Origin of the sequence: Desulfonatronum thiosulfatophilum (assembly GCF_900104215.1) — a bacterium.
In the GTDB taxonomy this organism is placed as follows: Bacteria; Desulfobacterota; Desulfovibrionia; order Desulfovibrionales; family Desulfonatronaceae; genus Desulfonatronum; species Desulfonatronum thiosulfatophilum.
The window spans coordinates 1-88,210 of sequence record NZ_FMXO01000018.1; the positions used below are offsets into that span (position 1 = coordinate 1).

At 56.6% G+C, this 88,210-nt stretch carries 84 protein-coding genes and 1 rRNA gene; 32 read left to right on the plus strand and 53 right to left on the minus strand.

Annotation, left to right across the window (positions count from 1 at the left end; genetic code table 11):
• A partial coding sequence (locus BLP93_RS16755) for a transposase (protein WP_482156188.1) occupies nt 1-194 on the minus strand: 194 nt, incomplete at its 3' end.
• Nucleotides 195-594: 400 nt separating this feature from the next.
• Here BLP93_RS16755 and BLP93_RS14220 point away from each other — a divergent pair.
• The 4 genes from BLP93_RS14220 (at nt 595) to BLP93_RS14235 (ending at nt 6,714) form a co-directional block, all read left to right on the plus strand.
• Entirely contained in the window at nt 595-1,647 is a 1,053-nt protein-coding gene (locus BLP93_RS14220) for an NAD-dependent epimerase (protein WP_092123168.1), read from the plus strand.
• A gap of 71 nt (nt 1,648-1,718) precedes the next feature.
• A complete protein-coding gene (locus tag BLP93_RS14225) occupies nt 1,719-3,098 on the plus strand; it encodes a dihydrolipoyl dehydrogenase family protein (RefSeq protein ID WP_092123170.1) in 1,380 nt (459 codons plus the stop codon).
• Nucleotides 3,099-3,132: 34 nt separating this feature from the next.
• Entirely contained in the window at nt 3,133-3,753 is a 621-nt protein-coding gene (locus BLP93_RS14230; protein WP_092123172.1) for a Maf family protein, read from the plus strand.
• A 216-nt stretch (nt 3,754-3,969) separates the two neighbouring features.
• Complete coding sequence (locus BLP93_RS14235; RefSeq protein ID WP_161946350.1) at nt 3,970-6,714, plus strand: transporter substrate-binding domain-containing protein; 2,745 nt, start codon at nt 3,970-3,972, stop codon at nt 6,712-6,714.
• A 63-nt stretch (nt 6,715-6,777) separates the two neighbouring features.
• On the opposite strand, the gene trmFO is transcribed toward BLP93_RS14235, so the two are convergent.
• The 4 genes from trmFO to BLP93_RS14255 all read right to left on the minus strand — a co-directional run bounded on the left by trmFO (nt 6,778) and on the right by BLP93_RS14255 (nt 12,397).
• Nucleotides 6,778-8,127 (minus strand): methylenetetrahydrofolate--tRNA-(uracil(54)-C(5))-methyltransferase (FADH(2)-oxidizing) TrmFO, encoded by a 1,350-nt coding sequence (gene trmFO / locus BLP93_RS14240; RefSeq protein ID WP_092123309.1) that lies wholly within the window; start codon nt 8,125-8,127, stop codon nt 6,778-6,780.
• 17 nt (nt 8,128-8,144) lie between these two features.
• Nucleotides 8,145-8,465 carry a hypothetical protein gene (locus tag BLP93_RS14245; RefSeq protein WP_139163018.1) on the minus strand — a complete coding sequence of 107 codons (321 nt, stop codon included), beginning with the start codon at nt 8,463-8,465 and terminating at the stop codon, nt 8,145-8,147.
• 69 nt (nt 8,466-8,534) lie between these two features.
• The gene (locus BLP93_RS14250; RefSeq protein WP_092123178.1) at nt 8,535-11,633 is read right to left on the minus strand and encodes a DEAD/DEAH box helicase; all 3,099 of its coding nucleotides are present in this window, start codon (nt 11,631-11,633) and stop codon (nt 8,535-8,537) included.
• Nucleotides 11,630-12,397 (minus strand): N-acyl homoserine lactonase family protein, encoded by a 768-nt coding sequence (locus tag BLP93_RS14255; protein WP_092123180.1) that lies wholly within the window; start codon nt 12,395-12,397, stop codon nt 11,630-11,632. The genes BLP93_RS14250 and BLP93_RS14255 overlap by 4 nt, the downstream gene beginning before the upstream one ends.
• Nucleotides 12,398-12,813: 416 nt before the next feature.
• Here BLP93_RS14255 and BLP93_RS14260 point away from each other — a divergent pair, with 416 nt between their 5' ends.
• Nucleotides 12,814-14,076 (plus strand): aminopeptidase, encoded by a 1,263-nt coding sequence (locus BLP93_RS14260; protein ID WP_092123183.1) that lies wholly within the window; start codon nt 12,814-12,816, stop codon nt 14,074-14,076.
• Here BLP93_RS14260 and BLP93_RS14265 read toward each other — a convergent pair.
• The 3 genes from BLP93_RS14265 to BLP93_RS14275 form a co-directional block, all read right to left on the minus strand.
• Nucleotides 14,049-14,342 carry a hypothetical protein gene (locus tag BLP93_RS14265; protein WP_341844804.1) on the minus strand — a complete coding sequence of 98 codons (294 nt, stop codon included), beginning with the start codon at nt 14,340-14,342 and terminating at the stop codon, nt 14,049-14,051. The genes BLP93_RS14260 and BLP93_RS14265 overlap by 28 nt on opposite strands.
• Before the next feature lie 166 nt (nt 14,343-14,508).
• On the minus strand, nt 14,509-15,204 hold the full coding sequence (locus BLP93_RS16760; protein ID WP_139163019.1) for a hypothetical protein: 696 nt from the start codon (nt 15,202-15,204) through the stop codon (nt 14,509-14,511).
• Between the two features lie 19 nt (nt 15,205-15,223).
• On the minus strand, nt 15,224-15,628 hold the full coding sequence (locus tag BLP93_RS14275) for a DUF4168 domain-containing protein (protein ID WP_092123187.1): 405 nt from the start codon (nt 15,626-15,628) through the stop codon (nt 15,224-15,226).
• 223 nt (nt 15,629-15,851) lie between these two features.
• Between BLP93_RS14275 and aprB the strand changes: the two genes are divergently transcribed.
• The 4 genes from aprB to BLP93_RS14295 all read left to right on the plus strand — a co-directional run bounded on the left by aprB (nt 15,852) and on the right by BLP93_RS14295 (nt 18,621).
• The gene (gene aprB, locus BLP93_RS14280) at nt 15,852-16,364 is read left to right on the plus strand and encodes an adenylyl-sulfate reductase subunit beta (protein ID WP_092123190.1); all 513 of its coding nucleotides are present in this window, start codon (nt 15,852-15,854) and stop codon (nt 16,362-16,364) included.
• 139 nt (nt 16,365-16,503) lie between these two features.
• On the plus strand, nt 16,504-16,740 hold the full coding sequence (locus BLP93_RS14285; protein ID WP_092123192.1) for a hypothetical protein: 237 nt from the start codon (nt 16,504-16,506) through the stop codon (nt 16,738-16,740).
• A gap of 56 nt (nt 16,741-16,796) precedes the next feature.
• Complete coding sequence (locus BLP93_RS14290; protein WP_244148770.1) at nt 16,797-17,441, plus strand: NUDIX hydrolase; 645 nt, start codon at nt 16,797-16,799, stop codon at nt 17,439-17,441.
• Between the two features lie 55 nt (nt 17,442-17,496).
• A complete protein-coding gene (locus tag BLP93_RS14295; protein ID WP_092123194.1) occupies nt 17,497-18,621 on the plus strand; it encodes an MBL fold metallo-hydrolase in 1,125 nt (374 codons plus the stop codon).
• 21 nt (nt 18,622-18,642) lie between these two features.
• On the opposite strand, the gene BLP93_RS14300 is transcribed toward BLP93_RS14295, so the two are convergent.
• The 14 genes from BLP93_RS14300 to BLP93_RS14365 all read right to left on the minus strand — a co-directional run bounded on the left by BLP93_RS14300 (nt 18,643) and on the right by BLP93_RS14365 (nt 28,208).
• The gene (locus BLP93_RS14300) at nt 18,643-19,416 is read right to left on the minus strand and encodes a SagB/ThcOx family dehydrogenase (RefSeq protein WP_092123196.1); all 774 of its coding nucleotides are present in this window, start codon (nt 19,414-19,416) and stop codon (nt 18,643-18,645) included.
• On the minus strand, nt 19,409-20,569 hold the full coding sequence (gene obgE, locus BLP93_RS14305; RefSeq protein WP_341844805.1) for a GTPase ObgE: 1,161 nt from the start codon (nt 20,567-20,569) through the stop codon (nt 19,409-19,411). The genes BLP93_RS14300 and obgE overlap by 8 nt, the downstream gene beginning before the upstream one ends.
• Nucleotides 20,570-20,586: 17 nt before the next feature.
• Nucleotides 20,587-21,531, minus strand: coding sequence for an ATP-binding protein (locus tag BLP93_RS14310; protein ID WP_092123200.1), 945 nt, complete (start codon nt 21,529-21,531; stop codon nt 20,587-20,589).
• Nucleotides 21,532-21,538: 7 nt separating this feature from the next.
• A complete protein-coding gene (locus BLP93_RS14315; RefSeq protein ID WP_092123202.1) occupies nt 21,539-21,772 on the minus strand; it encodes a hypothetical protein in 234 nt (77 codons plus the stop codon).
• Between the two features lie 53 nt (nt 21,773-21,825).
• Nucleotides 21,826-22,317, minus strand: coding sequence for a chemotaxis protein CheX (locus BLP93_RS14320; protein ID WP_092123204.1), 492 nt, complete (start codon nt 22,315-22,317; stop codon nt 21,826-21,828).
• A 21-nt stretch (nt 22,318-22,338) separates the two neighbouring features.
• Entirely contained in the window at nt 22,339-23,556 is a 1,218-nt protein-coding gene (locus BLP93_RS14325) for an HDOD domain-containing protein (protein WP_244148771.1), read from the minus strand.
• 40 nt (nt 23,557-23,596) lie between these two features.
• The gene (locus tag BLP93_RS14330) at nt 23,597-24,475 is read right to left on the minus strand and encodes a CheR family methyltransferase (RefSeq protein WP_092123208.1); all 879 of its coding nucleotides are present in this window, start codon (nt 24,473-24,475) and stop codon (nt 23,597-23,599) included.
• 179 nt (nt 24,476-24,654) lie between these two features.
• Nucleotides 24,655-24,933 (minus strand): 50S ribosomal protein L27, encoded by a 279-nt coding sequence (rpmA, locus tag BLP93_RS14335; RefSeq protein ID WP_092123210.1) that lies wholly within the window; start codon nt 24,931-24,933, stop codon nt 24,655-24,657.
• 15 nt (nt 24,934-24,948) lie between these two features.
• Nucleotides 24,949-25,263 (minus strand): 50S ribosomal protein L21, encoded by a 315-nt coding sequence (gene rplU, locus BLP93_RS14340; protein WP_092123212.1) that lies wholly within the window; start codon nt 25,261-25,263, stop codon nt 24,949-24,951.
• A gap of 81 nt (nt 25,264-25,344) precedes the next feature.
• Complete coding sequence (locus BLP93_RS14345; RefSeq protein ID WP_161946351.1) at nt 25,345-26,076, minus strand: ComF family protein; 732 nt, start codon at nt 26,074-26,076, stop codon at nt 25,345-25,347.
• Between the two features lie 50 nt (nt 26,077-26,126).
• On the minus strand, nt 26,127-26,777 hold the full coding sequence (locus tag BLP93_RS14350; protein WP_092123216.1) for a flavodoxin family protein: 651 nt from the start codon (nt 26,775-26,777) through the stop codon (nt 26,127-26,129).
• 23 nt (nt 26,778-26,800) lie between these two features.
• On the minus strand, nt 26,801-27,421 hold the full coding sequence (locus BLP93_RS14355; protein ID WP_092123218.1) for an MBL fold metallo-hydrolase: 621 nt from the start codon (nt 27,419-27,421) through the stop codon (nt 26,801-26,803).
• Complete coding sequence (locus BLP93_RS14360) at nt 27,422-27,943, minus strand: nitroreductase family protein (protein WP_092123220.1); 522 nt, start codon at nt 27,941-27,943, stop codon at nt 27,422-27,424.
• Between the two features lie 79 nt (nt 27,944-28,022).
• Entirely contained in the window at nt 28,023-28,208 is a 186-nt protein-coding gene (locus BLP93_RS14365; RefSeq protein WP_092123222.1) for a hypothetical protein, read from the minus strand.
• 436 nt (nt 28,209-28,644) lie between these two features.
• On the opposite strand from BLP93_RS14365, the gene BLP93_RS14370 reads away from it, so the two are divergent.
• From BLP93_RS14370 to BLP93_RS14390, 5 genes are all read left to right on the plus strand, one after another.
• Nucleotides 28,645-29,205: an HD domain-containing protein gene (locus BLP93_RS14370; RefSeq protein ID WP_244148775.1), complete on the plus strand. Its 561-nt coding sequence runs from the start codon at nt 28,645-28,647 to the stop codon at nt 29,203-29,205.
• Between the two features lie 180 nt (nt 29,206-29,385).
• A complete protein-coding gene (locus BLP93_RS14375; RefSeq protein ID WP_092123226.1) occupies nt 29,386-30,156 on the plus strand; it encodes an MlaE family ABC transporter permease in 771 nt (256 codons plus the stop codon).
• 1 nt (nt 30,157) lies between these two features.
• A complete protein-coding gene (locus tag BLP93_RS14380) occupies nt 30,158-30,919 on the plus strand; it encodes an ABC transporter ATP-binding protein (RefSeq protein ID WP_208596661.1) in 762 nt (253 codons plus the stop codon).
• A 38-nt stretch (nt 30,920-30,957) separates the two neighbouring features.
• Nucleotides 30,958-32,460, plus strand: a complete 1,503-nt coding sequence (locus BLP93_RS14385; RefSeq protein ID WP_244148772.1) for an MlaD family protein — start codon at nt 30,958-30,960, stop codon at nt 32,458-32,460.
• Between the two features lie 100 nt (nt 32,461-32,560).
• Entirely contained in the window at nt 32,561-33,553 is a 993-nt protein-coding gene (locus tag BLP93_RS14390; protein ID WP_092123228.1) for a hypothetical protein, read from the plus strand.
• A gap of 105 nt (nt 33,554-33,658) precedes the next feature.
• Here the strand turns inward: BLP93_RS14390 and BLP93_RS14395 are convergent, their stop codons facing one another.
• Nucleotides 33,659-36,874 carry a DEAD/DEAH box helicase gene (locus BLP93_RS14395; RefSeq protein WP_092123319.1) on the minus strand — a complete coding sequence of 1,072 codons (3,216 nt, stop codon included), beginning with the start codon at nt 36,872-36,874 and terminating at the stop codon, nt 33,659-33,661.
• Nucleotides 36,875-37,260: 386 nt separating this feature from the next.
• Between BLP93_RS14395 and BLP93_RS14400 the strand changes: the two genes are divergently transcribed.
• Nucleotides 37,261-39,408, plus strand: a complete 2,148-nt coding sequence (locus BLP93_RS14400) for a RelA/SpoT family protein (RefSeq protein WP_092123230.1) — start codon at nt 37,261-37,263, stop codon at nt 39,406-39,408.
• A 9-nt stretch (nt 39,409-39,417) separates the two neighbouring features.
• On the opposite strand, the gene BLP93_RS14405 is transcribed toward BLP93_RS14400, so the two are convergent.
• Nucleotides 39,418-40,029 carry a nucleotidyltransferase family protein gene (locus BLP93_RS14405; RefSeq protein WP_092123231.1) on the minus strand — a complete coding sequence of 204 codons (612 nt, stop codon included), beginning with the start codon at nt 40,027-40,029 and terminating at the stop codon, nt 39,418-39,420.
• Between the two features lie 60 nt (nt 40,030-40,089).
• On the opposite strand from BLP93_RS14405, the gene hydA reads away from it, so the two are divergent.
• Both hydA and BLP93_RS14415 read left to right on the plus strand, forming a co-directional pair.
• Nucleotides 40,090-41,556, plus strand: a complete 1,467-nt coding sequence (gene hydA / locus BLP93_RS14410; protein ID WP_092123233.1) for a dihydropyrimidinase — start codon at nt 40,090-40,092, stop codon at nt 41,554-41,556.
• Nucleotides 41,557-41,757: 201 nt separating this feature from the next.
• Nucleotides 41,758-42,966, plus strand: a complete 1,209-nt coding sequence (locus BLP93_RS14415; RefSeq protein WP_092123235.1) for a methyltransferase domain-containing protein — start codon at nt 41,758-41,760, stop codon at nt 42,964-42,966.
• Between the two features lie 99 nt (nt 42,967-43,065).
• Here BLP93_RS14415 and BLP93_RS14420 read toward each other — a convergent pair whose 3' ends face one another.
• The 10 genes from BLP93_RS14420 to BLP93_RS14465 form a co-directional block, all read right to left on the minus strand.
• On the minus strand, nt 43,066-44,361 hold the full coding sequence (locus BLP93_RS14420) for a phenylacetate--CoA ligase family protein (RefSeq protein ID WP_092123237.1): 1,296 nt from the start codon (nt 44,359-44,361) through the stop codon (nt 43,066-43,068).
• A 134-nt stretch (nt 44,362-44,495) separates the two neighbouring features.
• Nucleotides 44,496-45,230 carry an ABC transporter ATP-binding protein gene (locus tag BLP93_RS14425; RefSeq protein ID WP_092123239.1) on the minus strand — a complete coding sequence of 245 codons (735 nt, stop codon included), beginning with the start codon at nt 45,228-45,230 and terminating at the stop codon, nt 44,496-44,498.
• Nucleotides 45,231-45,237: 7 nt separating this feature from the next.
• Nucleotides 45,238-46,014 carry an ABC transporter ATP-binding protein gene (locus BLP93_RS14430; protein ID WP_341844806.1) on the minus strand — a complete coding sequence of 259 codons (777 nt, stop codon included), beginning with the start codon at nt 46,012-46,014 and terminating at the stop codon, nt 45,238-45,240.
• Complete coding sequence (locus BLP93_RS14435) at nt 46,001-46,969, minus strand: branched-chain amino acid ABC transporter permease (RefSeq protein ID WP_092123241.1); 969 nt, start codon at nt 46,967-46,969, stop codon at nt 46,001-46,003. The genes BLP93_RS14430 and BLP93_RS14435 overlap by 14 nt, the downstream gene beginning before the upstream one ends.
• A 12-nt stretch (nt 46,970-46,981) precedes the next feature.
• Nucleotides 46,982-47,305: a nucleotidyltransferase domain-containing protein gene (locus tag BLP93_RS14440; protein ID WP_092123243.1), complete on the minus strand. Its 324-nt coding sequence runs from the start codon at nt 47,303-47,305 to the stop codon at nt 46,982-46,984.
• The gene (locus tag BLP93_RS14445) at nt 47,302-47,727 is read right to left on the minus strand and encodes a nucleotidyltransferase substrate binding protein (RefSeq protein ID WP_092123245.1); all 426 of its coding nucleotides are present in this window, start codon (nt 47,725-47,727) and stop codon (nt 47,302-47,304) included. The genes BLP93_RS14440 and BLP93_RS14445 overlap by 4 nt, the downstream gene beginning before the upstream one ends.
• A 13-nt stretch (nt 47,728-47,740) precedes the next feature.
• Complete coding sequence (locus tag BLP93_RS14450) at nt 47,741-48,622, minus strand: branched-chain amino acid ABC transporter permease (protein WP_092123247.1); 882 nt, start codon at nt 48,620-48,622, stop codon at nt 47,741-47,743.
• A complete protein-coding gene (locus BLP93_RS14455; protein ID WP_161946355.1) occupies nt 48,622-49,761 on the minus strand; it encodes an ABC transporter substrate-binding protein in 1,140 nt (379 codons plus the stop codon). Before BLP93_RS14455 ends, BLP93_RS14450 begins: the two co-directional genes overlap by 1 nt.
• A gap of 122 nt (nt 49,762-49,883) precedes the next feature.
• Nucleotides 49,884-52,670, minus strand: coding sequence for a cation-transporting P-type ATPase (locus BLP93_RS14460; protein ID WP_244148773.1), 2,787 nt, complete (start codon nt 52,668-52,670; stop codon nt 49,884-49,886).
• Nucleotides 52,671-52,745: 75 nt separating this feature from the next.
• Nucleotides 52,746-53,639: a universal stress protein gene (locus BLP93_RS14465; protein ID WP_092123253.1), complete on the minus strand. Its 894-nt coding sequence runs from the start codon at nt 53,637-53,639 to the stop codon at nt 52,746-52,748.
• 609 nt (nt 53,640-54,248) lie between these two features.
• On the opposite strand from BLP93_RS14465, the gene BLP93_RS14470 reads away from it, so the two are divergent.
• The 6 genes from BLP93_RS14470 (at nt 54,249) to rsxE (ending at nt 58,774) form a co-directional block, all read left to right on the plus strand.
• Nucleotides 54,249-54,851: a flavin reductase family protein gene (locus BLP93_RS14470; RefSeq protein WP_092123255.1), complete on the plus strand. Its 603-nt coding sequence runs from the start codon at nt 54,249-54,251 to the stop codon at nt 54,849-54,851.
• A gap of 56 nt (nt 54,852-54,907) precedes the next feature.
• Nucleotides 54,908-55,420: a tetratricopeptide repeat protein gene (locus tag BLP93_RS14475; RefSeq protein WP_092123257.1), complete on the plus strand. Its 513-nt coding sequence runs from the start codon at nt 54,908-54,910 to the stop codon at nt 55,418-55,420.
• 70 nt (nt 55,421-55,490) lie between these two features.
• A complete protein-coding gene (locus tag BLP93_RS14480; RefSeq protein WP_341844807.1) occupies nt 55,491-56,216 on the plus strand; it encodes a DUF554 domain-containing protein in 726 nt (241 codons plus the stop codon).
• Nucleotides 56,217-56,420: 204 nt separating this feature from the next.
• Nucleotides 56,421-57,494, plus strand: a complete 1,074-nt coding sequence (locus BLP93_RS14485) for an RnfABCDGE type electron transport complex subunit D (protein WP_161946352.1) — start codon at nt 56,421-56,423, stop codon at nt 57,492-57,494.
• Nucleotides 57,491-58,153, plus strand: coding sequence for an FMN-binding protein (locus BLP93_RS14490; protein ID WP_092123261.1), 663 nt, complete (start codon nt 57,491-57,493; stop codon nt 58,151-58,153). The genes BLP93_RS14485 and BLP93_RS14490 overlap by 4 nt, the downstream gene beginning before the upstream one ends.
• Before the next feature lie 3 nt (nt 58,154-58,156).
• Nucleotides 58,157-58,774, plus strand: a complete 618-nt coding sequence (gene rsxE, locus BLP93_RS14495) for an electron transport complex subunit RsxE (RefSeq protein ID WP_092123263.1) — start codon at nt 58,157-58,159, stop codon at nt 58,772-58,774.
• A 203-nt stretch (nt 58,775-58,977) separates the two neighbouring features.
• Here the strand turns inward: rsxE and BLP93_RS14500 are convergent, their stop codons facing one another.
• Both BLP93_RS14500 and BLP93_RS14505 read right to left on the minus strand, forming a co-directional pair.
• Nucleotides 58,978-60,615 (minus strand): glutamate synthase-related protein, encoded by a 1,638-nt coding sequence (locus BLP93_RS14500; RefSeq protein ID WP_092123325.1) that lies wholly within the window; start codon nt 60,613-60,615, stop codon nt 58,978-58,980.
• Between the two features lie 272 nt (nt 60,616-60,887).
• Nucleotides 60,888-61,604 carry a GAF and ANTAR domain-containing protein gene (locus BLP93_RS14505; protein ID WP_092123265.1) on the minus strand — a complete coding sequence of 239 codons (717 nt, stop codon included), beginning with the start codon at nt 61,602-61,604 and terminating at the stop codon, nt 60,888-60,890.
• Between the two features lie 361 nt (nt 61,605-61,965).
• On the opposite strand from BLP93_RS14505, the gene BLP93_RS14510 reads away from it, so the two are divergent.
• Nucleotides 61,966-62,709: a hypothetical protein gene (locus BLP93_RS14510; RefSeq protein ID WP_092123267.1), complete on the plus strand. Its 744-nt coding sequence runs from the start codon at nt 61,966-61,968 to the stop codon at nt 62,707-62,709.
• Nucleotides 62,710-62,753: 44 nt separating this feature from the next.
• A complete protein-coding gene (locus BLP93_RS14515) occupies nt 62,754-62,963 on the plus strand; it encodes a YwbE family protein (protein ID WP_092123269.1) in 210 nt (69 codons plus the stop codon).
• A gap of 18 nt (nt 62,964-62,981) precedes the next feature.
• Here BLP93_RS14515 and BLP93_RS14520 read toward each other — a convergent pair whose 3' ends face one another.
• The 14 genes from BLP93_RS14520 to nifJ form a co-directional block, all read right to left on the minus strand.
• A complete protein-coding gene (locus tag BLP93_RS14520; RefSeq protein ID WP_092123271.1) occupies nt 62,982-63,326 on the minus strand; it encodes a tRNA-binding protein in 345 nt (114 codons plus the stop codon).
• Nucleotides 63,316-63,537, minus strand: a complete 222-nt coding sequence (locus BLP93_RS14525; protein WP_092123273.1) for a tautomerase family protein — start codon at nt 63,535-63,537, stop codon at nt 63,316-63,318. The genes BLP93_RS14520 and BLP93_RS14525 overlap by 11 nt, the downstream gene beginning before the upstream one ends.
• Before the next feature lie 48 nt (nt 63,538-63,585).
• Complete coding sequence (locus BLP93_RS17285) at nt 63,586-63,723, minus strand: hypothetical protein (RefSeq protein ID WP_208596662.1); 138 nt, start codon at nt 63,721-63,723, stop codon at nt 63,586-63,588.
• Nucleotides 63,724-63,759: 36 nt separating this feature from the next.
• Nucleotides 63,760-64,377, minus strand: coding sequence for a methyltransferase domain-containing protein (locus BLP93_RS14530; protein WP_208596663.1), 618 nt, complete (start codon nt 64,375-64,377; stop codon nt 63,760-63,762).
• 31 nt (nt 64,378-64,408) lie between these two features.
• Nucleotides 64,409-65,011 (minus strand): nitroreductase family protein, encoded by a 603-nt coding sequence (locus tag BLP93_RS14535; protein WP_092123277.1) that lies wholly within the window; start codon nt 65,009-65,011, stop codon nt 64,409-64,411.
• A 250-nt stretch (nt 65,012-65,261) separates the two neighbouring features.
• Nucleotides 65,262-67,415 (minus strand): L-lactate dehydrogenase (quinone) large subunit LdhH, encoded by a 2,154-nt coding sequence (gene ldhH, locus BLP93_RS14540; protein ID WP_092123279.1) that lies wholly within the window; start codon nt 67,413-67,415, stop codon nt 65,262-65,264.
• Nucleotides 67,415-68,041, minus strand: coding sequence for a LutC/YkgG family protein (locus BLP93_RS14545; protein ID WP_092123281.1), 627 nt, complete (start codon nt 68,039-68,041; stop codon nt 67,415-67,417). The genes ldhH and BLP93_RS14545 overlap by 1 nt, the downstream gene beginning before the upstream one ends.
• Nucleotides 68,042-68,063: 22 nt before the next feature.
• A complete protein-coding gene (locus BLP93_RS16940; RefSeq protein WP_092123283.1) occupies nt 68,064-68,243 on the minus strand; it encodes a hypothetical protein in 180 nt (59 codons plus the stop codon).
• A 35-nt stretch (nt 68,244-68,278) separates the two neighbouring features.
• Entirely contained in the window at nt 68,279-69,487 is a 1,209-nt protein-coding gene (locus BLP93_RS14555) for an acetate kinase (protein ID WP_092123285.1), read from the minus strand.
• Between the two features lie 69 nt (nt 69,488-69,556).
• Nucleotides 69,557-71,671, minus strand: coding sequence for a phosphate acetyltransferase (pta, locus tag BLP93_RS14560; protein WP_092123287.1), 2,115 nt, complete (start codon nt 71,669-71,671; stop codon nt 69,557-69,559).
• Nucleotides 71,672-71,780: 109 nt separating this feature from the next.
• Nucleotides 71,781-73,064 carry a (Fe-S)-binding protein gene (locus tag BLP93_RS14565; protein ID WP_092123289.1) on the minus strand — a complete coding sequence of 428 codons (1,284 nt, stop codon included), beginning with the start codon at nt 73,062-73,064 and terminating at the stop codon, nt 71,781-71,783.
• Between the two features lie 15 nt (nt 73,065-73,079).
• A complete protein-coding gene (locus BLP93_RS14570; protein WP_208596664.1) occupies nt 73,080-74,471 on the minus strand; it encodes an FAD-binding oxidoreductase in 1,392 nt (463 codons plus the stop codon).
• A 171-nt stretch (nt 74,472-74,642) separates the two neighbouring features.
• Nucleotides 74,643-76,358, minus strand: coding sequence for an L-lactate permease (locus tag BLP93_RS14575; RefSeq protein ID WP_092123291.1), 1,716 nt, complete (start codon nt 76,356-76,358; stop codon nt 74,643-74,645).
• 540 nt (nt 76,359-76,898) lie between these two features.
• Nucleotides 76,899-80,525 (minus strand): pyruvate:ferredoxin (flavodoxin) oxidoreductase, encoded by a 3,627-nt coding sequence (gene nifJ, locus BLP93_RS14580; RefSeq protein ID WP_092123294.1) that lies wholly within the window; start codon nt 80,523-80,525, stop codon nt 76,899-76,901.
• A gap of 777 nt (nt 80,526-81,302) precedes the next feature.
• On the opposite strand from nifJ, the gene BLP93_RS14585 reads away from it, so the two are divergent.
• A complete protein-coding gene (locus tag BLP93_RS14585; RefSeq protein WP_092123296.1) occupies nt 81,303-81,581 on the plus strand; it encodes a hypothetical protein in 279 nt (92 codons plus the stop codon).
• Nucleotides 81,574-83,124 carry an ABC1 kinase family protein gene (locus BLP93_RS14590; RefSeq protein WP_092123298.1) on the plus strand — a complete coding sequence of 517 codons (1,551 nt, stop codon included), beginning with the start codon at nt 81,574-81,576 and terminating at the stop codon, nt 83,122-83,124. The genes BLP93_RS14585 and BLP93_RS14590 overlap by 8 nt, the downstream gene beginning before the upstream one ends.
• A 3-nt stretch (nt 83,125-83,127) precedes the next feature.
• Here the strand turns inward: BLP93_RS14590 and BLP93_RS14595 are convergent, their stop codons facing one another.
• Nucleotides 83,128-84,027: a DMT family transporter gene (locus BLP93_RS14595; protein ID WP_092123300.1), complete on the minus strand. Its 900-nt coding sequence runs from the start codon at nt 84,025-84,027 to the stop codon at nt 83,128-83,130.
• Nucleotides 84,028-84,156: 129 nt separating this feature from the next.
• Here BLP93_RS14595 and BLP93_RS14600 point away from each other — a divergent pair, with 129 nt between their 5' ends.
• On the plus strand, nt 84,157-84,927 hold the full coding sequence (locus BLP93_RS14600; RefSeq protein ID WP_092123302.1) for an HAD family hydrolase: 771 nt from the start codon (nt 84,157-84,159) through the stop codon (nt 84,925-84,927).
• A 72-nt stretch (nt 84,928-84,999) separates the two neighbouring features.
• Here BLP93_RS14600 and BLP93_RS16765 read toward each other — a convergent pair whose 3' ends face one another.
• Both BLP93_RS16765 and BLP93_RS14605 read right to left on the minus strand, forming a co-directional pair.
• Nucleotides 85,000-85,299 carry a hypothetical protein gene (locus tag BLP93_RS16765; protein WP_139163020.1) on the minus strand — a complete coding sequence of 100 codons (300 nt, stop codon included), beginning with the start codon at nt 85,297-85,299 and terminating at the stop codon, nt 85,000-85,002.
• A 96-nt stretch (nt 85,300-85,395) separates the two neighbouring features.
• The gene (locus BLP93_RS14605; protein WP_139163021.1) at nt 85,396-85,620 is read right to left on the minus strand and encodes a hypothetical protein; all 225 of its coding nucleotides are present in this window, start codon (nt 85,618-85,620) and stop codon (nt 85,396-85,398) included.
• 120 nt (nt 85,621-85,740) lie between these two features.
• On the opposite strand from BLP93_RS14605, the gene BLP93_RS14610 reads away from it, so the two are divergent.
• The 4 genes from BLP93_RS14610 to BLP93_RS14620 all read left to right on the plus strand — a co-directional run.
• Complete coding sequence (locus BLP93_RS14610) at nt 85,741-86,514, plus strand: MBL fold metallo-hydrolase (RefSeq protein WP_092123306.1); 774 nt, start codon at nt 85,741-85,743, stop codon at nt 86,512-86,514.
• A gap of 411 nt (nt 86,515-86,925) precedes the next feature.
• On the plus strand, nt 86,926-87,057 hold the full coding sequence (locus BLP93_RS17565) for a hypothetical protein (RefSeq protein WP_279615068.1): 132 nt from the start codon (nt 86,926-86,928) through the stop codon (nt 87,055-87,057).
• Between the two features lie 300 nt (nt 87,058-87,357).
• Entirely contained in the window at nt 87,358-87,567 is a 210-nt protein-coding gene (locus BLP93_RS17760) for an acylphosphatase (protein ID WP_425248231.1), read from the plus strand.
• Between the two features lie 364 nt (nt 87,568-87,931).
• Nucleotides 87,932-88,210 (plus strand): 16S ribosomal RNA (locus BLP93_RS14620); the annotation flags it as partial.

An 88,210-nucleotide genomic window follows, 5' to 3' on the forward strand; every position in this document is an offset into this window, starting at 1 on the left:
ATCAACCCGACCATGAGCCGGATTGGTTTTGCTGGGCGCCCTTTCTCGCTGTAGTAAACCGTAAACTCATCATCGAAGTGCTGCCAAGGGATCTGTTTAGCCAGTTGAAGCAGAGAATGATGGGGATTGAGTTGTTTCAACAAATCCGGATAGAGGAAGTTGCCTTGATTACAATTTTTCTTTTTCGCCTTCATAGTCACTCCAAAATCAGTGATTTTTCGACCGGCTTATTACAGAAATACTGCAGTAACTGGTTGAAAATGTACTACGAAATAGAAAAAATGTCAAACAATTTTAAATAGTTGATCTATTTTCAGGGCAGACTAATTACGCTTCGGATTTGAACTTTTTTTTGCGCCTCGCCATCAGTTTTTTTGAACAGCCTGAGGAATCCAGCAATTTCAACCTATGCAAGTGGCAGGATCAAAGCGGAAGGCAGAGGTCAGAGCGCGGGGCGGATGTCAGTGGGCGGAAGGGCATGAGTGGGAGATAGGGCGGGTTGGGTGACAGGGGGGCGAAGAGGGGGTAGGAACTGACTGGTTTTTTGGGTGAGGGTATTGCTGTTGAAGCATTCAATTCATACGGAGCCAGGTCATGAAAATATTGATCACCGGAGCTGCCGGATTCATCGGTTTCCATACTGTTCTGCGTCTTCTGGAGCAGGGGCATGAGGTGGTGGGGCTGGACAACATCAATGACTACTATGATGTTCGGGTCAAATACGGAAGGCTGGAGTATTCAGGAATCGATCCGGCTCGAATTTCCGGGAGCCGGCCGGTGCAGAGTTCCAAACATCCCGGATATCGTTTTGTGCGTATTGAACTGGAGAATGCCGCGGAAGTGATGGATTTGTTCGCACGGGAGAAGTTCGACCGGGTGATGCATTACGCGGCCCAGGCCGGGGTGCGCTACAGTCTGACCAACCCCCATGCCTACATGCAAAGCAATTTCTTGGCCTTCCTGAATCTGCTCGAAGCCTGCCGCCATCATCCCGTGGCCCATTTTGCCTACGCATCCAGCTCTTCCGTGTACGGTCTGAATCAGACCATGCCCTTTTCCGTTCGCCACAACGTGGACCATCCCATCAGCCTGTACGCGGCCAGCAAGAAGTCCAACGAGCTCATGGCCCACACCTACAGCTATCTCTATGGCCTGCCCTGCACGGGACTGCGCTTCTTCACCGTGTACGGGCCATGGGGCCGGCCGGACATGGCGCTGTTTCTGTTCACCAAGGCCATCCTTGAAGATCGGCCCATCGACGTCTTCAATCACGGCAAAATGCAGCGCGACTTCACCTACGTGGACGACATTGTCGAAGGCGTGCTGCGGGTGATCCACCATCCGCCCCAGGGCAATCCGGACTGGAACGGCAAGAGTCCTGATCCCTCGTCCTCCCCGGCGCCCTGGAAAGTCTACAATATCGGCAATTCCGAACAGGTGGAGCTGATGGAGTTCATCCAAGCCCTGGAGGAATCCCTGGGCAAAAAGGCCAGGATGAATCTCCTGCCGCTGCAGCCCGGCGACGTGCCGGCCACCTGGGCGGACACCACGGATCTGGTCGAGGATCTGGACTACAGGCCCGACACACCGGTCCGGGTGGGCATACAGCGCTTTGTGGACTGGTATCGGGAGTTCTTCAAGGTTTGAACGAAACCTGTTCCGGCGCGCGAAGCCGAAAGAGCGTCGCAGCCGTAGGATTATAATTTCACGGAGTCAGTATGGCTGGATCTTGCGATATTCTTGTGGTCGGCGCCGGGCCGGGCGGGTATGCCGCGGCATTGGAGGCCGCGGCACTTGGGCAGGACGTGGTGCTTGTGGAGAAGAACCTGCTGGGGGGAACCTGCTTGAACTGGGGGTGCATCCCCACGAAGCTTTTTCTTGGGGCCACCCAGGCCATTGCCGAAATCCGGGCCCAGTCCCGGATGCGGCTGGGTACCGGCGAATTTACCGTGGACATGGCCGCGTTGCAGAAGCGCAAGACGTCGCTGTTGAACGCCACCAGGCAGGCCATGACCAAGTCCCTGGAGGCCGCTGGTGTCCGGCTGATCATTGGGCGGGCCGAACTGCACGATCCGGATCACGTCCTGATCCGAACCGCCGACCATACGGAGACCCGAATCCGCTTTCACCGCCTGATCCTGGCCCTGGGATCCGTCCCCAGCTGGCCGGCGTTGTTGAAGCCGGACGGGAAAAACGTGCTCACGTCGTATCATGTCCTGGACCTGCAGATCATCCCGGAGTCCCTGGCCGTGATTGGAGCCGGGGCCATCGGCCTCGAGATGGCCCAGTTCTTTCAGCGCATGGGCTCCAAAATAACCCTGGTGGAGGCCGCGGATCGCATCGCGCCCTCGGAAGATCCGGAGATCTGTACGCAACTGGCCTCGATACTCAAGCGGCAGGGAATGGATGTCCGGGCCGGTACGGCCGTCACTGGTCTGGAGCGCGGGGAAGATCATGTCCGGATTCAGCTGAGTGGAGACCAGTCCCTGGATGCGCGCATGGCGCTCGTCGCTGTGGGTAGAAAGCCGAATGGACGTTTTCCGGGGCTGGAGAAGGCGGGGCCGGCGAATGCCGACGAGATGACAACGATGCGGACGGACATCGATCTGAAGCTTGCCGAGCGGATCTATGCCGTGGGCGACTGCAACGGCCGCGTTCTGCTGGCCCACGCCGCCGAGGACCAGGGACGTTTCGCGGCACGCCATGCCGCCGGCAAGGTTGATGGGCCGTATGCGCCGGGGGCGATCCCCTTTTGCATGTACGGCGATCCGGAAGTGTTTCGGGTCGGTCCGACACCGGCCGAGGCAATGCGAAACGGTTTGCAGTGCTCGGTATCCCGAGCCATGCTGGCCGCCAATCCCGTGGCCCAGGCCGCGGCAGCGCCCCATGGGTTGGTCAAAATTCTGTGGAGCGGCCGGAAGGTGATCGGAATCAGCGCCGTGGGTCACGGAGTGCTGCACCTGGTCGCCTCGGCCACGATCATGGTCGATCAGGGCTGGACAAGGAGCCAGGTCGAGCAACTGATCTTCGCCCACCCGACATTGGATGAGACACTGAAACAGGCCCTGCTTGCCCCGCAAGAAGATGTGCAAGGATAAGTTAAAAAATGGTTGATGTTTTGAAAGGATATTGATGTTTCAGACGACTTCACCATTGGTCCTGGGGTCCGGTTCTCCGAGGCGTCGGGAATTGCTTGAGGGATTGGGGATATTGTTTGCGGTGCATCCTGCTGTGGATCCGGAGCCGGAGTTCGTGACGGGGAGTTGTCCGGAGGAGCATGCCCTGGATGCGGCACGGCGCAAAGCCCGGGAAGTGGCGGTGGCGTATCCGGAGGCAATGGTTCTGGCGGCGGACACCATCGTGGTCGTGGATGGGGACGTGCTGGGAAAGCCGGAGAATGCCGCCGTTGCCCTGGAGATGCTGCAGCGCCTTGCGGGGCGCGAACATGCGGTGATTACGGGATGCTGTTTGCGGATGCATGCCAAGGGCTACGAGCAAGGTTTTGCTGTTCGCACCAGAGTCTGGATGCGCGATTTCGGCAAGGATGTTCTGACGGCTTATGCCGCCACCGGAGAACCGCTGGACAAGGCCGGCGCTTATGGCATCCAGGATCGGGCCGGCTTCCTTGTTGAACGTATAGAAGGATCGTATACCAACGTCGTCGGCCTGCCTCTGGCGGAAACCATTAAGCTCCTTTTGGAGCAGGACATCATCAAAGCTCGGTGTCATGAAACATATGTGGTTTGGAGGTAGCGACCTTTCTCCCACAACAGTAAATTCGTGTTCATCTCTTGATTTTGCGGTCTCGCGATGCTTACACCATATCCAGCAGCTGCGCATAGTCATGCATATTCAATGACACTGCATGGTGTTTCAGCTTTCAGGCACAATGGTTGTTGAACAACTTCCGTCTCAATGGGACATATTTGCCTTAAATCAAGTCAAAGCCGAACCTCTTCCAGTATTTCAATGCCAACATATACGAACATATTCAACATTTTCGATTTTTCCGAAACCTGTCCTTTGTTTCGCCGGTGCGTGACATTTCTTGCGATTCTTCTTGCTGCACTCATTCTCTATGGACCGACGGCCGCTTTTGCGAACAATTTGCCGCCCGTTCGATCCGCTACCGAGATCAATTACCCGCCTTTTTCTATAGTTGATGAAACCGGTCGTGCCGGTGGATTTTCCGTTGAACTGCTGCGTTCTGCTCTGGCTGCCATGGGCCGCGAGGTCGTCTTCCAAACGGGTCCGTGGGGCGAGGTCATGGGATGGCTGGAACAGGGCGAAGTACAGGTTCTGCCCCTGGTGGGCCGGACGCCGGAGCGTGAGAAAATTTTCGACTTTACGGTTCCGTACATGTCCCTGCACGGGGCCATCGTGGTCCGGGCCGAAACCCGGGGGGTGCGGAATCTGCATGATCTCAAGGGCAGAGATGTCGCCGTGATGCGGGGCGACAATGCCGAGGAGTTCCTGCGGCGGGAAGATCGCGGCATCATGATCCATACAACGGACACCTTTGAACAGGCTCTCCAGGAATTGGCCCAGGGACGTCACGATGCCGTGGTTGTCCAGAGACTTGTCGCTCTGCGCCTGATCCGGGAAGCAGGTCTCGAGAATCTGCGGATCCTCGACAATCCCATCCAGGGGTTTCGCCAGGATTTCTGTTTTGCAGTAAAAAAAGGGGACAGCGCCATGCTGGCCCTGTTGAACGAGGGCCTGGCCCTGGTCATTGCGGACGGGACCCACCGGCGGTTGCATGCAAGGTGGTTTGCCGCTCTGGAACTGCCTCAAGACCGGCGCATTGTAATGGGGGGGGATCACAACTTTCCGCCTTTCGAGTACCTGGACGACAACGGCCGCCCCACGGGCTTCAACATCGACCTTGCAAGGGCCATAGCTCATGAGATGGGATTTGACATTGACATCCGTCTGGGGCCATGGGTGGATATGGTTCAAAGCCTCGGACGAGGTGAGATCGATGTCCTGAGCATGTACTATTCGGTTGGACGTGAGCGGAGATTCGATTTCAGTTTGCCTTTCATGGTTAATCATTACGTCGGCGTGGTTCGCCGCGGCGAAGAGGACCCGCCGGTTACGTTCGCGGATCTGGCGGACAAACGCATCGTGGTCCAGGAAGGCGACATCATTCACGACATACTCGTGGAGCAGGGTTTCAAATCCCAGCTTGCGCTGGTTGAAACCCAGGAGGACATGCTGCGGGAGCTGGTCGAAGGAAAGCACGACTGCGCCATCGCGCTCAGGATCGCCTCCTTACACTGGATCAAGGAGCACGGCCTGACCAATCTGCACTTGGGGGGGCATTCCTTCTTGTCGCTGGATTATGCCTTTGCCGTTCCCAAGGGCCACTCGGCTCTCCTGGCCCAGTTCAGCGAGGGGTTGCAGGTTCTGCGGGAGAGCGGGGAATACCGCCGGATACATGAAAAGTGGCTGGGCATCTACGAGGAGCCATCGTATGTTGAGTCACTGCGAAATTTACTCGTGGTCCTCGTGCCCTTGCTTCTCCTGCTGCTCGGATTCTTTTTGTGGTCCTGGTCCCTGCGCCGCCAGGTCCGGATACGAACCGAACAACTCCAGGAAAGCGAGCAGAAGTACAGGTCTTTTTTTGAAAACAGCCTGGATGCCATTCTCCTGTCCGGCACCGATGGAAAGGTTTTCTCCGCTAACCCCTCGGCATGCTCCATGTTCGAGTGCAGCGAAACGGAAATTGTCATGGTCGGCAGACAAGGATTGGTGGACGCTTCGGATCCGATGCTTGCCCGATTGCTGGATCAGCTGCACAAGCAGGGAAAGGTTCGGGGGGAATTGACGCTCCTGCGCAAGGACGGCTCTCCTTTTTCGGCTGAAGTGAGTCTGGCGCTGTTTCAGGACAGCCACGGCACGTACAATGCCAGCATGATCATTCGAGATATTACCGAGCGCAAGCAGGCGGAAGCAGCCCTGTTCCGGGCCAAGGAACAAGCCGAAACGGCCAACAAGGCCAAAAGTGAATTCCTGGCCAACATGTCCCATGAACTGCGAACGCCATTGAACGGCGTTGTCGGTATGATGCAGCTCATGCAGACCACGACCCTGGATGAAGAACAGGCGCAGTACGTGACCCTGGCCATCAAGTCCTCGGACAGGCTGGCCCGTCTCCTGACGGATCTGCTGGACATCTCCAGAATCGAGGCCGGGAAAATGGAAGTTCGGGAAGTGGAATTCAGCGTCGAAGAGCTGATGACGTCCGTATCCGAGCTGTTCACTGTTACGGCCATGGAGAAAGGCATTGCGCTGGAGTGGTCCCTTGACCCATCCCTGCCGCGGAGAATTGTCGGCGACGAAATGCGAATTCGGCAGATCCTTTTCAATCTTGTGGGCAATGCCGTGAAATTTACACACAAGGGAAGCGTACAGGTCCACCTGACGCCTCTCTCCCTCAATAATGGCATAAAGCCGCGGATACTGATCACGGTCATGGATACGGGCATCGGCATCCCCGATGACAAACTGGGTGATCTTTTCAAGCCGTTCACCCAGGTCGACGTCTCCTACACGCGCAGCTTTCAGGGCGCGGGCCTCGGCTTGGCCATCGTCAGGCGACTGTTGGAACTGATGAACGGCAACCTCTGCGCGGAAAGCGTTCTCGGCAAGAGGACAGCCATGCATGTGGTCTTGCCGCTCAAGTTACCGCCTGACCCCTCCTTAAAATAAGGGGCTTGGCAGAAGTCGCTGATACAAACTCCCTCAAAGACGAGCATCTCTCATCCTGAGCTTTTAGCTTTCGCAGTTCGACTCCATCCACTTCAGCCAGGTCTCCCTTGCCCGCTGGGCCTGCATGGCCTTGCGTTGCGCTTTTTTGCCGCGAGCTTTGAGTTCCGGCATCAGGCCGAAGTTGACGTTGGAGGGCTGGAAGTTCTTGGTTTGGGTTTGCAGGTGCCGGAGCAGGGCGCCCAGAGCGGTTTCCGGGGGCGGCTGGGGAATGTTTCGTCCCTGCAGGCGGGCGGTCAGGGCGTGGCCCAGCCAGAGACCGCAGGCCGCGGATTCCACATATCCTTCCACGCCGGTGATCTGGCCGGCCAGGAACACTCCTGGTCTGGCGCGCAACTCCAGGTCGGGCGTCAGGGCTTGCGGCGCGTTGACGTAGGTATTGCGGTGCATGCTGCCCAGGCGCAGAAACTCAGCCTGGGCCAGACCGGGAATGAGCCGGAAGATCCGTTCCTGTTCCGGGTAGGCCAGCTTGGTCTGGAAGCCGACCAGGTTGAAGGCGGTCTTGTCCAGGTTCTCGGCCCGGAGCTGCACCACGGCAAAAGGCTGGGCTCCGGTTTGCGGATCAACCAACCCCACTGGCTTGAGCGGGCCGAAGGCCATGGTCATTTCCCCACGCTCGGCCAGGGTTTCGATGGGCAGGCAGGCCTCGAAATGGATGGTCTTCTCGAACTCCCGGGCCGCGACCTTGCGTGCGCCCAGCAGTTCGGCATGGAAGCGGCGGTAGGTCTCCTCGTCCAGGGGGCAGTTCAGATAGTCGTGTTCGTCCGGATTGTAGCGTGACCCCCAGAAGGCGATGGACATGTCCACGGATTCCGCCGCCACAATGGGCGCGATGGCATCGTAGAAATAGAGGTGATCCCCTCCCACGGCGGTACGCAGATCCTCGGCCAGCTCCTCTCCGGCCAGGGGCCCGGCGGCGATGACCACTAGGTCCGCGCCGGCAAGGCGCGGATCATCCAGGGATCGGACTTCCTCGCGGACCAGGGTGATCCGCGGTTCATCGTGGATGCGCTTTGTGATCCACTCCGCGAACAGCTCCCGGTCCACGGCCAGGGCCTTGCCCGCGGGAACGCGGGTTGCCCGGGCCGCGGCCATGACCAGGCTGTCCAGCTCTGTCATCTCCTGCTTGAGCAGCCCCACGGCGGCTTCCGGCTCATCAGAGCGCAGGGAGTTGGAACAGACCAGTTCGGCCAGGTTCGGGCTGGAATGGGCCGGGGAGAACCGGTCGGGTTTCATTTCATAGAGACGGACCGAGATGCCGCCGCGGGCCAGTTGCCAAGCGCATTCGCATCCGGCCAGACCGGCCCCGACCACGGCGACGGTTCGGGGATCATCGGAAATTGGTGTCAGGTTCATGTTTTTCTCAAGTGACATTATTCATGGTTGTACTTTTCCAGAACGCCATCCGGATCGACATGCTTGCAGGTCCATGATCCGGGCCGAATCTGATAGCGGGAGACGACCCAGCTTTCGTGATCAATGCAGTCCACATGGCCCTGCCCATGCTCGGCCAGAGCCGAGGCGATCAGGTCCAAATCAGGCTCCACGTCGTGGTATTTGCCTTCGTACTCCACTTCCAGATGGTCGTCTCCGTGCCAGACATAAGCCTCCGGACTCAGTTCGCGTTGCAGAACCTTCTGCTTATCCCTGTCAAAGCCGTGAATTTCTCCAAAAATTCGCATCGGAAATTTCATGTGTTCCTCACAGCGGTATTTGATTTTCAAGCCCGCCAAGGTTGATCAACCCTGGCTTATTCCTGATTGTTACCAAAACACCGGCAACCGGACGAGACTGCGGGCCTTGTTCTGGAAAAGGATGTAGCCCTTGTCGCATCCGTACAGGTAGAGGTCCCGGGTGATGGCCACGTCGTCTCGGCAATAGGCGATAATCTTGTCGATCTGGCCCTGCTTCCACCATTTCAGGGCATCCAGGCCATTGGCGGATTTTTGGGATTGCAGCGTGTGGCGAGCCAGGTGGTCCAGGGACAATCTGTAGCCCAGGCGGTCGTGGACCGTCTTGAGCATGTCCAGGGTGGGCAGGTCCTGGAAGTTGAAATCCAGGCAGCCGCGCAGAACCCGGTAGTCGAAGTTGAGGATGTTGAAGCCGACTACCAGGTCGACTTGCCGCAGCTTTTCCACCAGCTTCGGGATGTCCTGTTGCAGGTAGTCGATGAAGACGTCCTCGCGCGAATCATACAGCACGGCGCAGCTCACGCCCATCTGGGCGGCATTGCCCCAGCCGCCGACCTCCTGGGCCGAACAGCAGGTCTCGATGTCCAGGACGGCGAAGTGCAGGGTTTTGCGCTTCGATATGCGGGTGGTATCTCGAGGGGTGAAATCCAAAGGTGGGGTGGGACACACTGTGCTTGCTGTTGGTTCCGGTGTGGTTTGAGCAGACTCGACAGGAAATTCGGCCTGGTTTTCTCTGCATGTCGATGTTGTCTGTCCCTCTTCCCCTCGCTTTTCCTGCTCCTGCTTTGCCTCTCCCATTCGCATTTCCGTGGAACCAGTATTTCGGCAGCCGAAGAGGTCTCTGTGGATGCCCTGATGCTGTACTCCTGCCGAGGGTTGCAGCGGGATCGAAAGATTCGTTCGAGGAACGCGATCACGAAGAGCATCCAGCACGGCCAGGGCGGCCTGCTTGTCGATGGGCCGGTTTCCGGAGCCGCATTTGGGCGAGTGGACGCAGGCCGGGCACCCATTTTCGCAGGCGCATCCGGTCACGGCCTCCAGGGTACGCAGGAGCATGGTTTCGGCCTGGGCGTAAGCCTGGCGGGTCAGACCGATGCCGCCGGGGATGCCGTCGTAGACGAAGACCGCCGCGGATTGCAGATCCTCGTGCAGGGGCGTGGATATGCCACCCAGGTCGTTGCGGTCCGTGAGGACGAGCAGGGGCAGAATGCCGATGCAGGCGTGCTCCAGGGCGTGGATGCCGCCCATGAAGTGCATCTGGCGGCTTTCCAGGCTTTGGCGCACGCTGTCCGGGATAATCAGCCAGATGCCTTCGGTTTCGAAGATTTGTTCCGGCAGGTCCAGCTCCACGACCTTGAGCAGGTTGTGGCCCCGCAGAGCCCGGCGTTCGTAGGCCGGATAGCGCTGGGTGATTTCCAGGCGGCCGAAATGGATGGTCGTGTTCCAGATCGACTTGCCGGAGTATGTTTCCAGGATGCGGGTGCTTTTCTCGCGGCGGATGCGGGTGAAATAATTGATCTCGGCCGGGAGCACGAAAACCGATGCCGTTTCCAGGTCCAGGCGCTCCACCAGATAGGTTCGGCCCTGGTGCAGGTAGACGGCGCCGGGGTGGGTGTCGGTGAAGGCCCGGTACCAGTCCATGATGCCGATCTGTTCGCCGGTTTCGCCGTGGAATATGAGCAGGCTCCTGCCGCTGCCGCGCAGGCTGACGTCCCGGTGCGGAGCCTCTTCAGGACAGATGTATTTGCGTCCGTCCGTGGTGCGCAACAGCCTGCCGCGTTGCAGAAGCGCGGTGATGCGATCCTGGACATGGCTTCCCAGAATGAACGGCTCTTCCAGGTCCAGGGGGAGGTCGGCCGCGGCGCAGACCAGGTGCTGGTCCATGATGGCCGGGTTCATGGGATTGAGCACCGCGGCCTCGGGCGGGCTGGAAAAGAAGACGTTCGGATGGCGCATGAAATACTTGTCCAGGGGATTCTCGTAACCCAGCAGGGCCACGGCGGATTCCCGGCCGCCCCGGCCCACCCGGCCCGCCCGTTGCCATGTGGCCATGATCGAACCCGGATAACCCACAAGAATGCACAAATCCAGATTCCCTATGTCGATCCCCAGTTCCAGGGCGCTGGTGCTGATGACCGCCAGGGTCCGGCCCGAAGCCAGGTCCGCCTCGATCCGGCGACGCTCCCGGGGCAGGAAACCGGCCCGGTAGACGCTGATCCTGTCCTTGAACTCCTTCAGGCGCTGGCCGGACCAGATGCCCAGGAGTTCGGTCAGCTTGCGCGATCCGGTATAGATGATCGTACGCAGGCCCTGGATCAGGGCCTGTTCCAGAAGCACCAGGGCGGTCAGGGAAGGGCCCTCGGCGGCGTCCAGAAAGACAAAATGCTTGCGGCCCCGGGGGGCGGTGCTTTCGGAGATCAGATCCGCATCCCGCCCGGTCAGCTCGCGGGTCAGCTCCAGAGGATTGTGAATGGTGGCCGAGCAGCAGACATAGGCCGGCCTGGCGCCGTAATGGGCGCAGATGCGCTCCAGCCGTCGGAAAACCCAGGCCATGTGCGACCCCATTACTCCACGGTAGACATGGACTTCGTCGATGACCACGAACCGAAGGTTGCGGAAGAAATCGCGCCAGCGATGATGATGGGCCAGGATGCCCAGGTGGAGCATGTCCGGGTTGGTGATCAGGATTTTGGGCGGATCGCGGCGGATGCGGTCCCGGACCTGATTATCCGTGTCCCCGTCGTAGATCGCCATGGTGGGACGCTTGTCCTGGGGCAGGCCGCCGATCATCTCGCGCAGCGTGTTGTGCTGGTCCTGGGCCAGGGCCTTGAGCGGGAAAAGATACAGGGCTCTGGCCAATTGATCTTGGACCAGCGCCTCCATGACCGGCTGATTGTAGATCAGGCTCTTGCCGCTGGCCGTGGGCGTGGCCACGACCACGTCCCTGCCCTGGCGGATTCGAGCCATGGCGTCGGCCTGATGAGCGTATTGCCGTGTAATGCCCAGGGAGGTCAGGCAGTTCGCCATTTCCTCCGGACAATCTTGTTCTGGGACCGCGTATTCAGGCTGTTGCGCGGGAAGAACCCGGTGATGGACAAGGCACTGGGCCGGCAGTCGCTCGGAATGACGCAGACCTTGGATGAAAAGTTCGACGGGGGTGGCGAGGTTCACGGAATCGAGGCGACTCCGGCGTATCTGGGTTCGTGCAGGGGCAGGAGAATGTCGGCCAGCCCCTTGACCCGCACCATCTGGTCGTATGCCAGGCAGGGATTGATGTTCGTGCCCGGGGGGATGACTTCCATTTCCATGGCCGTGACGGACTTGGGCGGGTGCAGATTCTCGTCAATGACGCAAAAACCGGTGATGGCCGCACGTCCGGCAGAAGTGTCGATGAGCACGGTCAATCCGCCTTCGGTATGGGCCGGCGTATGGATTACGGAGATGCCGGGAAGGATCTCACGGTCTTCGGTTACGACCTGTATTTTTCCGGCCTCCTCCACCTCTTCGATGAATTCTTCGTTGTAGCGATAGTCCAGAGGGTGCGGATCGTGAATGCGCTCCAGTTCCTTGGCATGGGCGTAGAAAACGGCGTTCACGCACTTGAAGTCGTTCTCGCAGTGGTCGTTGTGCAGATGTGTATGGATGACGATGTCGATGTCTTCGGGTTTCAGGCCGAACTGGGCCAGCCCGTCCTCGAAGGTGTAGATCCTCCCGCCGATGGCTTTTTCGCGGTCCTCGGACTGGACCGGGCTCATTTCCCCCGTATCCACCAGAACCTTGGGCTGTGATCCGGGAGCCAGGGGTTCCAGATACCAGACATAGATCGGGATGGCGTAGGGGCTGCCGTGGGCGTGCTGGTAGGTCATCATGCCCTGATCAAAGACCTTTGAACCGACAACTATGGGATGTATGCGCCACAGGGCTTGCTCATTCATATTTGATACCTCCTGAAACGTAGGGAGCATGGTGCAGGCGTACGACTAAAAAGTTCCGCACGCGCATGAAAGTGTTTACCCTTGAATGCGGCTCCGGGCAATCCGCGCATGGAGAGCCTCAGGGCCATTTTGTTCTTTGCAAATCTCTATAATTTCAGAGTGGTAGATTGCAGTATGTTCAAAGGGAACCTCCAGAAAAGGAACCTCCAGGGTGGGCCAGCAATCATCGTTATCGAAATCGAAATCGCTATCGAAATCGGAAAGTTACCAGAATCGGAAAGTTAGCAGAAATCGATTTCGATCACGATTTCGTATTCGATAACGATTCAGAGCGCCCGTAGTGCGAGAACAAATCTGCCCTGGGGCATTGCAGAGCCCGGCCTTGCGGTGAAGGTTGAAAGGCTTATACTTGGGCCATGCATGCCCTACATCAAAACACGAAGTCTCCCGGCTCAGAACTGCCCGGCATTGATCAGGAACTCTTCAGCACGGAGGAACTGGAGCGCTATGCGGACGTACTGATCTGGGCCGCCGAACTGTCTCGGGGTCAGTCCTTCAAGACCAGTGAGACGATTCTCATCGAATATGATCTGCTGGCTCGGACGTTGGCCGAAACGCTCTACACCAGAATCCTGGAGCGGGGTCTGGTGCCGGTGCAGCATCAGCGGGCAACCGCAACAATGGAGCTCAGTTACTTGAGCAATGCCAACAACAGACGCCTGCATGTCCTGGCGCCCGGGGAACTGGAGCGCAAGGGGGGCGTGAACGGATTGATCCGGATCCTTGCCCCCCAGACACTGACTCACCTGGAAACCATCGCTCCTGAACTGCTGGCCCGGCGTGAGGCCGCCAGGGCACGTCTGCGCGAGATGTTATTTTTCCGGGAAGTTGCCCATCTCATGGGCAGGACCGTGGCCGTATATCCCACCCCGGCCCTGGCTGACGCAGCGGGTCTGTCTCTGGCGGACTATGCCGCGCAGGTTCGCCGCGCATGCATGCTCGGCAGCGATGATCCGGTGCGGGACTGGAAGCGGTTCCAGCGCAAGCAGGCGGAAACACTGGCCTGGCTCAACGGGCTGGGCATCAAGCGGTTGCAGGTGCAATCACAAAATGTGGACCTGAACCTGCAACTGGGAGCGGATCGGCAATGGGTCGGCTTGACCGGGCGCAACATCCCCAGTTTCGAGATATATACCTCACCGGACTGTCGGCTCACTGAAGGGATCTTTCGGACGGATCAGGTGCTGTATGTCGGGGGGGTGCCCGTGGAAAATGTCCGTCTGACTTTTATGCAAGGGCGGGTGGTCCGGGTCCAGGCCCACGGCGGTGCGGAGCGGTTGCGCCGGTTCATGGCTCTGGACGATGGCGCCTGGCGGGTAGGGGAGTTTTCCCTGACCAGCAGGGACCACTCCACCATAAAGGAATACATGGCCACCACGCTCTACGATGAGAATATCGGAGGCAAGTCCGGCAACTGCCATATTGCCCTGGGAGCAAGCCATCCGGATGCCTATGCCGGTGCGCCCGCGGATTTCACGCATTTTCGGCGGCTGGAGCTGGGCTTCAACGAATCCACCCAGCACTGGGATCTGGTGAATACGGAGCCGAAGCGGGTCACGGCAACCTTGGCCGATGGGGCCAGAAAGGTGATCTACGCGGAAGGCGTGTTCACGGACTGAGCTTTTTTCAGGCGTTCCTCCCGGATCAAGGCCAGGGCGATGTCCAGATCGTAAAGAGCCAAAGGCGAGGCTCCCTTGCCCGAGTACATGGCCGCGGCCTTTTCAATCGCCTCGTACGGCAGCCAGTCGTGCTTTTCCCACACCTGGGGCTGTTCCATGTGCCATAACCGGAATTCGACCTTTCCGGCTCGTTCCCGGACGTACATGCGCTCTTTCTTGTTTGTCGGCGTCGGATAAAAAAACAAACCACGTGCATCCTGCATCATTATTCCTCCTTGGTGTTGCGAAAAATGCACTATCCGAAGGCCGGCTGATGGGCAAGCGGCCAACGTTCAAAAGCCCCTTAGGAAGGGGCTTTTGAACGTTGGCGAGAGCCGCGGAAATATGTAACTGGACTAATTAGTTGAAGTATCCAAACACGGTTGATCAGCATCAAAGAGGTGCGAGAGGAGACTGATGCTGATCAGGCAGCCTTCCCGGCCGTTCTCCGGGCATGCGTCCCGGCTGCATCCGATCCGGTCGATCTCCAGTCAACTCGTCAGGCTGCTCTCCGGGCAACCGGCCGGGCTGCTCACCCGGCATGCGGCCCGGCTGATCATCAGGCAACTGTCCAGGGCTTTCTCCAGGCGACTGGCCCGGATGTTCTCCGGGCAACCGACCGGGACTTTCACCTGGGGTTTGTCCGGGAAGCTGGTCAGGTTGGCGCTGCGGTTGCGGAGCGGTCAGCTGGCTCAATAACGTAGCAGACTGCAGTTCATCCTTCAGACCGGACTGGGGGCCATTCTGGTGCTCAATCTCGCCGGGAGTCTGGCGGGGTTCCCGGGGAACCTGGCCTGATCGTTCGCCGGGCTGGTCTCCCGGCTGCAGTCCCGGTTCATGCCCAGGTGATTGCTGACCAGGCTGATAACCAGGCTGCTGGCCGGGTTGATGGCCAGGTTGTTCTCCTGGTGTGCCGGGCTCGATAGGTTCTCCAGGTTGTGTTTCGGGTTGGTCTCGGAGTTCGTGCACGGGCGGTCCTTCTCCGGGATCGGCTATCGGTTCTTCCTCCGGAGAGGGGCCGCATGCAGTAACCATAACCAAAGCCAGACCGAATACCATCATGGAATAGATGATTTTTTTGGGCATCATGGTTCATCCTCCTGAAGTCTTATTGAATTTCCTGCAATTTCGCGATGAGCCTCTCACGAAGTTCCAGATCCGTCTGCACTGCTTCCATCACTTCATTATAGGCAGTCAAAGTCAGGTCATTGTCCTGAATAGCTTCCACCATGGCCGCACCAGCCTGTTCATGCAGACGCTGGGAAGCCTCCTGATCAGTCACTTCGGCCAAGGAATCTTGAAGCTCCACACGAATCTCGAAAATTTCCGCATACGCCGCGGCGACTTTTTCCAGTTGTTCATCGCTGAACTCCTGGCTCATTTCGGACTGCTGCGTCGTTGTTTGTGCCGGCTGGCTTTCTTGGTTGTCCTGGGCATTGACATTGAAACCAAGAGTCAAGGCGAGCAGAACGATCAGCCCGAAACCAGACATGATGGAAATGAACTTTTGCATGATAATCTTCCTCCATGGAAATAGGTCAGGTGTGCTATTTCAAGTGTAGGACTCAGAGACTGAGCGTCAAGCGAGGGAATGGGGAAGTTGTCGGAAAATCCTGAGGGAGTTTCTTGATTGCGCGACTTGCCAATCTTCGGTTCGATCTTATCTGGGCATTCACAGCGCATTATGAGAGAATGGGGAGCGATATGAAACCCAAACCACGATAGGAGCAAGTTCAATGCCCACTTTTGTAAATCCCGATAAATGTGATGGCTGCAAGGGCGGCGAAAAGACCGCCTGCATGTATATATGCCCAAACGATCTGATGATTCTGGACGCGCAGGAAATGAAAGCGTTTAATCAAGAGCCGGATGCCTGCTGGGAGTGCTATTCATGTGTCAAAATTTGCCCCCAGGGCGCCATTGAAGCCCGACCCTACGCAGATTTCGCGCCCATGGGAGGTACCAGCATTCCGTTGCGCAGCGGCGACGCCATCATGTGGACCATCAAGTTCCGCAATGGAAACATTAAGCGCTTTAAGTTCCCCATCCGGACGACGGCTGAAGGCTCCATCAAACCGTATGAAGGCAAGCCGGAACCAGGTGATCTGGAAAATGAGTTGCTTTTCACCGAAAGTGAATTGAAAAAGCCTCTCGAGATCCTGGAAGGTAAAGGGAAGAAGTTCGAGTTCCAGCAGTCGGATTACACCCAGTGCTGGCTGGAGCCGACCTGTGAAGGCGGCAACAGATAAATTCGGTTGTCGCACTGCCAAGATTATTGTACTTTGAGAAATCGAAGCAAAGACCATTAATTTCAAACGGGGTCCGGAGAACTATGGTTCTGGATCGACCTCGGATTCATCAACGAGAAGAGTGCAAGGAGAGCAAGAAATGGCTGAACAACGTTGTTGTCCGCATTGCGGAGTAGCTTTGACGCCGACTATCGGTCCACCGGATTCCGGTTGGGGTGATCTGTTGGTTTGTGAAAATAATGAATGCGTGGTTTTCAGCGGATCCAAGACGGACATCCGCTACAAACCCAGTGATTCGCCCCTGGGATGCCGCTATGCAGAGGATGTGGATGGCGGTTACAAGTCCTTCAACATGCTGGCTTTCCGCGGCATGTAGTTCGAACTGATCATGCGCTGGAACTCCCCGGGAACATTGTTCTTGGGGAGTTTTTTTTGTATCGTCAGTTCATGGAACATAACCCCTCCACCCCCTGGCTGGAATGGTCCCGGGAGATTCAGGCCCTGAGTCAGACCGGGCTGGCCTTTGCCCAGACCCATTACGAACGCGTCCGCTACCACCGCCTGCTGGAACTGGCTTCGGAAATGGTTGCCAGCCGAACCTGCTTGAATCCTGATGAAATTTTACGCACCTTCCAGGTGCAGCCGGGATATGCCACCGTCAAGGTGGATGTGCGCGGCGCCGTGGTTCGCGAGGACAGGATTCTGCTTGTGCGCGAGCGGGCTGACGGTCGCTGGGCCATGCCCGGGGGATGGGCCGACGTGGGTGAATACCCGTCTGTGATGATCGCCCGGGAGATCCAGGAGGAAAGCGGTTACGAAGCCAAACCGTTCCGGGTTGTCGGGGTGTACGACGCCAACCGAGCCGGTCGGCCCATGGAATTCTTCCATGCCTATAAGGTGATATTTCTCTGTGAACTGATCGGAGGTGCTGCGGCAAGCAGCGACGAAACATCGGAGGTCGGCTTCTTCCCCTTTGACGACCTGCCCCCGCTTTCGGAGCACCGGACCAACCAGACGCACCTGCTGGAGGTCCGCCGGCACCTTGACGATCCGACCCGCCCCGCGGCCTTTGATTGATTAAGCGTTGTGCGCAATGCGCTGTATTTACAATCGGTGTGGAGCAACCACGGATATGATTTTACGTATGATCTGGGCGGCAGGAGGGCTGTCCTGCCTGCTGCTGGCTTTGACGCTACTCGGTACGGTGGGATGTTCGGGTAAGAATCCCCACTACGACCCCGCAAAGCCCCATCACACATCCTCCGGGTTCCAGAACAACTATCCTCATGGCTGGCCCAGTCGTTGGGATTTCTGGAGCTGGGCCATTCAGCGCCGCCTGGACGGGTTGCCCATGGAACCGACCCTGGAATTGGCCACAGTGGAGGCGGATGTGGCGTTTGTTCAGGGGAACCGTTCCGAAACCGCCGCCACCTGGATCGGTCACGCCACGGTGCTGATGCAGATGGGCGGCCTGAACATCCTCACTGATCCGCATTTTTCCGAAAGGGCCTCACCCGTGCAGTGGGCCGGTCCCCAGCGATGGCAGCCGCCGGGGCTCAACCTGGCGGAGTTGCCGCGCATCGACCTGGTGCTCATCTCGCATAATCACTACGACCACCTTGATCTGGCTTCGGTTCGCGCCCTGGCTGCCCAGGAGGGCGGTTCGCCTCTGTTCATGGTCCCCTTGGGATTGAAGGAATGGTTCTATCGGAATGTGCCGGACGTCAGAGGCCGGGTTGCGGACCTGGACTGGTGGGACCGCCGGTACATCCGCAAGGATGCGTCCGGACAAGCCGAACTCGGGGAATCACCCGCCGTCGGCATCGTCCATTTCGTTCCGGCCCAGCATTGGTCGCAACGCACCCTCTGGGACAGAAATCGGACCTTGTGGGGAGGCTGGGTGGTGGAGCAACCGGATTTCGTCTTCTATTTTGCCGGGGATATGGGATATTCCCAGGATGCTATAGATATCGGCGAACGTTTCGGAGGCTTTGATCTCGCGGCCATTCCCGTGGGCGCTTATGAACCGCGCTGGTTCATGCACAACCAGCACGTCAATCCGGATGAAGCCGTGCAGGTGCACAAGGACGTCTTGGCGCGCCATTCCCTGGGCATCCATTGGGGCACCTTCAACGGGATTACGGATGAACCTCTGGATCAACCCATAACCGATCTGGCCGTGGCTCTGGAAAAGCACGGGCTGACGGAAACGGACTTTTTCCTGTTGCGCCATGGGGAAACACGGCGATTTGAATGATCAGGAGAGGCAGCAACGTGATCAGTTTGAAGACGAAAGCCGCTTTCCCACCGGTGCGACATAGATCGCAAATTCTTCTTCACCATCAAGCCCGATGAGTTTGTCCATCTCCTCCTGGTCGTAGGCGGCCACCGCGCAGGTGCCTGCATCGATGGATTCACAGGCCAGATAGAGATTCTGACAGACATGGCCTACGTCCATGAGGATCACCCGGTGCGCGGTCAAGCCGTAACGCCATTCCATGCGATAGGGGATGCAGGCCCAGACAAAGGTGGCCGCGGCATGGCCGACGAACTGCTGGCCATAGGCCGCCCGGCTCAAGGAGCGTTCCATATCCGCAATCTCCTGAACAAGGACGATTTCGTGTTCCACGGGCAGGTAACGGTACAGCGCCGGCGGAACTCGTTCCACGTCACGGATAAAGATATAGGTTTCAAAACTGTGCCTGGCGCCCGCGGAAGGAACATTGCGCAAGGCCGTGCCCCGGCCAATCATCTGGCGGATCCCCTGGGTAGCCCAAAGCAAAAAGGACAGCTCCTCTAGACTCAGCTCCGAACCGGAAAAGTTGCGGCGGCTTTTGCGCCGGGCAATGGCTTCGATCAGCTGCATGCTGCCCAGATCGGAAGGCCACTCCTTCGGCCCGGGCAGCGAGATGCGAGTCGCTTCCGGATCAGCCGGTTTTTGCAGCGGTGGGGCCGGAATCCCTTTGTTCTGATCGGTTTGTGAAAAGTCGGCCTGCTTGCGCAGCACATCGGTCAGGAAAAGGCGGTGGGCGCGTAACCTGTCGTCAATCATTGATTTCCTCTTCAACCGGTTTTTCCTCCAGTGCAAAGAACTGCTTGAGCATCAACCAAAGCCGTTCTTCCAACTCCTCCAGTCCTTTGGCCTGCAGGGCGGAGATCAGGAGCAGATCCTTGCCGTCGTGCTCGGCCCGTTCTCGCAGCATGGCCAGACGCTCTTCCGGCCAAAGGTCGATCTTGTTCACCACCCATAGCTGCTGTTTTTGCCCCAGAGCCGGATCAAAGCTGCCAAGCTCTTCGTTGAGCAGGGCGAAGCCGGCCCAGGGGTCGTCTTCCAGGGATACCTCCTCGACACTGAGCACGTGCAGCAGGAAACGGGTGCGTTCCACGTGCTTGAGGAATTTGTGCCCCAGGCCCCGGCCTTCATGGGCACCGCTGACCAGACCCGGAATGTCGGCCAGGATCAGTTTTTCGCCGTGTTCCCCCAGCATCACCCCCAGGTTGGGGCTGAGCGTGGTGAAGGGATACGGGGCTATCTTGGGCCTTGCCGCGGAAAGCGCGGAAATCAGCGTGGATTTGCCGGCATTGGGCAGGCCGATGATGCCCACGTCGGCCAGGATCTTCAGCTCCAGGCGAATCCGCTTCTCTTCGCCCTCTTCGCCGGGCTGGGCAAAGCGCGGCGTGCGCATGGTGGCGGACTTGAAATGAGTGTTGCCCTTGCCGCCGCGGCCGCCCTTGACCAGATGCACGGTCTGGCCTTCGACGGCCAGATCCGCAAGCAGTTGTTTTACGCCGTCCTCGTCCACTTCATAGAGCTGGGTTCCCAAGGGAACGTCGACGACCAGATCATCGGCTTTGGCACCCGTCTTTTCCCGGCCGGAGCCGGGTTGCCCGTTGCGGGCTTCATAAAGCCGCTTCAGGCGGAAGTCGTAGAGGGACAACAACTTGGAGTTCCCCCGAAAGATCACGTCTCCGCCCTTGCCTCCGTCGCCGCCGTCCGGCCCGCCTTTCGCGATATATTTTTCCCGGCGAAAAGAAACGCATCCGTGACCGCCGTGGCCGGAGCGAACAGTTATTTCAGCTTCGTCTACAAATCTCATGGTGTTTCCGTGTTGGGCCTTATGCTTGGTTGACGTGTTTTCATGTGGAAGGGGATAAGGGCAGTTGGGCGATGCAGGTTGATCGTGGCAGCCTGTTGTCGGCGACATGGTTGCGTGTCTAGAAGTCAGTGACCGCGAGCCGACATGATCTCCCGCAGATCCAGGGGATCGCCCCGGGACGGATCACGGACGAGTGTCAGGGCGTCCTTGGAGCATTTGCCGACGCAGACGCCGCAGCCCATGCACTGCAAGGCGTCCAGAACATATGTTTCACCGAGCCGGTGAATGGCCTGGAACTGGCAGTTCCTGGCGCAGAGGCCGCACTGAATGCACCGGTCCTCGTCTTTGATGCAGACATACCCGGAGGAGGCCAGCATGGGCGTCCCGTTGCGCTGGGCGCTCATGGCTCCGCAGCAGCAGGCGCAGCAGTTGCAAATGGCGTAGAAACGGCCGAGCATGACATCCTTGAAAAAAGCATGGTGAACATGGCCCCGTTCATGTTCAGCCTGGAGAATGTCCTGGGCCTCTTCCCGGCTGACCCAGCGGGCCTTGTCCGGGTGGTGTTCGGCAATGAATCCCGCAAAGGGTTCGCCGACAATCAGGCAGACATCCAGGGGCAGGCACGGTTTTGCGCTGGAACCGCGGCACGGGCACTGCAGGGCCACAATCCGATCCGGATGCTGCAAGACAATGTCCCTGGCCGTGGCATAGGGAATGATCTGCTCCAAGTCGCCGAGATCAATGTCCCGATTAACCGTGACCAGCTGCCTGGCGTGCTCCAGGTGGAGCACCTTGCCGTGGTACGTGTCGGCAAAGTTGATCTTGCGGCTTTGCTTCTCCGGAAGAGACGTGGTTTTTGATTTCCGGAACAGGGCCGCCAGAGGCTTGAGAACCCGAACCGCGGAATGTCGCCCGGTGCCTATGGAAATGTACAGCTCCGGCCAGCGGGCATACACGTAGCCATGCAGCCAGTTCCACGGGGAGTAGTTGGGCCTGGCCGTGAACTGCTCGTGAAAAGAACGGGTTGAAGGCTTAGTGAGCAATCGGGAAAGCAGTTTGGATATGGCCATGGAGAGTTCAGGCGGCGTCCTTGGTTCCGGTATATGTGAATGCGTCGACGTGCATTTTGTAAAATCGGCCCATGTCCGTGGCGATGGATCTGCCGCAGGGGCAGAACAGCATGCCGTCACGCTCCATGATGTCAAACCGTTTGCTGATCCGGGATTTGTGGCACCGCAGAACCTTTCCGGGACCAATTTTCTTGTATTTCCAAAGTTTGCATTTGCAGCCGGAACATTTGATCGTCAACACGCTGATTCGATCCTGGCGCAGGCCGGTGACAGGGTCGTTTTGGCGGCAGAGAGTCAGGGATTGTCGGAATCCTCGGGTTCAAAGGAAACTTCGACCACCAGAGAGCCCTCGTCCGTTGTGAAGGGTATGGCCAGAATGGGTGAGGAGGTGATGTGGCTGATCTTGTGCCCTTTTCCGATAATCACGGTGGGGGTGGAGGCTTTCAGTTTCATTCCCTGCTTGACCAGATCCTGCCTGGCCTGTCCGGCGATCATGTTTGTCAATTCTCCCACGGCGTCAGCTATGTCGTCATTGATGGTCGAGTAGCTTTCAGCCAGCATATTGTTGACAATTTTAAGTATGACCGGTTCATCCAGGGTCAAGGACATGACTCCGTCCGCGGAACCGGAAAAGCCGAGGGAGCCGGTGACGTCGCCGATGGCTGAGCGACTCCGGTTGATGTACGGTTTGCCGGGGTTGACCTTGACCGAGGCCATCATGCCCAGGACGCCGACCACGGCGTCCAGAAACGGATTGATGAAAGAGACGTCGTAGCGCAGAACCATAAATGTGGGGAGAAAGGGCGGTTAGAGCAGAGCAGCCGTGATCTCATCGAAGTGCCGATCGTGCAGTTTCATCAGCGAGGAGAGAGCGTGCGGGTCAAGTCCGAGCAGTTGCCAGTCTTCCCGACTCATTCCGGGCAGGGAGTAGAGTCCGCCGGATGAGATTTCAGCGACATTGGCCATGATGTCGGCGAGTTGGACCACGACTGCGCCTTTGCGGTCCACCGCAAGCTCAGGATGGTGATGATGAGCTATAAGGTCTTTCAAGGCGGAAGGAAAATCCCATTCCTCCAGAAGAAGCCTGCCCACGTCGGCATGATTATATTCCAGGATCGTATTCTCCGCTTCCACCAGGGGCACCATGTCCGTCCGGGCGAGAAGCAGGGCTTCCACGGAGGCGTAGGCCATGTTCTTAAAAATAATCAGACGTCCCACATCATGGAGGAGACCAGCTGTAAAGTATCGCTCTGCAGGCAATCCGAGCTTCATGGCGATCAAATTCGCGAAAACGGCGCACCGCAGGGAGTGCCGCCAGAACGTTCGCATGTCCATAAGTTCTGGCGGTATATTCTTGAAGTAGTTGATCGTTGAAATCCCCAAGGCGAGGAAGGAGACTTCATGGACGCCGAGAAGAGATACTGCCCGTGATACGGAATCGATGGTGGAGGAAAAGCCGAAGAGGGGGCTGTTGACCAGTTTGAGCAGCTTCGCGGAAATACCTACATCCGTGTTGACGACATTGGCGATGTCATGGGCCGAGCTTTTGGGATTGTCCAGAACCTCACGAATCTTGAAGTAGATATCAGGAAATGAGGCCAAACCGACCTCGTGACGGACAATTTCCGCTGCATTTCCGACATCCTTGATAAAAAGATCTGAAAGATGCTCCATGTTCTTGGCCCGCAGAGCGCTTTCGCAGGGAACCTCCCAGCCTGAGGAAATCGCGCGGGCGGTACGTTCCACGGCAATGTGAAAGAGTCCCTTGAATGCTTCGTGGTCGGGATCGACAAAGACGAAAAAATTGCGGGAATGGAGTTCCGCCTGACGAGCAGTCTCTGCTTCGAAATCCATTTCCACGGGCAGACGGACGGATACGGCGCTGAGGCCGAACTCCTTGAGAAGCTGGATCTGTTCGTCGCTCAACAAGACTCCCGCTTCCAAAAACGTTGTTCCATCCACACCGGGTATTTTCCTGGCCAGAATCATTCCCGGGAGTAGATACTCCGTGCATACTCTGATCACATCCAACCTCCGTTCTAATGAGAACAATGCGCGACTCGCATCACGCATCCTTCCTGTACACGATGCCCCCGGGCTTGATCAGGGGCTTAAAGGCACGAGAGATCTTATGGATTGTCTCCGAGTGGCCAAGCACCAGATACCCTCCGGGCAGAAGATTGTCGTAAAAACCGGAGATGACTTTTTGTTTCATCGGATCATCAAAATAGATAATTACATTGCGACAGAATATGATATGCGATCGCGGAATGCGCTTCAGGGCAAGCTTGTCGTTCAGGTTGATCAGGCTGAAGGAAACAAGTTTTTTGACTTTCGGGTGGATGCGGTATCCGCTCGGTTCTCTGGTGAAGTACCTGTTCAGGATATCCTTGGACGTCGTGCGCAAGGAATGTTCTCCATACAACCCATCCTGCGCCTTGGCGATCATGTCCGGGGAAAGATCGTTGGCCGTGATGCGTACCTTCCAACCGAGAATGGACATCCGCAACGCCTCGTGGAGCATGATGCCCAATGTGTAGGGCTCCTCGCCGGAGGAACAGCCCGCGGACCAGATGTGCATGGTTTTGTCTTCGGATTGTTCGCGTTCCCGGATTACCTCTTTGAGCACGTTGGCTTCAAAGACTTCCAGTTGTTTGACGTCACGAAAGAAACTGGTTTCATTGGTAGTAATCTTGGACAGAAAAAATTTCAGTTCCTCGTTCTTCGTCGGACCGTGCCGCAGAAGCAATGCATATTCCTTGTAGCTGCGCAGCCCCAGATCAAGGAGTCGTGGGCCGAGGCGGTTTTCCAGAAGATACTTGCGGCGTTCCGGAATATCTATGCCCGCAAGATCATAGATGAACCGCCGCAGTTCATTGAACTCTTCGGCGCTGATGGGCGGCGTTTGGCGCAGATTCAAGGGGCTTGATGTGCTTGGAGCCATTTGGCCTTTTCTCGAAATGGTATGTGAAGTGAGGTGGAACTCACATGAACAACATTAGTTGATTCTCTAGCAAAAGAGTAAGTAAAAGAAAAGCATTGCAAAAAAAAAGTGCGACCATGCGGGCCGCACTTTAACGTACACGATCATGTAGCATGTTCGTGTTCAGGAGTGGTACGAATTTAATTTGCCGGTGAATCCGCCGGAACGATGTTGATCCTGGTCTTTACTTTGCGTTGCCGGGTGTAACGCTCGAATTCAACCACGCCGTCCGTCAAGGCGAACAAGGTGTAGTCGCGGCCCATGCCGACATTTTTGCCGGGATGGAATTTGGTGCCCAGCTGACGGACCAGGATATTCCCGGCCAGGACCTGCTGTCCGCCGAAACGCTTGACGCCGCGTCGCTGACCAGCGCTGTCGCGACCGTTTCTGGAGCTGCCTCCAGCTTTTTTATGTGCCATTGTAATCCTCCGTGGTTATGCCTGGATGGACTTGACCATGATTTTTGTGAATTCTTGACGATGTCCCTGCTTCTTCCTGGAGTCCTTGCGCCGCCAGAACCGAAAGACGATGATTTTCTTGTCTCGTCCATGCTCCAGGACTTCACAAGCTACCTTGGCGTCGGACACATAGGGCTGTCCGGCCATGGCCTCGCTCTCGTTGCCAACAAGCAGAACCTTGTCCAGAAGGACCTCCGCGCCGGGTTCGGCGTGAATTCTGTCCACCTTGAGGCTCACTCCCTCTTCCATGCGGTATTGTTTGCCGCCTGACTCTACGATTGCATATCTCATTATCGGCCTCCCAAATGCAGAAACAGCTCTCATATGCGAAATTCTTTTGAATCGTCAAGCGAATTTTTCATTCCCGATGGATCAGGCCCTGGCCAGTACAAGCAGGTCCACCGACACGGCTCCGGCCTGGAGCAAAGTCCTGGCGGCGGCATGCGCCGTGGCTCCTGTGGTCAGAATGTCGTCGACCAGGAGAACCGTTCTGCCGTGGACGAGGGCGTTGTCGGCCTGGAATGCTCCCTTCAGGTTCTGCATGCGCTGCGCTCGCGGCAAGGTGTGCTGGGCTGGTGTGTTTCGAATCCGACTCAAAGCGTTGACGCGCAAGTTGCCGAAACCATCATGGCTAATGCCCCTGGACAGTTCCAGGCTCTGGTTGAAACCGCGGTCACGAAGCTTCCGGGGATGGAGCGGAATCGGTACGATCAGATCGTGGGAGGTTGCCTCTGCGGCCTGGAGCGAAAGGCGCAGCAAATCGTGCAACAGCCGGCCCAGTCCGAGCTGGGCCTGGAACTTGAACCGCAAGACCAGTGATTTCAGCAGATCATTGTATGGACCGTAGAAATAGACGTTGTGCCAGGGAGGCGGAGAAAGGCGGCAATCGAGGCACAACATCGGGGGCCCGGCATCAACCTCGTACAGCTTCCCGCATCGCGGACAGTATCCGGTAATTCGCTGAACAAGCCTCGACCGACAGACGGCGCAGACATTGAGCGTGGCCGTTGAAGCCGGGTCTGAAGAAGCTTCATCCTTCAGGGCTCCGCAGACAGGACACCTTTTGTTCAGCGCTGGAAAATATTCCTGGACAAGCCGCGCCATGCGGCTCCAGGAGAGAGTGGCGAGCTGACGCGGAGTCCGCTCAAACTTACTTATGCGGAAAGCTGCGTCCATGCATGGGAGCCGGCTGAGATCAAGGTTTCCCGTGCGTCGGAGCGACCACGGAGGTCGTCGGCGTTATCAATGCCGCGGAATACATGCTGTTCCTGAATGTGAAAATTGAAGGTTTTCAGAAAATACTTGAGGGTGAGCAAGGCCCCTTCAAACAGACGTTCGCCTTGGGGGCGACCGGCTACGAGGTTGATGATCGCAGGCCTGGCGGCAAGCTTTTGCATCACCGGGTCCTGGTTCTCCTTGCGCAAATAATAGGACTGGCTGCGGTCGATCCAGGCCTTGAACTGGGCGGGAACATGATAAAAGTAGATCGGTGAGGAAATGAAGATGCTCGGCGCGGCAAGCAATGCCTGAAACAGTTGTGCGCTTTGATCCTGGTCGGAAAGATAGCACTCGCCTCGGGGATCCTGGGCGCAGCGGATACAGCCCTGGCAGGGATGAATGGAAAAGTCTCTCAGGAAAAAGAGCTGACTGCGGCCCCCAGCCTGACGGATTCCCTCCCGGAAAAAGGCCGCGGCGTCATCGCTGTTTCCGCCGCTGCGAGGACTGCAGGAGATAACTGCTGGAGATGAAAAGTCTCCCGTGGCGTACGGGGCGAAACCGTTCAAGGGAGGGCGGGAAACCGTCATGTCCTTGTTCCTCTGCGTTCTCGCTAATCTTCAAAGTATGGGTTTGTCAGCTGTTCTTCCCGAACGGTGGTCGCGGGGCCGTGGCCGGGATAGACGATGGTTTCCTGAGGCAGGGTAAAAAGCTGGGAGCGGACAGCGTTGAGCAACGTCTCCATGTCGCCGCCGAAAAAGTCGGTCCTCCCGATGGAACCGGCAAACAGAACGTCCCCGACGAAAACGGCATTAAGGTCCGGGAAGTAGTAGGAAAGGCTGCCCGGACTGTGACCCGGCGTGTGTAGAACACGGCATTGCAGGCCGATGAACTCCGTGTCCCCGGCGCTGATGGTCTCGTATTCATAAGAATCCACCTTGGGCAGACCCATGTAGTTGCCGCTGCCCAGGCCGCTGGCCAGCAGGGGAACGTCTTTTTCGGGGACGCGAATGGGGGCCTTGGTGGCGAGATGCAGGGCCTGGTTGCCGTAAAGATGATCGAAGTGCAGGTGCGTGTTCAGGATCTCCCGGATCTGGAGATTGTTGGATGACGCAAAGCGAAGCACGGGGTCCGGAGCGCCGCCCGGGTCAACGACAAGAGCCTGCCCCTGGTTGGCAAGCAGGTAGCAGTTGGTTTGCAGAGGACCCAGCGGGAATGTTTGTATGGCCGACATCTATAAAGCCTCCAGTAAAAGTTCTTCCAGGGGGCGGCGGGACGATGCACCCGGATGGGCCGGATGGCCAAGGGCGATAACCGCCATGATCCGGTACTCATCAGGATTCAGGTCGAGTGCCTGAATCACTTGCTCTTCCTGATTGATGATTTCTCCAAGCCAGACGCCGCCAAGGCCCAGGCCGTGAATGGCCAGAAGCATGTTCTGGATGCAGGCGCCGGCGGCCTGATGGTCCTTGCCTTCATGATACATTGCCGGCTTGTGCAGGAACAGGGCGATGAGCGCGCCGGCATTGCGGACAATGGCGGCATATTTTGTCAAACCGGCCAGGGATTCCTGTCGCGGATCGTTCTTGTGAATGACCAGAAAACGCCACGGTTGATTGTTCAGTCCGCTGGGCGCCCAGCGTCCGGCATCCAGGATGCGTCTTAAGTGCTCCGTGTCCACGGGCTGGTCCGTAAATTTGCGCACACTGCGGCGTTGAAGCAGGGCTTGAAAAATGGTCGGTTCGGGATGAGGCATCTTGTCCTCCTGAAAAGCTTCGTGCCGGCGGGTTACAGAGAAGTTGCCGGCTCACGCCAAATAACCGTGCAACTCCTCATTATTTTTTCTTGCGATTTTCCTGGATTTTCTGGGCCGTGTAAGCGGCCAACAGGCCGCAGACAATGCCGTAAAACAAGGCCCTGCCGACATCCACGCCAAACCAGGTCGCCATCAGGCCGATGGAGCCGCCGACAATCGCACCGCGCAGAACAGGCGGCAATCCTTTTTGAGACTCATTAGACATGCTGTCACCATCCTCTTTTTGTCAACAACTACAATTCTCAGCACAAAGTGGCAAGGCAGCAGCGCAAACGAGATCCGGTTCGCCTTGATTTTGCGTGGCACGTCGGCTGGAGTTCTTGACCAATCACCTTTCCTGGTTGACTATGGAATCTTTTACCCTTTAGGTACTATGGGCTTCACGTATGGGACCGAACTCCGGCCAAACTGGGGTGTGGCCATATCTTCTTGTCGTTCGACATCACTTAATAATGTGCTTCATGCACGAATGATGCAGTTGGTTCGCGAATCGCTGTTCAAGGATCATTAAACTCTCCATGAATCGGAATATCTCAACCAATCACGCGGCTGCTCCAGACGTGGAGCATGCTTCCTCTTCGGCGATCGATGCCGATGCGTCGCGAAACAGCCGCCTGGCGGATTTTCTTTTTGAAGTGGGCATGCTTCGCAAGACGCCGCGCTCAGGATATCAATTCCTCGGTTCCGGACAGGAGAACGTTGCCGAACACTCCTTCCGGACCACGGTCATTGCCTATGTTCTGGCTTCGCTGACCGAGGGGGCGGATCTTTTACGGACCATGGGCATGGCCTTGTTCCATGATCTGCACGAAACGCGCATCGGGGACTTCAATTATGTCAACAGGATCTACAACTCCCGAAAGACGCTGCTTGCCCTGGAGCATGCACTGGACGGGACTGGCCTGGACGACGTCATGCAGTGGTGGCGGGAGTTGGATGCGACGCAGAGTCTGGAGTCCCGGCTTGTCCACGATGCGGACCAGCTTGACCTGATATTGAATCTGAAGCAAGAGCAGGACCTGGGCAATCCCTATGCCGCAAAGTGGCTCGAATGCGCGCTTCCCCGCTTGCACACGGACCTGGCTCGCGACTTGGCCGCAGTAATCATGCACACGGACCATACGAACTGGTGGTTCAAAAGGCCGGATCCCTCTTGGTGGTGTAAAGGACATAATCCGGATTCTCCCGAGGGGATGGAGTGAGTTCGTGCGCGCCAAGGCAGCATTCGGAGAAAGGCGATTATGCTGCGAGTTCACGGCTTCATTCGAAAAGTTCCTTGAACGACCCGAAAAATCTCGTGCGCTCCCGCAGTTGTTGCCGGCATTCATATTTTTCACATAACTCCAATCAGGGCTTGACAACGTGAGTATAATGAGCCGGATATGACCCAATTCGTCGCAGCCGTTGGCGGCTTGTTCATAAGCATTTCCCGGGACAGCGGGCGGATGGTGCTCTTGTTTCTGGAGGCCTTGTCTTGGCTGTTCCGGCCACCATGGCGCTGGCGTTTGTTTTTCAAGCAGATGGAATTCATCGGCGTGAATTCCGTGTTCGTGGTCGCCCTGACGTCCCTGTTCACCGGCATGGTCCTGGCTCTGCAGACGTATTACGCGTTTCGGATGTTTTCCGCGGAGACCTTGGTCGGCGCCACGGTCGCTCTGTCCATGGCCCGCGAACTCGGACCGGTGATCACGGCCCTGATGGTCACCGGAAGAGCCGGTTCGGCCATTGCCGCCGAGATCGGAACCATGCGCGTCACGGAACAGGTGGACGCACTTTCGGTGATGGCCATCAATCCTGTTCAATATCTTGTTTTGCCGCGGATTATTGCCGGAGTGATCATGGTTCCGTTGCTCACGGCACTATCCGTCTTCATCGGCGTTTTCGGCGGGTATCTGGTGGGAGTGCGGCTGCTGGGAATCCACGGCGGCATATTTATGAACAAGATATATGAATTCGTCACCTTGAGTGATTTGTACAACGGCTTGATCAAGGCGGCCTGCTTCGGTTTGGTCCTCACACTGGTGGGTTGCTACAAGGGCTTCTACACCAGTGGGGGTGCGGAGGGCGTTGGGCGGGCCACTACCCAGGCCGTGGTTCTCGCGTCCGTGCTGATTTTGACCAGCGACTACGTGCTCACCGCATTGATGATGTAGCATGCCCATGGAACCGATTATCGAAATGCGCAATGTGCGGAAAAGTTTTGGACGCGAGCACGTGCTTCGTGATCTGAGTCTGGCCATAGCCAAGGACTCGGTGAGCGTGATCATCGGCCGCAGCGGCGGGGGCAAAAGCGTGCTGCTCAAGCACATCATCGGCTTGATGCAACCCGACCAGGGACAGGTGATCATCGACGGTCAGGACATTGCCCGGATGAGCGAACGCCAGATGGCGCCCGTCCGGCGCAAGTTCGGAATGCTGTTTCAGGAGTCGGCCTTGTTCGATTCGATGAACGTGGAGGAAAACGTCGCTTTTCCTCTGTTAGAGCACACCCGCAAGAGCCGGAGCGAGGTTATGGACATCGTGGCGCAAAAGCTGACCGCGGTGGGCCTGAAGGAAATGGGCCACAAGATGTCCTCGGAACTTTCCGGCGGGATGCGCAAACGGGTCGGTCTGGCTCGGGCCTTGGCCCTGGAACCGAAGATCGTGTTGTTCGACGAGCCGACATCGGGCCTCGATCCCGTCATGGCCGCCACCATCAACGAACTGATCGTGCGCACCCAGGCCGAGTTTCATGCCACCTGCGTGGTGATCAGTCATGATATTCCCGCGGCCATGAGTACCGGCCACGAACTGTTCATGCTGTTTGAAGGCAGGATCATCGCCCAAGGCACGCCGGATCAGATCAGGCAATGGGATGATCCCGTGGTCCAGCAGTTCATTCACGGACGAGCTGAAGGTCCGATCAGCATCGTTTAGCGTTCTTATGATTTTCTTATCAAGTACATGGAGAAAGCGTGACATCCGGAGCTGAAATCAAAGTTGGCGTTTTTGTCCTGATCGCATGCGCGGCCCTTGCCTACATGACGTTACGGGTCGGAACGGGAGTCTTTCTGCCGGGCGACACATACGAGGTGGATGTCCTTTTCGAGAACGTATCCGGATTGCGGACCAATTCTCCCGTGGAGATCGCGGGCATCGACATTGGCTTGGTGGAGACCATCACCCTGGACGGCCATCAGGCCAGGGTGACTCTGCAGTTGCGGTCGCATGTGCGGCTGCATTCCGACGCAGTGGCCACGATCCGCACCCGCGGCGTGCTTGGGGACAAGTTCGTGGAGATACAACCTGGCGGCGAGCCGTTTCCCATGGTCGAGGACGGGGGGCGCATTACCAGGGGGGCTACGCCGGCAGATATGGATCAGATGTTCACCAAGGTGGGCGACATAGCCGACGACATCCGCGTCGTTTCCCGCAGCGCCGCCAATGTTTTCGGCGGCCCCCAGGGCGAGCAGGATTTGCGTTTGGCCTTTGAAAGTCTTCGTGACGCGGCCATGGGACTAAATGCCATGGTGCAGGCCAATGCGGAAAGCGTTGACTTCATCGTGCGCAATTTCCGGGACTTTTCAGCTGATCTGCGGGATATCGCCGGGACGAACAAGGAAGGCATCGACCGCATCGTGGCCAACCTGGAGACAGCCTCCGGACAGCTGCAAACCACCCTGCAACAGGCGGGCGACGTGCTCGCTCGCCTCGAAACCGGGGAAGGCCCCCTGGCCAAAATGATCAGTGATCCGGAGATGGGCCAGGATCTGCAGGAGACGATGGCCTCCCTGGAAAGCATTTCCCGGAAGATTGATGAAGGTCAGGGCACCCTGGGCAAGCTGATCAACGAAGATACGACAGCCCAGGAATTGGACCGGGCTCTGGAGGGAATCAACAGGTTTCTGGCCAAGCAGGATCAGTTCCAAACCTCGGTGGATTTCACCAGCGAGTACCTGGCACGCCACGGCGAAACCAGATCCGCGCTGACCTTGCGGCTGCAACCGGCTGAGGACAAGTATTATTTGCTGTCCGTGGTGGACAGCCCCCAAGGCAGGAGAGAGAAGAAGGAAACCCTCACCGAACGCTGGGTAAACGGCGAAAGAACGGTGATCCGGGAAATTGAGGACAGATACTACCAAAGCAAGATCACCTTCTCCGCCCAGCTGGCCAAGCGCTGGGACAATCTGGTTCTGCGCGGAGGACTGATCGAAAGCACTGGTGGGGTCGGAGTGGACTATTATCTCTGGGACGATCGCCTGCAACTGCTCTTTGAAGCCTATGATTTTAACAAGGACGACAACCCGCACCTCAAGGCCGGCGCCAAGCTCTATTTCCTGCGCAATTTCTACGCCAGCCTGGGCATGGACGACTTCGCCCGCAGCGACCGGCGCTCCTTCTATGCCGGTCTGGGGTTTCACTTCACGGATGAAGACCTGAAATACCTGCTGACCAGCGTGCCCGTTCCAAATCTGTAAACCAACTCTTTACGCGCCCTGTGCCGGTTCCGGCTTAGGTCTGTCCGCCGAGGGATGCGCTCGGGGCTGAAGGTGGCATTTTTTTTCATCGGAGAGCTTCATGAAGCGAGAACGTAAAATAAATGTGTCTGAAAATACGGAAGAGCGTAAATCGCTTATTCGTTCCTATCTGCCCTTGGTTTTGGCCACGGCGGCAGCCTTGCTGCTGAGCCTTGAATACTGGCTGCAACAGGCAGGTTATCAGGGGCTTTGCCCCACCGCCGGATGTGCCGTGGTCGGCACCTATGTCAAATATGGCGAGATCGCCTTTATCGGCATGGGCGCGGCTTTCTTCTGGGTGCTGGCCGGACTGCTGTTCTTGAGCAGGCGATTGGACAAGGGCTGGCTGTGGATGCTCGTGGCGGTCGTGCTGACCGCCGGCCTGGCCTTTGACGGAGGAATTCTCGGGTTTCAACACTTCGGAATCAAGGAAACCTGTATTCTCTGCTATGCGGTGGGCCTCGCCCTGTTCCTGATTCTTTTCGCCTACGGATGGATGCGACGATCTTTGGCAGCAGTTGTCATGGGCGTTGCCGTGTGGAGCGCGGCTTTCGCCTCCCAGGCTATGTTCGTCTTCCCGGAAAAGACCCCTGACCTGCGGGAAACCGTGCTGACGTCCTGGCGTGCATCAGAGCAGCCCGGTCCGCAGCTGTATTATTTTTTCAGTTTGCACTGCCCGTTTTGCACCCATGTCCTGAGCAGCCTGGCCGCACATCCGCCCCAGGGGGGAGAGTGGCATCTGGTACCCCTGGACACCCAGCCGGCGGACCAGCGCAAGCTGGCCGCATTCCTGGACCACCCCCTTGTTGCGACGAATCCCTTTCAGGCTATCCTGGACGTGGAGCGTGAACCGGCATCGGACATGGAAATCCAGCCTCAAGCAGTCGCGGCCGCCAATAATGGCGGTGCTTTTCTGCGCAACAGCGGATACCGCGGAGTGCCGCTGCTGATCGTCCAGGAAACGCCGACAAGGCGGGTAACCTTGCAGGGCCGCGATCCGATCCTGAATTATCTGCTGGAAAAGCGTTTGATACCGTTTCGATTGTTTTTCTGAAGCACGAAGATGACCCGGCCATTGCCGCGACCAAAAAGAGGCCGGGAGGTTTTACCTCCCGGCCTTGTTTGTTTGTAATCTTAGGTTGAAGCCTCCTGGCTTTATTTACACATCCAGCAGCATTTCGAGATCGTTGCGGGTGATGTTTTTCCAGACGTCCTGGCCGGGGATGATGGATTCGGCCACATTGCGTTTTTGATCCTGCAGCTTGAGAATCTTCTCCTCCACGGTGTTCTCGCAGATCATCTTATAGGCAAAGACCTGTTTGGTCTGGCCGATGCGGTGCGTCCGGTCGATGGCCTGGCTTTCCACGGCCGGGTTCCACCAGGGGTCGTAGTGGATGACGTAGTCCGCTGAAGTCAGGTTCAGTCCGGTGCCGCCGGCTTTGAGGGAAATCAGGAAGAGGCGGATTGAATCGTCGTTGTTGAATCTGTCCACCTGCTCGAAGCGGTCCTTGCTGGAGCCGTCCAGATAGGTGAAGGGAATGTCGGTGGTTTGCAGCCAGCCGCGGATGATGTGCAGCATCTGTACGAACTGGGAGAAAACCAGCACCTTGTGGCCGTCCTCGACGATCCCGGTGGTCAGATCCTTGAACGCCTCGAATTTGCCCGAAGAAATGTTCGTGCTCACACCGGGCATGTCCAACCGCAACAGTTTGGGGTGGCAGCAGATCTGGCGCAGCTTGAGCAGGGCGTCGAGAATGGACATCTGGCTCTTGGCCATGCCCTGTTCGTCGATGTTCTTCAGGACCTGGTCCTTGAGCTTTCTGGCCACGGCCGTATACAGCTCCATCTGCTCGTCTTCCAGGGCGCAGTAGTAGACGTTCTCCACCTTGGGCGGCAGATCCTTGGCCACGTCGGCCTTTTTGCGGCGGAGAATGAAAGGTTTGACCCGCAGCTTGAGCTGTTCCAGGGATTCTTCATCCCCGTCGCGGATGGGCCGGACGAACCCGCTGTGGAAGGAATGCTGTGAGCCGAGAAAGCCCGGCATCAGGAATTCGAACAATGACCAGAGTTCCAGCAGGTTGTTCTCAATGGGCGTGCCGGAGAGGCAGAGCCGGAAGCGGGCATTGAGCCGCCGAACCGATCTGGCGGTGATGGTGTTGGGGTTCTTGATGTTCTGGGCCTCGTCCAGGATGATGCTGTTGAACTCGTACTTCATCAGCTCGTCCATGTCGCGGCGGAGCAGAGCATACGTGGTGATGACCAGATCCGATTTTTCAATCTGCTTGAACAGCGGTTCGCGGTTGATGCCGTAGATCAGCAGTCGCCGCAGCTTGGGCAGGAATTTCTGCGCTTCCCGGTCCCAGTTAGGCAGGACGGACGTGGGAACGACGATCAGGTTCGGCCCCTCGTGCTTGTTGTTGATCATATGCTGGATGAAGGCCAGGGTCTGCACGGTCTTGCCCAGACCCATCTCGTCCGCGAGAATGCCGCCGAAGCCGTACTTGCGAAGAAAGTTGAGGTAGCTCAGCCCCTGGATCTGGTAGGGCCGCAGGTCCGCTTGCAGGTCCTTGGGTACGCTGATCTGCTCAATGCTTTCAAAATCCTGCAGCTTGACCCGGAGTTCCTGCCAAAATCCGTCCGTGGTGGTTTCCGGAAGATCTTCCAGAATCTTGTCCAGGACCGGAGCTTCGAACTGCTTGAACTTGTGCTTGATGGGCTTGTCCGGATCGATCCCCAGGGTTTCCAAACGATGCCCCAGGGTCTTCAGCCATGATTCCGGAAGCCTGGTGTACGACCCGTCCTTGAGCTGAACATAGCGTTTTCCCTGGGTCCAAGCTTTCCAGATCTTGTCGATGGGAACCCGCTCGCCGTCATAGTCCACGGAGATGTCCAGGTTGAACCATTTGTCCTCGGCTTTTTCTTCCTTGGTTTCCAGAATCGCGATCACTTCGGGATTGGCCAGGCGGACCTTGTAGCGCTTCAGTCCCTGTTCTCCGAACATGCGATATTCCTGAATCATTTCCGGATAGGCATCCAGGAGAAAGGTAATGGCGTCTTCCGGCTCCAGGAACCAAATTTCCGGGCTTCTGGCCTGGAAGTTCATGGTGGACAGCTTGTTGATCAGCTTTGTTTCCTTCTCCTGGTCCCGGCGCAACAGGTAGGCTTTGCCTCCAACCTGGTAGCTGCCGGTCTGCAGATCCGGATTCGGCGCATCCAGGGTGACTTCGCCGTGTTCCGTAACGTAGGTGTTCTGGATCTGCAGCGTCAGGAAACTGCCTTCCTCGTCCATGAACAGTTTGGGATCGTAGGTTGCCGGAACGAAAATCGGCTGCATCCGCTCCAGAAAATCTTCCTGATCAATCAGATCGGACGAGGGGATCTTGGTCCAGACCCGGTCCAAAAACTCGGCGATGTCGCCGTGGGGGACGATGGGGAGCTGCTCCACCAGGTCCTGGACGAGTTGGGGGTCAAGCCCGGTCTGTACGGGGAGAAACTGCTGCCGCCAGCAAACCCAGAGCGGGAACTGACCGTAAAAGTAGAGTTCCTGGCCGGAGATGGAGAAGGGGGTTTTTCCTTCCCGGCCGAGTAGCAGATCGAAATTGAGACCATCCTCGGAGAGCTTCGGCCGGACCTGCAGGCGCAGGGTCTTGCTCTCTACGCGTACCGGCTGTTCCGTGTCTTCCCAGCGTAAATAGTATTCATTTTTGACCCCCCAGAGAAACCATGTCAAAAGGCCTTGAGGGATGTCGACACGGTGTCCGTAGTATTCCAGGTGCTGTCCGACCTGCTCCGCGATCTGCGGCAGTTCCGGCGAGAGATCGGCCCATTCAGGGTTGCGAATCAACTGTTCCAGAGTGACCGGGACCATGACCTGGGAAATGCCGGATTTGTTCTGTCGGGCTCGGAAAAAGGCCACCTGCAGCCGTTTGGGCTCGGGAAAGAACTGCATGATGAAGTATTGTTTTCCCGGTTCCGGCTCCACGTCCATGGCGAAGAATTGGCGGAACGTCTTGCGCCATTCGGTTCTCGGCTTGGGCATGTCCTCTTGATTGTCGCTTTGCAATGAGGATAGAAGATGGAGTGCCGTGGCGGCGACATGCCGGCAAACGCCGGAGAAGGAGTCCGGACAGTTGCAGAAATAATTCATGGTGGGATTCTTGAGGTTGATCCCGAGTTCGGCATTGTAGATTTGAAAATCGTCCGTCTGGAACTGGCCGGATATGTCCCAGTGGTCGTCCAGTTTTTTCAAGGAAATCTTGCGGGAGCCGTCTTCCGAGATGAGTGATTGTGCGCCGGAAGCGATGTAATCCGGAATATTCTCCTGTATGAAGCGCTGCAAAGCCTGGCTGACTTCAATTTCTTCGTCTCGGTTCATTTTTGTTGTGGAATCCGTCATAACCTTGATGTTCCTTGTAAAATTTCGATCATGCCGTAATCAGTCGATCAAGGCTCTGATTCGAGAATTGGTCCATTTAATCAAATCCTCGGATTCTCGCAAGAGGCATAAGAATTTTTGCAAAGCTGATGGTGCGTTACTCTTTTCTCGGAGCAACTGATCGGAGTTGGTGCAATACTGTTTCGTAGGTTTTCGTTTGTTACAGGCAGTAACTATTCAGCACATCCTGTTTGGTCTGTCGTTAGCTATAGATTCCGGCTTTCGCCGGAATGATTTACCGAAAGATTCATTTTCAGTCATACCGGCGAAAGCTGGTATCCAGATTTTTTTCCCAATTTTGCTGAATAGCTACAACAGGCAATACAATGATTCGCATCCATGAAATACTGGACAAAGTGTCCGGCTACATGTCCGAAGAGGACATGAACGTGATTCAGAAGGCGTATGTTTTTTCCGCCGCGGCGCATGCCGGGCAGACGCGCCTCTCCGGCGAGCCGTACCTTTTCCATCCTCTTGAAGTCGCCAACTCTCTTGCTGAAATGAAGCTGGACAGGGCTTCCATTGCCGCCGGCCTGCTCCATGACACCGTGGAGGACACCAAGGTCACGGTGAAGGAAATAGCCACGGAATTCGGGGACGACGTGGCGAAAATCGTCGCCGGAACCACCAAGATCAGCAAGATGAGCTTTCATTCCAAGGAGGAAGCCCAGGCCGAGAATATCCGGAAAATGATCCTGGCCATGGCCGACGACATCCGGGTCCTAATGGTCAAGTTGGCGGATCGACTGCACAACATGCGCACCCTGGAGTTTCAGAAGAACATCAAGCAGCGACTGATCGCCAAGGAAACCCTGGACATTTACGCGCCATTGGCCAACAGGCTGGGACTGTACCGGGTCAAGGTTCAGCTGGAAGATCTCAGCTTACGGTATCTGAAACCCGACATCTATCAGCAAATTGCCAACGGCGTCCAGCAACATCAAAGCGTGGGGCAGGAATATATCAGCAAAGTTCACTCCATGATTGAGGAATTGTTGCGGACCAACAAGATATCCGGCCGGGTCAAGGGGAGAATCAAGCATATTTACAGCATCTACCACAAGATGCTTCAGCAGGGCCTGAACCTGGATCAGGTGTATGACCTGATCGCGTTCCGGACCATCGTGGGATCCATCAAGGACTGTTATGCCGTCCTGGGACTTGTCCATTCCTTGTGGAAGCCGGTACCCGGTCGATTCAAGGACTACATCTCCATGCCCAAGAAGAACATGTATCAGAGCCTGCATACAACCGTCTTCGGGCCGGATGGAGAACGCATCGAGATACAAATCCGCACCGAAGACATGAACCGTCTTGCGGAGTACGGGGTTGCCGCTCACTGGCAATACAAGGAGGGGAGCAAGAGCAAGGACCGGGATGCGGACCGCTTTTCCTGGCTACGCCAGATTCTGGATTGGCAGCAGGATCTCGATAATCCCCGCGAATTCATGGCCTCTTTGCGCATCGACCTTTTTCAGGACGAGGTGTACGTCTTCACGCCCCGAGGCGATGTGAAAGAATTGCCCGAAGGCGCCACGCCCGTGGATTTCGCCTATCTGGTGCATACCGAAGTGGGCAACCACTGTAACGGGGCCCGGGTCAACGGTCGGCTGGTGCCGTTATCCACTCCGCTGCACAACGGCGACACGGTGGAGATCATCACCGACCTTGGGCGCCATCCCAGCAAGGACTGGCTGAAGTTCGTCAAGACGGCCAAGGCCAAAGCCAGGATCAAGCACTGGGTCCGGACGGAGGAGCGGGACAGAAGCATTGCCTTTGCCCGGGAGATTCTGGAAAAGGAAGGGCGCAAGGTCGGCGTGAACATGGCCAAGGCCCTGAAGGACGGACGATTCGACAAGGTAGTGGAGGAATTGTCCTTCAAAACCCGCGAGGATCTCTTGACCGCCGTGGGCTATGCCCGACTGACGCCCAGGCAGGTGTTGCACCGGATGCTGCCTGCTGAGCAGCAAACTCCCGAGGTGCGGAGCGAGGCGACTGTTCCGGCTCACGAGCCGTCCAAGTCGATCAAGTCCAGGGGGATCAGCATCAAGGGTGTGGATGATGTCCTGGTCCAGTTTGCCAAGTGCTGCAACCCTCTGCCAGGGGATCCGATTGTCGGGTTCATCAGCCGGGGTCGCGGAGCCATCGTGCATACGGTTGATTGTCCAAACGTTGCCTACCTGGAACCGGAACGGATGCTGGACGTCTTCTGGGAAGGTGAGCCGGCGAAATCCTTCCCGGCAAAGATACGGATCATCTGCCGGAACGCTCCCGGCGTACTCGGAGAAATCAGCATGCTCATGGCCAAGGAAGCCATGAATATCGATTCCGGATCATTCAGCTCCAGACCGGACGGCAAAACGGAGATGCTGTTTTACGTAGAGGTTCGGGACTCCGCCCACCTGTACGGCGTGATCGAAAAGATCAGCAAGCTGGATTCGGTGGTTGAGGTGATCCGGCTGACGGAGCAGTGACGGAAGACTTCAGATGTCGCGGAGAGCGTTGTAGTCTTCAGGCGAATCGATGTCTCGGAGCACGCCGGGATCGTCTACCTGCACCAGCCGCAACATCGCGTCAGGATGGTTCAGGACGCAACGTGCTCCCGTATCGCCCTGCAGGTTCATGACCCGCGAAAACCAGGTTCGGGGAATGCAGACGGGATTGCCTCGCTTTCCTTCATGACATGGGGCGATAAAGCTATCAGGATGATTGCGGAACATCGCGGCCAGTGCTGCCGAAGTATTGCTGCGAATCAAAGGCTGATCCCCCAGGAAAACAAGAACCCCGGCTACGTCAGGTTCAAGAGCGGCCAGTCCGGCCCGCAAACTCCTGGACTGCCCTTCATGCCAGTCGTGGGCGTGGACGATTCGCAGGCGCGCATTGATTCCGTTCAGTGTCGACGTGACCTGTCGTGCGTTGCAGCCCACCACCGCCAGAACCGGATCGCAGACCACCAGGGCCTTGCGGACTACGTGGGAGAGCAGGGGCACGTCTCTGAACGGCAAAAGCAGCTTGGTTCCCTCCGCGCCGCCCATGCGCCGTCCAGCCCCGGCCGCCAGGATGACCCCGGCAATCTTGATTTTTATCTCCGCCATTTTTGATTCCAGCAGCAGTCGTTGCCATATTCCTTGTTCGCAAACGCATTGGAGCCGCAAATGAGTCTGTTGATCCGTGGAGCAACCGTGGTCAACGCGGATTGCTCAGCACTGGCTGACATTTACATCCGCAACGGTAAAATTGCTGCCGTGGGACCAGATCTTGACGTTTTGCCGGAAACCAAAGTGGTCGATGCCGGAGGGGTGCTGGCCCTGCCCGGGGGCATTGATCCGCATACCCATCTGGACATGCCTATTGCCGGGACTCGTACGGCCGATAATTTTGAGCAGGGCGGACGGGCTGCCCTGGCCGGCGGAACCACCATGGTCGTCGATTTCGTCATTCCCCGCCAGGGCCAGTCCTTTCTGGAGGCGCATAACCGCTGGATGGGCTTTGCCCGGTCTGCTACCTGCGACTACTCGTTTCACATGGCCGTGACCTGGTTTGACGAGAGCGTGGCCCAGGAAATGGGTGTCCTGACCCGGGAGCGCGGAGTCAATTCCTTCAAGCACTACATGGCCTACAAGGGCACGGTGATGCTCGACCCGGAGCGGATGCTGGACAGTTTTGTCCGGGCCGCGGAACTGGGCTGCCTCTGCACCGTGCATGCGGAAAATGCCGAAATCATCCCTTTTTTGCAACGCAGGCTTCTGGCCAGGGGGATGAACCACCCCAGGGCACATCCCCTGTGCCACCCGGCCTACGGAGAGGCCGAGGCGACGCAGCGGGCCATTGCCCTGGCCGAGGCGGCCAACGTGCCGCTGTATGTCGTGCATCTTTCCTGTTCCCAGGCTCTGGATGCTGTTGTGGCGGCCAGAAATCGAGGGCTGCCCGTGTTTGCGGAATGTCTGGGCGGTCATCTGGCCGTGGACGAGGCGGTCTATGAACAGGAAGATCCGGCTCAGGCGGCGCGCTTCGTCATGAGTCCGCCTTTCCGGTCGGCCCGGGACCGGGCTGCTCTGTGGGAAGGGCTGGCCACCGGCAGCATCCAGGTCGTGGCCAGCGACAACTGCTCCTTCACGGATGCCCAGCGGGCGGACGCTCTGACGGACTTCAGCAGACTGCTCAACGGAACACCGGGGCTGGAAGACCGGATGCGGGTGGTCTGGGACGGCGGGGTGGCCGGCGGCCGCCTGACCCCGGAGCAGTTCGTGGCCGTGACCTCCGCCAATGCGGCCCGCATCTTCAATATCTATCCGCGCAAGGGGTGTATCCGGCCGGGAGCCGACGCGGACATCGTTCTTTGGGACCCTGACGCCTTATACACGGTCAGCGCCCGGAACCATCATCATGCCGTGGATTTCAGCGTCTTCGAAGGCATGACCTTCCGGGGTGCTCCCGTGGCGACCTACCTCGCCGGGAAGGAAGTGTTCCGGGATGGACAGGTCACCGCCGAGCCTGGCATCGGTCGCCACATCCCACGACCTGTATTCGGCTCCGACTTCAGGACCATTCTCGAGATGCTCAGAAGCAGTTTCCATAACAAAAAACGATACAACGACTTACCTGAGATTCGACATCCCTAATTTTGCCGACTCTCTCGGGACGTTGAACTGTCATCCCGCCCTTGGGGCCTGCACCTGTTTTTAATGACGTCACCTTGTCACGAGAGAAAAAAGACCTATTCATGAACTTCCATGAGAATCAGCCAATGTGGCTTTGTGATCATCGTGCTCGTCACGATGCAACCTTTGAACCCAATGCACGGGTGAGCAAAGAAGGAGAAAGTGGCAAGAATTCATGAACAGAGTTTGATTTCGTTGGATATGGAACTGGCGTGGCAGAGTCGGGAGGCCAGGCATAGGGAGCGGTATTTGTCCAGGCGCATCAATCTGTGGCGGGACATCTTTCCGCCGCGGATGCGAGAGGCTTTGCTGAACAGGGAAACTGGCGGCATAGTCCGCCTGGAGTACGGAGCCGGGGAAGCCGTTCCCGGCTATGATCCGAAGCTTGTTCACCGGGTACCCCGCTCCCAGTTTGCGCGTCAAGAGATCCGCGGCCGCGTGATTTCTCCGCTGAAAGGCCGCCATTATCCGAAGGGCATGCTGGGAAGTTTGCCCGGAGTATTTCCTCAGAATTGCCTGCCCGGCCGGATCATCGATCTGGATGACGCAACCATGACCGTTGACCTGAATCATCCCCTGGCCCGATACAACCTGTCAGTGCAAGCCAAGATCCTGGACGTGGCGGACAAGGTGACCGAAACAGGCGGTCGCCTGACCTGTTGGATGGAAGAGTGGGCGGATAACGGTCCTGGCATGCAGGCCAGACATCAGAGCCAGCCGACGCAGTTCGGCATACCGGACGGCATGCGCCGCAAGGACGAAACCGACGACGGCCGTTTTTACAGGGAGCCACGAATGGTCGGCCACCTGGACAGCCAGGCCAGCGAATTTCTGAAAGGACTCTATGCTGATGCGCTTCCGGAGCAGGCCAAGGTTCTGGACTTGATGAGCAGCATGCAGTCCCATATGCCTGACAATCCAGCCCTGCACGTGACCGGCCTCGGGATGAACGCCGCGGAGATGAGTGCCAATCCCCGGCTTGCAGAGCAGCTCGTCCACGACCTGAACGCGGACCCGGTCCTGCCCTTTGCGGACGGAAGTTTCGATGCCGTTGTCTGCAGCCTGTCCATTGAATATCTGGTCCGCCCCCAAGAGGTGCTGAACGAGTGCGCTCGGGTGCTTCGACCCGGCGGGAAACTGCTTGTGGGTTTCTCAAATCGCTGGTTTCCGGACAAGGCCATGTCCATGTGGATGGACCTGCATGAATTTGAACGAATGGGCCTCGTCTTGGATTATTTTCTTGGCACCCAGGCCTTTCAGGACCTCCAGACCGTCAGCATCCGGAACTGGTGGCGGCCCGAAGATGATCCGCACATCAACACCACGAGCACCAGCGACCCGGTCTATGTGGTCATGGGCACGAAAAGCTGATGGCCCAAGGCGAACTGATGGAAGAGTCGGCACGGCTTTCGACATTGCCGAGGCAAATAAACGGGGGCCAAGCCCCCGGCCTCGGCGTGTCACTCACCCTTACGGCTGCCTGCGGTCCACCACACGGCTCTTGCCGGTTTCCAGTTCGGCGATGGTCTGGCGTTCCACGAGCTTGACCTCGAATACCAGCCCCAACTCCATGGCCAGTTGCTGACGGGTCAGGTCGATGAAGCGTTGCTGGGTCTTGATCTGGTCCGGCTCCACCATGTCCGCCTCCACCAGAAGCATGGTTCGGTCCAGGCCACCGTGACGGTCCACCACGAGCAGGTAGTTGGGCTCGACATGATGGGTTTCGGCGAGAATGGCCTTGATTCGTTCCGGATAGACATTGATCCCCTGGATGATCAGCATGTCGTCGCTACGGCCCTGGATGCGGTCCATGCGCAGGAATGTGCGGCCGCAAGGGCAGGGTTCCGGCATCAGCCGGGTCAGGTCTCCGGTCCGGAAGCGGATCATGGGCAAGGCTTCCTTGGTCAGCGTGGTCAGGACCAGCTCGCCGATCGTGCCGGGCGGCACCGGGTGCAGAGTCTTTGGATCGATGATCTCGGCCAGAAAGTGGTCCTCCTGGATGTGCATGCCCCGGCGTTCGAGACACTCTCCGGCCACTCCCGGTCCCATGACCTCGCTGACGCCGTAATTGTCCGTGGCCGTGATATTCAGCCGGTCCTGAATGCGTTTCCGCGTGGACTCGGACCAGGCTTCCCCGCTGAACAGACCCCAGCGCAGAGGCAGGGCGTTACGGTTCACGCCCATCTCGTCCATGACGTCCGCCAGAAACAGGGCATAGCTGGGAATGCAGGCCAGGGCCGTGGCCCGGTAATCGAGGATGATCCCGACCTGACGACGGGCATTGCCGCTGGAAACGGGCACCACGGTGGCGCCCAGAGCCTCCGCGCCGTAATGCATCCCGAAGGCCATGGTGGACAATCCGTAATTGTGGGCCACATGAACAACGTCTTCCTTTGTGGCCCCGCCGGCGGCCAGAATGCGGGCCGTGAGCCGCGACCACTTCCGGATGTCGCTCTGGGTGTACCCGAAGACCGTGGTGCCGTTGGAAAAACCCGAAGACGTCTGCAGTCGAACCACCTCGCGCAAGGGTACGGCGAACAGCCCGTAGGGAGCATTGTCGCGCAAATCCTGGCGTGTGGTCAGGGGCAGGTTGCGGACATCGGCCAGGGATTCGAAGTCATAGGGATCGATCCCCAATTCTTCGAATTTCTTGCGGTAAAACGGAACGTTGCGGGATACCCTGGTCAGGGTGGACTGCAGGCGTTCCAGCTGGAGCTGCTCCAACTCCTCCTTGGCCATGGATTCAAATTCGGCTTCAAACATCATCGCTCCTCCACGCATCAATATCCCGCACCCCAAACATCACAGTGAACATCGCATCAGGGGACACTCAGCCATGACCCCATTTTTTTTCAGCGCCAGCCTTCAGACTTCTGACCTCTGAATCCTATCTTCTGAATTCAACTCTCATCACCCACGTCCCGCCCCAGGTAGGCTCGCTGGACGTCCCGGTTCAACAGCAATTCCTCGGACGGACCCTGCAGGATGATCCGGCCTGTTTCCAGTACATAACCCCGATCCGCGATTTTCAGGGCGCTTTTAGCATTTTGTTCCACCAGCAGGACGGTCAGGCCAAATACGTCGCGCAATTCGGCCACGTGGCGGAAAATCATCTGCGACAGGGCCGGGGCCAGTCCCATGCCCGGTTCATCCAGGAGCAGCATCCGGGGCTTGGCCATCAAGGCCCTCCCGATGGCCAGCATCTGCTGTTCGCCGCCGGACAGGTTCCCGGCGGGCTGGTCGCGGCGCTGGCCGAGGACCGGAAACATTTCATAAATTTGGTCCACGTCCTTGGAAATCAGGGTCTTGTTTTTCAGGCTGTAGCGATGGTAGGCGCCGAGCAGAAGATTGTCGGCCACGGTCATGGGCTTGAAGACCAGGCGGCGTTCCGGAACCTGGGAAATGCCGGCGCTGACAATTCGTTCCGGACGCTCCCTGGTGATATCCCGGCCCTCGAACCCGAGGCTGCCGCCCCTGGCCCGCAAGAGGCCGGAGATGGTGGTCAGCAGGGTGGTCTTGCCCGCGCCGTTGCCGCCGATCAGGGCCACGATCTCACCCTGGTTCACGTGCAGCGATACCCGCCGCACGGCATGGACCCTGCCGTAGAAGACGTCCACATTTTTGAGTACGAGCATGGAATTATTACGCCTCCTCGCCAAGATATGCCGCGACGACTTCGGGGTTCTTCTGTATTTCCGAGGGGGTGCCCGAGGCGATGACCTGGCCGAAGTGGAGAACGGTGATGGCGTTGCTGACGCCCATGATCAGGTCCATGTCATGTTCCACGATAGCCACGGTGATGCCCAGCTCGTCGCGGATGCGACGGATCAGTTCGGCCAGGGCGCGTGTTTCGGTGGTGTTCAGGCCCGCGGCGGGTTCATCCAGGAGCAGCAGCCGCGGTTGGGCCGCCAGGGCTCGGGCCAGTTCGAGCAGGCGCTGCTTCCCATAGGGCAGTTCCCCGGCGGGCAGGTTCCAGTCCGAGTCGATTCCGACAAAGGTCAGCTTTTCCTCGGCCAGCTCCCGGCAACGATGTTCCCCGCGAAAGTAGGCGGGAGTCTTGAGCAGAGCGCTGATCGGACCGTAGCGGACAACGCGGTGCGCTCCGGTCATCACGTTTTCCAGAACGTTCATGGTGGTGAAGACCTCCAGGTTCTGGAAGGTGCGCACAGCTCCGGCCCTGGACCGTTCCCAGGCCGGTGCACGGGTCATGTCCCGGCCCAGGAGTTCGACGCGGCCTTCGGAGCAGGGCACCATGCCGCTGACCACGTTCAGCAGGGTGGTTTTGCCCGCGCCGTTGGGGCCGATCAGGGCCGTGATGGTACCCTCCAGGACCTGGAAGTCCACATCGGTCAGGGCCATCACCCCGCCGAACCGGACATGGACCCCCTGGCAATGCAGCAGAACGTCATGACCGGACACGGTTGAACCTCCCGCGGATCAGGGCGATCAGTGCTTTCATTCCGCCGGCCATGCCCTGGGGCAGATACATCATGCACAGGATAAGGATTAGTCCGTAGATGATCACTTCCATGTTTTCATAGGCTCGCAGGAATTCGGGCATCACCGTCAGGAAGACTGTTCCGGCGATTCCCCCCCAGAGACTGGCCATGCCGCCCAGAACAACCATGGTGATCAGCTGCACGGAGAAATGAAACCCGAAGGAGGATGGGGCTACGAAGCTGAGGTAGTGAGCGTACAGCACCCCGGCGATGCCGGCGTAGACCGCGGAGAGGACGAAGACGAACAACTTGTAGCGGGCCACGTTGATGCCCATGGACTGGGCCGCCTTGTCGCTGGCGTGCAGGGCCATCAAAGCCCGTCCGGTGCGGGAGTGGATCAGGTTCAGGGAGATCAGCAGGACCAGGGTGACCGTGGTCCAGACCAGGAAGAAAAAGGAGAGTTCCGAGTCAAAGACGAATCCACCCACCTGGAAGTGCGGAATGCCCACGAAACCGGAAGGCCCTCCGGTCAGGCCGATGGCTTCGTTGAAAAGTATGTACACGATCAGCCCAAAGCCCAGCGTGGCCATGGCCAGGTAGTATCCTTTGAGCTTGAGCACGGGCATGCCTACTACCAGGGCCACAAGGGCGGTCAGCCCCACGCCGGAAAGCACGCCCACCGCCAGGGGCAGGCCGTGGGTTCCCGTGAGGATGGCCGTGGTGTAGGCGGAAATCCCGAACAGGGCCGCGTGACCCAGGGAGATCTGTCCGGCAAAGCCCAGCAGCAGGTTCAGCCCCATGACGATGATGGCAATGATCCCGGCCATGGTCAGGATGCTCAGATAGTAATAGTCATGGGACAGAATTGTCGGCGTGGCCAGAACCAGCACGAAAAAAGCGGCCACAGGGGCTATTTGACGGAAGGTGGAAGTCATGGATGCCGGAAGTCAGGTTTCAAAGGTTGATTGCGGGTCCTGTTCATAAAAGACTTTCCCGACCCTCTGGATATGTTCGACGACGTCCGGATCGTCGATGTCATGATAGAGGGAGAGATCGATGCTGTACGGAAGCAGCAGATCGTCCAGCTCGTCCATGATCAGGTAGAGTTCCTTCAGGTCCAGGTCTCCGATCAGCGTCAGGTCGATATCCGACCCCGTCTTCTGAGTGCCCTTGGCCCGGGAGCCGTAGAGCATCGCCTTGCGCACTTTCGGGTGGCGGGCAAGAATATTGTTGATCTGTTGAACCGTTGAACGCTGCAGTCCATAGATCATTGCCGGTCATCCCGATGAACGTGATCCAAGCTTTGCTGCATCAGGAGAAACTCGGGGTAATACTCCGCAGTGATTTCAGCGGCAATTTTTTTGGCCAAGGATTCACTGTACGTGTGTGAGGACAGGTTACGGCTTTTGATCATTTTCATCCAGATCTCGCCGTTTTCGATCAGGCCTCGCTTGAATGCTTCACGGGTTGCGTCTTTTGAGCCATAAATACGAACCGTTCCGCGGCTTTCAAGGAAATCCTTCAGCGTATTCCAGGCCAGTTCGTGCGTGAATTCGAAGGCCTGGATCAAGCCCTGTTCCTCCAGCCTGGAAAGAGGTCGCTGCCGGGCCAGTTCTACGCCTTCGCCAAGCTGGATGAGCGCCTTGCGAAAATGGGCCAAGCGTTGAACCCAGCGAACATCATTTTCCTGCACAACGCACCTCTCCCTACACCCGTTCCGTATCGGGTGCGCCGAACAGGCCGGAGGGGCGCCAGAGGAGAATGGCCAGGATGACCACAAAGGCGATGGCGTCCTTGTAGGCCGAGGAGATCATGCCCGCGCCGAAGGCTTCCAGGACGCCGAGGATCAGGCCCCCGGCCGCTGCTCCGAAAGGATTGCCCAGGCCACCCAGAATGCAGGCGGCGAAGCCTTTCAGCCCCAGCAGCACGCCCACGTCGTAGGAGGTCATGGTCAAAGGCGTGAGGATCGCTCCGCCCACGGCGCCGACAAAGGCCGAGAGCATGAACGAGGCCATGACCATCTTTTCCACGCTGATGCCCATCAGCCTGGCCGCCTTGGGTTCAAAGGAACAGGCCAGCATGGCTCGGCCGAAAATGGTGCGGCTGAAAAAGTAGCGCATCGATGCCAGGACCATCATGGTGATGCCAAGTATCCACAGGCTTTGCGGGGCAATGGTCGCTCCCAGGAAGGGGATCGGAACATTGCCGGAGAATGCCGGCAAGACGTAGGTGTCCTTGCCCCAGAGCAGCATCATCACACCGCGAATGGTAATGGATACGCCGATGGTCACGATGATCAGATTGATCACCGAAGCGTGCTGGACCGGGCGGATGGTCAAACGTTCCATGACCAGGCCGACCAGGGTGGTGGTGAACACGGCCAGGATCACGGCCACGGGAAGACCGGGATCCAGCCAGTGGACAAAGATCACGGACAGGATTCCGCCAAGCATCACAAATTCGCCCTGGGCGAAGTTGATGATGCCCGTGGTGTTGAAGATGATGGTGAAACCCAGGGCGGCCAGGCCGTAGGTGCTGCCCACGGTCAGGCCGGCCACCAGGAACTGCAGAAAACTGGACAGCTCCATTATTCGCCCACAAGCTCCCAGTCGCCGTTCGTGATCCTGACCATCACGAAGGCGCGCTCGTCCAGGCCGTTATGATCTTCAGGGGAAAGATTGAAAATGCCTCCCGTGGCGACGAATCCGCTGATGTTTTCCAGGTTGTCCCGGATGGCCTGCGGCGTGGCTTCCCCGGCCCGAGTGATGGCTTCGGCAATCAGGGCCAGGGCATCGTAGGCGTAGCCGCCGAAGGTGGAAACTTCGGTGTTGAACCGCTTTTCATAGTCGCGAATGTATTCCAGGAGCAGCGCTTTCTGGGGGTGATCGTCGGGCAGTTGATCGGCAACTGTCAGACGGCCGGCGGGGAGGATCAGTCCTTCGGCGGCTTCGCCAGCAAGCTCGATAAAGCGCTTGGAGGCCACGCCGTGGCTCATGTACAGGGGAGTGTTCATGCCCAATTGGACGCGGTTGCGGGCAATGACCGCCGGACCCGGATTGGTGCCCCAGCAGATGATTGCATCCGGATTAAGACCGCGAATCTTGGTCAGTTGCGGCGTCATGTCCGTATCCCTTGGGCCGTAGATTTCGTCCGCAACCAGGGTCATGCCATAGGTCGGGAGCAGTTCCTGCAGCACCTCGCGTCCCGCCTGGCCGAAACCGTCGGATACCGTAATGATCGCGATGGACTTGAAGCCGCGCTCCCGGGCGTGTTCCAGAATCTTGATCACCGCATGCCGATCAGACTGGGGCGTCTTAAATACCCACGGATTGATCGGTTTGACGATGCGTTCCGCAGCGGCCATGGAAACCAGGGGAATTTTGGCGGAGGTGAATCTGGGCATAATGGCCAGGGTGTTGCCGGAGGTGGTCGCACCAATGGCCGCCACCACCCGGTCCCGGCTCAAGAGCCTGTTCGCGGCGCCGACAGCCTTGTTCACCTCGGTTTCGTCATCGTAGATGATCACTTCCAGAGGCCGTCCCAGTAGTCCGCCCCGGGCATTGATCTGATCCTGCAGCATGATCAACGTGTTGCGTTCCGGCTCACCGAGGAAAGACGCGGGGCCGGTGGCGGAAACAATGGCTCCGATCTTGATCGGTTGCGCCGCCGATACGGGGGCTGATGTGCAAAGGATTGTCATGGTTATGACGGCTAGCAGGTATCGAATCATGTTTCCAAGCTCCTTGGTTGAACAAAAGGTGCCAATCCCCTTTCGCGACGCGGAAGGAAATATTCACATTTGCATGCAAATGTCACGTAAAAAATGGCCCGCCGTGCAAATCCGAGCGGTCAGCGGGCGTCAGTGTAGCGGCGCATCAGATACTTTTCCCCTTCAACCAACAGGAAGAGTACCACTCCAAAAACAAAGATCCGCAGCCACGTCGTGAGGTCCACTGCTTCGGTGCGGAAGAGAAACTGCATCGGCGGGGCGTAGGTAAATCCCAGCTGCAGGACGGCCAGTACAAGAATGGACCAGAGTACGGCAGTGCTGCCCGTGAAGGCCGTAAGGCGCATGGAACTCTCGAATATGAACCTGCTGTTGAACAGGTAGCAGACTTGGCCGAAGACCAAGGTGTTGATGGCCACGGTGGCGGCCAGATCCTGTGAAGCGTTGCCGCCCAGCATGTACACGTAGTGGCCCAGGGCGCCAATGGTCAACAACAACGAAACAAAGGAGATCCGCCAGAGCAGAAACCGGGATACCAACGGCTCGTCCGCTTTCCGGGGCGGACGTCGCATCACGTTGCTTTCCGCCGGCTCAAACGCGAGAGCCAGAGCCAGGGATACCGCCGTGACCATGTTGATCCACAGGATCTGCGGTGGCGAGATGGGCAGAGCGAACTCGCCGCCCGCGCCGGCCGCACCTATCCCCAGAAATATTGCCGCGATGACCACCAGTGCCTGTCCGCCGTTGGTGGGCAGGATGAACAGAATGGCTTTTTTGATGTTGTCGTAAACCGTGCGACCTTCTTCAACGGCATTGGCGATGGAGGCGAAATTGTCGTCCGCCAGGACCATGTCCGAGGACTCCTTGGCCGCTTCGGTCCCGCTTTGGCCCATGGCCACTCCGACGTCCGCCCGCTTTAACGCCGGGGCATCATTTACACCGTCACCGGTCATGGCCACGATCTTGTCTTTGGCCTGCAGGGCCGTCACGATGCGCAGCTTGTGCTCTGGCGAGACCCGGGCAAATATGTCCACGTCCGGAATCTGCTCCTGAAGCTGCTCATCGCTCATGGACTCGATATCCTTGCCCGTGAGTGCTGTTTTGCCGTCTCCGATCCCCAACTGCAGGCCGATGGCCGTGGCCGTGACCACGTGATCCCCTGTGATCATTTTGACTCGAATGCCGGCACTGTCGCAATCTTCCATGGATTCACAGTCGCCGATCAACTTTTCCGCGGCTTGCACGGCTTCGTCCCGGGGCGGATCGATGATTCCGTACAGCCCAAGGAAGATGAAGCCTTCAGCCACGTCATCCATGTTCAGTTTGTCCTGGCCGTTGTCCAGGGGACGAATGGCCAGCCCAAGCAAACGTTGGCCCTTGGAGGCGATTTTTTGTTCTTCGTCCTCCCAGAAGGAAGGATCAAGCGACTCGTCGCCGTCTTCGGTCCGTTGCGTCGAGCAACGTTCCAGAACTTTTTCCGGCGCCCCTTTCAAGATGATCAGGCCACCTGATTCGGAGTGACGGTGCAAAGTGGCCATGAATTTTTGTTCCGAACTGAAGGGAATTGCATCCAGACGTTCATATTGATCATTTTCCTCCTCCTGATCCAGGCCGGCCTTCAAGGCCGCCGTGATCAGGGCGGATTCCGTCGGCGCTCCCTGAGCCTTCCAGTTGCCGTCCGTTTTTGTGACCTCGGCTTCGTTACAGAGCAAACCAAAGCGCAACAGATCCAGGATGGGCCCCTTTTCCTGGCGTGGATCAAATTTTTCATCATCGAGTTGAAAATCGCCCTCCGGAGCATAGCCGACCCCGGAAAGAGTCACGGTTCTGTCCCGCGTGCGCAAGGTTTGGACGGTCATTTCGTTGCGGGTCAGTGTGCCGGTTTTGTCCGTGCAGATCACGCTCACCGAGCCGAGCGTTTCCACCGCGGGCAGATGGCGGATGATCGCATTGCGCTTGGCCATGCGCTGCACGCCGATGGCCAGGGTAATGGTCACAATAGCTGGTAGACCTTCGGGGATGGCGGCCACGGCCAAACCCACGGCAGCCATGAACATCTCACCCGGTGCAAAGCCTTGGAAGAAGTACCCGAAAGCGAAGGTCACGCCAGCCATGGCGATGATGGCAACACTGAGTATGTTGCCGAAGCGTCCGAGTTGCTTGAGCAGCGGAGTGGTCAGTGTTTCCACGTCCGACAGCATTTCACTGATCCTGCCGATCTCCGTATCCGATCCGGTTCCGACCACCAAGCCCCGACCTTGCCCATAGGCGACCATGGTGCCGGAAAAGGCCATGCTGGAACGATCGCCCAGGGAATCATCCTTGTCCACAGGCTCGGTATCCTTTTCCACGGGAACGGATTCTCCGGTGAGGGCGGCTTCCTCTATCTGAAGATCGCGGGATTTGAACAGGCGGATGTCCGCCGGGATCTTGTCGCCCGCATTGAGCAGGATCACATCCCCCGGGACCAGTTCCTTGGCCTCGATCTCTTTTTTCTTGCCGTCGCGCAGAACCACGGCCGAAGGGGAGAGCATGTTCCGGATGCTATCCAGGGATTTTTCGGCTTTCCCTTCCTGGATGAAGCCGATCATTGCATTTACAAGCACCACGCCGAGGATGACACCCATGTCCAACCACTCGGCGAGCAGTCCCGTGATTACGGCTGCAGCCAGAAGCAGATAGATAAGAACGTTGTTGAACTGGGCCAGGAAGCGCATCAACGCGCTGCGGCCTTTGGTTTGGGGCAATTCGTTCGGGCCGTATTTTTCCAGTCGACTGTCCGCTTCAGATGCACTCAATCCTTTGGTGTCGCTCTCCAACCGCTCGAGAACCTCGGAAATGGAAAAGGAATGCCACGGGGTTTTTTCCGTCTTTTTTTCGGAGTGCTGCGGGGTTTCATTTTTCATCATTCGACTCTTTGTTGCTGATTTGAGAAAAGACCTGCTCCGCATGGAGGGATATTCTCGATTAATGCCATTGCAAAATTATTCGGAAAGTCGGCAGGTAGAAGGGCTGACCCACAAGGCCGCGCCATCCAGTTTTGCCAGAAGGGTCCTGCTGACCGAGCCCATGGAAAAAAAGCCCGGAGCGGACGTGCCGGTTCGGCCGACGGCAACCACCGCATATCGACCGTTCTCGGCTTCCTGGAGCAGAGCTTGCGCGGGTTTGGAAGATTGCAGGATTTTGGTTTGGATCCGTTCTCTGGACACGCCGTTGTTCAGGACCGAGGTCAAGGCGTGATCGAAAAAAGAGTGTGCATCCGGATCGGGAGTCGATGAATCACCGTTCACATGGGCCAGCACCACGGAGTGATCCGGCTGATCAGCCATCACGAATCCGACATGATCGGCAATCTGGACGCAGGGCTCGGAGCCGTCCACGGCAACCAAAACATTCCTGCGTTTGCTTTCGGTCCGTTGGCAAACCCAGATGGGGAAGGACAAATCTTCGTTCATGATGGATTTCGTGACGCTGTCCACGAAAAGTTCCTCAAACCGCGAAAGTCCGCGTCGACCAAGGACAAGGGCATCGTAATGCCCTTTGGCGCACTCCTGAATTAAATCCTTGGCAGATCCAAACTGGCTGTAAATGAACTTTGTGGCAACATTGCTCGAGGAAAAACCGGAACTCACCAACATGGCGCGTCCTTTTTCCAGAAGCTCGTCAGCCCGCTGCTGCTGTGCCTTTTTCCAGCCATCCGTCCATTTTTTTCGCTGGTAGACATCACTGTCATCCAGATAAACGGACGGAGGTTGCGGGGCAACATAGAGCAGCGTCAATCGAATGTGGTGTTTGTGGAGAAAAAAGTGATTGATGAAGCGTCCGGCAAGAAATGAGCTTTGATCGTCGCCAATTGCAAGCAAGAAGTGTTTTTCCATTCCAGATCCTCTTTTCGACTGATGCGGCGAAGCTGCGTTATGACAAAGTGGGGCTACTCCTCATCTGAGGCTCGACCTGTCTTGAATTTGAAGCCTCGCAGAGATTTCACCGATTGCGCCATGACCATTACCTGAAGAACAGGCATGTTCGTGTCCGGCATTAGCTGAACGAATCCTGGCTCAAGCAGGCATGAGAGGCGGCAAATCCAGGCAACCGGACGAGTTCCGGGCCTGCAACAAGAATTTGCGAAGTAGATCTCAAGTGCGATTCAGAGCACTTAAAATCCGGACACGAAATGGTCGCGAAAAAACGCACCTTTTTTTCTCATAAGCATGCACTTGGGGGACAACCCTCGTCAACCCATGTCCGCCTTCATCCTCCAGCTTCTTGTTCCGGAGCTTGCAATCTTCCGGTGAATGCCGTTGAATATGACAAAACCTATGAAGAACACGATGCGTGTTCAATGTGTCTTGAAGAGACTAGCTTTTTATTCTTAACCCAGTCGGCTGGGCCGATTCGGGGGCATCATTTTCGAATTGATTGCTATTGTTGATTTACACGCAACTCATCGAATTGAAAGTCTGAAGCCCCAAGAACAGGAGGACGTGATGAAAAAATCTTTGGGAGCAAAAACGCTGGTATTTCCTACACCGGTATGGGTTGTTGGATCGTATGATCAGGAAGGAAAGCCGAACATCATGACCATCGCCTGGGGAGGGATCTGCTGCTCTAAGCCCCCCTGTCTGAACATTTCGCTGCGCAAGGCGACATACACCTATGAGTGCATCACCATGAGCCGGTCGTTCACGGTCAATGTCGCAACGGAGAATAACATCATCATGGCTGATTATTGCGGCACAGCCTCCGGAAGAACCGTGAACAAGTTCGCCGCCACCGGGCTCACCCCTGTCAGGAGCGAATTGGTGGATGCGCCGTATATCGAGGAATTTCCCCTGATAGCCGAATGCCGCCTGCTGCAAACAGTTGACCTGGGACTGCATACCATGTTCATCGGAGAAATTCTGGACATCAAAGCCGATGCCGCGGTGCTCATGGAAGAAGGGCTCCCGGATGTGGAAAAACTTCGTCCCGCGGTCTTTGGGCCGGTGGTTCGTACCTACCATGGGTTGGGAGAGTATCTTGGGCCGGCGTTCACCATCGGCCAGGAAATCGAACGCCCCAAGGATGAATTGCCCAAGCGGGAGCATTGAGGTTTCCCGTGCGATCATGCCTTTGTTCCCAATCAATCATTGGATGTATCTTCTGCATGCTGCTTCTGATGGGGCTTGGGGGATGCGGCGGCTACATGCAGGGCAATCTTGCGCTGGCCCGCGGAGATTACCGGCAAGCGGAACAACTCTTCCAGGAGATACTGGTTCAAAATCCCGAGGATGCCACCGCCCGGAGGCGTCTGGCCATGACCTACTTTTATATGGGAAGGGATCTTGATCCGTCATATTATGCGCGATCAGTCCAGGAATTCAGGCGGATTGGTGAAATTCGTGATCCCACTCCGGAGGAGCAGTTTCACCACGGATTCGCCCTGATCGGAGAGGGAAGACGGGCTGAAGGGTTCGGTCTGCTAAAGAACTTCAGCTACCCCAGGCAGTTCCGCACGCAGCAGTTCGTCCGGGAACGCGCCGCCCAACTGGAGTCGGATCCTGATCTCACGCCCATTGAAATATTCACCCAGATGGAACGAGCCTGGAAGGAAGGAGAACAAGAAGACCTGCGGGAACGACTGGATGAACGACATGACCCATGGGACATAGGCGGATAAAGACTTTTTTATAATTCAAGTAGTTGGAGATGCCAATAGGCACGGAAAGTACAGAGAAGGGAGGACTGCGTTGCATTCCTCCCTTCTTAGCGCTACACACCGCGCCATGCCCATTGGAACACTTATCAATGCCGCGGCCATCATTCTCGGCAGCCTGCTCGGTTTGCTGCTCGGCGGACGTTTTTCAGACCGTTATCGAACCCTGGTCTATCACTCCATCGGATTGTGCGTTCTGGTCATCGGTCTGCACATGGCCCTGAGCTTCGACAATGTCCTGATTCTTGTCTTTTCCATGCTCTGCGGCGCGTTGTGCGGCCAACTCCTGCGCCTGGACGAACGATTGATCAGCGCCGGCAACATGCTCAAGACGCGTCTCGGCTCCAAGGACGCCCGTTTCACCGACGGCTTCGTCACGGCCTCGCTTCTGTTTTGCATCGGTTCCATGGCCATTCTCGGATCCATCGATGAGGGCATCCGCGGTGACCGCACCATCCTGCTGACAAAATCCATTCTTGACGGATTCATTTGCATCCCCTTGGCTTCCACCTACGGTATCGGGGTGCTTTTCTCCTTCCTCTCCATTCTCCTCTACCAGGGCTCCATCACCCTCCTGGCCGGCCAGGCCCAAGGTGTCTTCACCGATCCGATCATCAATCAGCTCACTTCCACCGGCGGCCTTCTGATCATGGGCATCGGCATCAATCTCCTGGACCTGAAAAACATCAACGTCACCAACATGCTCCCGGCGCTTGTCTTCGCTGTGCTTTTCACTGTTTTCTTGCCGGCGGCGTTTTGATTGCCCGACGCAGGTGAAATGCGCGGATTTGAAAGCCACCTAGTCTGAATGCATTTCAGACTGCGATGAAAAGTTGCTGAAGATATGCCGTTTTGATAGCTTTTTCCCAGCTCTACTGAAATCCACGAATCGCCCTTATGTCCGAAACCTGAGACAATGGTGCCTTCCGTTATTCGAAAGCATGATTGGAACCACGATCTCCCAATGAAAAAGCCTGAATTCGTCAAGCAAAAAATCATGCTTCGGGTGCTGTACGCACTTCTACCCGTCATCGTAGCGGGCACCTATTTTTTCGGGCTACGCGTTTTGGCCGTGCTCGCCGTTTCCATGTTTTTCGCCTTCCTGACGGAATGGTTCATGGCCTCGCGGCGAGGCGGCAAGGTTACCCAGGCCTGTTTCGTGACCGGAGCGCTCTACGCTCTGGCGTTGCCCCCGACTATCCCGTTCTGGATCACCGCCGTAGGTATTGTGGTGGGCATTTTGTTCGGCAAGGAGCTGTTCGGCGGATTCGGCAAGAATGTCTTCAATCCGGCCATTGTGGGCCGGGCTTTTGTCTGGGTCAGCTTTCCCCTGGAAATGACCAACCAGTTTGTGCCGGCGTTTCGTGATTTTCCCGGCGGATTCGTTCACTGGAGCATGGCCAAGGCCGGGGAGCTTCCGGACTATCTGCTCCGCGCCGGCCATGGAGCAGTGGATGTCTTCACTTCGGCGACCCCCATGGTTGCCCGCAAGACCCATGATCATGAAACCGCGATCGGGGATCTTTTTTTCGGGGATATTGGCGGGGTATTCGCTGCCGGTGAACAAACCCTGCTCCTGGGCGCCGGTTCCATCGGCGAGGTCAGCGCCGCGGCGATCCTGCTGGGAGCCGTCTACCTGCTCTACACCAAGACGGCGCAGTGGCGTCTGATGATCCCTCCCGTTCTGGGAGCTGGCTTTCTGTGCGTCGCCTTGCGCTACGGCCTGGGCGTCGACGCCGTCCCTCCCCTGGAGTTCACCTTGCTGTCCGGAGGCCTCCTGTACGGCGCCGTGTTCATGGTCACGGAGCCGGTCAGTGCCCCCAAATTGCCGAAGTCGCAGTGGATATACGGGCTTTTTATCGGCATGATGATTGTCTTCTTCCGAACCTACGGTATCTTTTTCGGCGCCGTGGCCTTTGCCATTCTCCTGGGCAACATGATCGCTCCTTCCCTGGATCTCTGGTTCAAGCGCCTGTCCGCCGCGAGGTCGGCAAGGCCGATTCAGGCCAAGGCAGCCGGCATAGGGGAACGAAAATGAAGAAGGACTCCATCACCTATGTGCTGGGCTTCATGCTGGTTATCACCGTGTTCTTCGGCACCGGGGTTTCGCTGGTCCATCATGGAACCAAGGACATGCTAGCCCGCAACGAGCAACTTCATCGCAACCGGACCATCGCCCAGGCCTTCAATCTAGACGTGCCGGGGCGCGACGCCGAGGCCTTTGCACAAGCGGTTCAGGAACATGTGCGCGAGTTCTCTTTGCGCACACCTGATCGCACCTGGGCTGTGTTTGAACGGGTTACTGAACATGATGACGAATCCAGGGATATCGGGTTCATTTTTCAGGGGCGTGGCGTCTGGGACATTATCCGTGGCGTCATTGTGCTTAACCCTGATTTAAATACGGTCCTCAACCTGCGGATCATGGAACAAGCCGAAACTCCGGGTCTGGGGGGGCGGATCGAGGAAGAGGGTTTTCTGGCACAGTTTCAGGGGCTGCGAATTGATTGGGAGCGACAGCCGGATCGTCGCGTGATTCTTGCAACGGGAATGGATCCGGATGCCGAAGGCCGCGTGGACGCCATTACCGGAGCCACGGGAACGTCCCGGGCCTTGATCGAGATGCTGAACAACGAACTGCATGAATTTCGCCTCGCCTACCAGGCAAATATTCAGACCACGAATTCCGAGATGTAAGCCATGGCCGATACATCCAGAAGCATCTTTGAAAAAGGAATCTGGGCGGAAAACCCGGTCTACCGCCAGGTTCTGGGGATCTGTTCGGCTTTGGCGGTCACCAACCTGCTGACCAACACCTTGCTGATGTGCGCTGGCGTCATCTTCACGACGGCCATGTCCAATCTCACCGTTTCGGTGTTGCGCAGTTTCATCCCCAAACGCATCCGGATGATGGTTCAGGTGTTGATCATTGCCAGTTACGTGATGATGGTGGACATCGTGATCCGTGCCACGGCCCCAGATATTCACCGATTTATCGGACCCTACGTGGGCCTGATCATCACCAACTGCATCATCATGGGACGGGCTGAAGCCTTTGCCAGTCAGAATCGTCCTTTCCCTTCCCTGCTGGACGGCTTGGCCACGGGAATCGGCTATTCCCTGGTGCTCATCGCCATAGCCCTGGTTCGCGAACCCCTCGGTTTCGGGACGGTATTGGGCTATTCCCTTCCGGCCAAAGACCTCTGGTGGCATTCCTGGACCATCATGATCATGCCTCCGGGCGCTTTCTTCACCTTGGGACTGCTGACTTGGTGGGCCCGGGCCAAGACGGATCCCAGCCTGAAAGAAACCGGCTGACAGAGGCGTTGCTCCAAACTCTTTATTGTTCCGCGTCGCCTATCCATCTTTGCAGCTTACCCAAGTATTTTAATCCATCATCCGTACCCGGTGGCTAATAGCCGAAGCTAGCCCTGCAGGATAAAAGTAACCCGGGAGGATCATTTGATCCCCCCGGGCATTTGACTTGAGGAAACGTGAATCCGGTGCTTCCGGAATCGAAGCTACGACGCGAGGATTTTTTTCGCGGTTTCGTCGTTGGCCTCGGCCACGTGCGGAATGCCGGTTTCCAGGGCGGTTTCCCTGTTGCCGGAGAAAAGGTCCGATCTTGAGATCTTATCCATGGAAAACTTGCGGGCGCCGGCCATCATCTGCTGCATGCCGCAGGCAAGCTTGTCCGCCATGGTCCAGAAGGCTATGGCGCCGTAAGGAATATTCTTCATTTCCTCTTTTCCGACCCGCTCCTCCACGTCATAATAGCCGGCAAAGATCTCTTCTGGGCTGCTGCCGAGGTCCTTCACCGTTTTCGGGAGCTGGTCCCAGTTGCCGTGGATTTTTTCCCGCCGATCCGGATGAAGCGCACCCTCGATGTTGGTGCCGAGGAAGCCGGGGATCATGATCGCCCGTCCCATGCAGACCAGCTTGGTAAAGGGAGCGCCCAGGGCAAGCGCCTTGAAGATGTGATCTTCCAGGGCAAAACCGCCCGCAAAGGACATGTCCACCACCTGCTGGCCGCTGGCTGCCAGGATGGAAGCGTATTCATACGCCTTGGCATGCAGGTTGATCGAGGGGACGCCCCAGCTTTGCATCATATTCCACGGGCTCATGCCGGTGCCGCCGCCGGCGCCGTCGATGGTCAGAAGGTCGAGCTTGGCGTCGGTTGCGAACTTGATTGCCATGGCGAGTTCTTCCATGCCGTAAGCCCCGGTTTTCAGGGAGATGCGCTGCAAGCCGAGGCTGCGGAGGTAGTCGACGCTTTTCATGAAATCTTCGCGAACCTGGTCGACCTTGCTCAGGTTGGTCGCGCCCAGACGGCTGTGTCTGGCAAATGAGGTAATCGCCCCTTTCTCGAATGCGGTCTGGACCCATTCCGTTTCCGGATCCGGATCAACGATGTAGCCGCGGTTTTTCAGGAATTTTGCATATTCGATGCTGTGAACCTGAATTTCGCCGCCGATATCTTTCGCCCCCTGACCCCACTTAAGCTCGATGATGCATTGGTTGCCGTACTTCTCGGCGATATACTCGATGACGCCGTTACGGGTGTCTTCCACGTTGACCTGAATGATGATCGCCCCGTAATCGCCGTTATACCTGGTATAGCTTTCCACGCGTCGCTCCAGTTCCGGAGCCTTGGTGACCTTGCCCTTGGAGATGACGGACTGCCTGTCGACACCGACCACGTTTTCACCAATGACAACGGGAACCCCGACGAGAGCCGCCCCGATGGCAAAGGAATCCCAGTATTTCTGAGCAATTATGGTGGATCCGAGCGCGCCGGTCATGATTGGCATCCGGGCCTTGGTCTTGATCTCGCGGCCAAAACTTGTCTCCAGGCTGACGTTGGGAAACGTGCAGTCGTCCGGATCCGAGGACAGGCCAGGGGCAAGTCCGTGGGCTCCGTAGGCACGTCCTTGAATACGCAAGGAATTGTAGGAAACTCCGACATGGGTGGTATTGTTGGCGCCCGCGGTAACGATTCCAAAGCTTCGTGGATAGATAAGCGCGCGACCGACTAGGCTGGACATGAAGGTTTCACATTTGCCCTGACAATCGGCGCGGCAAAGAGTACACAGGCTTGATTCCGCCGGGTTGCCACGATTTGTTGTACCAAGAACATCATTGGATTTAGAAAAACGCATTTCACTCATTCGTATCTCCCTAATATGTAACGTTTGTAGGAAAGTAACGGCTAAAAAGCCTGGTTTAGAAATAAAAAAAGACGTCTCTACCCTATTTTGAAAGTGGGTATAAGACGCCTTTGTCTTTTTCGGTACATGAATGATTAAATGTTTTTGCACGCCATTGTGCAAAACAGAAAGGCATTGAATATAGTGGCAGAAGACTGTTTATGTCAAGTTTGGGTGTGTAGAAGATCGATCATAGACGGTTGGATGAACAGCTTTGGATCATTTTAGTAGATTTCTTCGGATAACAGTATGGCCTCAGCTATTCTTCGCATGGTTTTGCGAGAGTCCATGCTTTTCTTTCGCATCCAGCGATAGGCTTCCTCCTCGTTGATTTCGCTTCGCCGCATCAGGATCTCTTTGGCTCTGTCCACCAGTTTTCGAGTTTCCAGTTCCTCCCGGATGACCTTGGTCTTGATGAGGAGTTCTGAATTATAAATGGCCACAGCCGCCTGGTTGGCTACCGTAGTGATCAGGTTCACTTCACAATCCGAAAAGTGATGGTATATTGATGAAAAACAATTCAGTACACCCACCACCTGATGGTCCTTGAGCAGAAGCGGAACGCTGACCATGGACTTCAGGCCAAGTTTCCGGGCCATTTTCTTTTCCTTGAACAGCGGTTCGGACAGCACATCGTAGACGATCAATGGCTTTTTATGCGCAGCGACATGGCCGACGACACCTTCGTTGATATTGAGTTCCCTGTCTAATAAGTATGCGGGCTCGATGGTCTGGGTTGACTTAATTCGGAGCTTTTTTCCGTTGTCGGTATCTTCAACCAGCCAGAGGGAACAGATCTCGACTCCAGTAACTTTTGCCGTGACCATGACGATCAGGCGCAAAATATCTTCAAGGTACAAATCGGAATTGATGGCGCAGCTGATATCCATCAGCGCCTTGATCACTTTGTCGGCATCTTCAGAAAACTTTTCACTATCCATGCTATAACCTGTATGTTTGTAACTGCCCACCTGGTTTCGGCTTGTATCGATTTTTCGGCCTCGCAACATCGAACATTGCGCGCATAAACAGCATTTTGTGCTTCACGCTTCCGGCAATGGTTCGATGAACGAATACTGGTTCAGTCAGACATGCGATGCCAATAAATAGAGACAAGCCGGAACACCGCGAGTTTAATCATGAAAGTTCTGAGCAGTTGCGAAGCAAGTTGATTTTCTCAGGAAGTTCGCCAAGAATTGAGTATGGGTTTCAAGAGCAAGTGCAAGGATTTTCATCACCCGAGTCAGATCTTTAAGACGGTTATGTATAAAGCAGCTCGCAACGTTAAGTACAAGGATTGCAATGCCAAATCAAACCCAAGACTCCAGTTGGCTGGAGAACCTGAAAAGGAAGGCGCAAGACCTTTTTGCCGAAGAAAGTACTGTCGTGGACGGCATCAGGTCAGGATTCGTGGATCGGGCCATTGTCTTTATCGATCTTGTGGGATCGACATCATTCAAGATCGAGCACAGGGAGAACCCGGAGAATTGGATCCTGATCATTCGTCAGTTCAGCAAGCTCGTCTCCGCGGCGGTCCAGATTTCCCATGGGAATGTCGTCAAATTCATCGGCGACGAGGTGATGGCTTCCTTTGAAAAGGCGGAGCATGCGGGGAACTTCCTTGTGCATGTCAGGGAAATCGAGGAGGCATTGCATTCCGTCACCGGCTTCGCAACGGCTATCAAGATCACCGCGGATTTCGGTCCGGTGTACGAGTTGCGGTTTGAAGGCCACGAAGCTCCCGATCCTCAAGGGATTGTCGTGGATCGCTGTGCCGGCATCTCAAAATATGGCGTTCCCGGCGAAGTGCTCGCAAGTGCCTTCTTTGCCGAGGCAACGTGGTCGCTGGACTGGTATGAAGTAGGGGAAGTCGAGGTTCACGGGGTGGGAAATGTCGCCGTGTCACAACTTGGCGGCAGCACGGCGGATCTGGAGCCACGTGTTGCAATTTCCAGAAAGGAATATGCGTCGTTGAAAAAAGAGCGGGAACTGATGAGAGCTGAACTGGCTCGACTTGATCCCGGAAGCGTGACAAGCTGCGGGTAAACAATTGGTTGAATTTGCAAAACAAGTTGCCAGGAGACGGGATAATGGACGGAACAGTTCGAGCCGATATCGTACGAGGATCTGAAGTGGCCGTGGTCATGAAAAAGGATCAGCGGACAGGGGTGCTGACCCGAGGTCGGGTCAAGGATATTTTAACCAAGTCTTCAAATCATTCCCGAGGGATCAAGGTGCGTCTGGAGAGCGGCGAAGTCGGCAGGGTCAAAGAGATTTTGTCCGCGGGTTCTGCTTCCTGACCCCATGTTCCTTTGGGCTCATCCCAGTTTTGCTCCGTCGGGAACTTTCTTGTCCGGCACGGCCAGGATCACTGTCCCGTCCGGGCGATAGAACCCGGTCAATAAAAATTCGGAGCGAACCGGGCCAATCTGTTTGACCGGAAAGTTGACCACGCCGACCACCTGCCGTCCGACAAGTTCATCCGGAGTGTAGTGATCAGTGATCCTGGCGCTGGTTTGCTTGATGCCGATCTCCGGCCCGAAATCAACCATCACGACATACGCCGGCTTGCGGGCCTTGGGAGAAGCCTTGACCTCGACCACGGTCCCCGCATGGATCGCCACCTGCTGAAATTCCTCCCAGGTGATGGTTTCATTGCTCATTGGCGACTCCGCCGGCGATCCCGCGCAGCTTCGTGACCTGATCGCCGCCGATCCCCCAATTATCGGTATCCACCTCGTCGATGACCACGACGGTTGTCTTGGGATTCTTTCCCAGGACGTCAACAAGCAGTTTCGTAACGCCCTGGATAAGCCGGGCCTTCTGTTCCGAAGAGGCTCCTTCCCTGGTGATTTTGATGTTCACATAAGGCATGTCTTTACAATTCCTTGTGCGTGAAATGTTCCTGCAAGCCCGCGAAGCTTAAAAAGGCTTGACGGCCAGAATATACGCGGCGACGGCGTAATTCTCGGAATCCGCGATTTTCCAGTTGGCAATGATTTCTCTGCTCCGCGGTTTGATCTCCACCTGAATGTTCGTGAACCCTGCCGCTTCCAGCATGGGTCTCACCTGACCGGTGAGACTGGCTCCGGATATTCAGCCGCACCAGGCAGCGGGATCGTTCTTCAGGCTTTCCGGAACGTCCTTTTCCAGAAGCACGTCAGATATGCAGATCCGCCCACCGGGTTTGAGCACCCTGTACAATTCGCGGTATACGGTCGGTTTGTCCGGGGAAAGATTGATCACGCAATTGGAAATGGCCACGTCAACGGATGCATCGGCCAAGGGAAGTCGTTCGATCTCGGCCAGTTCAAATCTTACGTTCGATGCACCGGCCTGCTGAGCATGGTCCGTGGCCGCGGTGATCATTTCCGGGGTCATGTCCACGCCGATGACGCTGCCCTCGGGGCCGACCATTTCCGCGGCCAGCAAGGCGTCGAAGCCCGGGCCGCTGCCCAGGTCCAGCACGAACTCACCGGGCTTGAGGTCGGATCGATTCACCGGATTTCCGCATCCCAGCCCCAGGTTCGCTTGTCCCCGCGTCTTGCCCAATTGCTCCTGTGAGTAGCCGAGCAAACCGGCCTGGGCCTGCGGGTCAAGGGTTCCGAGGTGGGTGTCGCCACCCACGGGCAGGCAGCAGCCCCCGGCCTCGGAGACAGCTTTGGCATAAGAGTCGCGGACTTGGTTTTTTATGTCCTTGAATTGTTCCGGCATGGTTTACCTGCCTTTGGTTTCAAGTAGGGGATTATTGCAGATATCGCGTTACGACATCGGTTTTGATCTTGTTGGGGCCTTTCGTCATGCGCTCATGGTATCCCAGCGGAATCACGGCCATGAACTCACCTTCAGGCTCACCAAGAAAGCGGCGCACATCTTCCTTGATCAGAAACAAAATTCCCAGCCAGACCGAACCCAAGCCCAGAGAAGTGGCCGCAAGCAACAAGTTTTGCACGGCCGCGGCGGAACTCTGGATTTCCATGGTCCGGAAAAAATCTCCCACTCCTGGATGTTCGAGCTTGAACAGCTTTTCTCCCCGGGCGATCAGCTCACCAGTGTTCAGGATGGCCACAACCACCGGAGCGCTGTTGATGCTCCTGGCGGCCATGCGCAGCAGAGAGGAGGAGGGCTTGGGAAAATCAGCGGCCCGGTCTCCGGCCAATTTGGCTAGTTCAGACTTTTTTTGACCGCGAAGCACAACAAATCGCCAGGATTGCTGATTGTGCGCAGACGGAGCCTGGTTGGCCGCATTCAGGAGAGCTTGAATGTGTTCAGGGGCCACATCCTGGTCAGTGAACATTCGGATGCTGTGCCGGGCGGCGATGGTGCGCAAGGTTTCATTGTCAGCCATGCGATGACTCCGGTTGGTGATTGATCTTGCAATTCAATGTTCTGGGTCCCATGGTTTTAAATTCTGGAACTCAAATACATTGCTTACAGCTGATTTTTCAAGATAACGAACATGCGTCTTCACAGTCAAACATGAAAAAAATAAGCGGCATCTGCAGGATAATGTTCAGCCAAATATGCTCCGCAAGAAAAAGGCCGGAATTCCTCCGGCCTTTAACAGCATCTCTCTTGCTGGGGCGTTCCAGGGGTTGTTATCGCAGTCTTTCCGCCATTAGTTCGGCGATATGTTTGACCTCGATGGGTTTATCAGCGGCTTTCATGCCGCCGCGAATCTGCATCACGCAGCCGGGGCAGTCCGTTCCCACGGCCGTGATGTTGCCGGCTTCCAGATCGGCCAGCTTTTTGGCCAGCAGGGTTTTGGAGATGGCCGGGAATTTCATGGAATAGGAGCCGCCGAAGCCGCAACAGACTTCTTCTTCAGTTGTCGGCACATATTCACAAACCATGTCCAGATTCTCGCGGGGAGCATCCCGGACCTCAAGCCCTCGGCAGAGGTGGCAAGGTGCGTGGTATCCGACCTTCTGGTCGGAGCGGGCGAACTTCATGGAGGAGATTTTTAGCACATCGTGAACAAATGAACTGAAGTCGATGACCTTGTCCGCGAACTGGGCGACCTTTGCGGTCATTTCCGTCTCGTTCTCCAACAGCTTGGGATAGCCGTGCTTGAGGTGTGATGCGCAGGATGCGCACATGGTCATGATGTAGTCGTATTGCAACGGATCGAATGCCGCGACGTTCTGTCTGGCGACATCGATAGCGGTCTGCTTCTCGCCCATCATGTTCACGGGCAATCCGCAGCAGGATTGCTTCATGGGATAGTCCAAAGCCACCTTGCCGGTGGAGGCTATGACCTTGACCGCGGCCTTCATCTGCTCGGGATAAACAAAATCCTGGACGCAGCCGGAGAACAGGGCAACCTTCAGCTCCGGTTTGGCGACCACGGGCTTGATGGATTCCCATTCGTCCCGAAAAGGCTTGTCGGCGATGGTCGGCAGTTTGCGGAAATCCTGTCCCTTGATGAAGATCGTGGGCAGATGGCGGATGTACTGGCCCTCGCGCTCGGCAAAAGGCTTCTGGGCCCAGCGCATGTTCTTGAGCAGGGTGTGGAACATGGTGCGGTTCTTGAGCACTGTTCCGAGCAGTTTGGATGAGGTCGGATGGCCGTCCTCATCCTGGATGCGGGCATGGATTTCCTTGATCAGCCGGGGCAGATCGATGCCCGAGGCGCAGACTTCCTTGCAGGCCCCGCAGTTCACGCAGTTCTGGACCAGGAATTTCGCCTTGTCCTTGCCGTGGAAGAAGTAGGTCATGATCAGGCCGATGGCGCCGATATAGACATGGCCGTACTTGTGGCCGCCTACCAGACGGTAGACCGGACAGACATTGGCGCAGGCTCCGCAACGGATGCAGCGCAGGATCTGGGAAAAATCCTTGTCCTTGGCCAGCGCCTTGCGGCCGTTGTCCAGGAAGATCACATGCATGATCTTCTTGTTCTCCGGAGCGCTATGGCACTCATTGGCGCCGGTGATCCAGGTGACGTATGACGTGATCTGCTGGCCCGTGGCGTTGCGGGGCAATCCCCGCAGGATGCGCAGGGCGTCATGCAGGGTCGGAGTCAGCTTTTCCAGGCCGATCAAGGCCACGTGTACTTTGGGCAGTGTCGTAACCAGCCGGGCGTTGCCCTCGTTGGTCACCAGGCCGATGGTTCCGGTTTCGGCCACGGCGAAATTGCTTCCGGAAATGCCCATGTCCGCTTCAACATATTCCTTGCGCAGTTCCCGGCGGGCCACCTTGACCAGTTTCTGGATATCCGGCTCCTGCTCCTTCTTGGTTACTCCGGCAAAAAGATCCGCCACCTGGTAGCGGGAAAGGTGAATGGCCGGCATGACCATGTGCGACGGCCCTTCGCCGCGCATCTGGATGATCCATTCGCCCAGATCCGATTCCACGACCTTCAGCCCCTGCTCCTCCAAATGGTGGTTCAGGTGGGTTTCCTCGGCGGTCATGGACTTGGCCTTGATCACCTTCTTGCATTTGTTCTCTCTGGCGATGCGCGCGACAATCTGGTTGGCCTCTTCGGCCGTAGCGGCCAGATGAACATGCACCCCCATGGACTCGGCCTTTGCCTTGAACTGATCGTACAACTCGTCCATTCGGGCCAGGGACTCGTCCTTGGCCTGGGCGATCTCCTTGATCAGCCCTTTGACGTCCATCCCGGCAAAGGCATTGGCCCGGCCGGTGCGGTAGGCCACGGCGAACGTGTCCAGGGCCTTGCGCTGGAATTCGTTGCCAAGGGAATCCTCTACTTCCTGAAGATATTCTTCTATTTTGACAGCGGTTTGCATCAGCTATCCTCCAGCAGCAAAATGTGCAGTTCCAGCGGGCCGTGAACGCCGATGGCCAGGACACGTTCAATGTCCGCTGTTCGGCTGGCTCCGGTGATGAAGGCCAGGTAGTTGGGAGTCTTTTGCATCATGGGCAGCAGTTCGGGCTCCGCTTCGTAGCTGGTCGCCCGCAATTTGGAAAGGGGAAGAACCATGACGTTGATCTCACAGATCATGGTGGACAGGCGCAGGTCCTCTGAAGAGGAATCCAGTACCAGGGATCCGGTCTCGGCCAGGCCAAGATCGGCTACGGCAAAACCAATGTCGATCCCCGCCAGATGGTCGCGCAGACCTTCGGCAATGAGCTTGACTCCAGCCTTTTCGGCTGCCGCGGCCAGTTCCGCATACTGATCGTCCACCAGTTTCGGGGCGGCCATGACCTTGTCCGACGCCTTGGCGACGCACAAGTCCGCGGCCTCGTCCGAGATGGCGTTTTCGCAACCGGACAACAGCAACTGGCAGGCGTCCTTGTTCACGCACACCTCCACCGCATAGGCATACGCCTCTTGCATGGAGCCGATGGGTTTCACAATGGCGGAAACGGCTTCGGCTTTCTGGGTAAAGAGCTTGATATGTTCCTGGTTCACATTCGACCTCCTATAGGAAGGTTCACGGTTCGATGATTATTTGGATTGAAATCGCAATCGCAATAGTTTCATTATTTATTTGTTGTTTTGCGATTTCGATTTCGATTTCGATTTCGATTTCGATTTCGATTTCGATTTCGATTTCGACTCGATTGCGACCTTTGCGATGACCCGTAATCTCGACGAGACCGGCCGCAAACATGGCGCTGTTTGCCTGGCGGTTGAGGAAGAGGATCCCTACCCCAGCACCTCCAAGGTTTGAGTGGCAATTTCCAACTCTTCGTTGGTGGGGATGATGAAGATTTTTACCCGGCTGTTCGATGCGCTGATTTCCACCGCCTTTCCACGAGGAGCCTCGGCGTTGAGGTGGGTGTCGAGGATTGCGCCGACTCCGGAGAGGGTGGCGCAGGACAGACGGCGGACCACATGGTCGTTTTCGCCGATGCCCGCGGTGAAACAGACGGCGTCCGTGCCGTCCAGCAAGGCGAGATACTGCCCGATGTACTGGGTGACGCGCCGGCAGAACACCCGCAGCGCCAGTTGAGCATCTTCGTCTCCCTGGGCGATCAGGTCATGGATGTCGCGCATGTCGTTGTGGCCGCACATGCCTTTCAACCCGCTCTGCTTGTTCAGGATGGTGTCGATCTCGCGAATGGACAGGTTCTTGTTGTCCGCGAGAAAGGCATGCAAAGCCGGATCGACATCCCCGGAGCGGGTGCCCATGACCAGCCCGGCCAAAGGCGTCAGGCCCATGCTGGTATCGATGCATTTGCCGTTTTTTATCGCGGCCATGGAGCAGCCGTTGCCCAAGTGCACGGTCACACAGCTCGTTTCCGCGAAGGGTTTGGCCAGAAGACGTGCGCATTGCTTGGCCACGTACAGATGCGACGTGCCGTGAAATCCGTAGCGCCGGATCTTCAATTCGGTGTAGAGGGATTTGGGGATGGCATACCGGTAGGCCTCCGGAGCCATGGTCTGATGAAAGGCCGTATCGAAGACCGCCACGTTAGGTACTCCGGGCAAAAGGCGCTGAGCGGTCTCGATGCCGGCCAATCCCCCGGGGTTGTGCAGAGGGGCAAGCGGAATCTGGGCCTTGATGCCCTCGATGACCGCCTCGTCGATCAAGGTCGGGGTACTGAAAGACTCGCCGCCGTGGACGATGCGGTGGCCTATGGCGTTAATCTCGGAAACTGCGGAAATGACTCCGGTATCTTTACCGGTAATCAATTCCACGACCCGCGCCAAGCCAGTGGCGTGATCCTGAATGGGCATCTCTTCAGTGAACGTTTGTTCCTGGTCAGTGGACGGGCGACGCTTGTGCCTGACCAAGCCGGTCGGTTCGCCGATCCGCTCCACCAGGCCGGAGGCCAGAACGGTTTGATTCTTCATGTCCAGGAGCTGGTACTTGACCGAGGAACTGCCGGAGTTGAGGACGAGTATTTTCATGGTCGGTCTAATCCTTTGTTGCGACGTCGCTTATTCTGTCCGGAGTCGTTACATCCCGCCTGATTGTCATTATTCGGTTTTCGCCTTCAAGGCGTGCTGGGCCTGAATGGCGGTAATGGCCACGGTGTTCACGATATCCGGCACGGTGCAGCCGCGGGAAAGATCGTTCACCGGTTTGTTCAGGCCCTGGAGCACCGGGCCGATGGCCACGGCGTTGGCGGCGCGCTGGACAGCCTTGTAGGTGTTGTTCCCGGTGTTCAGGTCCGGAAAAATGAACACCGTGGCTCTTCCGGCCACCAGAGAGTCCGGCATTTTGGTCATGGCAACGTCCGGATCATAGGCGGCATCATACTGGATCGGGCCTTCGATGAGCAGGTTCGGAGCCATCTGTTTGGCGATTATAGTCGCCTCACGTACCTTTTCCACTTCCAAACCGGTGCCCGATTCTCCCGTGGAATAGGAAAGCATGGCCACCCGAGGTTCAACACCGAACTGAATGCCGGTTTCAGCGGAGGCAACGGCTATTTCCGCCAGTTCTTTGGCCGTGGGATTGGGATTCACGGCGCAGTCGCCAAAGACCAGCACCCTGTCCGACATGCACATGAAAAAGACCGAGGATACCAGGGAGATGCCGGGCCTGGTCTTGATGAACTGCAGAGCCGGGCGGATGGTTTGCTGGGTTGTGGTGATGGAGCCGGAAACCATGCCGTCGGCATGTCCTTTCTGGACCATCATTGTTCCGTAATAGGTGACCTCGGCCATTGTGTCGTGCGCCACTTCCTGAGTCATGCCTTTGGACTTGCGCATCTCGTAGTAGGTTTGCCAGTACTCGTCGAACAGTTCTGAAGAAGAGGGTTCGATGAACTCGGCCTTGTCCAAAACCAGCCCCATTTGGGCCGCCTTGGCCCGAATTGAATCCGGGTTGCCCAGAATGGTCAGGTCCACGATGCTGCGTCGCAGCAGAATGTCCGCGGCCTGAAGAATTCGAGTTGAAGAGCCTTCGGGAAGGACGATGTGACGCCGGTCGGCCTTGGCCTTTTCGATCAAACTGTATTCGAACATGATCGGGGTGATTTTGGTGGACTTTTTGGCTTCCAGGCGTTGCAACAGTTGAGCGGTGTCCACATGTTCCTCGAAGGAGCCCAGAGCCGTTGCGATTTTTTTCTGGTCTTCCGGTTCGATTCGACCGTACATTTCCATGAGGATCCGCGTGATCTTGTAGGTATGTCCCTGGACTGCCAGGATCGGCATGGGCACGCCTGTCCAGCCTTCCAAAAGCTTCATGATCGATGAAGGCGGCTTAATGCCTCCAGTCAGGACGATACCGGCCACTTCCGGATATGTCTGGGACTGCCGCGTGGCAATGCAACCCAGGAGAATGTCTGATCGGTCGCCGGGTGTAATGACCAGGGAGTTTTTGGAGACATACTCAAGGAAGTTGTTCACCTGCATCGCCGCGACGACGTAATCGTCAATCTGAACGTCCAGCAGTTCCTGTCCGATTACCACTTCGGCATCCAGCCATTTCTTGACGTCGCTGATGGTGGGTTTGCCCAGGGACGGCACTTCGGGAATGACGTACGTCAGGCATTCCTCATGCAATCGGTACTTGCACCGAAGGCCGCCGATGATCTCCTGCTTGTTCACCTCTTCGGCGCGATTGACGATGGTCGCCAAAACGTCCAGACCTTTATCAGTAAAGGTGTCGATGGCGATCTGGGTCTGGGCGACAATCTGCTTCGGAGTTTTGTTCTGCCCGTTGGCCACGAGAATGACCGGAGAGCCGAGGTTGGCCGCGACTTCCGCGTTGATGTCGAATTCAAAGGCCGAATCGCCGCCGATGAAGTCCGAGCCTTCACACAAGATGAAGTCGAAGCGGGTCTCAAGGGCTTTATACTTGGCCAGGATGTTTTCCATCAGCACGGCGTGTTCGCCCTGGTTGATCAGATCTCTGGCTTGCTCCAGCGAGTATGCGAACGCATCCTGATAAGTTTCGTTGAGATGAAACTGCGATAGGATCAGGTTGGTATCGTGATCGCGCTTGCCGTTGCCCTGAACGCTGATGATCGGCCGAAAAAAACCAACGCGTCGGATGTTGCGCATCAGCATCTGCATCAGGCCAAGACAAATGGCCGACTTGCCGCTGCGGGACTCCGTATTGATGACGTAGAGATTTTTGGCCATGAGGTATCCTTTGATGATGGGCTATGGGCTAAGGGCTTGGGGTGAGGCGATATGGCCAGGGGCGGAGAGTGCCGATCTTTCGACTTCCCTCCGCCCATCGCCTCTCGTCCTACAACGTTTCCGCGTACAATTCCGCGACATGCTTCACCGGAATCGAATGGCCGGTCTTGGAGAGCATGTCCGCAAGCTGGAGCATGCAGGCGGGACAGCTGGTAGCGGCGATTTTGGCTCCGGTGGCGGCAATGCTCTCGGCCTTTTTGCGGCCGATGACGTCGGAGAGTTTGTAGTGCTTGATGTTGAAACTCCCGCCGGAGCCGCAACAGGAGGGACCGCCCGGAAGTTCCGCCGTCACGTACTTGCCGCCTGCAGTCAGAACATTGCGGGGCTGGGCCGTGACCTTCAGCGTGTTCCGCAGATGGCATGGGTCATGGTAGGCGACCTTGGCCGATTCCGCAGAGGCCTGAACCGGGGTGATTTTCAGCACGTCGGTCAGGAATTGGCTGACGTCCATGACTTTTGCCGCAAGTTCCTGAACCCGGACGGTGTCCATTTTATCGCCGTAGTATTTGGGCCAAAGTTCGGCAATGGTCGCGGTACAGGTGGCACATGGGGTGATCAGATAGTCCCATTTGCTCTTGGCAAAAAGGTCTAGATTCTGCCGGACCAGCTTGTCAAAGCTCTCCGGCTCCCCGCTGGACAGGGCGGGAATGCCGCAGCAGGCCTGATTGGGCGGCATGTACACGCCGATGTCGTGGTGTTTCATGATCTTCAACACGGCCTCTCCAACCTGGGGGAAGACCTTGTCCGTGACGCATCCAGGAAAAAAAGCAACCCGCAGTCCAGGTTTGCCGGGAGGCGTATCCTGTCTGGGAACCAGGGTATGAAACGGCTTGGCGGCCAGTTTTTTGAAATGCCTGTCCGCGATAAGCGGGGCATTGAACCGGGCGCAGGACGTACCGATGACTCCGTCCGCCTCCTTGGTGAAGATGCTTTGCATGGAGGCGCCCAAGGAAAGGAGATTGTTCATCAGCTTGGGATTGGTCAGCAGTCTGCGGAAAATCAGCCGCTGGGCCGGGGGCAGGCCCAGGTAGCCGGAAAGGATGGCTCGGGCGCGCAGAAAAATGTCCGTTACCTTGACTCCGGAGGGGCAGTTGGCTTCGCAGGTGCCGCAGAGCAGGCAGCGTTGCAGCTTTTCATTGACCGCCACGGGATCCTTAAGGATTTCATCCGAAAGCCCGGAAAGCAGGGCCAGTTTGCCGCGGGTGACGTCGGTTTCCCGACCGGTCTGAGCAAACACGGGGCACTGGGCCTGACACATGCCGCAACGCATACATCCGGTGAGCAGATCGTCCAGCTCCTTGAGCATGGATACAAGTTTTTTGATATCGGCCATGATGTCCTCCCGGAGTTAGGCGAGCAGGGGGCCGAGGATCTTGCCCGGATTGAGGATGCCCTTGGGGTCGAGCACGCTTTTCATCTTTCGGGAATATTCGATGGCCGCGATGCCGCATTCGTTTTTCATGTACTTGGACTTGGCTAGGCCGATGCCGTGTTCTCCGGAAAGAGTGCCGCCCAGAGCCAGTGCTTCGTCGAAAATTTCGTCAATGGCCGACTCCACCTTGTGCCATTCCTTCTTGTCGCGCTTATCCGTGAGGATGGTCGGGTGCAGATTTCCATCCCCGGCATGACCGAAGGTGCCGATGGTCAGGTCGTATTTTTTTGCGATTTTATCCAAAGCCTCCATCATGGCCGGAATTTTGGAGCGCGGAACCGTGGCGTCCTCCAGAACCGTGGTCGGGCGGACCCGGGCCAGGGCCGGCAGCGCGTCGCGACGAGCCTGCCAGACGGCGTTGCGCTCGGCATCGTCCTTGGCCACACGCACGCTGGTGGCCTTATGTTCCTTGCAGATGCTTTCCACCTTGGCAGCGTCGTCTTCGACCTGGGTGGGATGCCCGTCCACCTCGATCAGCAGCATGGCCGCGGCATCAACCGGCAGGCCGGCCTTGCGGAAGTTTTCCACGGTGCGGATTGTAAAGTTATCCATGAATTCCAAAGTGGCGGGAACGATCTTGTTTGCAATGATCGCGGCCACGGCTCGGGAGGCGTCCATGACGTCCGGAAAAACGGCCATCATGGCCTTGTAGGCGGCTGGAGGCGGTACAAGCTTGAGAATGAATTTCTCGAAAACTCCCAATGTGCCTTCGGAGGCAATCATCAGGCCGGCCAGGTTGTAGCCGGTGACGCATTTTACGGTCTTGCCGCCGGTGCGTATCAGCTCGCCATTGACGTCAAAAAAGTCCACGCCCATGACGTAGTCCTTTGTAACACCGTATTTCAGGGCCCGTAATCCTCCGGCATTTTCGGCCACGTTGCCGCCCAGGGTGGAGACGGCCTGGGAGCCCGGATCCGGAGGGTACAGAAGTCCTTTTGCCGCCACGTGCGCCGCGAACTTGGCCGTGATCACGCCGGGCTGGACCACGGCGTAGAGGTCTTCCTCGTTGACTTCCAGAATCTTGTCCAAAGCCGTGGTCAGGCAGACCACGCCGCCGGGGTGAGGAATGGTTCCTCCGGAGAGGTTGGTTCCGGCGCCGCGAACCGTCAATTTCAAGCCGTTGTCGTTGCACAGCTTGACGACTTTGCCCAGATCCTCGGATTGCTCCGGCCGAACCACGATTCCGGGCTGAATCTGTTCCAGGACGGCTGAGTCATAGGAATACGAATGCAGGTCCACGGCATCGGTCATCACGTTGTCCTTGCCCACCGTGGTTTCAAATTCTTTTTTCAATGCATCAGTTATCATTGCAAACTCCTTTGCATGGGTTCAGGTGTCAATGTTCAGTGTTCACCCTACTAAAGTAATGTCAAAATCTATTTTTGGAAGACCGGAAAAGAAGAGGTGAACCATGAAGATGGATTCCTGAGTCTTTTGATATCCCTCCGGACGGATACACCGTCCGGAGGGATGCGCAAGCTAGAAAAGGTTGGCCGGGAGCAGATAAATCATCAGTGTAACCATGATGCCCACAACCACGCCATACAGCAGGAAGGGCCAGAAGGTACGGCGCAGAATCGCGCCTTCCTGACCGGAGAGGCCGACCACCGCGCAGACGGCCACGATGTTGTGGATGCAGACCATGTTGCCCATGGCGCCGCCCACGACCTGGGCCGCGACGATGAGCTGGCGCGGCAGGTCGAGCTGTGTGGCCATGCCCCACTGAAATTCAGCGAAGAGCAGGTTGGAAACCGTGTTCGATCCGGTGATGAACGCACCCAGGCCGCCGATAAAGGAGGCGAACATGGGCCAGCCCTGTCCAACCAACTCGGACAGCGCCTTGGCCATGGCCAGCGGCATGGAGGGATAGGCATTGGGGTTCAGAGCTAGGTCGCCGATGCCGGAGCCGCGGAAGATGGAGACCAGAGCCACGGCAAAGAACAGGGCGATGGCCGGATTTTTCATCCGCTTGATGGAGTCCACCCAGGCTGCCTTGACCTTGTCTGCGGGCATGCCGTGGATGAAGATGGTCAGGATGGCGACAAGCATGAACGGGATGGTGCCGGGGAGATAGAGATAGGCAACGGCGCCGCTGACGGATTCATAGCCCAGGATGCCTCGCCATGCGATGGTCTGGGAGGAAAGCCAGGCCTTGAGCCCCAGCTGCTCGATGCGGGTGAGTACCAGGATGACGCCGATGAGCACGTAGGGCAGCCATGCCTTGAACTGGCTCATCCGCGCTTCAAACTTGCAATCCTCGGCGCTGGTTTTCACCGTGCCGGTCCATTCGGGATCCCAGTTCTTCTGAGAACCAAAAGTCCAGACTTCCTTGGGCACGGCAATGCCTCTCTTGGCGCCCCAGACCACAACGCCGAGGCCGACAAGTCCGCCGATCAGCGAGGGGAACTCCGGTCCCAGCAGCCAGGCAAAAATCAGGTAAGGAATGGTGAAGGCGACAGCGGCGAAAACGCAGAATTTCCAAGCAGCGAAGCCGTCGGACCAGGAACGTTTCGGTCCGAAATAACGGGAAATGAAGCCGAGCATGAAAATGGGCAGGATAAAAATCATGGGCAGGTGCATCAGGGTCGCCCACTGTCCGATCAGCATGCCGAAGGATTCGTAGCTGGTGAAGTTCACTCCCACGGCCCCAGTGGCTACGGCGTCGCCGACCAGGTCACGCAAGAAGGTAAGACCGATGATGACCGGGGTGCCGACTGCGCCGAAAGAAACGGGAAAGGAGTTGAAGACCAGACAGATGACGGCCGCGGCCAAGGGGGGGAAGCCAAGGGCCAGGAGCAGCGGGGCGGCCAGAGCGGCTGGTGTTCCAAAACCCGCGGCGCCTTCGATGAAGGCCGCGAAGAGGTAGCCGATGATGATGGCCTGGACTCGCATGTCGGGAGAGATGCCTTGCATCCCGCATTGGATGGTTTCCATTCCCCCGGAGTCGCGCAAGGTGTACAGAATCAGAATTGCGCCAAAGACGATGATCAAGATGCCGATGGCCGTGATCACGCCCTGGATGGACAGGGCGGCGATGTATCCGACCGGAAGGTTCCAGATGCCGACGCCGGCGACGGCGGTGACCAGCCACGCCAGGGGCATGGCTTTGGTGGCGGGCCAGCGAAAGCCGACCATGAGCACCAGAGCGAGAGCAATGGGAAGTGCGGCGATTAACGCCAGGACTCCAACGGACATGTTTTAACTCCTCCTTGATAAAGTTCACTTGATGGATTGCAAGCCGACAAATTGAGCACCAATCCTTCCCCAACCCAAACAAATACGAGTTGGACCACCTCAGCCATAATGATGTTGATCCGTGATTCCATAATCCATATCAAGATTCGTGCCCTCTGCTTGATCGTGGAAAAAGGAAAAAAAGCCGATGACCCTGTTGGGGAGTGCAACTCCTGAACAGCAATACGTGACACTTTCAATCCATCACACTTGGATCGAAAAAAAATAACACCCTTCAACAGATTGGCTTTTCCTGGGGTGATACAGACTTTTTCAAGCCTTGAAAAGTAGCGTGAAAGGATCTGTCAGATGGTTTCATTGAAGGCGCAGGCAAGGTGTTCTTGTCCGGGAAATAAGATACGTCTGAGAAAATGGACTTCACGGCAGCTTCGCGGAAATGATGTTTGATTGGGAGGAAGGGTTGCCAAAGAAAAAACGCCGGACCCGTTAGGGGCCGGCGTTTTTAAGAGGGTTTCCGATCAGTGTCAGTGCCTGTGACTGTTATGTACCGGCTCTTCCGGCGTCACACGGCTCGATGTTCGCATCCGGGCGGACATGCTCTGCGGTTTCCGAGAGCACGCAAACCGGCAAGGGAGCGATGTTTCCTTCGCCATATGGATTTGCCTCCGCCAGAAGATTGAGGATCCGCCAACGTTCGTTCACCTCCTGTTCCACTGCGTTACGCAGCTTCTGGGCTTCTTCCGGGGAAGACTTGGCCAGGGCCGCGAAACGGTTCTCACTCATCAGGAAGTCCTGAATGGTGCCGTTGGGCGCTTTGGAATCAATAATCATGGGATTTTCGCCCTGTAAAGCCCTTCGGGGATCATAGCGGAACAGCGGCCAGTAGCCGGATTCCACGGCGAGCCGGGTTTGCTCCTGGGTCTTGCCCATGCCCATTTTCAGCCCCTGGTTGATGCAGGGGGCATAGGCGATGATGATGGAGGGGCCCTTGTAGCTTTCGGCTTCAGTCAGCGCCTTGAGGAACTGGTTCTTGTTCGCGCCCATGCCCACCGCTGCCACATAGACGTACCCGTAGGTCATCAGCATCCGGGCCAGATCCTTCTTGCGCAGCTGCTTGCCCGCGGCGGCGAACTTGGCGATGGCTCCGGTGGGAGTGGCTTTGGAGGACTGCCCGCCGGTATTGGAGTAGACCTCCGTATCCATGACCAGCACGTTGATGTCCTCCCCCGACGCCAGGACGTGGTCCAGACCGCCGAAACCGATGTCGTAGGCCCAGCCGTCGCCGCCGAAGGTCCAGATGGACTTCTTGGTGTACATGTCCGCATTGGCCTTGATTTCCTGGAGTTGCGGATCATTGTTGTCCGCAAGCAATGCCTTGAGCTTGTCCCCCGCCGCTTTGGAGGCTTCGGGATCATCTTTGCCGGCCAGCCAGGCGCGCATGGCCGAGGCCAATTCACTGTCAATTCCGTTGTTCGCGGCGGCGGTCATGAGTAGCGCCAGACGTTCGCGCCGTTGCCGGGTGCCCAAGGCGATGCCGTAGCCGAATTCCGCGGCATCCTCAAAGAGGGAGTTGCCCCAGGCCGGTCCGTGACCGTCCTTGTTCACGGCGTAAGGCGTGGTTGGAGCGGAAGCGCCCCAGATGGAGGAGCAGCCGGTGGCATTGGCAATGATCATTCTCTCGCCGAAAAGCTGCGTCATTACACGAACATAAGGAGTTTCCCCACAGCCCGAGCATGCACCGGAGAACTCCATAAGCGGTTTTTGGAACTGGCTGCCTTTGACCGATGTCCGGCTCATGACATTGTCCTTGAGCGGTACGCCCACGGCAAAGTCATAGTTGGGAACCTGGGCCGGGGTCTGCGTGGCCAGTGGTTTCATAACCAGCGCCTTTTCCTTGGAGGGGCAGATGTCCGCGCAGTTACCGCAGCCCATGCAGTCCAGGGTATCCACCTGCACCCGGTACTTCATCCCCTTGAGTTCCTTGCCTTTGGCCTCGAGCATGTCGAAGTTGGCCGGTGCGCCGGAAAGGTCTTCATCCGTGGCAAGAACGGGAAGAATGGCGGAATGGGGGCAGACAAAGGAGCACTGGTTGCATTGAATGCAGTTTTCGGAAATCCATTCCGGAACCATGATCGCAACGCCGCGTTTTTCATACTGGGACGTGGCCGTGGGGAAAAGGCCGTCCGGATTAAAGTAGGACACGGGCAGCTTGTCGCCCTGCTGTGCCAGCATGGGGCGCATTACTTTGGAAACGAATTCCGGTTCCTGTCGCTCCTTTTCCGTTCCAGCTGCCGAATCCGCCCAGGAAGCGGGGTACTCGACCTGCTGTGCAGCCTCCGCGGCTTTTTCCACGGCGGCGATGTTCATGTTGACGATTTTGTCGCCCTTGGAGCCGTAGGCCTTCTTGATGGAGTCTTTGAGCATTTCCACGGCCTGTTCAAAGGGAACGACGTTGGCCAGCTTGAAAAAGACGGTTTGCATGATCATGTTGATCCGTCCTCCCAGGCCGACCTCCTGAGCAATCTTCACGGCGTCGATGGTATAGAATTTCATCTTCTTTCCGGCAATGCCACGTTTCAAGGAGTCGGGAAGGTGCGTCTCCAGCTCGTTCTGCGACCAAGGAGCATTCAAGACGAACGTGCCTCCCTGTTTTGCGCCTTCCAGCAAATCGTACTGGTTGACGTAAGCAGAGTTGTGGCAGGCGATATAATCCGCTTGAGTGATTAGATAGGTGGATTGGATCGGCGATTTTCCGAAACGCAGGTGGGAAATGGTGATCCCGCCGGATTTTTTTGAGTCGTAGGCGAAATAGGCCTGGACGTACATGTCCGTGGCGTCACCGATGATCTTGATGGCTTGCTTGTTGGCGCCAACAGTGCCGTCCGCGCCTAATCCCCAAAATTTACATTGAATCGTTCCGGTCGGTGTGACATCCGGAAAAGAAGGATCTACTGGGAGAGATGTCATTGTGACATCGTCTTCAATGCCGACGACAAAATGGTTCTTTGGCTGCTCCTGGGCCATATTTTGATAGACGGACGCTACCATGGCCGGGCTGAATTCCTTGGAACCCAGACCATACCGGCCGCCCAGGAACTTTACGCCGCTTAAGCCGCGCTCCAGAGCCGCGGTACAGACGTCCAGGTAGAGAGGATCGCCAAGGGCTCCTGGCTCTTTGGTACGATCCAGAACGGTCACAGTTTTGGCCGAAGCCGGGAGGACGTCGAAGAGAGCTTCCGGAGCAAAGGGACGATACAACCGGACCTTGATCAGGCCGACCTTTTCCCCTTTCGAGGACAGGTGGTTGATCACCTCTTCGATGGTCTCACATCCGCTGCCCATGGCAATGATCACTCGATCCGCATCGGGAGCGCCGACATAATCGAAGAGCTTGTAGTTGCGTCCGGTAAGTTCGCCGACCTTTTTCATGTACTCGGCGACAATTCCCGGAACTTTTTGATAAAATGGGTTGGCCGCTTCCCGTCCCTGGAAATAAATGTCCGGGTTTTGGGCAGTACCTCGAAGGTGCGGATGCTCGGGGTTCATGGCGCGGGTGCGGAATTTGGCCAGGGCTTCAGTATTTACCAGAGCCCGCATGTCTTCGTAATTCTCGACGTCAATCTTCTGGATCTCATGCGAGGTGCGGAAGCCGTCAAAAAAGTGCATGAACGGCACGGATGCTTCAATAGCGCTGAGATGGGCAATCAGAGCCATGTCATGGGTTTCCTGGACCGAATTGGACGACAGCATGGCGAATCCGGTCTGGCGGGTTGCATAAATGTCCTGATGATCACCAAAAATGGACAGGGCGTGGGCGGCCACGGCCCGGGCCGAAACATGGAAGACGCCGGGGAGCAGCTCTCCGGAAATCTTGTACATATTCGGGATCATCAGCAGGAGTCCTTGGGAAGCGGTAAACGTCGTGGTCAACGAACCCGCGGCCAGCGAGCCGTGGACCGCGCCGGCGGCGCCGGCCTCGGACTGCATTTCCCGGATGGACAGGACTTGTCCCCAAGCGTTTTTACGGCCTTTGGAAGCCCAGTCGTCGCAAACCTCGCCCATGGTTGATGACGGAGTAATGGGATAGATGGCCGCAGTCTCACTTAGGGCATAGGCAACATAGGATGTGGCGGTATTGCCGTCGACGCTTAGCTTTTTTTTTGTCATGAAAGAACCTCCGTGGAATGGATCAATGAACGGGACCGGGAACGGGACCGGCAAGGTGGACCAAAATTCGTTTGCCCTAGCCTTACCAGAATCGTGCCTAGCGATAAAGTACGGCAACAATGCGATCATTATTTGAGTAGATGCAGGCAATAACCGGTGAAAGGGAGATTGGGCATGGTATACGTCATAAATAAAGGGCGGTGCGTGCATGTACATTGTGTGAACAAGTTCAAAAGAATCACGATGGTCGAACCTCTCGTTTTCGCCAGGTTGTCGAGGTTCCCGCCTTTAAAAGTACTTCCCGGGGGCGGGTCAATCAACACCTGGTGCAAATTGGTTAATGATGCTCTTGGCCGCAATCGCAATCGCAATCGAAATCGAAAAACAATCTGAAGCGATTTCGATTGCGATTGCGATTGCGCTCCTGAGAGCAATGCCATGTGAATCAAGGGCATCTATTTGCAGCACATTAGAATTGAAACAGCTTGTCTGAAAAAACAGACAAGAGGATCCTGCATGTCGGATGCTTGGAATCATAAAAGCGGCCACTCGTGCTTAGGCAACCATCAGATACTGTAAAACGACGTTAAAACTCAGCGCCTCAGGTGAAAGCGGGACTTGCTCGCACAGATAATGTCAACCTGGCCGCAGGCAAGGGCTGTGATCCCGTCTTGACCCGCCAATTCACCTTGTTTACGCTTAGTAGTATGCAAAAGAGGAGTACATGGAACTGTTTAGCGAAGACACTACCAAACATCCTGTATCAAGGAGATGAGCATGAAACCGACGGACCTGTTGCACATCGGCCTGGGAGCCGCCTTCATGGCCAAGGAGAAGATTGAAGCGCAACTTAAGGATTTGGAGCAGTTGGGAACCATCAGCAAGGAAGAATTGAACCGCTTCATGGAAGAGGCGCAGCAGCGTGCCCAGCAGGAGCAGGATGCACTGGATGCCAAGATCAAGGAAAAGGTCGCTGAATCGGTTCGGGAAATGGGATTGGCCACGAAAGATGACATTGCTGAAATCAAGGCCCTGCTGATGACGCGGAATGCATAGCTATTATGCTCCGCAAAGAATATGGGGGGCCTTTCGTTTTCTGGTCACCATCTTTGCCACGGTTCTGAAGCGATCGAGTATTCTGTTCATACCGCCCCTGGGGGCGGTGGATTTGAAAAGAACAGTGCTCGACCTGGGCGTCAGCTTCATCAAGCTGGCACAGGTCCTGGCCACCCGGGCGGATTTTTTTTCCGAAGAGTATCTTCAAGAACTCCGGACCATTCACGACGAAGTCGCGCCCATGCCCCAGGCGGACCTGGATGTGATGTACAGCAGGGCTTTCGGCACATCTCCACCTTTTGCACGATTCGATGCCGAACCAATGGCCAGCGCTTCCATCGGTCAGGTCCACGGGGCGCAACTTTTCAATGGCACGGAAGTGGCCGTGAAAATCCGCCGACTGGATATCGAGCGCAAGGTCAGCGTGGATATCAACATCCTCAACTTTTTTATGCGCTTGTTCCGTCCTTTTTTCAGCGTCTACACCCGCAACTCATTGGAAGCCATATTGTCTGAGTTCACGCTCATGATCCACAAGGAAGTGGACATGACCATTGAAATGGACAACCTGCGCAAGTTCCATGACCTGTATGCCCGGGACGACGTTCGGTTCCCGAAGTATTATGCTGAATACAGCAACAAAGATGCGCTGGTCATGAGTTTCGAAAAGGGTGTGCGGGTGGATGATGCCGCGGCTCTTGAACGATTGGGCATTCCCTTCGCGAAGATCATGGACATATTGATTGATTTCTATACCGAGCAGATGCTGGTCAAGGGCTTGTTTCACGCCGACCCCCATCCGGGCAACCTGTTCGTGGGAGAGGATGGGACGCTGATTCTGCTGGATTTCGGGATGGTCAAACGTCTGACCAACTCGACAAAAGTGGCCATGATCGAGATGGTGGAAGCGGCCTCGGCCCGAGATTTCGAGATGTTCATCGCCGCCAGTGAGCGGCTCGGCGTGGTTACGCCGTCGGCTCCGCCCGAGGAAATGCTGGAATTCGCCGAGCGGATGTTCGACATTTTCGGGAACATGGATCTGGACGCGGCCAGCATGCAGACCCTGGCCCTGGACGTGCTGTTCTCCATGAAGGATATGCCCTTCAAGATGCCCCAGGAAGTCGTGTACGTACTCCGGGCGAGTACGCTGATCGAGGGGTTGGGTACGAATTATGTGGAAAATTTTAACGGGGTGAAGGACATCCTGCCGGTCTTGCGGGAGAAATTGCCCAAGGCCCTGGGCTTCGATCAGGGCCTTGTGAGTCAAGTCCGCAGAGAGATCAGCACCTTGCCCATGACCTTCAAGAGGGTCAAGACCATTATCACGGATTTGAGCGACCAGAAACTTCAGGTCAAGATTTCGCGGCATACCGTGGATCAGATCAATGATCGCCTCCGGAACCTGTTTCGGCCCCTGGTGGGCGGATTCTTGTTCATTCTTGCGGCTTTTTTCGTGCTGCAACTGGGTTTTGCTTATGGGCGTGGGATTGCCTTTGCGTTGTTCAGCATCGGCGTTTTGCGGATGTATCTGGGCGTGCGCTGAATTTCATGCCGATCTCTCCCGGATATGATGACTGCCCTGGCTGAGGAATATGCCGATCAAGACGACCGCGGAAGCAAGATATTGCATAGGAACGAGGCGCTCACCAAGAATCAGCCAGCCGAGAAACAAGGTGATCACTGGAATCAGATTGACGAACACTGATGCCTGGCCCGCGGGAATGCGGCTGATGCCGTAGTTGTAGAGCCAGTAGGCAACAATAGTCACGCCGAAGCCCAAATAGAGGATGGAGAGAACGGCCGGCAAATGAAAAGTTTCCGGCATGGTCGTACCGGGCAGAAACAGGATGGGCAGAAAAAAAATGCACCCCGTAAAAGCCTGGACCGCTGTCAGGAACAGGGGGCTGAAGCGGACGCAAAGTTTTTTCAGGGCGATCATGCTCCCGGTAGCGCAGCACATGGCCAGAAACTCCAAAAAGTTGCCCAGGAGGGGGTTGGGTGCGTGTTCCGTACTTTCCGAGAGCAGGGTCAGCCAGATGACTCCCATGATGGCAATGAAAAATCCAAGCCAGGTTCGCCGGTTCAGTCGTTCCTTGAGAATGAACCGGGCAGCCACGGCCACCATCAGGGGCAGGATAGCCACGATCATCCCAGCCTGAGATGCGCTGGTATAGGTCAGGGCCATGGCCTCGCAAACGAAATAGAGGCACGGTTCGCACAAGGCCATGAAAAGCAAAAGTTTCCAGTCGCCTTTCTGGTAGCGCTCGGACTTGAACCTCCCGACCAGCAGCAACAGACAGCAACTCGCCAGGGCCATGCGTGCCAAAACGACAACCATCGGACCATATACGCCAATAGCGAACTTCATGGCGATGAAAGAGCCGGCCCAGAGCACCGTAGCCAGAAACAGAGCTCCCGTGGCCAAGCGATCCACACCTTGAGACATGCTCTTTCCTTGATTTGAATTATTGGGGCTTGATGTACTAAGAAATCCCGTTGCGGGATGTGCCAGTTCACCTTCAGAGAGTCAATTTCTCGAACGCGGACTTCTCTTACCATATATAGGAGGTTGGCAATGACCCAGACACGAACAGACTCCCATCTGCTTTCCAAGTCTTTATACGATGCCGTGATTTTCGACATGGACGGCGTTGTCACGGATACCGCGAGCCTGCACGGCAAGGCCTGGAAGGAAATGTTCGATCAGTTTCTGGAATATCATGCCCGGCAGACGGGCCGGCAGCAGGCACCTTTTGATCTTGGCCATGACTATCTGCAATACGTGGACGGAAAACCGCGTTTTGACGGAGTGCGGAGTTTTCTTGCGTCGCGAGGCATTGCACTTCCCGAAGGAAGCCTTGAGGCTCCTCCGGGGGTGGACAGCGTCCATGCATTGGGGAACAAGAAAAACGCGCTTTTCGGAAAGATGCTGGAGGATGAGGGGGCGGTGGCCTATCCAGGTACGGTTCAACTGATTCAAAAATTGCATCAAGCCGGAATGAAGACAGCTATCATCTCGTCAAGCAAGAATGCTGAAAAGATATTGCGTTCCGCAAAAGTGTTGGATCTCTTTGAGGCGAAAGTAGATGGAGTGGACTCGCTGAGATTGGGAATACCCGGAAAACCCGCGCCGGAGATCTTTTTACAGGCAGCGCGTGAACTCGGCGCCGAACCAAAACGTGCCGTGGTTGTGGAGGATGCAATTTCAGGAGTGCAGGCCGGGGAGGCCGGGGGATTTGGACTGGTCGTCGGCGTCAATCGAGGGAGCGATCCTGAGGATTTGCGAAACAATGGCGCCCATATCGTTGTTTCGGACTTGTCGGAACTGGATGTATCCGCGACATAAGCAGGAAAAAAAACAACTCAGGATCGAGGTGTTTTCGGACGTTGAAAAAGGCCATCAGGCAGAACAGGGCAATTATGGAGTTTTGTTCGACTTTTTCGTGTTCGAGTTCTCGGTTTTCGGGCTTGAGCGTCTGGCTTTATAATGGCGAAAAAGCAGGATCATGGCCAGGATGAGGCCCACGCTTGCTACAATATCGCGGCGGATCAGCGACAGGGCTGTCCAGGCGCTCAGCCCTGAAAATAATGCGGCGAGGACCAAACGAGATGGAGCAGAGGTGGATCGCTGCTGGCTCGCAAAGGCTCTTTGAGCAAGGAAAACCGTTGTGCCGAGGAGTCCGACGAGTGCGAGGAATACCTGCAGTGTATTGAGCAAAATCTGTTAGATGCTTTGAGTATGAAAAGAAACCATGCGGAAGGCAACTTGAAGGGGAGGCCGCCCGCATGGAATCAGGAGGGAATAGGAGGAAGTTTAGGTGACAATGTTAACTATAACGCCCTGGCTCTGCGTATAGGTGCTGAGAATGTCTTTGGCAAAGTCGTAGCCTTGGTTCATCTCGCTCATTCCGCCTTTGCTGGATTGGGAACTTTTGCCGCTGTTCGTGTAGTCCATGGTCTTGCTGACCACTGCTGCTCCAAATTTTTGGCTGTTCATCGCTCCGGCCAACGCTCCTGCACCGCTGAAGTCAACACGCATGTTTTGCCTCCCCATGCTCATTTTTTCCTGTTGAGCGAAACTACTGCATCGGTTTTGGGAAAAAATAATCCAAAAACGCCGCCGATACAACCCTGTTGATATGATTCTTGGGAGCACCGTATGAAAGTCTGCTTTCTTGGCGTAGGCGAGGCCTTTGATGAGCATTATCCGAACGCTTCCGTGCTCGTATCCGTCAACGAGAAGAACCGGGAGCGGCATGTCCTGCTGGATTGCGGGTTCACCGCCCCTGCAGCTTTTTACCTCCATGCCCCCAGAGGCGCTCGACCTGATGTGATCTGGCTGTCTCATTTCCATGGAGATCATTTTTTGGGCTTGCCTTTGTTGTTGCTGCGGTTTCACGATGAGAAGCGCTCGAATCCACTGACCATTGTCGGCCAGGCCGGGGTGCGGGATCTGGTGTCGGCCGCATTTGATTTGGCCTATCCTGGTTTCAAGAACAAGATCGAATATACTCTGGAATTCGTCGAGGTGAACCAGGACACGAAGATGGAACTGAGCGGTTTCCAGTGGTCCTTTGCTCTCAACAATCATAGTGCCGGAGCACCTTGTCTTTCCGTTCGGCTGGATCGTATGTCTGCGTCCCTGGTATACAGCGGGGATGGTCAATCCACGCCACAGACACACGCGCTGGCCTTTCGGGCAGGATTGCTGGTTCACGAAGCGTATGGGCTGGAAGACAACAAACCCGGACACGCGACAGTGGCCCAATGTATTGATTTCGCCATCAAAGCCAAGGTCAATCAATTGGCCTTGGTTCACTTGAATCGCATGGTCCGCGAGGAACACGCGAATCGGATTCGGGCAATGCTGCATGACGTCAACCAGGTTAAAGCCTTTCTTCCCGAACCGGGCGTCACCATGGAGATACAATGACGGTTTTTTGAACAAGGCAACAAGGTTTTTGATGCTGCTTCCTCATTCCTGCACTTCCTGAGCTTCAATCCGCATCAGTGAAACAATCCTCCGTACTTTCCGCGGCCTTTTCCTCGAACCGTGCTCTCGTCAGTCGCGGAGAGATTTTCGGTAGGGGCAGATCGAAATATACCCTATATTATGACGCTTCTGTTCTGGATGCTGCAGTGGCCGTAACTTCCCTGACTCCCCAATGACGGCTTTGTGAACCATTCCTTCGGTTTATCGTTAGAGGCACAGCAATTAATTCTTGGCGCCGGGTGTCTCGCCGGATTGGGGCTCGGTTCTTTGCAATCATCCGCAAGAGTCCTGGTCGGGCGGCTGAGTCCCTTGGGCATGTCGGCGGAGATTTACGGTTGTTGGAGTATGACGGTGAAGCTCTCGGCAATATTTGAAATTCTCGGTTTGGGTGTGCTGCAACTCTGGTTTGGCCTGCAGCTTTCAATTCTGCTGTGCCTCGTTTTTTTCATCCTGGCCATGGTCTTTTCGTTTCTGGTTGAGTAGCGCGGTGCGGAAGCGGCGCACCAAGTTGATCACGATGAACAGAACTCATTATTTCGGCATGAAACCAGCCCGCCAGGAGGCACTGAGAAATGATTATTTACTTTGCGCACGGCGTTGGCTAAGGTTTACTTGATATTTCAGGATGAAAGCCTTTGCAGAAGGTTTTCCCGTCGTCAATCATGGTGGTTGAAATGCAAACCATCAAGCTCCAGGAGGGTACAAATGACCCGAAGCCTTAACTGCGTGTTTACCGGTAAGTCCACAAGTGCAATTCCGGGGGGTGAGTTCAAGGAATGGATCATGAATGAAGCGAAAAACCTTTCCCTGACAGGTTGGGTTCGGAGCCTGCACGATGATCGCTTGGAAGTTTTGATCCAGGGAACCGAAGAAAACATTCAGCTTTTTCGCGTTCATCTTCTTCAAGGCCCTCCATTGAGTAAAGTGGAAAACATGGAATGCAAGTGGATTGAATATGAAAAAAGCTTTTCCGACTTTGAGGTGCGTCAGTAATCCTTGTTTTGTCGAATCCTTTTCGACCATTCTTTTCTCGGTGTCTGGTGCGCCAGCTCAGGCCGCTCGCTCTGATGAAAAGAAACTGGAAAACAAACGCCGGCTCATCGAGCCGGCGTTTGTGGTTTCAAGCTCAATGCCTAACCTGTTTATATGCTACGAAAAAAAATATTTTTTAAATTTATGAAAATTATTTGTTGACAGTCGAGGGGAGTTTCTTTAGATACTGTTCTTTCGCGGCGAGCACTTCCGGTCGGTTTTGAAGACGGGATTTAGCGGCGCGAAAATGAGTTCTTTGACAATGGAATAGCGAGGGGGAGAGAAAGAACATGGTTTTAAAGCCATGCTTCATTTTGAGTATTTTTAAGTGGAGAGTTTGATCCTGGCTCAGAATGAACGCTGGCGGCGTGCCTAACACATGCAAGTCGAGCGAGAAAGGGGGCTTCGGTCCCTGAGTAGAGCGGCGCACGGGTGAGTAACGCGTGGATAATCTACCCATGGATTCGGGATAACAGTGGGAAACCGCTGCTAATACCGGATAAGCTTACGCATTTTGGAGATGTGTGAGAAAAGGCGGCCTCTGTTTCAAGCTGCCGTCAATGGATGAGTCCGCGTCCCATTAGCTTGTTGGTGGGGTAAAGGC

Excerpts from the sequence above, each read along its gene's own strand:
- nifJ (WP_092123294.1), bottom strand. The coding sequence starts at position 80,525 with ATGACAAAAAAAAAGCTAAGCGTCGACGGCAATACCGCCACATCCTAT.
- BLP93_RS14345 (WP_161946351.1), bottom strand. The coding sequence starts at position 26,076 with ATGGCGCGGCTTGTCCAGGAATATTTTCCAGCGCTGAACAAAAGGTGT.
- BLP93_RS14375 (WP_092123226.1), top strand. The coding sequence starts at position 29,386 with ATGACCCAATTCGTCGCAGCCGTTGGCGGCTTGTTCATAAGCATTTCC.
- BLP93_RS14370 (WP_244148775.1), top strand. The coding sequence starts at position 28,645 with ATGCTTCGCAAGACGCCGCGCTCAGGATATCAATTCCTCGGTTCCGGA.
- BLP93_RS14320 (WP_092123204.1), bottom strand. The coding sequence starts at position 22,317 with ATGGTTCTGCGCTACGACGTCTCTTTCATCAATCCGTTTCTGGACGCC.
- BLP93_RS16760 (WP_139163019.1), bottom strand. The coding sequence starts at position 15,204 with ATGATGCCCAAAAAAATCATCTATTCCATGATGGTATTCGGTCTGGCT.
- BLP93_RS14490 (WP_092123261.1), top strand. The coding sequence starts at position 57,491 with ATGAAGAAGGACTCCATCACCTATGTGCTGGGCTTCATGCTGGTTATC.
- BLP93_RS14245 (WP_139163018.1), bottom strand. The coding sequence starts at position 8,465 with ATGAAATTTCCGATGCGAATTTTTGGAGAAATTCACGGCTTTGACAGG.
- BLP93_RS14310 (WP_092123200.1), bottom strand. The coding sequence starts at position 21,531 with ATGGCCATATCCAAACTGCTTTCCCGATTGCTCACTAAGCCTTCAACC.
- BLP93_RS14460 (WP_244148773.1), bottom strand. The coding sequence starts at position 52,670 with ATGATGAAAAATGAAACCCCGCAGCACTCCGAAAAAAAGACGGAAAAA.
- hydA (WP_092123233.1), top strand. The coding sequence starts at position 40,090 with ATGAGTCTGTTGATCCGTGGAGCAACCGTGGTCAACGCGGATTGCTCA.
- trmFO (WP_092123309.1), bottom strand. The coding sequence starts at position 8,127 with ATGAACCTGACACCAATTTCCGATGATCCCCGAACCGTCGCCGTGGTC.
- BLP93_RS14300 (WP_092123196.1), bottom strand. The coding sequence starts at position 19,416 with ATGATTGACGACAGGTTACGCGCCCACCGCCTTTTCCTGACCGATGTG.
- BLP93_RS14355 (WP_092123218.1), bottom strand. The coding sequence starts at position 27,421 with ATGTCGGCCATACAAACATTCCCGCTGGGTCCTCTGCAAACCAACTGC.
- BLP93_RS14255 (WP_092123180.1), bottom strand. The coding sequence starts at position 12,397 with ATGAATGAGCAAGCCCTGTGGCGCATACATCCCATAGTTGTCGGTTCA.
- BLP93_RS14405 (WP_092123231.1), bottom strand. The coding sequence starts at position 40,029 with ATGGCGGAGATAAAAATCAAGATTGCCGGGGTCATCCTGGCGGCCGGG.
- BLP93_RS14575 (WP_092123291.1), bottom strand. The coding sequence starts at position 76,358 with ATGTCCGTTGGAGTCCTGGCGTTAATCGCCGCACTTCCCATTGCTCTC.
- BLP93_RS14525 (WP_092123273.1), bottom strand. The coding sequence starts at position 63,537 with ATGCCTTATGTGAACATCAAAATCACCAGGGAAGGAGCCTCTTCGGAA.
- BLP93_RS14570 (WP_208596664.1), bottom strand. The coding sequence starts at position 74,471 with ATGATAACTGATGCATTGAAAAAAGAATTTGAAACCACGGTGGGCAAG.
- BLP93_RS14450 (WP_092123247.1), bottom strand. The coding sequence starts at position 48,622 with ATGGAGCTGTCCAGTTTTCTGCAGTTCCTGGTGGCCGGCCTGACCGTG.
- BLP93_RS14380 (WP_208596661.1), top strand. The coding sequence starts at position 30,158 with ATGCCCATGGAACCGATTATCGAAATGCGCAATGTGCGGAAAAGTTTT.
- BLP93_RS14400 (WP_092123230.1), top strand. The coding sequence starts at position 37,261 with ATGATTCGCATCCATGAAATACTGGACAAAGTGTCCGGCTACATGTCC.
- BLP93_RS14470 (WP_092123255.1), top strand. The coding sequence starts at position 54,249 with ATGAAAAAATCTTTGGGAGCAAAAACGCTGGTATTTCCTACACCGGTA.
- BLP93_RS14505 (WP_092123265.1), bottom strand. The coding sequence starts at position 61,604 with ATGGATAGTGAAAAGTTTTCTGAAGATGCCGACAAAGTGATCAAGGCG.
- BLP93_RS14610 (WP_092123306.1), top strand. The coding sequence starts at position 85,741 with ATGAAAGTCTGCTTTCTTGGCGTAGGCGAGGCCTTTGATGAGCATTAT.
- BLP93_RS14230 (WP_092123172.1), top strand. The coding sequence starts at position 3,133 with ATGTTTCAGACGACTTCACCATTGGTCCTGGGGTCCGGTTCTCCGAGG.
- obgE (WP_341844805.1), bottom strand. The coding sequence starts at position 20,569 with ATGTCGCCGACAACAGGCTGCCACGATCAACCTGCATCGCCCAACTGC.
- BLP93_RS16940 (WP_092123283.1), bottom strand. The coding sequence starts at position 68,243 with ATGTTTGCGGCCGGTCTCGTCGAGATTACGGGTCATCGCAAAGGTCGC.
- BLP93_RS14485 (WP_161946352.1), top strand. The coding sequence starts at position 56,421 with ATGAAAAAGCCTGAATTCGTCAAGCAAAAAATCATGCTTCGGGTGCTG.
- BLP93_RS14565 (WP_092123289.1), bottom strand. The coding sequence starts at position 73,064 with ATGGCCGATATCAAAAAACTTGTATCCATGCTCAAGGAGCTGGACGAT.
- BLP93_RS14395 (WP_092123319.1), bottom strand. The coding sequence starts at position 36,874 with ATGAACCGAGACGAAGAAATTGAAGTCAGCCAGGCTTTGCAGCGCTTC.
- BLP93_RS14425 (WP_092123239.1), bottom strand. The coding sequence starts at position 45,230 with ATGCTCGTACTCAAAAATGTGGACGTCTTCTACGGCAGGGTCCATGCC.
- BLP93_RS14475 (WP_092123257.1), top strand. The coding sequence starts at position 54,908 with ATGCTGCTTCTGATGGGGCTTGGGGGATGCGGCGGCTACATGCAGGGC.
- rpmA (WP_092123210.1), bottom strand. The coding sequence starts at position 24,933 with ATGGCACATAAAAAAGCTGGAGGCAGCTCCAGAAACGGTCGCGACAGC.
- ldhH (WP_092123279.1), bottom strand. The coding sequence starts at position 67,415 with ATGCAAACCGCTGTCAAAATAGAAGAATATCTTCAGGAAGTAGAGGAT.
- BLP93_RS14510 (WP_092123267.1), top strand. The coding sequence starts at position 61,966 with ATGCCAAATCAAACCCAAGACTCCAGTTGGCTGGAGAACCTGAAAAGG.
- BLP93_RS14590 (WP_092123298.1), top strand. The coding sequence starts at position 81,574 with ATGCATAGCTATTATGCTCCGCAAAGAATATGGGGGGCCTTTCGTTTT.
- BLP93_RS14465 (WP_092123253.1), bottom strand. The coding sequence starts at position 53,639 with ATGGAAAAACACTTCTTGCTTGCAATTGGCGACGATCAAAGCTCATTT.
- BLP93_RS14420 (WP_092123237.1), bottom strand. The coding sequence starts at position 44,361 with ATGATGTTTGAAGCCGAATTTGAATCCATGGCCAAGGAGGAGTTGGAG.
- rplU (WP_092123212.1), bottom strand. The coding sequence starts at position 25,263 with ATGAGATATGCAATCGTAGAGTCAGGCGGCAAACAATACCGCATGGAA.
- BLP93_RS14260 (WP_092123183.1), top strand. The coding sequence starts at position 12,814 with ATGCATGCCCTACATCAAAACACGAAGTCTCCCGGCTCAGAACTGCCC.
- BLP93_RS14285 (WP_092123192.1), top strand. The coding sequence starts at position 16,504 with ATGGCTGAACAACGTTGTTGTCCGCATTGCGGAGTAGCTTTGACGCCG.
- BLP93_RS17760 (WP_425248231.1), top strand. The coding sequence starts at position 87,358 with ATGAATGAAGCGAAAAACCTTTCCCTGACAGGTTGGGTTCGGAGCCTG.
- BLP93_RS14555 (WP_092123285.1), bottom strand. The coding sequence starts at position 69,487 with ATGAAAATACTCGTCCTCAACTCCGGCAGTTCCTCGGTCAAGTACCAG.
- BLP93_RS14530 (WP_208596663.1), bottom strand. The coding sequence starts at position 64,377 with ATGCCGGAACAATTCAAGGACATAAAAAACCAAGTCCGCGACTCTTAT.
- aprB (WP_092123190.1), top strand. The coding sequence starts at position 15,852 with ATGCCCACTTTTGTAAATCCCGATAAATGTGATGGCTGCAAGGGCGGC.
- BLP93_RS14275 (WP_092123187.1), bottom strand. The coding sequence starts at position 15,628 with ATGCAAAAGTTCATTTCCATCATGTCTGGTTTCGGGCTGATCGTTCTG.
- rsxE (WP_092123263.1), top strand. The coding sequence starts at position 58,157 with ATGGCCGATACATCCAGAAGCATCTTTGAAAAAGGAATCTGGGCGGAA.
- BLP93_RS14520 (WP_092123271.1), bottom strand. The coding sequence starts at position 63,326 with ATGAGCAATGAAACCATCACCTGGGAGGAATTTCAGCAGGTGGCGATC.
- BLP93_RS14295 (WP_092123194.1), top strand. The coding sequence starts at position 17,497 with ATGATTTTACGTATGATCTGGGCGGCAGGAGGGCTGTCCTGCCTGCTG.
- BLP93_RS14365 (WP_092123222.1), bottom strand. The coding sequence starts at position 28,208 with ATGTCTAATGAGTCTCAAAAAGGATTGCCGCCTGTTCTGCGCGGTGCG.
- BLP93_RS14500 (WP_092123325.1), bottom strand. The coding sequence starts at position 60,615 with ATGCGTTTTTCTAAATCCAATGATGTTCTTGGTACAACAAATCGTGGC.
- pta (WP_092123287.1), bottom strand. The coding sequence starts at position 71,671 with ATGGCCAAAAATCTCTACGTCATCAATACGGAGTCCCGCAGCGGCAAG.
- BLP93_RS14360 (WP_092123220.1), bottom strand. The coding sequence starts at position 27,943 with ATGCCTCATCCCGAACCGACCATTTTTCAAGCCCTGCTTCAACGCCGC.
- BLP93_RS14350 (WP_092123216.1), bottom strand. The coding sequence starts at position 26,777 with ATGACGGTTTCCCGCCCTCCCTTGAACGGTTTCGCCCCGTACGCCACG.
- BLP93_RS14225 (WP_092123170.1), top strand. The coding sequence starts at position 1,719 with ATGGCTGGATCTTGCGATATTCTTGTGGTCGGCGCCGGGCCGGGCGGG.
- BLP93_RS14535 (WP_092123277.1), bottom strand. The coding sequence starts at position 65,011 with ATGGCTGACAATGAAACCTTGCGCACCATCGCCGCCCGGCACAGCATC.
- BLP93_RS14330 (WP_092123208.1), bottom strand. The coding sequence starts at position 24,475 with ATGGCTCCAAGCACATCAAGCCCCTTGAATCTGCGCCAAACGCCGCCC.
- BLP93_RS14220 (WP_092123168.1), top strand. The coding sequence starts at position 595 with ATGAAAATATTGATCACCGGAGCTGCCGGATTCATCGGTTTCCATACT.
- BLP93_RS14235 (WP_161946350.1), top strand. The coding sequence starts at position 3,970 with ATGCCAACATATACGAACATATTCAACATTTTCGATTTTTCCGAAACC.
- BLP93_RS14595 (WP_092123300.1), bottom strand. The coding sequence starts at position 84,027 with ATGTCTCAAGGTGTGGATCGCTTGGCCACGGGAGCTCTGTTTCTGGCT.
- BLP93_RS14605 (WP_139163021.1), bottom strand. The coding sequence starts at position 85,620 with ATGCGTGTTGACTTCAGCGGTGCAGGAGCGTTGGCCGGAGCGATGAAC.
- BLP93_RS14435 (WP_092123241.1), bottom strand. The coding sequence starts at position 46,969 with ATGACTTCCACCTTCCGTCAAATAGCCCCTGTGGCCGCTTTTTTCGTG.
- BLP93_RS17285 (WP_208596662.1), bottom strand. The coding sequence starts at position 63,723 with ATGCTGGAAGCGGCAGGGTTCACGAACATTCAGGTGGAGATCAAACCG.
- BLP93_RS14515 (WP_092123269.1), top strand. The coding sequence starts at position 62,754 with ATGGACGGAACAGTTCGAGCCGATATCGTACGAGGATCTGAAGTGGCC.
- BLP93_RS14600 (WP_092123302.1), top strand. The coding sequence starts at position 84,157 with ATGACCCAGACACGAACAGACTCCCATCTGCTTTCCAAGTCTTTATAC.
- BLP93_RS14440 (WP_092123243.1), bottom strand. The coding sequence starts at position 47,305 with ATGATCTATGGACTGCAGCGTTCAACGGTTCAACAGATCAACAATATT.
- BLP93_RS14585 (WP_092123296.1), top strand. The coding sequence starts at position 81,303 with ATGAAACCGACGGACCTGTTGCACATCGGCCTGGGAGCCGCCTTCATG.
- BLP93_RS14390 (WP_092123228.1), top strand. The coding sequence starts at position 32,561 with ATGAAGCGAGAACGTAAAATAAATGTGTCTGAAAATACGGAAGAGCGT.
- BLP93_RS14265 (WP_341844804.1), bottom strand. The coding sequence starts at position 14,342 with ATGATGCAGGATGCACGTGGTTTGTTTTTTTATCCGACGCCGACAAAC.